This is a genomic window from Streptomyces erythrochromogenes (genome assembly GCF_036170895.1).
GTDB classification, from domain to species: domain Bacteria; phylum Actinomycetota; class Actinomycetes; order Streptomycetales; family Streptomycetaceae; genus Streptomyces; species Streptomyces erythrochromogenes.
In genome coordinates this window covers 792,928-907,126 of sequence record NZ_CP108036.1, presented here as the reverse complement: position 1 = coordinate 907,126, position 114,199 = coordinate 792,928, and the positions used below count along the sequence as shown (strand labels likewise).

General features: G+C 73.7%; 101 protein-coding genes and 2 pseudogenes (2 of these 103 running past the window's edge). 51 read left to right on the top strand and 52 right to left on the bottom strand.

The features are described 5' to 3' along the window. Positions 1 to 702, bottom strand: the 5' portion of a protein-coding gene (locus tag OHA91_RS04325) for a saccharopine dehydrogenase family protein (RefSeq protein ID WP_328738623.1). It extends 546 nt beyond the left edge of the window; 702 of the gene's 1,248 nt are visible here — the first part of the coding sequence; the start codon lies at positions 700 to 702; the stop codon falls past the left edge of the window. 114 nt (positions 703 to 816) lie between these two features. Between OHA91_RS04325 and OHA91_RS04320 the strand changes: the two genes are divergently transcribed. Together OHA91_RS04320 and OHA91_RS04315 are read left to right on the top strand one after the other, a co-directional pair. Next, positions 817 to 1,524 carry a TetR/AcrR family transcriptional regulator gene (locus OHA91_RS04320; RefSeq protein ID WP_266495107.1) on the top strand — a complete coding sequence of 236 codons (708 nt, stop codon included), beginning with the start codon at positions 817 to 819 and terminating at the stop codon, positions 1,522 to 1,524. 149 nt (positions 1,525 to 1,673) lie between these two features. Continuing rightward, positions 1,674 to 3,209, top strand: a complete 1,536-nt coding sequence (locus OHA91_RS04315; protein ID WP_328738621.1) for an APC family permease — start codon at positions 1,674 to 1,676, stop codon at positions 3,207 to 3,209. Positions 3,210 to 3,309: 100 nt separating this feature from the next. Here the strand turns inward: OHA91_RS04315 and OHA91_RS04310 are convergent, their stop codons facing one another. Further along, a complete protein-coding gene (locus OHA91_RS04310; RefSeq protein ID WP_266495111.1) occupies positions 3,310 to 3,843 on the bottom strand; it encodes a hemerythrin domain-containing protein in 534 nt (177 codons plus the stop codon). A gap of 155 nt (positions 3,844 to 3,998) precedes the next feature. On the opposite strand from OHA91_RS04310, the gene OHA91_RS04305 reads away from it, so the two are divergent. From OHA91_RS04305 to OHA91_RS04290, 4 genes are all read left to right on the top strand, one after another. Next, a complete protein-coding gene (locus tag OHA91_RS04305; protein ID WP_266495114.1) occupies positions 3,999 to 4,265 on the top strand; it encodes a DUF4235 domain-containing protein in 267 nt (88 codons plus the stop codon). 38 nt (positions 4,266 to 4,303) lie between these two features. Next, positions 4,304 to 4,858, top strand: a complete 555-nt coding sequence (locus OHA91_RS04300) for a GNAT family N-acetyltransferase (protein WP_328738620.1) — start codon at positions 4,304 to 4,306, stop codon at positions 4,856 to 4,858. 166 nt (positions 4,859 to 5,024) lie between these two features. Beyond that, a complete protein-coding gene (locus OHA91_RS04295) occupies positions 5,025 to 7,730 on the top strand; it encodes an AAA family ATPase (protein WP_328738619.1) in 2,706 nt (901 codons plus the stop codon). Positions 7,731 to 7,828: 98 nt separating this feature from the next. Continuing rightward, positions 7,829 to 8,812 carry a helix-turn-helix domain-containing protein gene (locus tag OHA91_RS04290; RefSeq protein WP_328738618.1) on the top strand — a complete coding sequence of 328 codons (984 nt, stop codon included), beginning with the start codon at positions 7,829 to 7,831 and terminating at the stop codon, positions 8,810 to 8,812. A 34-nt stretch (positions 8,813 to 8,846) separates the two neighbouring features. Here the strand turns inward: OHA91_RS04290 and OHA91_RS04285 are convergent, their stop codons facing one another. The 6 genes from OHA91_RS04285 to OHA91_RS04260 all read right to left on the bottom strand — a co-directional run bounded on the left by OHA91_RS04285 (position 8,847) and on the right by OHA91_RS04260 (position 14,616). Next, positions 8,847 to 9,572 (bottom strand): GPR1/FUN34/YaaH family transporter, encoded by a 726-nt coding sequence (locus tag OHA91_RS04285; protein WP_328738617.1) that lies wholly within the window; start codon positions 9,570 to 9,572, stop codon positions 8,847 to 8,849. Between the two features lie 20 nt (positions 9,573 to 9,592). Beyond that, entirely contained in the window at positions 9,593 to 11,473 is a 1,881-nt protein-coding gene (locus tag OHA91_RS04280) for an amidohydrolase (RefSeq protein WP_328741073.1), read from the bottom strand. A gap of 14 nt (positions 11,474 to 11,487) precedes the next feature. After that, the gene (locus OHA91_RS04275) at positions 11,488 to 12,441 is read right to left on the bottom strand and encodes an alpha/beta hydrolase (protein ID WP_266495128.1); all 954 of its coding nucleotides are present in this window, start codon (positions 12,439 to 12,441) and stop codon (positions 11,488 to 11,490) included. A 113-nt stretch (positions 12,442 to 12,554) separates the two neighbouring features. After that, complete coding sequence (locus OHA91_RS04270; protein ID WP_266495131.1) at positions 12,555 to 13,385, bottom strand: alpha/beta fold hydrolase; 831 nt, start codon at positions 13,383 to 13,385, stop codon at positions 12,555 to 12,557. Positions 13,386 to 13,435: 50 nt separating this feature from the next. Beyond that, positions 13,436 to 13,948 carry a DoxX family protein gene (locus OHA91_RS04265; RefSeq protein ID WP_328741071.1) on the bottom strand — a complete coding sequence of 171 codons (513 nt, stop codon included), beginning with the start codon at positions 13,946 to 13,948 and terminating at the stop codon, positions 13,436 to 13,438. A 5-nt stretch (positions 13,949 to 13,953) separates the two neighbouring features. Then, positions 13,954 to 14,616: a hydrolase gene (locus OHA91_RS04260; protein WP_266495133.1), complete on the bottom strand. Its 663-nt coding sequence runs from the start codon at positions 14,614 to 14,616 to the stop codon at positions 13,954 to 13,956. A gap of 580 nt (positions 14,617 to 15,196) precedes the next feature. Here OHA91_RS04260 and OHA91_RS04255 point away from each other — a divergent pair. The 10 genes from OHA91_RS04255 (at position 15,197) to OHA91_RS04210 (ending at position 31,512) form a co-directional block, all read left to right on the top strand. Continuing rightward, positions 15,197 to 16,918 (top strand): AfsR/SARP family transcriptional regulator, encoded by a 1,722-nt coding sequence (locus tag OHA91_RS04255; RefSeq protein ID WP_266495136.1) that lies wholly within the window; start codon positions 15,197 to 15,199, stop codon positions 16,916 to 16,918. A gap of 141 nt (positions 16,919 to 17,059) precedes the next feature. Further along, positions 17,060 to 19,324 carry a TOMM precursor leader peptide-binding protein gene (locus tag OHA91_RS04250; RefSeq protein ID WP_328738616.1) on the top strand — a complete coding sequence of 755 codons (2,265 nt, stop codon included), beginning with the start codon at positions 17,060 to 17,062 and terminating at the stop codon, positions 19,322 to 19,324. Continuing rightward, positions 19,314 to 21,248: a TOMM precursor leader peptide-binding protein gene (locus tag OHA91_RS04245; protein WP_328738615.1), complete on the top strand. Its 1,935-nt coding sequence runs from the start codon at positions 19,314 to 19,316 to the stop codon at positions 21,246 to 21,248. Before OHA91_RS04250 ends, OHA91_RS04245 begins: the two co-directional genes overlap by 11 nt. Positions 21,249 to 21,288: 40 nt before the next feature. Then, complete coding sequence (locus tag OHA91_RS04240; protein WP_328738614.1) at positions 21,289 to 22,845, top strand: SagB family peptide dehydrogenase; 1,557 nt, start codon at positions 21,289 to 21,291, stop codon at positions 22,843 to 22,845. A gap of 14 nt (positions 22,846 to 22,859) precedes the next feature. Continuing rightward, entirely contained in the window at positions 22,860 to 25,634 is a 2,775-nt protein-coding gene (locus OHA91_RS04235) for a lantibiotic dehydratase (protein WP_266495145.1), read from the top strand. After that, positions 25,631 to 26,707: a lantibiotic dehydratase C-terminal domain-containing protein gene (locus OHA91_RS04230; protein WP_381705673.1), complete on the top strand. Its 1,077-nt coding sequence runs from the start codon at positions 25,631 to 25,633 to the stop codon at positions 26,705 to 26,707. Before OHA91_RS04235 ends, OHA91_RS04230 begins: the two co-directional genes overlap by 4 nt. Beyond that, on the top strand, positions 26,704 to 27,804 hold the full coding sequence (locus OHA91_RS04225) for a peptidase M50 (protein ID WP_266495148.1): 1,101 nt from the start codon (positions 26,704 to 26,706) through the stop codon (positions 27,802 to 27,804). The genes OHA91_RS04230 and OHA91_RS04225 overlap by 4 nt, the downstream gene beginning before the upstream one ends. A gap of 53 nt (positions 27,805 to 27,857) precedes the next feature. Then, positions 27,858 to 28,826 carry an ABC transporter ATP-binding protein gene (locus OHA91_RS04220; RefSeq protein WP_328738613.1) on the top strand — a complete coding sequence of 323 codons (969 nt, stop codon included), beginning with the start codon at positions 27,858 to 27,860 and terminating at the stop codon, positions 28,824 to 28,826. Further along, positions 28,823 to 29,578 (top strand): ABC transporter permease, encoded by a 756-nt coding sequence (locus OHA91_RS04215; protein ID WP_328738612.1) that lies wholly within the window; start codon positions 28,823 to 28,825, stop codon positions 29,576 to 29,578. The genes OHA91_RS04220 and OHA91_RS04215 overlap by 4 nt, the downstream gene beginning before the upstream one ends. Next, positions 29,575 to 31,512 (top strand): TOMM precursor leader peptide-binding protein, encoded by a 1,938-nt coding sequence (locus tag OHA91_RS04210; RefSeq protein ID WP_328738611.1) that lies wholly within the window; start codon positions 29,575 to 29,577, stop codon positions 31,510 to 31,512. The genes OHA91_RS04215 and OHA91_RS04210 overlap by 4 nt, the downstream gene beginning before the upstream one ends. Before the next feature lie 76 nt (positions 31,513 to 31,588). Here the strand turns inward: OHA91_RS04210 and OHA91_RS04205 are convergent, their stop codons facing one another. Then, positions 31,589 to 31,762, bottom strand: coding sequence for a thiazolylpeptide-type bacteriocin (locus OHA91_RS04205; RefSeq protein ID WP_007268044.1), 174 nt, complete (start codon positions 31,760 to 31,762; stop codon positions 31,589 to 31,591). A 163-nt stretch (positions 31,763 to 31,925) separates the two neighbouring features. Between OHA91_RS04205 and OHA91_RS04200 the strand changes: the two genes are divergently transcribed. Both OHA91_RS04200 and OHA91_RS04195 read left to right on the top strand, forming a co-directional pair. Next, entirely contained in the window at positions 31,926 to 33,197 is a 1,272-nt protein-coding gene (locus OHA91_RS04200) for an amidohydrolase (RefSeq protein ID WP_328738610.1), read from the top strand. A gap of 90 nt (positions 33,198 to 33,287) precedes the next feature. Then, positions 33,288 to 33,812: a hypothetical protein gene (locus tag OHA91_RS04195; protein ID WP_266495187.1), complete on the top strand. Its 525-nt coding sequence runs from the start codon at positions 33,288 to 33,290 to the stop codon at positions 33,810 to 33,812. On the opposite strand, the gene OHA91_RS04190 is transcribed toward OHA91_RS04195, so the two are convergent. Beyond that, positions 33,784 to 34,266, bottom strand: a complete 483-nt coding sequence (locus OHA91_RS04190) for a S8 family peptidase (RefSeq protein ID WP_328738609.1) — start codon at positions 34,264 to 34,266, stop codon at positions 33,784 to 33,786. The genes OHA91_RS04195 and OHA91_RS04190 overlap by 29 nt on opposite strands. Here OHA91_RS04190 and OHA91_RS04185 point away from each other — a divergent pair. The 4 genes from OHA91_RS04185 (at position 34,253) to OHA91_RS04170 (ending at position 37,168) form a co-directional block, all read left to right on the top strand. Beyond that, on the top strand, positions 34,253 to 34,777 hold the full coding sequence (locus OHA91_RS04185; protein ID WP_328738608.1) for a hypothetical protein: 525 nt from the start codon (positions 34,253 to 34,255) through the stop codon (positions 34,775 to 34,777). The two genes, OHA91_RS04190 and OHA91_RS04185, sit on opposite strands and share 14 nt — an antisense overlap. Positions 34,778 to 34,798: 21 nt before the next feature. After that, positions 34,799 to 35,089 (top strand): hypothetical protein, encoded by a 291-nt coding sequence (locus OHA91_RS04180; RefSeq protein WP_328738607.1) that lies wholly within the window; start codon positions 34,799 to 34,801, stop codon positions 35,087 to 35,089. Positions 35,090 to 35,128: 39 nt separating this feature from the next. Next, a complete protein-coding gene (locus OHA91_RS04175) occupies positions 35,129 to 36,619 on the top strand; it encodes an MFS transporter (protein WP_266495191.1) in 1,491 nt (496 codons plus the stop codon). Between the two features lie 150 nt (positions 36,620 to 36,769). Then, positions 36,770 to 37,168 (top strand): ATP-binding protein, encoded by a 399-nt coding sequence (locus OHA91_RS04170; RefSeq protein WP_266495193.1) that lies wholly within the window; start codon positions 36,770 to 36,772, stop codon positions 37,166 to 37,168. 130 nt (positions 37,169 to 37,298) lie between these two features. Here OHA91_RS04170 and OHA91_RS04165 read toward each other — a convergent pair whose 3' ends face one another. The 5 genes from OHA91_RS04165 to OHA91_RS04145 all read right to left on the bottom strand — a co-directional run bounded on the left by OHA91_RS04165 (position 37,299) and on the right by OHA91_RS04145 (position 42,425). Further along, positions 37,299 to 37,541, bottom strand: coding sequence for a DUF6296 family protein (locus tag OHA91_RS04165; protein ID WP_266495195.1), 243 nt, complete (start codon positions 37,539 to 37,541; stop codon positions 37,299 to 37,301). Between the two features lie 123 nt (positions 37,542 to 37,664). Further along, the gene (locus tag OHA91_RS04160; RefSeq protein ID WP_328738606.1) at positions 37,665 to 38,270 is read right to left on the bottom strand and encodes a copper chaperone PCu(A)C; all 606 of its coding nucleotides are present in this window, start codon (positions 38,268 to 38,270) and stop codon (positions 37,665 to 37,667) included. Continuing rightward, positions 38,270 to 40,552 (bottom strand): heavy metal translocating P-type ATPase, encoded by a 2,283-nt coding sequence (locus OHA91_RS04155; RefSeq protein ID WP_328741069.1) that lies wholly within the window; start codon positions 40,550 to 40,552, stop codon positions 38,270 to 38,272. The genes OHA91_RS04160 and OHA91_RS04155 overlap by 1 nt, the downstream gene beginning before the upstream one ends. Positions 40,553 to 40,605: 53 nt before the next feature. After that, positions 40,606 to 40,857 (bottom strand): hypothetical protein, encoded by a 252-nt coding sequence (locus OHA91_RS04150; protein ID WP_328738605.1) that lies wholly within the window; start codon positions 40,855 to 40,857, stop codon positions 40,606 to 40,608. Positions 40,858 to 41,018: 161 nt separating this feature from the next. Beyond that, entirely contained in the window at positions 41,019 to 42,425 is a 1,407-nt protein-coding gene (locus OHA91_RS04145) for a short-chain fatty acyl-CoA regulator family protein (RefSeq protein WP_266495203.1), read from the bottom strand. Positions 42,426 to 42,811: 386 nt separating this feature from the next. Here OHA91_RS04145 and aceA point away from each other — a divergent pair, with 386 nt between their 5' ends. From aceA to OHA91_RS04130, 3 genes are all read left to right on the top strand, one after another. Continuing rightward, entirely contained in the window at positions 42,812 to 44,101 is a 1,290-nt protein-coding gene (aceA, locus tag OHA91_RS04140; protein ID WP_266495205.1) for an isocitrate lyase, read from the top strand. Between the two features lie 156 nt (positions 44,102 to 44,257). Continuing rightward, the gene (aceB, locus tag OHA91_RS04135; protein WP_328738604.1) at positions 44,258 to 45,850 is read left to right on the top strand and encodes a malate synthase A; all 1,593 of its coding nucleotides are present in this window, start codon (positions 44,258 to 44,260) and stop codon (positions 45,848 to 45,850) included. Beyond that, on the top strand, positions 45,847 to 46,719 hold the full coding sequence (locus tag OHA91_RS04130) for a 3-hydroxybutyryl-CoA dehydrogenase (protein ID WP_266495210.1): 873 nt from the start codon (positions 45,847 to 45,849) through the stop codon (positions 46,717 to 46,719). The genes aceB and OHA91_RS04130 overlap by 4 nt, the downstream gene beginning before the upstream one ends. On the opposite strand, the pseudogene OHA91_RS39815 reads toward OHA91_RS04130, so the two are convergent. The 3 genes and pseudogenes from OHA91_RS39815 to OHA91_RS04120 all read right to left on the bottom strand — a co-directional run. After that, positions 46,623 to 46,970: pseudogene (locus OHA91_RS39815) on the bottom strand (short-chain fatty acyl-CoA regulator family protein); the annotation flags it as partial. The gene OHA91_RS04130 and the pseudogene OHA91_RS39815 overlap by 97 nt on opposite strands. Next, a pseudogene (locus OHA91_RS04125) lies at positions 46,871 to 47,113 on the bottom strand (short-chain fatty acyl-CoA regulator family protein); the annotation flags it as partial. The pseudogenes OHA91_RS04125 and OHA91_RS39815, both read right to left, overlap by 100 nt. Before the next feature lie 237 nt (positions 47,114 to 47,350). Continuing rightward, a complete protein-coding gene (locus OHA91_RS04120) occupies positions 47,351 to 48,298 on the bottom strand; it encodes a methionyl-tRNA formyltransferase (protein WP_266495213.1) in 948 nt (315 codons plus the stop codon). Between the two features lie 273 nt (positions 48,299 to 48,571). Between OHA91_RS04120 and OHA91_RS04115 the strand changes: the two genes are divergently transcribed. From OHA91_RS04115 to OHA91_RS04075, 9 genes are all read left to right on the top strand, one after another. After that, positions 48,572 to 49,930 carry a lysine N(6)-hydroxylase/L-ornithine N(5)-oxygenase family protein gene (locus OHA91_RS04115; protein WP_328738603.1) on the top strand — a complete coding sequence of 453 codons (1,359 nt, stop codon included), beginning with the start codon at positions 48,572 to 48,574 and terminating at the stop codon, positions 49,928 to 49,930. A 61-nt stretch (positions 49,931 to 49,991) separates the two neighbouring features. After that, the gene (locus tag OHA91_RS04110) at positions 49,992 to 51,050 is read left to right on the top strand and encodes a FecCD family ABC transporter permease (RefSeq protein WP_328738602.1); all 1,059 of its coding nucleotides are present in this window, start codon (positions 49,992 to 49,994) and stop codon (positions 51,048 to 51,050) included. Beyond that, positions 51,047 to 52,153 carry a FecCD family ABC transporter permease gene (locus OHA91_RS04105; protein WP_408059150.1) on the top strand — a complete coding sequence of 369 codons (1,107 nt, stop codon included), beginning with the start codon at positions 51,047 to 51,049 and terminating at the stop codon, positions 52,151 to 52,153. Before OHA91_RS04110 ends, OHA91_RS04105 begins: the two co-directional genes overlap by 4 nt. 39 nt (positions 52,154 to 52,192) lie before the next feature. Then, positions 52,193 to 53,068 (top strand): ABC transporter ATP-binding protein, encoded by an 876-nt coding sequence (locus OHA91_RS04100; protein ID WP_266495223.1) that lies wholly within the window; start codon positions 52,193 to 52,195, stop codon positions 53,066 to 53,068. Between the two features lie 76 nt (positions 53,069 to 53,144). Next, positions 53,145 to 54,203 (top strand): iron-siderophore ABC transporter substrate-binding protein, encoded by a 1,059-nt coding sequence (locus OHA91_RS04095; RefSeq protein WP_266495226.1) that lies wholly within the window; start codon positions 53,145 to 53,147, stop codon positions 54,201 to 54,203. Between the two features lie 2 nt (positions 54,204 to 54,205). Continuing rightward, positions 54,206 to 55,993 carry an ABC transporter ATP-binding protein gene (locus tag OHA91_RS04090; protein WP_266495228.1) on the top strand — a complete coding sequence of 596 codons (1,788 nt, stop codon included), beginning with the start codon at positions 54,206 to 54,208 and terminating at the stop codon, positions 55,991 to 55,993. Between the two features lie 73 nt (positions 55,994 to 56,066). Beyond that, entirely contained in the window at positions 56,067 to 67,034 is a 10,968-nt protein-coding gene (locus OHA91_RS04085) for a non-ribosomal peptide synthetase (RefSeq protein ID WP_328738601.1), read from the top strand. Further along, positions 67,021 to 68,721, top strand: a complete 1,701-nt coding sequence (locus tag OHA91_RS04080; RefSeq protein WP_328738600.1) for an ABC transporter ATP-binding protein — start codon at positions 67,021 to 67,023, stop codon at positions 68,719 to 68,721. The genes OHA91_RS04085 and OHA91_RS04080 overlap by 14 nt, the downstream gene beginning before the upstream one ends. Positions 68,722 to 69,137: 416 nt before the next feature. Then, the gene (locus OHA91_RS04075) at positions 69,138 to 70,781 is read left to right on the top strand and encodes a hypothetical protein (protein ID WP_328738599.1); all 1,644 of its coding nucleotides are present in this window, start codon (positions 69,138 to 69,140) and stop codon (positions 70,779 to 70,781) included. On the opposite strand, the gene OHA91_RS04070 is transcribed toward OHA91_RS04075, so the two are convergent. After that, positions 70,778 to 71,872, bottom strand: coding sequence for an alpha/beta fold hydrolase (locus OHA91_RS04070; protein ID WP_266495239.1), 1,095 nt, complete (start codon positions 71,870 to 71,872; stop codon positions 70,778 to 70,780). The two genes, OHA91_RS04075 and OHA91_RS04070, sit on opposite strands and share 4 nt — an antisense overlap. A 93-nt stretch (positions 71,873 to 71,965) precedes the next feature. On the opposite strand from OHA91_RS04070, the gene OHA91_RS04065 reads away from it, so the two are divergent. Next, complete coding sequence (locus OHA91_RS04065) at positions 71,966 to 72,178, top strand: MbtH family protein (RefSeq protein WP_060177497.1); 213 nt, start codon at positions 71,966 to 71,968, stop codon at positions 72,176 to 72,178. Positions 72,179 to 72,241: 63 nt separating this feature from the next. Then, positions 72,242 to 73,819: an amidohydrolase gene (locus OHA91_RS04060; RefSeq protein ID WP_328738598.1), complete on the top strand. Its 1,578-nt coding sequence runs from the start codon at positions 72,242 to 72,244 to the stop codon at positions 73,817 to 73,819. Between the two features lie 19 nt (positions 73,820 to 73,838). Here OHA91_RS04060 and OHA91_RS04055 read toward each other — a convergent pair whose 3' ends face one another. Next, a complete protein-coding gene (locus OHA91_RS04055) occupies positions 73,839 to 74,192 on the bottom strand; it encodes an SH3 domain-containing protein (protein ID WP_266495246.1) in 354 nt (117 codons plus the stop codon). 272 nt (positions 74,193 to 74,464) lie between these two features. Here OHA91_RS04055 and OHA91_RS04050 point away from each other — a divergent pair, with 272 nt between their 5' ends. After that, entirely contained in the window at positions 74,465 to 74,896 is a 432-nt protein-coding gene (locus OHA91_RS04050) for an SsgA family sporulation/cell division regulator (RefSeq protein WP_266495249.1), read from the top strand. Positions 74,897 to 75,003: 107 nt separating this feature from the next. Here the strand turns inward: OHA91_RS04050 and OHA91_RS04045 are convergent, their stop codons facing one another. Next, positions 75,004 to 75,384: a helix-turn-helix transcriptional regulator gene (locus OHA91_RS04045; protein WP_266495251.1), complete on the bottom strand. Its 381-nt coding sequence runs from the start codon at positions 75,382 to 75,384 to the stop codon at positions 75,004 to 75,006. A gap of 185 nt (positions 75,385 to 75,569) precedes the next feature. Between OHA91_RS04045 and OHA91_RS04040 the strand changes: the two genes are divergently transcribed. Together OHA91_RS04040 and OHA91_RS04035 are read left to right on the top strand one after the other, a co-directional pair. Next, positions 75,570 to 76,499, top strand: coding sequence for a SigB/SigF/SigG family RNA polymerase sigma factor (locus OHA91_RS04040; RefSeq protein ID WP_266495253.1), 930 nt, complete (start codon positions 75,570 to 75,572; stop codon positions 76,497 to 76,499). Between the two features lie 86 nt (positions 76,500 to 76,585). After that, complete coding sequence (locus tag OHA91_RS04035; protein ID WP_266495255.1) at positions 76,586 to 77,668, top strand: mechanosensitive ion channel family protein; 1,083 nt, start codon at positions 76,586 to 76,588, stop codon at positions 77,666 to 77,668. On the opposite strand, the gene OHA91_RS04030 is transcribed toward OHA91_RS04035, so the two are convergent. From OHA91_RS04030 to OHA91_RS03980, 11 genes are all read right to left on the bottom strand, one after another. Beyond that, positions 77,649 to 78,491 carry a class II glutamine amidotransferase gene (locus OHA91_RS04030; protein ID WP_266495257.1) on the bottom strand — a complete coding sequence of 281 codons (843 nt, stop codon included), beginning with the start codon at positions 78,489 to 78,491 and terminating at the stop codon, positions 77,649 to 77,651. The genes OHA91_RS04035 and OHA91_RS04030 overlap by 20 nt on opposite strands. A 156-nt stretch (positions 78,492 to 78,647) precedes the next feature. Then, a complete protein-coding gene (locus OHA91_RS04025) occupies positions 78,648 to 78,899 on the bottom strand; it encodes an EF-hand domain-containing protein (protein WP_030652127.1) in 252 nt (83 codons plus the stop codon). Positions 78,900 to 79,025: 126 nt separating this feature from the next. After that, positions 79,026 to 79,580 (bottom strand): rhodanese-like domain-containing protein, encoded by a 555-nt coding sequence (locus OHA91_RS04020; RefSeq protein ID WP_328738597.1) that lies wholly within the window; start codon positions 79,578 to 79,580, stop codon positions 79,026 to 79,028. Positions 79,581 to 79,785: 205 nt separating this feature from the next. Then, on the bottom strand, positions 79,786 to 81,015 hold the full coding sequence (locus OHA91_RS04015; RefSeq protein ID WP_328738596.1) for a cytochrome P450: 1,230 nt from the start codon (positions 81,013 to 81,015) through the stop codon (positions 79,786 to 79,788). A 111-nt stretch (positions 81,016 to 81,126) separates the two neighbouring features. Next, on the bottom strand, positions 81,127 to 82,212 hold the full coding sequence (locus tag OHA91_RS04010) for a PI-PLC domain-containing protein (RefSeq protein ID WP_266495270.1): 1,086 nt from the start codon (positions 82,210 to 82,212) through the stop codon (positions 81,127 to 81,129). A gap of 85 nt (positions 82,213 to 82,297) precedes the next feature. Next, a complete protein-coding gene (locus OHA91_RS04005) occupies positions 82,298 to 82,981 on the bottom strand; it encodes an ABC transporter substrate-binding protein (RefSeq protein WP_328741065.1) in 684 nt (227 codons plus the stop codon). A 62-nt stretch (positions 82,982 to 83,043) separates the two neighbouring features. Further along, entirely contained in the window at positions 83,044 to 83,553 is a 510-nt protein-coding gene (locus OHA91_RS04000) for a hypothetical protein (RefSeq protein WP_266495271.1), read from the bottom strand. Between the two features lie 109 nt (positions 83,554 to 83,662). Continuing rightward, on the bottom strand, positions 83,663 to 84,592 hold the full coding sequence (locus OHA91_RS03995; protein ID WP_328738595.1) for a 2-dehydropantoate 2-reductase: 930 nt from the start codon (positions 84,590 to 84,592) through the stop codon (positions 83,663 to 83,665). Then, the gene (locus OHA91_RS03990; RefSeq protein ID WP_266495274.1) at positions 84,589 to 85,557 is read right to left on the bottom strand and encodes a DMT family transporter; all 969 of its coding nucleotides are present in this window, start codon (positions 85,555 to 85,557) and stop codon (positions 84,589 to 84,591) included. The genes OHA91_RS03995 and OHA91_RS03990 overlap by 4 nt, the downstream gene beginning before the upstream one ends. A 119-nt stretch (positions 85,558 to 85,676) precedes the next feature. Continuing rightward, on the bottom strand, positions 85,677 to 86,411 hold the full coding sequence (locus tag OHA91_RS03985; RefSeq protein ID WP_328738594.1) for an ArsR/SmtB family transcription factor: 735 nt from the start codon (positions 86,409 to 86,411) through the stop codon (positions 85,677 to 85,679). 63 nt (positions 86,412 to 86,474) lie between these two features. Beyond that, on the bottom strand, positions 86,475 to 86,999 hold the full coding sequence (locus OHA91_RS03980; protein WP_328738593.1) for a hypothetical protein: 525 nt from the start codon (positions 86,997 to 86,999) through the stop codon (positions 86,475 to 86,477). A gap of 137 nt (positions 87,000 to 87,136) precedes the next feature. On the opposite strand from OHA91_RS03980, the gene OHA91_RS03975 reads away from it, so the two are divergent. The 3 genes from OHA91_RS03975 to OHA91_RS03965 all read left to right on the top strand — a co-directional run bounded on the left by OHA91_RS03975 (position 87,137) and on the right by OHA91_RS03965 (position 89,443). Continuing rightward, positions 87,137 to 87,970 carry a class I SAM-dependent methyltransferase gene (locus OHA91_RS03975; protein WP_328738592.1) on the top strand — a complete coding sequence of 278 codons (834 nt, stop codon included), beginning with the start codon at positions 87,137 to 87,139 and terminating at the stop codon, positions 87,968 to 87,970. 232 nt (positions 87,971 to 88,202) lie between these two features. After that, positions 88,203 to 88,790, top strand: a complete 588-nt coding sequence (locus OHA91_RS03970) for an RNA polymerase sigma factor (RefSeq protein ID WP_328738591.1) — start codon at positions 88,203 to 88,205, stop codon at positions 88,788 to 88,790. Beyond that, positions 88,781 to 89,443 (top strand): Asp23/Gls24 family envelope stress response protein, encoded by a 663-nt coding sequence (locus tag OHA91_RS03965; RefSeq protein ID WP_266495285.1) that lies wholly within the window; start codon positions 88,781 to 88,783, stop codon positions 89,441 to 89,443. The genes OHA91_RS03970 and OHA91_RS03965 overlap by 10 nt, the downstream gene beginning before the upstream one ends. Before the next feature lie 314 nt (positions 89,444 to 89,757). Here the strand turns inward: OHA91_RS03965 and dacB are convergent, their stop codons facing one another. Then, positions 89,758 to 91,389: a D-alanyl-D-alanine carboxypeptidase/D-alanyl-D-alanine endopeptidase gene (gene dacB / locus OHA91_RS03960; protein WP_266495287.1), complete on the bottom strand. Its 1,632-nt coding sequence runs from the start codon at positions 91,387 to 91,389 to the stop codon at positions 89,758 to 89,760. Between the two features lie 152 nt (positions 91,390 to 91,541). On the opposite strand from dacB, the gene OHA91_RS03955 reads away from it, so the two are divergent. After that, on the top strand, positions 91,542 to 91,757 hold the full coding sequence (locus OHA91_RS03955; RefSeq protein WP_266495290.1) for a hypothetical protein: 216 nt from the start codon (positions 91,542 to 91,544) through the stop codon (positions 91,755 to 91,757). Between the two features lie 112 nt (positions 91,758 to 91,869). On the opposite strand, the gene OHA91_RS03950 is transcribed toward OHA91_RS03955, so the two are convergent. The 4 genes from OHA91_RS03950 to OHA91_RS03935 form a co-directional block, all read right to left on the bottom strand. Beyond that, positions 91,870 to 92,124, bottom strand: coding sequence for a hypothetical protein (locus OHA91_RS03950; protein ID WP_266495293.1), 255 nt, complete (start codon positions 92,122 to 92,124; stop codon positions 91,870 to 91,872). Further along, a complete protein-coding gene (locus tag OHA91_RS03945) occupies positions 92,121 to 92,993 on the bottom strand; it encodes an isocitrate lyase/PEP mutase family protein (protein ID WP_266495295.1) in 873 nt (290 codons plus the stop codon). The genes OHA91_RS03950 and OHA91_RS03945 overlap by 4 nt, the downstream gene beginning before the upstream one ends. A 179-nt stretch (positions 92,994 to 93,172) precedes the next feature. Then, on the bottom strand, positions 93,173 to 94,606 hold the full coding sequence (locus tag OHA91_RS03940; RefSeq protein ID WP_266495297.1) for a carotenoid oxygenase family protein: 1,434 nt from the start codon (positions 94,604 to 94,606) through the stop codon (positions 93,173 to 93,175). A gap of 154 nt (positions 94,607 to 94,760) precedes the next feature. Continuing rightward, positions 94,761 to 95,159, bottom strand: coding sequence for a hypothetical protein (locus tag OHA91_RS03935; RefSeq protein WP_328738590.1), 399 nt, complete (start codon positions 95,157 to 95,159; stop codon positions 94,761 to 94,763). Between the two features lie 76 nt (positions 95,160 to 95,235). On the opposite strand from OHA91_RS03935, the gene OHA91_RS03930 reads away from it, so the two are divergent. Next, complete coding sequence (locus OHA91_RS03930) at positions 95,236 to 95,544, top strand: hypothetical protein (protein WP_266495302.1); 309 nt, start codon at positions 95,236 to 95,238, stop codon at positions 95,542 to 95,544. On the opposite strand, the gene OHA91_RS03925 is transcribed toward OHA91_RS03930, so the two are convergent. Beyond that, a complete protein-coding gene (locus OHA91_RS03925; protein ID WP_266495305.1) occupies positions 95,523 to 96,425 on the bottom strand; it encodes an oxygenase MpaB family protein in 903 nt (300 codons plus the stop codon). The genes OHA91_RS03930 and OHA91_RS03925 overlap by 22 nt on opposite strands. A 101-nt stretch (positions 96,426 to 96,526) precedes the next feature. Between OHA91_RS03925 and OHA91_RS03920 the strand changes: the two genes are divergently transcribed. Both OHA91_RS03920 and OHA91_RS03915 read left to right on the top strand, forming a co-directional pair. After that, positions 96,527 to 96,877: an STAS domain-containing protein gene (locus OHA91_RS03920; protein WP_266495306.1), complete on the top strand. Its 351-nt coding sequence runs from the start codon at positions 96,527 to 96,529 to the stop codon at positions 96,875 to 96,877. Positions 96,878 to 96,941: 64 nt separating this feature from the next. Continuing rightward, entirely contained in the window at positions 96,942 to 97,400 is a 459-nt protein-coding gene (locus tag OHA91_RS03915) for a DUF5709 domain-containing protein (protein WP_266495308.1), read from the top strand. 32 nt (positions 97,401 to 97,432) lie between these two features. Here the strand turns inward: OHA91_RS03915 and OHA91_RS03910 are convergent, their stop codons facing one another. Beyond that, positions 97,433 to 97,660: a hypothetical protein gene (locus OHA91_RS03910; protein WP_266495310.1), complete on the bottom strand. Its 228-nt coding sequence runs from the start codon at positions 97,658 to 97,660 to the stop codon at positions 97,433 to 97,435. Positions 97,661 to 97,760: 100 nt separating this feature from the next. Then, the gene (locus OHA91_RS03905; RefSeq protein ID WP_328738589.1) at positions 97,761 to 98,297 is read right to left on the bottom strand and encodes a SixA phosphatase family protein; all 537 of its coding nucleotides are present in this window, start codon (positions 98,295 to 98,297) and stop codon (positions 97,761 to 97,763) included. A gap of 116 nt (positions 98,298 to 98,413) precedes the next feature. On the opposite strand from OHA91_RS03905, the gene OHA91_RS03900 reads away from it, so the two are divergent. Further along, positions 98,414 to 98,788, top strand: a complete 375-nt coding sequence (locus OHA91_RS03900; protein ID WP_328738588.1) for a hypothetical protein — start codon at positions 98,414 to 98,416, stop codon at positions 98,786 to 98,788. Positions 98,789 to 98,841: 53 nt separating this feature from the next. On the opposite strand, the gene OHA91_RS03895 is transcribed toward OHA91_RS03900, so the two are convergent. Then, positions 98,842 to 99,027 carry a hypothetical protein gene (locus OHA91_RS03895; RefSeq protein WP_328738587.1) on the bottom strand — a complete coding sequence of 62 codons (186 nt, stop codon included), beginning with the start codon at positions 99,025 to 99,027 and terminating at the stop codon, positions 98,842 to 98,844. A gap of 161 nt (positions 99,028 to 99,188) precedes the next feature. Between OHA91_RS03895 and OHA91_RS03890 the strand changes: the two genes are divergently transcribed. Beyond that, positions 99,189 to 100,409, top strand: coding sequence for an FUSC family protein (locus tag OHA91_RS03890; protein WP_328738586.1), 1,221 nt, complete (start codon positions 99,189 to 99,191; stop codon positions 100,407 to 100,409). Between the two features lie 52 nt (positions 100,410 to 100,461). Then, entirely contained in the window at positions 100,462 to 100,848 is a 387-nt protein-coding gene (locus OHA91_RS03885; protein ID WP_266495321.1) for a VOC family protein, read from the top strand. Between the two features lie 23 nt (positions 100,849 to 100,871). Here the strand turns inward: OHA91_RS03885 and OHA91_RS03880 are convergent, their stop codons facing one another. The 6 genes from OHA91_RS03880 to OHA91_RS03855 all read right to left on the bottom strand — a co-directional run bounded on the left by OHA91_RS03880 (position 100,872) and on the right by OHA91_RS03855 (position 106,432). Then, a complete protein-coding gene (locus OHA91_RS03880) occupies positions 100,872 to 101,027 on the bottom strand; it encodes a DUF6131 family protein (RefSeq protein WP_266495324.1) in 156 nt (51 codons plus the stop codon). Positions 101,028 to 101,116: 89 nt separating this feature from the next. Further along, on the bottom strand, positions 101,117 to 101,674 hold the full coding sequence (locus OHA91_RS03875; RefSeq protein ID WP_328738585.1) for an AAA family ATPase: 558 nt from the start codon (positions 101,672 to 101,674) through the stop codon (positions 101,117 to 101,119). A 1-nt stretch (position 101,675) separates the two neighbouring features. Next, positions 101,676 to 102,251 carry an NUDIX hydrolase gene (locus OHA91_RS03870; protein ID WP_328738584.1) on the bottom strand — a complete coding sequence of 192 codons (576 nt, stop codon included), beginning with the start codon at positions 102,249 to 102,251 and terminating at the stop codon, positions 101,676 to 101,678. Then, complete coding sequence (locus OHA91_RS03865; protein ID WP_328738583.1) at positions 102,248 to 103,711, bottom strand: NUDIX hydrolase; 1,464 nt, start codon at positions 103,709 to 103,711, stop codon at positions 102,248 to 102,250. Before OHA91_RS03865 ends, OHA91_RS03870 begins: the two co-directional genes overlap by 4 nt. Positions 103,712 to 104,149: 438 nt before the next feature. Then, a complete protein-coding gene (gene thpR, locus OHA91_RS03860) occupies positions 104,150 to 104,734 on the bottom strand; it encodes an RNA 2',3'-cyclic phosphodiesterase (protein ID WP_266495392.1) in 585 nt (194 codons plus the stop codon). A gap of 69 nt (positions 104,735 to 104,803) precedes the next feature. After that, positions 104,804 to 106,432: an FAD-binding oxidoreductase gene (locus OHA91_RS03855; RefSeq protein WP_266495395.1), complete on the bottom strand. Its 1,629-nt coding sequence runs from the start codon at positions 106,430 to 106,432 to the stop codon at positions 104,804 to 104,806. A gap of 69 nt (positions 106,433 to 106,501) precedes the next feature. On the opposite strand from OHA91_RS03855, the gene OHA91_RS03850 reads away from it, so the two are divergent. Together OHA91_RS03850 and OHA91_RS03845 are read left to right on the top strand one after the other, a co-directional pair. Then, entirely contained in the window at positions 106,502 to 107,149 is a 648-nt protein-coding gene (locus OHA91_RS03850) for a TetR/AcrR family transcriptional regulator (protein ID WP_328738582.1), read from the top strand. A gap of 134 nt (positions 107,150 to 107,283) precedes the next feature. Then, a complete protein-coding gene (locus tag OHA91_RS03845; protein WP_328738581.1) occupies positions 107,284 to 108,075 on the top strand; it encodes an N-acyl homoserine lactonase family protein in 792 nt (263 codons plus the stop codon). Between the two features lie 16 nt (positions 108,076 to 108,091). Here OHA91_RS03845 and OHA91_RS03840 read toward each other — a convergent pair whose 3' ends face one another. The 5 genes from OHA91_RS03840 to OHA91_RS03820 all read right to left on the bottom strand — a co-directional run. Beyond that, complete coding sequence (locus OHA91_RS03840) at positions 108,092 to 108,703, bottom strand: TetR/AcrR family transcriptional regulator (RefSeq protein ID WP_266495403.1); 612 nt, start codon at positions 108,701 to 108,703, stop codon at positions 108,092 to 108,094. Next, positions 108,700 to 109,665, bottom strand: coding sequence for a 3-hydroxybutyryl-CoA dehydrogenase (locus OHA91_RS03835; protein ID WP_328738580.1), 966 nt, complete (start codon positions 109,663 to 109,665; stop codon positions 108,700 to 108,702). The genes OHA91_RS03840 and OHA91_RS03835 overlap by 4 nt, the downstream gene beginning before the upstream one ends. Positions 109,666 to 109,779: 114 nt before the next feature. After that, entirely contained in the window at positions 109,780 to 110,952 is a 1,173-nt protein-coding gene (locus OHA91_RS03830) for an acyl-CoA dehydrogenase family protein (RefSeq protein ID WP_266495406.1), read from the bottom strand. A 64-nt stretch (positions 110,953 to 111,016) separates the two neighbouring features. Next, entirely contained in the window at positions 111,017 to 112,189 is a 1,173-nt protein-coding gene (locus OHA91_RS03825; protein ID WP_328738579.1) for an acyl-CoA dehydrogenase family protein, read from the bottom strand. A 36-nt stretch (positions 112,190 to 112,225) separates the two neighbouring features. Beyond that, positions 112,226 to 114,199: the 3' portion of an acetate--CoA ligase family protein gene (locus OHA91_RS03820; protein WP_328738578.1), read on the bottom strand. 111 nt of this gene lie beyond the right edge of the window; only the last 1,974 of its 2,085 coding nucleotides appear in the window; the start codon falls outside the window, past its right edge; the stop codon is at positions 112,226 to 112,228.

Sequence of the window (114,199 nt, the reverse complement as noted above, 5' to 3'; positions counted from 1 at the left end):
GCACTCGACCGGCCCGATGCCCTCGGGGAAGTCGAAGACCTCCGGCTCGCTGAACGGCTCGGTGGTGAACCAGCCGCGCCCGCTCTCGTACACGACGGGAGGGTTCAGGCACTCCTCGATCGTCGTCCAGATGTTGAAGGACGGGGCGAAGTCGTAGCCCTCGACGGCCAGGTTTGCCCCGTCGCGGATGCCGATCTCCTCGATGTCGTCGAAGAGTTCGTCGGCCGCGTAGCGGGCGAAGACGTCCGACAGCCCGGGCTCGACACCCATGCCGACGAGCGCCAGGCGGCCCGACTTCTCCCACTCCGCGGCCTGCTCGAACTGCTCGTCGCCGAGCTTGACCCCGCACTCGCTGTGCGGGTGGTCCGGATGCGGGCGGGAGAGGGACATGGCCATGTCGACGTAGTGGCTGCCCGCCGCCAGCGCCGCGTTGAACAGGGGCATCACGAAGCGCGGGTCGGTGGCGTTCATCAGCACGTCGCACCCGTGCTCCGCGAGCAGCCCGGTCACCGCCGCCTCGTCGGAGGCATCGACGCGGCAGGCGCTGAACCGCTGCTCGGCGGAGCCCAGGGCGGCGACCGCGGCCTGCGCGCGGCCCAGGTCGTAGTCGGCGACGACGAAGTGGTCGAAGAAGTCGCGGCGTGCGGCGATCTTGGTGATCGCGCTCCCGACACCGCCGGCACCCACAAGCAGAACACGCATGTCTTGGTCCTCTCTCGGTGAGGCATCCGCCTCAGGAGGCTGATGGAACCGGGCGCCCCGAGTTAAGGTCAATGGTGTTGGCATAAGGCCGGGACGTTACGGAGGCGGGCGGCGATGGCGAAGGACGTGGTCCCCGAGGAGGCCCGCAGGCGGCGGCGACCGACCCGTCAGGGGACGGTGCTCTCCGAGAAGCTGATCGTCGAGACGGCGCTGCGGATGGTGCGCGAGCACGGCAGCGCGGGCCTGTCCGCCCGGCGGCTCGGCGCCGCGCTGGGCGCGGACCCGAGCACCCTGTACCGGTACTTCGAGGGCATGGACGGGCTCACCCTCGCCATCGGCGAGGAGCTGATCGGCCGGGCGCTCGCCGGCTGGTCCCCGACCGGCCGGTGGCGCGACGACCTCCGCGCCCTCGGGCTGCGCATCCACGGCGCCTACCTCGCCCACCCGCAGGCCGCCCTGCTGACCGCGAGCCGGGTGACCGGCCGGCCCCGCGAGATCGCGGCCGACGAGGCGATCCTGGGCATCCTGCGCGGTGCGGGGTTCGGGGACGAGGACGCGGTGCGGATCTACCACGCCTACGTCGACCAGAGCCTGGCCTTCGCGGCCCTCGACGCGGGCCCCCTGGCCCTGTCGGCCAAGGCGCGCGAGTCGGACGAGGAGCGCTGGGAGTCGACGTACGCCCGCCTGCCGGCGGACGCGTACCCGAACATCGCGGCCACCGCCGGGCTGCTGGCCGCCCGGATGCCGCACAGCGCCTACCCGGTCGCGCTGGAGATGCTGCTGGACACGGCGGAGCGGCAGCTGGCGGATGCCGGGGCCTGAGCGGGGGCCGGGGCGTGGGCCTGAGCCGGGGGCGGGGCCGGGACGGGGCCTGGGCGGCAGGGCTTATGCCAACACCATTGACCCTCTGGGCGGCGCACGGGTTTCCTCATCGCATTCACGCCCCGTTCACACCGCACCAGTGAGGGACCATGGTCGAAGACACCCCGCGGACGCCGCAGGCCGCCACGCTCAGACCGAACGCGATCGGGTTCGTCGACGCGCTCGCCATCGGGCTCAACGCCACCTCGCCGGCGTACTCCCTGGCCGCGGTGATCGGGCCGATCGTCGCGCTGGTCGGCCTACACGCTCCCGGGGTGATGCTCGCGTCCTTCGTACCGATGGTCCTCATCGCATCCGCCTTCTACTACCTGAACCGCGCCGATCCCGACTGCGGCACGACCTTCTCCTGGGTGACGCGCGCGCTGGGTCCCACGGCCGGGTGGCTCGGAGGCTGGGCGATCACGATGACCGGCGTCCTGGTCGTCGGCTCGCTGGCCGACGTGGCCGTGAACTTCGGCCTGCTGGCCGTCGGCCTGGACGCCCTCGCGGGCGACACCCTGATCCGCCAGGCGCTGACCGTGCTCGTGATCGTGGTGATGGCGGCGCTGTGCGTACGGGACACGCAGGCGGCGGCCCGGTTGCAGAACGTCCTGGTCCTGCTGCAGACCGTCTGCCTCTTCGTGTTCGCGGGGGTGGCCCTGTACCGGGTCTACGCGGGCACCGCCTCACTCGACGCCGTACGGCCGGCCGCCGGCTGGCTCGACCCCTTCGCGGCGGGCGGAACGGCGCTGACCGGCGGGCTGCTCCTCGGCGTCTTCGTGTACTGGGGCTGGGAGTCGGCCGTGAACCTCACCGAGGAGACGAAGGACCCCTCCTCGGCGCCGGGGCGGGCCGGCATCTGGTCGACCGTCGTCCTCCTGGCCACCTACGTCTCCGTGGCCTTCGCGGTCGTCGCCTTCGCCGGTACCGGCTACCTCGCCGCGCACGCCGACGACGAGGAGGCCGTCTTCGCCTCCCTGGCCCGTGAGGCCCTCGGCGGCTGGGACTGGATCGTCCTGCTGGCCGTCGCCACCTCGGCACTCGCCTCGACCCAGACGACGATCATCCCGGCGTCGCGCACCGCGCTCTCCATGGCGCGCCGGCACGCCCTGCCGAGCCGTTTCGGCATGATCCACCCCCGCTACCGCACCCCCGCCGTCAGCACCTGGTGGGTCGCCGGCACGGCCACCGCCTGGTACCTGCTCATCCACCGGATCAGCGAGAACGCCCTCGCCGACTCCCTGACGGCGCTGTCCCTGCTGATCGCCTTCTACTACGCCCTCACCGGCATCGCCTGCGCGGTCTACCACCGGCGCCGGCTCACCGCGAGCCTGCGCGAGTTCCTGCTCATCGGGGCCGGCCCGCTCGTCGGCGCGGCCATGCTGGTCTGGTTGCTCGTGGAGGCGGTGGCCGACATGGCGGATCCGGCCAACTCATCCGGCGGAGCGGCCTGGTTCGGCATGGGCCCGCCCCTGGTCATCGCCTTCGGCCTGAGCCTGGTCGGAGTGCTCCTGATGCTCGCCCGCCGTGCGGCGTCCGGCACGTTCTGGACCGAACGCCCCACCACCGCCCCTGCCCCGGCCCCCACCCCGCACGAGCCCGGGGCCCCGGACCGTCTGCCGGTCGCCTCCACCACCGGCGAATGAACCACCCGCCGCCGGACGCGGCGGCCGCAGCCCCGTACGGCGGCACGGGCGCGGCCGGGCGACCGGCGGCGGGCGGGCCGCCGCTCGGTACCCGCGCGGGCTACCGGTGGCCGCGGTTCGTGACGAGGTCGCGGGCGTGGTCCACCAGGCCGATGCCCGGGGCCGCCGCCGGCGGGGTGCCGGGGGAGCGGGGCGCACGCAGCTTCGCGCACCGGACGCTGTCGCCCATCCGTTCCAGGGCCTCCTGCGCGCAGGTCTCCCGCAGCCGGGGGAAGAGGTTCTCCTCCTCGTCCCAGACGTGCGCGGTGACCTCGGCCCTGAGCGCCGCGACGAGCTGGTCGAACTCGGGTCCGTCGGCGTCGAGCCCCTCGAGGTCCTTGAGGATCTTCTCCATCCGGGCGTGGTCGGCGATCTCCCGGTCCGCGATGAGATCACCGTCCGGGAGCACCTCCCGGAGGGTCGGATAGAGGTGCTCCTCCTCGGCGACCGTGTGCCGGACGAGTTCGATCGTCAGCCGCTCCGCCGCCGTCTGCCGTTCTGCCGCGGGGACGGCCTGTACGAGGATGTCGAACGTCTCGTCCATCTCGCGGTGGTCCGCGGTCAGTTCGGTGATGACGTCGACTGCGTGTGCCATGGCGAAACTCCGTTCCGTCGAGGATCGGCCTGCTGACCGGCACGGACTGCCGGCCCGGTTCCGCGTCTACCCGGCCCCGCACGCGTTAGCCGCGCGCAGGACCGGGCAGGCGCAGGGGAGGAAGAACAGCACGCGAACCCGTGGAGGAGGTACTCATGAAGGCCTCGACCGTCGCGTACAAGCCCGTGGGGATGACCCTGGGCGCCCTCGGAGGCGTGCTGGCCGGCATCGCGTTCAAGCAGGTGTGGAAGCGGCTCGGCCACGAGGACGACGCACCGAATGCCACCGACCAGGACCGGTCGTGGCGGGAGATCCTCATCGCCGCGATCCTGCAGGGCGCCGTGTTCGCCGCGGTCAAGGCGGCGATCGACCGGGGCGGAGCCGTGGCCGTCAGGCGCCTCACCGGCACCTGGCCCGACTGACCCGACCGACGACCGGCTCGTGAGGTAGGTTGCCCGCCATGATCGGAATCGAACACGTCGACTGGCCGCCCGCCCCGTTACGGACCGAACGGCTCGTGCTCCGCGAGTCCGAGGCCCGGGACCGCCCGGCGTTCATCGAGCTGTTCGCCTCCGCGAAGGTGGGCACCTACCTCGGTGGCGCCCGGCCGCGTGACGAGCTGGAGCGGCGCGTGCCCGAGGTGCCCGGCCGGCGCCCCGGCTCCTTCGTGACCGAGCTCGACGGAGCGATGATCGGCATGATCACGCTCGATCAGCGCGCTCCGGGCCGTCCCGGGCACATCCGTCCGGAGGCCGGGGAGGCCGAGCTCGGCTACACGTTCCTGCCGCACGCCTGGGGGTGCGGCTACGCCGCAGAGGCGTGCGCTGCGGCCCTCGACTGGTTCGCCGACGCCCGTCCCGGCGAGCCCGTGGTGCTGTGCACCCAGAGCGCCAACGACCGCTCCGTGCGCCTCGCGGCGAAGCTCGGCTTCACCGAGGTGGAGCGGTTCGAGGAGTTCGGCGCCGAGCAGTGGTTCGGCGTGCGGACCATCCGTCGGGGGATGCGCGGACAGTGAATCCGGCGCGCGGGCATCGCGTGGTCCGAGGTGCCGTCGGGCGCAGGACCTCCGGTGAGGGGCGACTGCGGCACCAAGTCCTGGGAGTCCACCGAGGTGTGAGCGGCGGATATGCTCCGGAACGGGCGGACCCCGCCCCCGCGCGAGGAGTTTCAGGAGTTCAGTGGTGATCGGGCGTCAGGAAGAACGGGCGTTCATCGCCGAGGCTCTCTCCCCCCGCGCGGCGGCGGCGTCCGTGCTGCTGCTCGGGGAGGCCGGAGTCGGCAAGACCCTGCTGCTGGACACCGCGGTCGGCGAGGCCGAGCGCGCCGGGACCCGGGTGCTGCGGGTCCGGGGGAACGCCGCCGAGACCGAGCTCGCCTTCGCCGGCCTGCACCAACTCCTGCTGCCCGTACTGGACGGCGTGGACGGCCTGCCGGTCCGTCAGCGCGGCGCGCTGCTCGGCGCCTTCGGGCTGGGCGAGGACCCCACGCCGCCCGACCCCATGATGATGAGCCTGGCCGTCCTGACCCTCGCCTCACAGGTCGCCTCGACCGGGCCGCTGCTCCTCGCCGTCGACGACGCCCACTGGCTCGACCGGGGCAGCTGCCAGGTGCTGGGCTTCCTCGCCCGGCGGCTGGCCGGCGAGTCGATCGGCCTGCTCGTCACGGCCCGCGGCTCCCATCGGCCCGACTGGCTCGACCCGTCGGTACCGCAGCTGGTGGTGGCCGCCCTCGCGCCCGCCGAGGCGGAGGAACTGCTCAGCGCCCAGCCCGATCCGCCCGTCGGCCCGACCCGGCGCGCCGTGCTCGCCACCGCCGCCGGCAACCCCCTCGCACTGGTGGAACTCGCCCGGTCGGCGGCGCGGGACGGGCAGCTTCCGGCCGTGGGGCCACTACCCGTCACCGACCTGCTGGAGCGGACCTTCGCCGCCAGGGTCGACGAACTGCCCGGGGCCACCCGCGAGGCGCTGCTCGTGGCCGCGGCCGCCGAGGGCGCGGGCCTGGCCGACGTACTGGCCGCACTGCCGCCCGGCTCCCGCACCGACGTGTGGCTGCCCGCCGAGCGGGCGGGGCTCGTACGGCTGCACGCCGACCGCATCGACTTCCGCCACCCCCTGATCCGTTCGGCGATCTACGGCTCCGCCCCGTTCGCCGAGCGCCGCCGCGCCCACCTGGCCCTCGCGGACGCCCTCGGGAGCCACCCCGAGCGCCGCGCCTGGCAGCTGTCGGCCGCCACCGTGAGCCCCGAGGAGCCGGTCGCCACCGCCCTGGAGGCCGCTGCCATGCGGGCGCTCGGCCGGGGCGCGGTCGCCGAGGCACTGGCCGGGCTGGAGCGGGCCGCGCAGCTGCACCCGGCCCCGACCGAACGGGCGCGGCTGCAGGCCACCGCGGCCTACGCCGCCGTCGTCGTGGGCGACATCGCGAAGGCCGAGCACCTCGCCGCCGAGGCCTCGCGGCTCGACGGGGACCCGGACGCGCTGCGCTGGATATCCGCTTTCAGCGGGCTGGTCGAAATGCTGATGCTGCGCATGGAACGGGCGTTCTGCCTGGTCGTGCCCGACGAGCTGCCCGGGTCGGCGCAGATCGACGGGGGAGTCTCCACCATCGCGACGGGCATCGTCTACCACTCCGGCATCCCCGCCCAGCGTGAGCGGATCCGGCCGATGCTGGCCGCCCGCGCCGGCGACGAGGGCATGGCCACGCATCCCTTCCACCTCTGGGACATCGGCGCCACGGACCCCTACCTGCACGGCAACACGGTGCGCGGCCACCTCCCCGCGGTCACCGCGGCCCCCGGCCTGATCCCCACCCAGAAGCACACCCTCGGTGTGCTGTGCATGCTGCTCGACGAGACCGAGACGGCCGTGAGCCTGCTGGGCGACGTGGTCAACCCGCAGTGGGAGGACGCGGCGGACTTCCACGCCGGGACGGCCGCCGCCGACCTGGCCCTGGCCAACCTCGACGGCGGCCGGTGGGCGGACGCCCGCCTCGGCGTCGAACGGCTCGCGGACCGGTTCCTCGCCGGGCAGCACAACCTCGGAACCGTACGGGCGCTCGCCGTCCTGGCGACCCTGTGCGCCCTGACCGGGGACACCGCGGCCGCCCAGCGGCACGCGGCAGCCGTGCTGGCCGTCACCGAACCGGCCTGCGCGCTCGCCACCACGGTCCGGGCCCGCAGGGCCGCCGCCTTCGCCGCCACCGCCCTCGGCGACCACGCCGCCGCCCACCACCACCTGCGGGCGCTCTTCGACGGATCGGGCGCGCCCGCCCATTACCACTTGTCCTGCTACGCCGTCGCGGACCACGCGGCCGCCGCCGTGCTCACCGGACACGCGCAGGAGGCCCGTACCGCCCTGAAGCAGGTGACAGCCGAGGTCGGCGACGGAGCCTCCCCGCGGCTGCGGCAGATCCTGCTGCGGGCCGCCGCGCTGCTGGCCGGACCGGCCGGGGCGGGTGCGTACTTCCGCGAGGCGCTTCAGGACCCGGCCGGACAGCGCTGGCCCTTCGAACGCGGCCAGGTCTGGCTGGAGTACGGCGAGTGGCTGCGCCGGCAGCGGCAGATCGCCGAGGCCCGAGCGGCCCTCACCAAGGCGCGGGAGATCTTCGAGGGGCTGGGCGCCGAGCCCTGGGGCGCACGCGCCGAGGCCGAGCTGCGGGCGGCGGGCGTCGCCGTCGAGTCGGCCCGGCACAGCGCGCTGCGGTCCCTGACCCCGCAGCGGCAGCGGATCGTCCGGCTGGCGGCGCAGGGCCTGACCAACCGCGAGATAGGCGAGCGGCTCTTCCTGTCGCCGCGGACCGTGGGCACCCACCTCTACCAGGCCTTCCCGGTCCTGGGCGTGACCTCGCGCGGTCAGCTGCGCGACGTCGTCGAGCGGGAGCCGGGCGACTGAGGCGACCGGCCACGACGCAAGTCATGTGACGGATGGCAGCGGCGCCGCCGGGTCCGAGAGTGGGAACAGGAAAGACCGCACCCCACTCGGAGCCCCTCATGTCCGTCGTACTGTCCACCTCGCCGCTGTCGCCCGCCGACCGGGCGGACTACTGGCACACCCTGGTGTCCGGCACCTTCATCCCGCTCGACGTCGTGCTCCACGAACGCGAGCCCTCGCCGGGAACGATCGCCAGCCACAGGCTCGGACCGCTGCAGATCTCCGTGGTCGAGGCCGGCCCGCAGACGGTGTCGCGCAGCGAGCGCCGGATATCCGAGGGTGGTGCGGAGTACCTGACCGTCACCCTCCACCAGCGGGGTACCGCCCGGCTCACCCAGGACGGCCGCCAGGCCCTGGTGCGACCGGGCACCTTCACCTGCTCGGACGCGGGCCGGCCCTACCGCAGGGAGCAGCCGGACGCCTTCCGCTTCACCGCGTTCCGGGTGCCCAAGCAGGGGCTCGGCGTCTCGGACGACGACCTGCGGGCCGTCACCGGGACCCTGTTCAGCGGCAGTTCCGGGACCTCGGGGCTGGTCGCCGGCTACTTGGCCCGGCTCGCCGAGCAGGCCGACGGCTTCGACCCGTACACCGGCCACCAGCTCGCCCTGACCACGGCCGACCTGCTGGCGGTGCTGGTCCGCGAGCGGCGCGGGCTGCTGGACCCGCAGGCTCCGGAAGCGGCCCGGGGCATGCTGGCCCGCGTCAAGGAGTACGTCCTGCGCCACCTCGGCGACCCCGGTCTCTCGCCGGAGCGGATCGCGACCGCGCACCACGTCTCGGTGCGCTACCTGCACAAGCTGTTCCGGTCGGACGGAACCACGGTGGGCCGCTGGATCCACCGGGAGCGGCTGGAACGGTGCCGGCGCGAGCTCTCCCGGCCCGCGGGAGCCGCCGCGGTGTCCCTGTCGGCGGTGGCCCAGCGCTGGGGTTTCGTGAGCCCCTCCCACTTCAGCCGGGCCTTTCGCGCCGCCTACGGGATGTCGCCCAGACAGTGGCAGGCGGACGCCCGGACCCGGAGCGGCCCGGGCCCGGGCACGGCCTGACCGGGCGGGGCGGCAGGCGCACCGCACCGCCGGCTCAAAGGGTGCGGCGTACGCCCGCCTGCCGCTCCACGTTGCGCAACTGCACGGCCAGATCACCCTCGACCGCACGGTGCGCCGGTCCGCTGCGGCCGATCGGGAGCACCTCCTCGCCGCGCATGTCCTCCAGCATCAGCGCGTACGCCGCGTACGCGGCCACGAGCGCCACCACGAGGCCGAGTCCCCCGGCGGTGCGCGTGAGCCACTCGGCCCCGGTCAGCCCGGCCAGTCCGGTCGCCGCCCAGCGGGGCAAGGAGGCCACCAGGACGAGCCACAGGGCGCGTTTGGGCCGGGTCACCGCCGCCATGAGCGCCCCGAAGCACAGGAACGCCAGGTTGAACACGCCGAGCACCTTCGGCCCGCCGACCGCTCCGGTGGCCATGACCAGTGCGTACGCCAGCCAGCTGCCGGCGAAGGTGCCCATCAGGGTGGCCGCGATCACGTCCCGGGCCCCGAAGGCCAGGACGCTGACGAGGAACTGCAGGGCGAAGGCGGGCAGCACGCACAGGGCGACCGCCCGGCGGTCCTGCGCCTGCAGGACCCCGAGTTGCAGACAGCCCGTCATCACCGACGCGATCGCCACCGTGAAGAATCCGAGGGGCATCGGAGACGCGATCGGGTGCAGGTTGATCCGGGTCATCGAGCGGAGGTCCGGCTCGAAGCGGCGCCCGGACGGCCCTCCGCCGTGGCCGTCGTCGGCGGTGGCGCCGGGGACTGTACTCATCAGCGCGGTCTCCTCGTGGTTCAGTGCGCGAAGCAGGGGTCGACAAGGTCCGGCGCCGGCCCGGGGACCGCTGCGTCGCCCCGGGCGGCACGCCACCGGCGGTGCCGTTCGGACTCGGCGACGGCCTCCGCCATCGCCTCGGCCTGGCGGGCCCCGCCGCCCGCGTACCCGCCGAAGCGGGCCACGGGGCTCCACTCGGGGGCGACCGGCGGGAGGACCTCCTCCAGGCCCGCGTACTCCGCGTCCGCGTGGACGATGCGTCCGCCGACGACGGTGAGCACCGACTCGATGTCGGGGATGGCCGCGTCAGGCACCGTGAAGTAGTCCTCGGACAGCACGGCGAGGTCGGCGTAGTACCCCTCCCGCAGGACGCCCTTGACGTGCTCCTCCCCGGTGAGCCGCGCCCCGCCCCGGGTGTACAGGCCGAGGGCCTCCTCCCGGCCGAGGAGGTTCGCCGCCGGATAGAGGGCCGTACCGCCCACGGTGCGGCCCGTCACCAGCCAGTGCAGCGCCACCCACGGGTTGTACGAGGACACGCGCGTGGCGTCGGTCCCGGCCGCGACGGTCAGACCGCGCTCCAGCATGGCCCGTACCGGTGGGGTGCGGGAGGCGGCCTCGGTCCCGTACCGGTCGAGGAAGACGGTGCCCTGGAAGGACATCCGGTTCTGCACGGACACGGCGCCGCCGAGGGCGGCGATGCGGTCCAGGCTCCGGTCGGAGACGGTCTCGGCGTGGTCGAAGAGCCAGCGGCCGCCGCCCGGGAACAGCCCCTCGGCCGCGAGCTTCTCGAAGACCGCCAGATCGCGGCGGATGGTCTCGTCGTAGGTGGCGTGCAGCCGGAAGCCCCAGCCGTGCTCCAGCAGCAGCCGGACCGCCTGCTCGAACTCGGCCTCGTAGCCCTCGGCGAGCGCGGGCCGGGGCTCGGCGAAGTTCTCGAAGTCGGCGGCGGCCCAGGTGAGGTTCTCGCCCGCGCCGGCCAGGCGGAGCCACTCGTCGCCGTCCCCGGGCCGGACGGTCCCGGTCCAGCGCCCGAGGTCCGCGAGTTCCTGGCCGGCCGTCTGCGGGAACAGGTAGTAGGCGATCCGCAGGGAGAGTTCGCCCGAGCGGGCCAGGTCGACGACCGTCTCGTAGTTGCCGGGGAAGTTCTGGAAACCGCCCGCGGCGTCGAGGGCGGAAGTGAGCCCGAAACGGTTCAGCTCCCGCAGGAAGTGGCGGGTGGAGGTGCGCCGGGCGGCCTCGTCCAGGACCGGGGCCTTGGCGAGGGTGGAGTAGAGGAGGAGGGCGCCCGGCGCCGCCAGCAGCACCCCGGTCGGCTCGCCGTCCCGGCCGCGGACGATCTGCCCGCCGGCCGGGTCGGGCGTGTCGCGGGTGTACCCGGCGGCCCGGACGGCGGCCCGGTTCATCAGGGCCGACTGGTACAGGTGCAGGACGAAGACGGGCGTGTCGGGTGCGGCCGCGTTCAGTTCGGCCACGGTCGGCATCCGGCGCTCCGCGAACTGCTCGGCGGTCCAGCCCCCGACGACCCGGATCCACTGGCCGCGGGGGGTGCGCCCGGCCTGCTCGCGCAGCATGGCGAGGGCCCGGCGCAGGCTGCGTACGCCGTCCCAGCGCAGCTCCAGTACGTAGTTCAGGCCGCCGCGGATGACGTGGAGGTGCGAGTCGTTCAGCCCGGGGACCACGCGGCGGCCGAGCGCGTCGACGACCCGGGTGCCGGGGCCGACGAGCCCGGCGAGCTCGTGGTCGTCGTCGCCGAGGGCCAGGACCCGGCCGTCCTTGACGGCGACGGCGCGGGCCCCGGGCCGGGCGGGGTCTCCCGTGAAGACCTTGGCGTTGCGCAGGACGAGGTCGGCCGCGGAGCCGTCGTGGAGCTCCGGGGCCGGGCGTATGCCGGCCACGGGCATGCTGGGCGCGCCGCTCATGCCAGGGCCTCGCGCAGGGTGTCGACGGCGAGCCCGATGGCGAGGGTCGCGGCCGCGGTCTCGCGCAGGGCGTTCAGCATGACGAAGTCGTGGATGGTGCCCAGCGCGCGCAGTGCGGTGACGGGTACCCCGGCCGCCCGCAGCTTCGCGGCGTACGCCTCGCCCTCGTCGCGCAGCACGTCGGCCTCGGCGGTGATGACCAGTGCCGGCGGCAGGCCGGTGAGCTGCTCGGTCCGGGCCCGCAGCGGGGAGGCGGTGATCTCCGTGCGCTGGGCCGGGTCGGTCGTGTACTGGTCCCAGAACCAGCGCATGGCGTCGCGGCGCAGGAAGTACCCCTCGGCGAACTGCAGGTAGGACTCGCTGTCGAAGGAGGCGTCGGTCACCGGGTAGAAGAGGACCTGCTGGACGAGGCGGACGTCGCCGCGTTCCTTGGCCATCAGGGTGAGGGCGGCGCTCATGTTGCCGCCCACCGAGTCGCCGGCGACGGCGAGGCGGCCGCCGTCGAGGCCGTGCCGGCCGCCCTCGGCGGTGATCCACCGGGCGACGGCGTAGTTCTGCTCGATGGCCACGGGGTAGCGGGCCTCGGGGGAGAGGTCGTACTCGGGGAAGACCACGGCCGCGCCGGCGCCGACGGCGAGTTCGCGCACCAGCCGGTCGTGGGTGTGGGCGTTGCCGAAGACCCAGCCCGCGCCGTGGATGTAGAGGATGACGGGGAGCGGGCCGGTGGCGCCGCTCGGGCGGACGACGCGGGTGCGGACCTCGCCGGTGGGGCCGCCGGGAACGGTGAGCCATTCCTCGTCCACGGGCGGGAGGGCGACGCCGTCGCCGCTCTGGACGTCGTCCACGGCCTTGCGGCCGTCGGCGACGGGGATCTCGTAGAGGAACGGCGGCTTCGCGGTGGCGTCGGCGAATGCCTGGGCGGCGGGTTCCAGGACGGGGCGGCTCGACACGGTGGGACTCCTTCGGGGGAAGTGGTGGGCGGTTGCCGGTACGGCGCCCAGGATCACGCCGGCGGCCGTTCCCGGGCGGGAGACGGCCACCGGCGCGCCGGAGCGGGACCCGCTCAGCCGAGGAAGGCGAGCAGGGCCGCGTTGACCTCGTCGGCGTGGGTCCACAGCAGGCCGTGCGGACCGCCGGGGACGGTCACCAGCCGGGCGCCGGGGATGCTGCGCGCCAGCGGGATCGCGGTGGAGTCGATCGGCAGGGTGCGGTCGGCATCGCCGTGGATGATCAGCGTGGGGACGTCGATGCGGGGGAGGTCCTCGCGGAAGTCGGTCAGCCAGGCTTGCACGCAGTCGAGGGTGCCCTTGGCGGAGGCGCCGACGGCCACGTTCCAGCTCGCCCGGACTGCCTGTTCGCTGATCCGCTCGCCGCCCAGGACGTCGACGTTGTAGAAGTCGGCGAGGAAATCGGCCATGAAGGCGAACCGGTCGGCCCGGATGGCCTCCTCGATGCCCTTGAAGACCTCGCCCTCGACGCCCGCCGGGTTGTCCTCGGTCTTGAGCAGGAAGGGCGGGACGACACCGATCATGACGGCCTTGGCGATCCGGTCGGACCCGTGGGTGCCCAGGTACCGGGTGACCTCGCCGGTGCCCATCGAGAAGCCGACGAGCACGACGTCGCGCAGGTCGAGGGCGGTCAGGACCTCGCCCAGGTCGGCGGCGAAGGTGTCGTAGTCGTAGCCGTCGGCGGGCTGGTCGGAGCGCCCGAAGCCGCGCCGGTCGTAGGTGACGACCCGGTGGCCGGCGGCGAGCAGCGCGGCGGTCTGCTTCTCCCAGGAGGCGCCGCTCAGCGGCCATCCGTGGATCAGCACGACCGGGCGGCCGGCGCCGTGGTCCTCGTAGTGGAGCCGGACGGGGGCGGAGTTGCCCTCCGCGACCTCGATGTACGGCATGTGTGTGCTCCTGTGTGGGATGGGAGGTGTGTTTCGGGGTGGGGAGTCCGCTACGGGGCGGACGTGCGCGGTGTGCCGGCCGGGGCGCGGTGCAGGACGAGCCGGGTGAGCAGCCCGCTGCCGACGCCGGCGGCGAGCACGAGGGCGGTCCACCACAGGGGGTACGGCGTCAGGCCGAGCGCCCGGTCGAGGGACCAGGCCCCGGGGCCGGCGGCGGCCAGGGCGGCGGCGGTGCCGATCAGGACGAGGGGGTACTCGTAGCCGTCGTTCTGCACCCAGAGGCCGTTGTGCCACTTCACGGTGACGGCGACGGTCATGACCCCGATGGCCCCGGTCGCGGCGAGCGGGGTCAGCAGTCCGGCGGCGAGCAGCACCCCGGACCCGATCTGGCCGCCGCCCGCGGCGAGGGCGGTGAGGGTCCCGCCGCGGAACCCGTCGGCGCGGAACTCCCGCGCACCGCCGTCGAGTCCTCGGCCGCCGAGGCGCCGGCTGACCTTCTGCACGCCGTGGCCCGCGATGAGCAGGCCCGCCAGCAGCCGCAGCAGGAGCAGGCCGGTGTCCAGGGAGGTCATCCGGCCGCGTGCGCGCCGATGACCGTCTGCGCGTAGACGACGCCCAGGCCGTACGCCCCCGCGTGCTCCTTGACGATCTCCATGACGGCGCCGTAGGTCTCCGAGCGGGCCCAGTCGCGCTGGAGCTCCAGGAGGACCTGCACCCAGGTGACGGGGACCGCGCCGGCGGCGAGCATCCGCTGGAGGGCGTGCTCGTGGGCGGCCGGGCTCACACCGCCGGAGGCGTCGGTGACCACGTAGACCTCGTATCCCTGGGCGAGCGCGGAGAGCGCGGGCAGCACCAGGCAGACCTCGGTCCACAGGCCGGAGAGGATGATCTTCTTGCGGCCGGTGGCCCGGACCGCCTCGACCAGCGCCTCGTCCTCCCAGGCGTTCATGCTGGTGCGGTCGACGGCCTTCTGGCCGGGGAACACGGCGGCCAGCTGCGGCAGCAGCGGCCCGGAGAAGGACTCGGCGGCGACGGTCGTCAGGACGGCCGGCACGTCGAACGCGCGGGCCGCCTTCGCGAGGCCCACCGTGCTGTTGATGATCGCGGCCCGGTCGCCGCTCCCCGTACCGAAGAACATCTGCGGCTGGTGGTCGATGAAGAGCATGACCGAGTTGTCGGGCGTGAGCAGGTCCGCGCTCGGGGCGGCGTGGACCTGGGCGATGTCGAACACGAGGGTGTCCTCTCGGAAAAGGGCGGAATCAGAAGCGGAAGCGGCCGCCGCGGCGTTCCCGCGGCCGGCCGCCTCGTCACCGTAGGTCGGCTCTGATCAGCCCAGTTGTCCGTCCGTGCCCGGCGACTTGCCCACCGGTGCACCGCCGCTTGCGAAAAGCCCGGGGCGGAGCCTGCGACAAGGGTGAGGATCGGCCATATCAGTGGCGTGATATGCACCTTAATTGGATCACGACATCGTGCTTGGATGGCGCCCCGACGGTAATTCGTTTACGGATTAACGGTTTTGACGAACCGGCGGTAACTCCGCGAAGCGCCCAGGTTACGGAGAAGGGAGAAAAGGTCGGCGGGAAGGAAATGGGCCTTCCGTCGGCTCGACTTCCACAAGATCCGTTATGTAGTGTTCCAGTTATTCACCGCCCAACGGGGGGCGGACGGCGACTTCGGGATTGGTCCGGACTATTTCCGGCGTGTGACGACCCCGAAGAACCGGCAGACCACCGCCCCCGCCGCGCTCCCCATTGGGGGAATGCGTGTCCCGACACGGGGGATCAATCATCCGGTTCCAGCTTTTGGGGCCCTTGAGCATTGCGCACGGCCCGGAAACCGTCGTTCTCAAACCGTCCAAGCCGACCAGTCTCCTCGCCGCACTTCTGCTGCACCCGAACACGGTGGTGTCCACCACCTACTTGCTGCGCGCCGTATGGGACGAAGAACCGCCCGCCACGGCCCGTGCCGCACTGCAGACGTGCGTCCTCCGGCTGCGCCGGCTGTTCGCCAAGTACGGCATATCCGCGACCACCATCGAGGCCGTCCCGGGCGGTTACCGGATGCACTGCGACACCGAGACCCTCGATCTCGTCCAGTTCCGCGCGCTCGCGGCCCGGGCCGGCTCGGCGGGCGGCCCGGGGGAGGAGCTCTACCGGCTGCGCGAGGCGCTCACCCTCTGGCAGGGGCAGCCCCTCGCCAACGTGGCCTCGCGCATGCTCCAGGACGACGCGGTGCCCGCCCTCGAACAGGAGCGGCTGCGGGTGCTGGAACGTGTCTGCGACCTCGAACTCGCCGCCGGGAACTGCCATCAGGTCCTGGTCGACCTGTACGAGAGCGCCCGCCGGCACCCGGTGCGCGAACGCTTCACCGAGCAGCTCGTCGAGGCGCTCTACCGCACCGGACGGCAGGCCGAAGCGCTCGCCGAGTACCGCACGGTCCGCGACCGGCTGCGGGACGAACTCGGCATCGACCCGGGACCGGGACTGCGCCGCCTGGAGCTCGCCATCCTGCGCGCCGAGGAGCTGGCGCCCGCCCCGCCGGAATCCGCGCACGCCGCGGTCGCGGTCGCGGCCGGGCCCGCCGCGCTGCCCGCCGGCGCGTACGTACCGGCCCGGCCGCCCCGGGCGGTGCCGCCCGTCCCCGCCTTCGCCGGACGCGACGCCGACCGCAGGGCCATGGCGGCCCGGCTCACCGCCGGCGACGGACCGCGCCTGGTCGTCGTCTCGGGAGCGCCGGGCATCGGCAAGTCCGCACTCGCCCGCCAGACCGCCCACGAGGTGCAGGAGGCCTTCCCCGGCGGTGTGTTCACCCTCCAGCTGGCCCGGCCCGACGGAACCCCGGTCGCCGTCGAGGAAGCGGCGCGGCTCATGCCCGAGCCCGCCCCCGGCCGCCGGCTGATCGTCCTGGACGGCGCGGCCGGCGCCTGGCAGGTGCTGCCGCTGCTGCCCGTGGCGGAGGACGCCGCCGTCCTCGTGACCAGCAGGCGGCAACTGGCCGCGGTCGTCGCCACCCACGGCGGCGCCGTGCACCGCCTGGACGTGCTGCGCTCCGCCGAGGCGTACGCGCTGCTCGCCGGCCTCGTCGGCGCCGAACGCATCGCGGCCGAGCCCGCGGCGACCCGTGAACTGGCCCGCGTGTGCGGCCACTTCCCGCTCGCCCTGCGGATCGCCGCGGGACGGCTGCTGACCCGGCCCGGACTGTCCGTCGCGGACTGCGCGGCCTGGCTCGCGGAGGATCCCCCCGCGCGGCTGGCGCTCGCGGAGGACGCCGGGCTCTCCGTACCCGAGGTGCTGGGGCAGGCCCTCGACGCGCTCACTCCCGCGCTGCGGGAGGCGTTCCTCCGGCTGGGCGAACGCGCCGAGGCCGGCGACCCGGCGGCCGGGGAGAGCGAATCCGTACTCGAACAGCTCGTGGAGGCAGGGCTGTTGGAGGACGGGCCGCCCGGCCCGTACCGCCTGCACGATCTGCTCCGCATCTACGCGCGTTGGCGTGTGCGCACGCACGAGGCGGCGGCCACGGCCGCGCCACGCTGACCCCTCCCGGCCCGCGCCGCCCCCCGTCACACCTCCCCGCTCCAGCCTCCCTCCCCCGCTCCAAGCTCCCCCCGCTCCAAGCTCCCCCCGCTCAAGGCTTCATCCCCCGATCCCGCCCAGACCGCACCCAGGGGTGTTCCCATGGCCCACGCCAGCTACCAAGCCGTTGCCGCGACCCGTCCCCGGATCCGCCGGGACGTGCTGTTCACCGAGACGCCCGACGGCGTGCTGTTCCACAACGCGGACGGCGGCTTCCGCCTCACGGCCAAGTCCGCCTACCGCTTCGCGACGCTGATCGTCCCCCACCTCACCGGCGAGCACTCGGTCGCCGACCTGTGCCGGGGCCTCGGCGAAGCACAGCAGGCGATGGTCGGCGAACTCGTCCGGACGCTGTACGAACGGGAGTTCGCCCGGCCCGTCACCGCCCCCGCCGGACCCCCCGCCGGACAGCCGGCGCCCGACCCCGACGTGGCCCGCCGGTACGCCCCGCAGATCGCCTACGCCGACCACTACTCCGATGACGCAGAAGCCCGCTTCCTGCGCTTCCGGAACACCCGCGTGGCCGTCCTCGGCGACGACGACGTCGCCCGCTGGTGCGCTTCGAGCCTGATACGCAACGGCTGCGCGCTCGTCGGCGTGGCACCGGCCCTCCGCACCCCCGCGCCCGGCACCCCCGCGTCCGGCACGCCGGAGCTCGACGCCGAGGTGGCCGAGGCCGTCGCCGACGGCTGCCCGGCGGAGCTGCGCACCCTGCCGACGGACCCGGACCGGGAGCCGTCCTGGTCCGAACTGTCCGACTACGACCTCGTGGTCGTCACCGGCGGCCGCACCGCCCCCGCCCGCCTGATGCCGCTGCTGCGCGCCGGCATCCCGGCCGGCCGCACCCTCCTGCCGGCCTGGGCGTACGGCGCCGACGCCGTGATCGGCCCGCTCATGACGTCCGGCACCCCCGGCTGCTGGGCCTGCGCCGCGCTCCGGCTCGGCGCGGCCGCCGGCCGCGACGGCGCCGCCGCGGCCGAGCTGTGGAGCACCCTGGCACTGCCCGGCGGGCCCGCCGGGGCCGGCCCGGAGCCGGGACGGCCGCTGGCCGCGATGATCGGCAACCTCCTGGGCTACGAGGTCTTCCGCACCACTTCCGGAGCCCTGCCCGCCGAGACCGCCGGGCAGGTGATCGTGCAGGACATGGCCTCCCTGGACGTGACGGCCGAGCCGCTCCTCGCCCACCCGCGCTGCCCGTTCTGCGCCCCGGACGCGGAGGAGGCGGGACGGGCCGCGGCCCCCGTGGACCTGGCCGAGGCCGGCACCACCGCCGCCCCCGCCCTGCCGACCCTGGACACCGCCCGCGAAGCGGACGCCCTCGTGGAGGAGCTGAACCGGCGCTCCGCGCTCGTCCGCCCGTACACCGGCGTCTTCACGCGCTACGCCGACGAGCCGCTGACCCAGATCCCCCTCAAGCTGAGCGTCGTCGAGTTCGGCACCGGCCGTGCGGCACCCCGGGCGATCGCGGCCTTCGACGTCCACCACGTCGCCGGGGCCCGGATGCGGGCGCTCGACGCCGCGGCCGTGGTCTACGCCGAGCACGTCGTCCCCGCGTACGGCATCGCCACCCGGGGCGAGAGCGAGGGCGGGGGAGCGGTCGCGGAAGGGGCGCTGACCGTCGCCTCCGGGCTGCCCGGCACGGCCACCGCCTGGCAGCGGGCCGTCTCGCTCGTCACGAAGGAGCCCGCCCTCGTGCCGGCGGGCGCCGTCCGCCCCTTCGGCCCGCACAACGGCGACCGGCTCTTCGAGCGCACCCGCGCCGGAGCCGGAGCCGGACCCTCGCCCGCCGACGCGGCCGCCGCGGGCCTGCTGTCCGCCCTGGCCCACGACGCCCTGCTGGGGGCGGTCCGCGGAACCGTTGCCGCGCCGGTACCGCGGACGGACGACACCGCCGACGCCGAACTCGCCTTCCTCGTACGGTCCGCGGACCGGCTCGGCCTCGCCGTCGAGCTCCTCGACCTCGGCGAGGCCGCACGCTCCGGCGTCCAGGTGCTGCTCGCCCGAGCCGGGGAACGCTGGGCCGTGGGCGCCGGCCTCGACCGGCGGACGGCGACGCTGACCGCACTGCGGGACCTCCTCGGTGCCGTGCAGTTCGAGCAGGACGAGGCCGCCCCCGGCGGACCGGCCGACACCGGTGACCCCCTGCTGGCCGACCTCGACGCCCGCACGCTCACGACCTCGCCGGACGCCCGCTCCGCCGACGCCGATCGGCCCGCCGCCGGCTGGCCCGAGGTGCTGGACCGGCTGCGGGCTGCGGGCCGCGACGCCTACGTCGTCCCCACCGGCACCCCGGACCTGGCCTCGGTCGGCCTCCACACCGCCAGAGTGCTGCTGACCACCGCCCAGGAGCCGGGCGATGACCACTGACCAGTCGACAGCAGGCCCCGGCCTCGCCTGCGCGCTCGGCCCCGAAGCGGCGGCCCGCTTCACCGCGCAGCTGGACCGCGACCTCGCCGCGCTCGGCGGGCCCCGGATCACGCTCACCCCCCTCGGTCTCGGCGACGCGTTCACCCGGCCCGTCCCCGAGCCCGCCGACGGCGCGACCGTGCCCGTACACCTGTACGGCCACCAGGCGGTCGTCGGACGGCCCGGCGGCTGCGCCCGCTGCCTGGAACGCCGCTGGCAGGCGGTTCGGTCCGTGGCGCTCCGGGACGCCCTCGAACTCGGCGGCGGCACCCGGGCCGCGGGGGACTGGCCGTACGCGCACCCCTTCGCCGCCGGGGCACTGGCCGCGCTGGTCACGGCCGCCCAGGAGCCCCGCCCCGGCGGCGCGGCGCCCGGCGGCGTCTTCCCCGACGTCCTGCTGCTGGACCTGCGGACCGGCCGCGTACGCCGGTACCCGTTGGTCCCGGACCCGCAGTGCCCGGTCTGCGCCACCCCGGAGGAGGACACCGCCGCCGCGGCCGTGCCCGACCTGGCGCCCGCGCCGAAACACCGGCCCGGGGTGTTCCGCACCCGCCCCGTCGAGTCGTACGGGATCGACGTGGCGGCCTTCGCGAACCCGCTGTGCGGGGCGCTGGGGCCCTCCCTCGTCCAGGACGTCTCCTCCACCTCCACCTCCGCGACCATCGGCTGCTTCTCCATGCGCTCGGGCGAATACCTGCGCGAGACGTTCTGGGGCGGCCACACGGACTCCTTCGCGCGCAGCGCGCACGTGGGGGTCCTGGAGGGCCTGGAGCGCTACGCCGGGATGCGGGCCCGCGCCCGGACCACGAGCGTCACCGGCTCGCTGAACCGGTTCGGCGCCGACGCGGTCGACCCGCGGGACGTCGGCCTCTACAGCGATGCCTTCCACCGGGACAACCCGCGCGTGCGCCCCTTCGACCCGGACCGGGAGATCGCCTGGGTGTGGGGCTGGTCGCTGCGCGACCGGACGCCCCGCCTGGTCCCGGAGATCCTGACGTACTACCACGCCCCTGGCCTGGAGAACCGGTTCGTGCAGGAGAGCTCCAACGGCTGCGCCTCCGGCGGAAGTCTGGCCGAGGCGGCCTACTTCGGCCTGATGGAGGTCGTCGAGCGCGACGCCTTCCTGCTCGCCTGGTACGGGCGGCAGCCGCTGCCGGAGATCGACCCGGCGAGCAGTTCCCGGCCCTCGACCCGGGCGATGGTCGACCGGCTGGCGATGTACGGCTACCGGGCCCGCTTCTTCGACACGCGGATCACCTTCCCCGTCCCCGTCGTGACGGCGGTCGCCGAACGGTTCGACGGCGGCCCCGGCCGGATGTGCTTCGGCGCCGGCGCCGGCCTCGACCCGGAGTCCGCCCTGGACTCGGCGCTCTGCGAGATCGCCACGGACGCCGTCAACCTGCCCGGGCGCACCGAACGCGACGAGGCCCGGCTGCGCGCCATGGCGGCCGACTTCGACCTGGTCACGGCGCTGCACGACCATCCGCTCGTCTACGGGATCCCGGAGATGGGCGTGCACGCGGACTTCCTGCTGCGCGGCCCCGGCCGCGAGCGTCCGCGGACCGTCGCCGAGCTGGAGTGGCCCGACGGATGGGGTGCGCCCGCCTCCGACGACGTGCGCACCGATCTGGACCGGTGCGTGTCGGCGGTCGCGGCCGAGGGGTTCGACGTCGTGGTCGTCGACCAGACGATGCCCGAGCAGCGGGCCCTCGGACTGCACACCGTGAGCGTGCTCGTCCCCGGCCTGCTCCCCATCGACTTCGGGTGGTCCCGGCAGCGGGCGCTCGGCATGCCGCGGATGCGGACCGGCCTGTTCGCCGCCGGTCTGCGCGAGCGCCCGCTGGAGCCCGGCGACCTCAACCCGGCACCCCACCCCTTCCCCTGACCGGCCACCGCCGGCGTCCGATCCGAACGCAGGAGGACCCATGGGCCACGCCCATGTCTACGCCCACGAGATCATGCACCGCGGCCGGGTGCCGATGGAGCCCGCCGACTTCGTCCCCGACTGGGCCGACCGGCCCCGCAAGGCCAAGTTCCACCCGGACGCCGAGACGCTCCCCCTGCCGGTGACGCCCCCGCCCACGCCACCGCGGCAGCCCGTGCCCGGATTCACCCTGCCGCTGCTGTCCGGGATGCTGAGGGACTCGTACGGGCTGACCGGCCGGCGCCTCGCGGTCCAGGCCAACACCGACCTGGCGGCGCTGCCGCACTACACGCACGCGCACTGGTCGCGCGGCACCGCCTCGGGCGGCGGCCTGTACCCGGTGGCCGTCCACTGGGCGGCCGGCCCCGGCGGGCCGCTGACACCCGGCCTCTACTACTACGCGCCGCACCAGCACGGGTTGCGCCGGCTGCTGGCGGGCGACGTCACCGGCGACGTCCGGGAGGCCCTCGGCGCGGGCGCGGGCACCGCGGGGCAGGCTACGCAGTACCTCGTTCTCGGCGTCAAGTACTGGCAGAACGCCTTCAAGTACAACAGCTTCTCCTTCCACGCCGTCAGCATGGACGTGGGCGCGCTCGTACAGACCTGGAGGCTGTGGGCGGCGCAGTACGGGCTGCGGATCGACCCGGTGCTGTGGTTCGACGAGGAGCGCCTGGCCCGGCTGCTGGGTGCGGCCCCCGAGGAGGAGGGCGTCTTCGCCGTCGTCCCGCTGACCTGGGAGGGCGGGCGGACGCCCGGCGAGGGCGGGGCGACGGGCGCCGCCGCGCGCCACCGGGACGTCGAACGCTCCCGCCGCGTCCTGGAGTTCGAGACCCTGCGGCGCGTCCACCGGGCCACCCGGGGGCGGGCCGCCGACCGCCCGGAGCCGGGAGCACTGGACGCTGCGGCCGCCCACCCGCCCCGCGGCGCGCAGCCGCTGGCGCTGCCGCGTCCCCCCGCGCCGCCGACCGCCACGACCCGCGCCCTGCGCGAACGCCGCAGCAGCTTCGGCCGCTTCGACGCCTCCCGTCCGGTCGCCGCCGAGCAGCTCGCCGCCGCGCTGGCGGACTGCGCGGCCACCCGGTACGGGACCGAGGCCGAGCGCCCGGGCGGCCCCTCCCTCACCTCGCTGTACGCCTTCGTCAACCACGTCGAGGGCATCGCCCCCGGCGCGTACGCCTACGACCCGGCCGCGCACACCCTGCGCCCGGTCACGGCGGGACCGCCCGGACCCTTCCTCCAACGCAACTACTTCCTCTCCAACTACAACCTGGAGCAGGCCGGCGCGGTGCTCGTCCCGACCGTCCGCACCACCGCCGTGCTGGACCGCGTCGGCGACCGCGGCTACCGGCTCGTGGGCGGCACCGTCGGAGCCGTCGCGCAGACCTTCTACACCACGGCCGCGGCCTTCGGCCTGGGCGCCGGGGTGGCCCTCGGCTTCGACAACATCTCGTACATCGAGGAGCTGGGGCTGACCGGCACCGACGAGGCACCCCTGCTGATCATGCTGCTGGGCCACGAACGCCCGCGGCCGGCCGACTTCCGCCACGAGATCGCCTGAAGGGAGCGACAACGATGAACACCACCGAGTGGCGAGCGGGCGAACGCTTCATGCTGCGCGTCGCAGGGCTCCCGCTGTCCGCGGTCGACGCCCTGCGCGCCGACGGCACCCGCCGCTGGGCCGAGGCCGTCCTCAGCGCCGAGACCGGCCTGCGCCGGGGCGCCGAACGGCTGGGAGACGTACTCCATGCGGCCGTCGGCGCCACCGACCCGGCGCCGGACGGCCCGGGCGCGGCCCAGCGCCGCGCCCTGTTGCGGCTGCGCCGGCAGATCCACAACGACCGGCTGCCGGCCCGGCCCGACGCCTCGACCGAGACCGCCGTGGAAGCCGTCGCGGCCGTGGACGAGGCCGCCGCCGAGCAACTGGCCGGCTGGCTGCACCGGCGCCGCCTGCTGGACAAACTGCTGGCCGAGGGGCCGCCGCTGCTCACCGCCGACCTGGCCCGCAATCGGACCGCGCTGCGCGCCCTGGTCGCCGACGAGCGGCTGCGGAGCGGACTGCTGCTGGCCTCGCCCGTACTCGAAGGGCAGCTCGACGGATACGCCCGCGCCGACGGAGCGCCGAACGGACGGGCCCGCAAGGCCGAACGGTCAGTCCTGTCGTACGTGTACCGCACGGCCTGCAAGACGAGCCCGTTCAGCACCCTCACCGCCGTGGCCACCGGACGCTTCACCGGCACTGCCGGCGAGGACGCGACGATCGGGGTGCGGGTGGCCGACGCGTGGAGCAGCCACGTACGGCTCAACGTCGTCGTCCTCGCCCGGCTCGCCGAGCTGATCCTGGCCGATCCGGAGCGCCGCCGCGACCTGCCGCTGCGCCTGGCCTCCGGCTGGGGCCACGAGGACGACCGGATCCGCTACGTACGGCGCTCGGTCACGGCGGGCGACGACACGGCCGCCGTCACCTTCGACGCGGTCAAGGACCGGCTGTTCTTCCTGCGCCGCAGCGGCACCCTGGAGCGCCTTCTCGGCCTGTTCGCCGAACGCCCCGAGCTGCGCCACCGGGAACTGACCGACTGGCTCGCGGCCGAGCACGCCGCCGGCCCCGAGGAGTGCGAGGCGTACGTCTCCGCCCTCCTCCAGCTCGGCATGGTGCACGTGCCCCGCCTCGACACCGAGGTGCACAGCGGCGACCCGCTGCGCTCCTTCCGGCAGGCGCTGACCTCGCTGGATCGGCCCTGGGCCGACCGGCTCGCCGCCCTGCTCGAAGCGCCCGCCGCCGCCCTGGCCGGCTACCCGGCCGCGGTGCACGCGGAACGGGCCGACCTGCTGCGGGTGCTGCGCAGCGGCCTGCGCCGCGCCCAGGAGGAACTCGGCGCACCGGACGCGGCCCTGCCGCACACCCTGCTGTACGAGGACGTGAGCGCCGGCGACGAGCTGCCCTGCCCGCCGCGCGACTGGACCGCGCTGCGGTCGCTCGAGCGGATCCTGCCCGCCTTCGACCTCACGCTGGCCCAGCGGATCACCTTCGAGGGGTTCTTCACCGCCCGGTACGGGGCCGGCGGCCGCTGCGAGGACCTCCTGGGCCTGGTGCACGACTTCCACGAGGACTTCTTCGACCAGTACCTGTCGTTCACCGCCCGGCGAAAGCCCTTCGACGAGCGCGGCGAGTACGTTCCGGAGGAGAACTGGCTGGGCCTGCCGGGCATCCGTGCCCTGGACGCGGCGCGCCGCGCCTTCATCGGCCGCATGCGGCAGGCCTGGACGGCGTACGAGGACGCGAACGGCCGTGACACAGCGGCCGTCCTGCGCCTCGACGAAGGGGACCTCGCGGCCGTCGCGGACGAACTGGGCACGATCGCACCGCGGTTCGCACCGCGCTGCCACCACCTCCAGCTCGGCCGCGATCCTGCCGACGGCACCCCGCTGACCGTGCTGAACCGCTCGTACGGCGGAGTGTCCTTCCCCTTCAGCCGCTTCACCCACGCCTACGACGGGACGGGCGCGTACCTCTCCGACGCCCTGCGGGCCACGGCGCACCGGATCACCCCGCCCGGAGCGGTCCTCGCCGAGGTCACGGGCGGCCCGGTCACCACCAACCTCAACCTGCACGGCCGGCTGACCGACCACGAGATCGTCTGCCCCGGCGAGAGCGGCACCCTCCCGCCGGAGCACCGGCTGCACCTGGACGACCTGTACGCCGAACACGTGCCGGCCACCGGGCGCGTGGTGCTGCGTTCGCGCCGCCTGGGCCGCGAGGTGATCCCCGTCTACCTCGGCTACCTGGTGCCGCTCGCGCTCCCCGCGATCCCCCGCACGCTCCTGCTGCTGTCCCCGTCGTCGATGTCACCGCTCGAGGTGTGGGCGGGCGTACCGGAGGGCGCCGCGCGCGACGGCGTGACCACCCGGCCCAGGGTGGTCCACGGCGACGTCGTCCTGAGCCGCCGCAGCTGGACCACCACCGCCGGCGACCTGCCCGTCCGAGGGGCGCAGGAGGCCGCGCACTTCCTCGACTGGCAGCGCTGGCGCCGCGCCCACGGCCTGCCGGAGCAGGTGTTCGCGACCGTGTCGGCCGGCCCGTCGGCGGCCGGGGCCAAACCGAGTTACGTCGACTTCGCGAGCCTGATGTCGCTCGCGGCCTTCGAGACGCTGCTGCGCGATCCGGCCCACCGGGTCGTCTTCCGGGAGGTGCTCCCCGACCCCGGAGGCCTGCACGTGCACTCGGCGCGCGGCGCGCACGTCGCCGAACTGGCCGTCGAGACCTTCACCACCACCGTCCGAGACGAAGCAGACCCGGAAGACCAGGAAGACCCGGAAGACCAGGAAGGCGGCACGCGATGTCCGAGATGACCCCGTCCACCACCGGCGCCCGCGCCGACACCCGCGGTGCCTGGCAGGCCCTGCACATCTTCTACGCCGCCAACCCGCAGCCCCTGCTGGTGCAGTGCGTCCGGCCGCTGATCGCCGCACTCACGGCCGACGGACTGCTCGCCGGCCACTTCTTCATCAACTACTGGCTGGAGGGCCCGCACGTCCGGCTGCGGCTGCGTCCGGCCGCACCGGAGGCGGAACCCGAGGTGCGCCGCCGCGCCGAGGAGGCCGTGGCGGCCTTCCTCAAGGCCCGCCCAGCGCTCTACGAGGTCGACTCCGGATTCCTCAACGAGTTCTACAACACGCTGTTCGACATCGAGTTCCCGGAGGGCGACCGGGCCGCCTTCATGGGACCCGACGGCCGGATGAACCTGCGGCCGAACAATTCCTGCTCCCGCGAGCCGTACGAGCCCGAATACGGAAAGTACGGCGGCCCCGCCGGCATCGAACTCGCCGAATGGCATTTCGCCCGCTCCAGCGATCTCGTCATCGACGCGCTGCACCGCATGAACCTGCACCTGCGCACCGTCCTGCTGGGCACCTCCGCCCAGCTGATGATGGTCATGGCGGGCGTGTTCCTGCCCGACCGGGACGAACTCGCCGGATATCTCGACCGGTACTACGCGTTCTGGCACCAGGCCTTTCCCGGCACCGGGTTCATCGGATCCGAGGAGTACGACCGCACCTACGGCCGGACCGCGCCCGGCCTCGGCCGCCGCTTCGCCGCCGTGCGCGGCGCGCTCGCCTCCGGGGATACCGGCCGCCTCCCCGCCTTCCTGGCCGGGTGGGCGCAGCACTGCCAGGAGCTGCGCGAGCGCGCCGAGGCGCTCGCCGTCGCCGGCGACCTCGTCTTCCGCTCCTGGGACGGCACCCGCGACGAACGGGTGACGGATCCCGCCGAAGCCCTGCCGCTGCTGCTCTCCCCGTACATGCACATGACCAACAACCGGCTGCACGTCACCATCCGCGACGAGGCGTACCTGGCCCACCTGCTGGGGCGGGTGCTGCGCGAGAGCGAGGCCCCGGCCGACGGTACGGCGGTCGCCACATGACCGGGCTGCTGGACCACCGGCCCGCCCTGCGGCCGGACGTCCTGCTGTCCCCGCCGCTCCTCGACGGGCCGGCGACCGTCCACCTGGTCAAGGACCCGGTGTCCGGAGCCTCGTTCGAGATCGGGCCCAAGGAGCACTTCCTCGTCTCCCGGCTGGACGGCACCCGCAGCCTGGCGGAGATCGGCACCGAGTACGGGCGCGCCTTCGGCCGGCGGCTCGGCGAGGGCAACTGGCAGCAGCTGCTGGCCCTCCTCGGCAGCCGCCGGTTGCTCGCCGGCGGCCCGCCGCCGCCCGCACCCGCCCCGCCCGGCCCGCCGCTCCGGGGCGGCCTGCTCCGCGGCACGCTGCGCCTGGTCGCGGACGCCGACGCCACGACGGCCCGGCTGCACCGCGCGCTGCGCCCGCTCCTGCACCCGGCGGTGCTCGGCGTCCTGCTGCTGGGCTGCCTCGCCATGGAGACCGTGCTCGCCGCGTCCTTCGGCGAACTGGCTTCGGCCTTCGGGTGGTTGCTGCGCCATCCGGTGCCGCTGCTGGCCGTGGCCACCCTCATGTGGCTGAGCACGGCCCTGCACGAGTTCGCGCACGGGGTGGCCGCCCGCCACGTCGGCGGGACCGTGGGAGAGATCGGGCTGCGCTGGCGGCTGCCCGTCGCCATCATGTACTGCACCGTCGACAACTACCGCTTCCTGGAACGGCGCCGGCACCAGCTGGCGGTCGCCGCCGCGGGCGCCTTCGCCAACCTGCTGTTCCTGCTGCCGTTCTGGCTCTGGTGGGCGGCGCTGCCCGCAGGCGACGACCCCACCCGGCGCACGCTCTCCGCGCTGCTGCTCATCGGCAGCGCCCAGGCGCTCGTCAACCTGGTCCCGCTGCCCCCGCTGGACGGCTACACGATGCTCGGCCACGGCCTGCGCGTCACCCGGCTGGCACCCGCCAGTTCGGGGTATCTCCGGCTACGGATGCGCGACCGGACGGCCGCCGCCGCGTACCCGCCGCACGCCAGGAGGCTCTACGCCGGATACGGCATCGGCTCCGCCGTCCTGGTCCTGCTGCTGGCGGCCGGCCTCACCGGAGCCGTCTGGTACGCCGCCACCACCTGAACCCACCCAGCCAGAACACACCGCACGCCAGACACCCAAGGGACGCACGACCCATGACGACAGACAGCACCCAGCCGCCCGACTCCCCGGCCATCGCCGTCCAGGACGTCCACAAACACTACGGCGACCGCCGGGCGGTGGACGGGGTCTCCCTCGACGTGCGCCGCGGCGAGTTCTTCGGGCTCCTCGGCCCCAACGGAGCGGGCAAGACCACCCTCATCGAGATCATGGAGGGGCTGCGCCGGGCCGACGGCGGCACGGTCACCGTCCTCGGCCAGAGCCCCTGGCCCCGCAACACCGCACTCCTGCCCCGCATGGGCGTACAGACCCAGGCCTCGGCCTTCTTCGTACGGCAGAGCGCGCGCGAGCACCTCGCCACCGTCGCCGGCCTGTACCGCCGCGAACCGGCGGCCGCGGACCGCACCCTGGAGAGCGTGGGGCTGACCGAACAGCGCGACGTCCTGGTGGAGAACCTCTCCGGCGGCCAGCGCCAGCGCCTGGCCATCGCCTCCGCACTCGTCCACGAACCGGAGCTGATCTTCCTCGACGAGCCGACGGCCGCCCTGGACCCGCAGGCCCGCCGCGACCTGTGGGAGGTGCTGCGCGCCCTCAAGAGCCAGGGCCGCACCATCGTCTACACCACCCACCACCTCGACGAGGCCGAGGCGCTGTGCGACCGCGTCGCGATACTCGTCGGCGGCAAGATCGCCGCCCTCGACTCGCCGCACCGCCTGGTCACCGCGGCCGGCGCCCCCTCGCGCCTGCTGCTGCCCGTCGGCCGGCTCGGCGTCGAGGAGGCCGCGGCGCTGCCCGGCGTGGACCGGGCCGTCCTCCAGGGCGGTTCCCTCGTCCTGGAGACCGCGACGCCCGGCAAGGTGCTCCAGGCCGTCGACGCCCTCACCGGACTGGACGGCGTGATGACCCGCACGGCGACGCTGGAGGACGTCTACCTCGAACTCACGGGCGCCGCACACACCGGCCCGCAGGCCGGCCCCCACACGCAGACGGAGTACCAGGCATGAGCGCATACACGGCCCTGACCGCCGCCGGCTACCGGGCGCAGGTCCGGGACAAGGCCACCCTCTTCTTCACCTTCGCCTTCCCGCTGCTCTTCCTGGTCGTCTTCGGCCTCATCTTCAGCGGGCAGGACGTCGAGGAGACCGGCCGCCCCTACATCTCCTACATCGCGCCGGGAGTGATGTCCTGGGGCGTCGCCAACGCGGCCGTCTTCGGCATCGCCTTCACCCTGATGCAGTGGCGGCGCGACGACCTGCTGCGGCTGATCCGGCTGACGCCGACCCCGCTGACGACCGTGCTCGCCTCGCGGTACGTACTGGCGCTGGCCGTGGGCGTGGTGCAGGCGGCGGTGTTCGTCGCGGTGGCCATGCTCCCCGGATTCGGCCTTGTCCTGGACGGCCGCTGGCCGCTCGTACTGCCCGCCCTGGTGCTCGGCATCACCGCCTTCCTCGCCATCGGCGTGATCGTCGGCACCTACGCGAACACCCCGGAGGCAGTCGCCGCCATCGCCAACTGCCTGATGGTGCCGATGGCGTTCCTGTCCGGCTCGTTCCTGCCGCTCGACATGATGCCGACGTGGCTGCAGTCGGTCTCCCGCGTCCTGCCGCTGCGCTACCTCAACGACGCCGCGACGGGTGCGCTCACCGGCACCGGATCCCTCGCCGCCATCGGCACCGGCTGTGCGGCACTCCTCGGCTTCGCCGTCGTCTTCGGCGCGATCGGGCTCAAGACCTTCCGCTGGAGCAACCGGACATGACGACGACCCCGCCGCGTCCGCTCGCCCCCGACGGGACGCCCCTCGAAGCCGCCCGGCGGCACCTGGCCGAAGCGCTGGAGCCGCTCGGCGCCGTCGTGGTGACCCTCGGGGTGCACGACGCCCTGGGGCCGCGGGCCGCCGACCCGTTCGCCGCGGTCCGGCCGCGGGCCACGGTCCACCTCACCGCGCGGGAGGTGCTCGTCGGCCCGTGGGGCGGCGACGGCAGCGCACCGGCGTGCGGCCAGTGCCTGGCCATGCGCCGCCAGCGGCTGCGCAGCCGCAGCGAGCGCGACGCGCTGGAGACCGGCCGCCGGCCGGGCACGCCCACCGGCCCCGAATGGCCGCGGCTGTCCCGGTACGCGCACGACGCGGTGTACGCGCTGCACGGGGCCGTCCACGGCGGCGGGGTCACCGCGCCCGCGGGGGCGGCCGCCGACCGGGCCCTGCCCCAGGTGTCGCGGCTGGACCTGGAGACGCTGCGCATCCGGACGTACCCGCTGCTGGCCGACCCGCTGTGCCCGGACTGCGGCCCGCGGGGCACCGACGCGCCGCGGCCCTTCGCACCCGCCTCCAGGCCCAAACCCGACCCCGGCGCGCAGCGGCTGCGCGCCGCCTCCTCGTACCCGATGCCGTACGCGGCGCTGGCGAACCCGGTGACGGGGGTGCTCGGCGGCGGGACCTGGCTGAACGTCACCTCGCCCACCACCGCCCCGGTCGCGGGGAGCGTCTTCATGCGCGGGTACGCGGGACTGACGGACGTCACGTGGAGCGGGCAGGCCAACAGCTTCGCCGCCAGCCGCGACCTCGCCCACCTGGAAGGGCTGGAACGCTACGCCGGCACCCACCGCCGTACCGGGAACACCCTGCTCACCGCCAGTTACGCGGAACTGGGCGAGCGGGCGCTGGACCCGGCCGAGTGCGGGTTCTACGCGCCCGAGACCTATCGCGACGACCCCCTCGTGTCCCCCTTCGACCCCGAGCGGCCCATCCCGTGGGTGTACGGGCACTCCCTGCGCGACGACCGGCCCGTCCTGGTCCCGGCCCGGCTGGTGCACTACAGCGCCGGCGTCGCCGCCGACAACTTCGTCTTCGAGTGCTCCAACGGCTGCGCCATCGGCAGCTGCCCGGAGGAGGCGCTGCTCGGCGCACTGCTCGAACTCGTGGAGCGGGACGCGTTCCTGCTCGCCTGGTACGGCGGCCTGCCGCTGACCGAGATCGACCTGGCGAGCGTACCCGGCACGGCGGTGCGCACGATGGCCGACCGGGCGGCACTCCAGGGCTACGACGTGCACGCCTTCGACAACCGCGTCGACCTGGCGGTCCCGGTCGTCACCGGGCTCGCGGTGCGGCGCGACGGCGGCCCCGGACTGTTCTCCTTCGGCGCCGGCGCCGCGCTCGACCCGGCGGCGGCGGTGGAGGCCGCCCTGTCGGAAGTGCTCACCTACATCCCGCACCTGCCCCGCCAGGTCGAGGAACGGCGGGACGAACTGGAGGCGATGGCGGCCGACTTCGGCAAGGTGCTGCACCTGAAGGACCACGCCCAGCTGTACGGGCTGCCGGCGATGGCGGAGCACGTCCGGCCCTACCGGGAGCCGGTCGCCGTGCGCCCGGTGGAAGAGGTCTACCGGTCCTGGACGGACCGCGGACGGCCCCGCACCGGCGACCTCCGCGACGACCTGCTCTGCGTCGTGGACGAGTTGGTGCGCGCCGGACACGACGTCATCGTCGTCGACCAGACCACCCCGGAGCAGCGGCGCATCGGACTGCACACGGTCTGCGCGGTGGTGCCGGGGCTGCTGCCGATCGACTTCGGCTGGGCCCGCCAGCGCGCCCCGTACCTGCCGCGGCTGCGCACCGCGCCGCGGCGGGCGGGGCTGCGGACGGCCGACCTCGCCGACGCCGACGTCCGCAGGGTCCCGCACCCCTTCCCGTAGGAGGCCCCGGACGGGCGGATGCCCCGGTCCCCGCACGTGGGGGACCGGGGCATCCGGGTGTCCGCGGCCCGTCGGGTCAGGCGGAGCAGGAGGTGGTGCTGGTGGTCGAGGAACAGGTCGAGGTGGAGCTGCAGCTCGTGGAACCGGCCAGCACGACCTCGCTGGCGTCCGAGTAGTCGGAGATCTCGAAGGTCTCGGACTCCAGCTCCAGGATCTCGTCCGCGAGCGAGGCGAGGGGCGACTTCTCCATGGTGACTCCTTCTGGTGAGGGGACGGCGCCGGGGTGCGCCGTGCCTGCACCCATCAGAGCGGGTGCCGCCGTCACCGGACCCCCCGTACCGCTGACACCCCTCTGTCACGACGTGTCAGCGCCCTGCCGTGACCGCTCCCGGCCGCCGCCCGATCATGGCTCCATGACCGGTCACGCCCCCGAACCCCCCGCAGCGCCGCTCGCCCGACTCGGCGCGCACCTGCGCGACCTGACGACCTTCTACCTGGAACTGCACCGCGACCCGGAGCTGTCGGGGGCGGAGCGGCGTACGGCGGACCGCTTCGCCGCACGGCTGGAGTCGGCGGGGTACGCGACCACGCGCGGCATCGGCGGGCACGGCGTGGCCGGTGTGCTCCGCAACGGGGACGGGCCCACCGTCCTGCTGCGGGCCGAACTCGACGCCCTGCCGGTCCGGGAGACGACCGGACTGCCGTACGCCGCCGACGGGGAGGCAGCGCACGCCTGCGGTCACGATCTGCACCTGGCCGCGGCGGCGGGCACGGCCCTGCTGCTCGCGCGGGCGCCGCGGGCCTGGCGGGGCACCCTCGTCGTGGCCGGGCAGCCGGCCGAGGAGACGCTGGAGGGGGCCGGGGCGATGCTCGCCGACGGCCTCTACCGGCGGTGCGGGCGGCCCGACGACGTCCTGGCCCAGCACGCGGCGCCGCTGCCGGCCGGGATGGTCGCCCACGGGTACGGGCCCATGACGGCGGGCAGCGTCACCTTCCGGGTGGTGGTGCACGGCCGTGGTGGTCATGCGGGCGCCCCGCACCTCGCCGTGGACCCGGTGGTGGCGGCCGCGCACGTGGTGACCAGGCTCCAGACGGTGGTGGCGCGGGAGGCCGCACCGGCGGACCAGGTGGCGGTGACCGTGGGCTCGTTCAGGGCGGGGGAGCGGGCGAACGTGATCCCGGACCGCGCCGAACTGGCCCTCACCGTACGGGCGGTGAGCGAGGCCTCGCTGGCCCGGGCCGCCGCGTCCGTGGAGCGGATCGTGCGCGCGGAGTGCGCCGCCGCGGCCTGCCCCCGGGATCCGGAGATCGTCCGGCTCTCCGCCTCCCCCGTCACCCATCCGGATCCGGCGCTGACGGCGGCCCTACGAGAGGCGCACGCCGCCGAGTTCGGGGCGGGGCGGGTGGCGATGTGGCCGCCCTCGCTCGCGACGGAGGACTTCGCGCTCTTCGGCGACGCAGGCGTCGACGTGCACGGCGAGCGGGGCATCAGGCTCGGCTACTGGATGCTGGGCACGGCCGGCCCGGCCGCCTGGTCCCGAGCCCCGGGTTCGACGGCGGCGGAGAAGATGGCGGCCCTCCCCGCCAACCACGCCCCGGACTTCGCCCCGGACGCCCGCAGCGCCCTGCCGGCCGCCGTCCGCGCCCTGACCGCCGCCGCGCTGGCCCGGCTGGGCTCCGCCTGATCCGATTACCCCCCATCCGGTGGAACCGGAGGCTCCGCTCCGCTCGTCCCAGCGCCTGTACCACGAGCAGACTTGGAGACCCGTCCCATCATGGCAACACCGCACCACCCGACCGGCCACGGCCCCGTCACCGGAAACCAGTACGACGCTCCCGGCAGCCAGGTCCATCCGCCGGCCTGGGGCAGCTCCGCACCCGTGACCGGTGGTCACGGCCACCCGTATCCCGTCGTCTGCCGCGCGTGCGGCGGGCGGAGCGCTGTGGACTTCAAGGTCCGGGCCCACACGGGCATCCTCGTCATGATGAGGTTCGAGCACCTGGACGGACCGTTCTGCCGGGACTGCGGCTTGGCCGTCGTCCGGCAGATGACCTACAGGACCCTCATCATCGGCTGGTGGGGACCGCTCTCCCTGGTGATCCTCAACCCGCTCACGCTCGTGTGGAACCTGGTCGCCCACCTCAAGTACCGCGCGCTCGCGCCCTCGGCGCCCGCCCCGGGCCGCACCCACCTCGACACGGGCCCGCCCGTACTGCGCAGGCCGCTCGCCTACGTGACCCTCATACCCCTGGCGTGGGCCGTGTGGGTCGTCACCCAGATCGTGTCCCACTCCACGTGAACCGACGGCCGGGCGGGCGGTAGCGGTCAGCGGACGGTCCGGGCGCCGGCCACGTGCGGGCGGCCATCGAGGTGCCGTTCTTGCTCGCGTAGGTGTTGCCGGGCACGGAGGAGACGATCCAGGTGCCGGGGGCGAACAGGTCCAGCAGCGGACCGCGGTTGCTGAAGGTGGAGACCTGGTCGTCGTCGGTGGTGGAGCCGACCGTGACGGCGGAGGACACGCAGCCGGGGGCGCTGACGGCGTCGGTGTAGCCGTTGTTGCCCGCCGCGACGACCGTGGCGACGTTCTCGGTGAGCAGGCCGTCGATGATGGCCTTGCGGGGGTCGGAGGCGCAGGCGCTGGTCCAGCGTCCGCCGCCCAGGCTCATGTTGGCGGCGACGATGTTCGTGCCGCCCTTCTTCAGGGCGTGGACCTTCTCCAGTCCCTCGATCTGGGAGCTGGTGAAGCTGAGCACGCACGGGCTGGCTCCGGCGCCGCACTACTCGTCCGACTCGAACTTCGAGAACACCTGGACCGCGACGATGTCCGCACCGGGCGCCACACTCTTGAAGCCCGTACTGGCGCCCGCACTCGGCTGCCTGGTCCTTTACGGCTGCGGCACCCAGAAGGGAACCTCCGAGCAGGCTCCCGCGGGCAGTGCGGTGGGGGCGCAGCCGCAGGACCCCTCGTCGCCCGGCGGCGATCAGGAGATGCGGTTCCTCGCGCTGATGACCCGTACCGCGCAGGGCTGCACCCCGGACGCCCCGAATCCCACGGGCGGTGGCGGCGTGCCCAAGCCGGAGGACCTGCCGGGCGCGGAGGCCGTACCCACGCCGCGGTACGGTCCGGGCCAGACCCCGCCGGGCGTCCCGAACGCCGACGGGGACATTCCCGTACCGCTGGACGACCCCGCGCCCCCGGCGAAGCCGGCCGCCGGCTCCACCGGGTCCGGTCCGGTCGGGGAGGTACCGCTGACCGGCGTCTAGGAGTGCGTCGCGGGCGAGCACGTGAAGCGCGTCGGCGACGCCTTCAAGAACAAGGGGACGACCGGCCACGAGGCGATGCACAAGCAGCTGACGGACCTCGACTACCCCGCCGCGCGGATCCACCGGATGCCCGACCACGCGGGCGCGCCCCGGATGCGGATCGACCTGCGCACGATGGGCGGCCACTTGGCCCTGGAGGTCACCGCCAGCGGCAGCGGGGCCGTCGCCGAGGCGTTCGGCGCCCCGGAGACCGAGGACGTGGAAGTGGCCGACGTGACGCGCGGCCCGAGCCCGGACGCGCCCGCCTCCTGACCCCGTTTGCCCCTGATCGGCGGGGGCAGACGCCCGGACATGTCCAGGACAGGAGTGTCTGCGCGCACGGGAACGGCCACGGCGACCGTCACCACGAAGGTGCCCGCCCGATTGGACCGGCTGCCCTGGTCACGGTGGCACTGGATGATCGTGATCGGGCTCGGCACCGTCTGGATCCTGGACGGCCTGGAGGTCACCGTCGTCGGCAGCATCGCCAGCCGCCTTTCCGAGGACGGCAGCGGCCTGTCCATCACCGACGCGCAGGTCACAGGACTCGCGGCCGCGCTCTACGTGGCGGGCGCGTGCTCCGGCGCCCTGTTCTTCGGACGGCTCACCGATCTCTACGGCCGCAAGAAGCTCTTCCTGATCACGCTGGCCGTCTACCTCGGGGCGACGGCCCTGACCGCCCTCTCCTTCTCCGCCTGGTGGTTCTTCCTCTTCCGCTTCCTGACCGGCTTCGGCATCGGCGGCGAGTACGCGGCCATCAACTCGGCGATCGACGAGCTGATCCCGAGCAAGTACCGCGGACGCGTCGACCTGATCATCAACGGCAGCTTCTGGCTCGGCGCCGTCGCCGGGGCCCTGCTGTCGGTGGTCGCCCTCAACACCGAGCTCTTCGCACCGTCGGTGGGCTGGCGGCTGACGTTCGCCCTCGGGGTCGTCCTCGGCCTGGTCATCCTGCTCGTACGGCGCCACGTACCGGAGAGCCCGCGCTGGATGTCCATCCACGGCCGGACACAGGAGGCCGAGGACCTGGTCGCGGACGTCGAACGCCGCGTGGAGGCGGAGACGGGACGGCGGCTGCCCGAGGCCGACCGGGCCATCACCATCACCGTGCGGCGCAGCATCGGCTTCGGTGAGATCGCGCGGACGGTGTTCCGCACCTACCCGCGCCGAGCCGTGCTCGGGCTGTCCCTCTTCGTCGGGCAGGCCTTCCTCTACAACGCGATCACCTTCGGCTTCGGATCCGTCCTGGTCACGTTCTTCGACGTCTCCAGCTCCGTGACCGGCTACTACTTCGCCGTCGTGGCCTTCGGGAACTTCCTCGGGCCGCTGTTCCTGGGCCGGCTGTTCGACACGCTCGGCCGACGGCCGATGATCGCGGGCACCTACATCCTCTCCGGCGTGCTGCTCTTCGCGACCGCCTGGCTCTTCGGCGCCGGGCGGCTGTCCGCCGTGACCATGACCGCCTGCTGGTGCGTGGTGCTCTTCTTCGCGTCCGCCGGGGCGAGTTCGGCGTACCTGACCGTCAGCGAGATCTTCCCGATGGAGACCCGCGCGATGTCGATCGCCTTCTTCTACGCCGTCGGCACCGCGGCCGGCGGCATCTCCGGGCCGCTGATCTTCGCCGGGCTCACCTCCAGCGGCGTGGTCTCCGACGCGGTCCTCGCCTTCTCCATCGGCGCCGGGCTGATGGTGGCGGCCGGGCTGGTCGCCGTCTTCTACGCGGTCGCGGCCGAGGGCCGCTCCCTGGAGGACATCGCCACCCCGCTGTCCGCGCAGTCCGCCGAACCGGCACCGACGCGCTGACGCGCCGTATCCGGGGGTGTACGAGGATGTGCGGCGCTGCCTCGCGTGAGTCGTGAGTGAAGGCGCAACGGCCGGGCAGGCGCACATCGCAAGCGCAATGCCGGCGATATTCGCAATGCGACCATTCTCTGTGGTCAGGAGAGCGGGTTCATGCCTCTCCAGCTGATGCTGCACCTCGACCTGCACGGCCGGAGCGCCGCGGCGCAGGCCCGGCGCGCTGCCCGGTCCCACCTCGCCGGAACGGCGGCGGACGACGACGAGCTCCTCCCGCCCCTCGCGCTGGACACGGCGCTCCTGCTGATCAGCGAGCTCGTCACCAATGCCGTCCGCCATACGAGTGGCGGCTGCCTGCTGGAGGTGCGCCTCGCGTCTGACGGGATCGACATCGAGGTGACGGACACCAGCGATGCGGAGCCGCAGGCCCGGCGGCCCGACCGGTGCGGCGAGGGCGGCTGGGGGTGGCACCTGGTCAACCAGCTGGGGACCGACGTGGGGATCCGCCACCACGCGGCGGGAGGGAAGACGATCCACGTCCGCGTCCCGTGCTGACGGCCGGGACCTCGCCCCAGGGCGGTTCCGCGAGGCGGGCGAGGAAGCCCGCGATGCCGTGCCCGGCTTCGGCCGGATGGCGGAACGCCGTGCCGGCGGTGATCGTTCTCCCGGAGGTTCCCGACGTGCGTCAGGTCACCGCCCGGGCCCGCAGCACGCGGGCCGGCTGCTGGCCTCCGCCCGTCGCCAGCACCCGTACCTCGCCGCCGCTGCTGATCTCCGCCCGGACGATGCCGGTGGCGTCCTCGTAAACGGGGTGCCCACCCGGTCCCGCCGCGCTGGTGCGGGTCATCCGGACGACGTCCTCCCCGACCCCGTCCGCGGCCGCGAAGACCACCTCGTAGGCTTCCGCGTCGCCGTGCACCGTACCCATGGCCGACCCTCCTGCCGTGACGTCTGCCGTTCGCCGGCGGGTGGCCGACTTCCCACCTGCCACGCTAAGCCCGGCCCGCCGCCCTGTCCTGGCCGGAGCCGGGGCCGGCCGGCCCGCCCGGGGTCAGCTGCCGGGGCGCACCACGAACGCCACCGCCGCCACCGGGCCGCTGCGGCGGAAGTGCAGGACGAACGGGACGGCGTCGCCCACCTGGCGGCGGGTCTTCACCCTGACCATCAGGTCCAGGGTGCTCGGCGTCATGTGCACGACGGACCCCGCCGGGATGTTCGCCGAGGGGACCGCGCGCATCGCGTCGCCGCCCTCGCCGACGCGTTCGTGCCGGTTCAGCATGATCTCGTCCGCGGCCGGCGAGGTCACCGAGACCAGCTGGTCGTCGGATCCGCCGGTGTTGGCGATCCGGAAGAAGGCCGCGGTGCGCTCCCTGCCGGCGTACGGGAGGAAGACCTGCCCCACGCCGACGTCGATCCGCGCCGGAGTGCCCGCGGCCCCCGCCTTGGTCCACGCCGTCAGCGCCACCAGCATCGCCATGCAGGCCGTCACGGGAACCAGCGTGGCGAGCAGCCCGTCGCGCAGGCTCCGGCGGCCCGGACCGCGGAATTCCGCCGCCGCCTTCACCGTCCGCGCCGCGGCCCGGCCCACCGTCCGCCGCACCGTCCGCCGCACCTTCCTGCCCACCGACCGGTTCACCGTCCGCACGAGGTCGTTCATCAACGCGAAGCCTTTCCGACGGGGGAGCCCGGGCGCCTCGGCGCGGGCTGCCAGGTGCGCAGGCGCAGGCTGTTGGCCACCACGAGGACCGAGCTGGCGGACATCGCGGCCGCGGCGAGCATCGGGCCCAGCAGGCCCACGGCCGCCAGGGGGACGGTCACCGCGTTGTAGCCGAACGCCCAGACCAGGTTGAGCCGGATCGTCGCCAGGGTGCGGCGGGCGAGGCGGACCGCGTCGGCGACCGCCTCGATGTCACCCCGTACGAGGGTCACGTCGGCGGCCCCGATGGCCACGTCCGTGCCGCTGCCCATCGCGATCCCGAGGTCCGCCTCCGCCAGGGCCGCGGCGTCGTTGACGCCGTCGCCGATCACGGCCACCCGCCGGCCCCCGCCCCGCAACTCCCGTACCAGCGCGGCCTTGCCCTCCGGGGTGCAGTGGGCGTGGACCTCGGTGATGCCGAGCTCGCGGGCGACGGCCCGCGCGGTGGCCTCCCGGTCGCCGGTGGCCAGGACCGGCTCCACGCCCAGGCGCCGCAGCCGGTCGACCGCCCGGTAGCTGCCGGGCCGCAGGACGTCGCCCAGCGAGATGAGCGCCTCGTCGAAGCCGTCCACCCGGACCAGGACCGGGGTGAGCGCGGAGGCCTCCGCCTCGGCCAGTGCCTGCGCCAGCGACGCGGGCAGCCCCTCGCCCGGAGTGCGAACCTCCACCCGGCGGCCCTCCACGATCCCCGCGACACCGCTGCCGGGGACGGCCAGGAAGGCGGCGACCCCCGGCAGCGGGCCCTGGGCCGCGGCGCGCTGCGCGTACGAGGCGACAGCGCGGCCCAGCGGGTGCTCGGAACCCTGCTCCACCGCCCCGGCCAGCCGGACGGCCGCGTCCCGGCCGATCCCGCCGGCGGTCTCCGTGACCCGTACGACGGACATGTGGCCCGTGGTGAGGGTGCCGGTCTTGTCCAGGACGATCACGTCGACGTGCCGCAGGGCCTCCAGCGACGGCGGCCCCTTGACCAGGATGCCGAGGCGGGCGCCACGGCCGGTGGCGGCCATGAGGGCGGTGGGGGTGGCCAGGCCCAGGGCGCACGGGCAGGCCACGACGAGGATCGCGACGGCCGCGGTGACGGCCGCCTGGGGATCGGCCCCGGCGCCCAGCCAGAAGCCGAGCACGGTGACGGCCAGGGACAGCACGGCCGGGACGAAGACGCCCGCCACCTTGTCGGCCAGCCGCTGCGCCCGCGCCTTGCCCGCCTGGGCCTCGGTGACCAGGTGAGTGATCCGGGCCAGCCGGGTGTCGGCGCCGACCGCCGTGGCCTGTACGAGGAGCAGTCCGCCCATGTTGACGGCCCCGCCCACCACCGCCCGGCCGGGGCCCACCTCGACGGGATCGCTCTCCCCGGTGATCAGCGACAGGTCCAGGGCGGAGCTGCCCGAGACCACGACGCCGTCGGTGGCGACCCGTTCCCCGGGCCGGACGACGAACCCCTGGCCCGGCACGAGCTCCTCTATGGGCAGCAGGCGCTCCCTGCCGTCCTCCCGCACGGTGACGTCCTTGGCGGCCAGACCGGCCAGGGAGCGCAGTGCCGCACCCGTGCCGCGCCGGGCCCGCGCCTCCAGATGGCGGCCGGTCAGCACGAAGAGGGGGACGGCGACCGCCGCCTCGAGGTAGACGTGCGCGACGTCCGTCCCGGCCGAGGGGAGGAGGCTGAAAGGCATCCGCATGCCGGGATCGCCCGCGCCGCCGAGGAACAGTGCGTACAGGGACCAGGCGAAGGACGCGATGACGCCGAGCGAGACGAGGGTGTCCATGGTGGCCGACGCGTGCCGCAGCCCCCGGGCCGCCCTCAGGTGGAACGGCCAGGCGCTCCAGACGACCACGGGGGCGGCCAGGACGAGACACAGCCACTGCCAGTTGCGGAACTGCAGGGCGGGGACCATCGACAGGACGAGGACCGGCAGGCAGAGCAGCGCGGTGATCAGCAGGCGTTCGCGGTCCTTGCGCGCCTCCTCCCGCGTCGGACCCGCCGGATCATCCGGGTGGTCCGGACCGGCCGGATCGACCGGTCCGGCCGGGCCGGTCGTGGCCCGCGGTGCGGCTCGCGGCACGGGCGGCGGCACCAACTCCGTCTCGTAACCGGCCTTTTCGACCGCCGCCAGGAGCTCCTCGGCCGTGACGTCCACCGGGTGGTGGACGCGGGCCCGGCCGGTGGCCAGGTTCACCGAGGCCGTCACCCCGTCGATGCGGGACAGCCGCTTCTCCACCCGGTTCACGCACGCCGCGCAGGTCATGCCGCGCACGACGAGGTCGGTGGTCACCCCGGCGACCGTGCCGCCCTCAGCCGTCACCGCCCGCCGCCGCTCATGCCGCCCATGCCGCCGCTCATGCCGCCCATGTCCCCGCCCGGCTCGGCGGAGCCGGCGTCGCCGACGGTGCTGCGCATGCCGGGGGCCACCGGACCGGCCGCCGACCCGACCCCGAACGCGAGGGCGAACATCGCCAGGAGCAGCACCACGAAGCCGGTCAGTGCCGGGGGAGGGCCCCACCGCCCCGTGGACGCGGGCGCCTGGACTGCGGACTGCTGTTCTTCGGTCATCGACATTCCCTGATCCGAGGATTCGCTCACGGAGCCACCGCCCCGCCAGTTCCGCGCAGGTGGTCGGATGCGATCCCCGCCCGGTTCCCGCCGATCTCCGGCCGGTCTGCGGGCGGTCTGTGGCGGGTCTGCGGGCGGTCTCCGAGGGGGTCTTCGGCCGGTCAGCCCTTCCCGGGGACCACGGGGTAGGGGACGAAGGTGCTGCTGTTCTCGTCGACCGCCAGGGCGCGGCCGAGCGGCGGGACCGCCCGCTGGGGGCAGTCGAGCCGTTCGCACAGGCGGCAGCCCATGCCGATGGGCGTGGCGGCGGAGACGTTGTCGAGGTCGAGGCCGTCGGAGTAGACCAGCCGGGAGGCGTGCCGGATCTCGCAGCCGAGGCCGATCGCGAAGGTCTTGCCGGGCTCGCCCCAGCCGCCGCGGTGGCGGGTCACGGCGCGCGCGGTCCACAGGTACCGCTGCCCGTCGGGCATGGCGGCGACCTGGACGTGGATGCGGCCGGGCGCGGCGAAGGCCTCGTAGACGTTCCACAGCGGGCAGGTGCCGCCCGCGCGGGAGAAGTGGAATCCGGTGGCGGACTGCCGCTTGGACATGTTCCCCGCCCGGTCGACCCGTACGAAGGAGAAGGGCACCCCGCGCAGCCTGGGGCGTTGCAGGGTGCTGAGGCGGTGGCAGACCGTCTCGTAGCCGAGACCGAAGTGGTCGGTGAGCCGCTCGATGTCGTACCGGAATTCCTCGGCCGCCGTGTGGAAGGCGCCGTACGGAAGGATCAGCGCGGCCGCGAAGTAGTTCGCGATGCCGATCCGGGCCAGGCCGTGGGCGGGAGAGTCCTGCGGGAAGTCCTCGGCCGCCAGCCGGTCCAGTTCCGCCCCGTACTCCAGCAGGGCGAGCTGGGTGGCCATCCGGAACGCCTGCTGGCCCGGCCGCAGCCGCCCGGACAGGTGCAGGACCCGCGCCCCCGCGTCGAAGTGGTGCAGGCGCTCGGAGCCGGCTGCCAGCCGGATCCCGTGCCGGGCGGCGAGGCGGTCCGACAGCACACGGAGCACGTCGCCCCGCTGGACGGCGATCTCCCGGGCGAGGCCCTCGGCGGCCAGGTCGGTGTCGTGCAGGTAGTTCTGCCTCCGGTAGAAGAACTCGCGGATCTCCTCGTGGGGCGAGCGCGGCGCGGCGCCGCCGGCGCCGTCCCTGCCGTCCGCCGTCTCCGCGAGCCGCTCCGCGAGCAGTTGGCTGCGCCGGCCCAGGTCCAGCAGCACGGACGCGACGGCCGGCATCCGCTGGGCCAGCTCGGCCAGGTCGGAGGGGGAGACCCGGGCCTCGGCGACCTCTCCGGCGAGGGCCTCGCGCAGGTCGGCCACGAGCCGGCCGGTGTCGCGCTCGGAGAAGAAGCCGGGGTCGACGCCGAAGGCCTCGGTCAGCCGGAGCAGCACCGGGACGGTGAGCGGGCGCGAGTCGTGCTCCATCTGGTTGAGGTAGCTGGGCGAGATGCCGAGGACCCTGGCCAGTTCCGCCTGGCTCATCCGGCGTTCCTCGCGCAGCCGCCGCAGGCGCGCCCCCGCGTACGTCTTGCCCACCCGCACTCCTCCCCTTGTGCGGCCCCCTCGGCCGGGCTCCAGACTACGGGCGATCGCGCCGCCGTCGACCTTTGCAGACTTGGCAAAAGGGCGTCGGAAGATTCGCAGAACTTGGCAAACGGCACTCCTTGATGGCACTGGGTGCCAGTGTCAGAGTCGTGCTGCGGCCCGCCGGACCCCGGCGGCCGAGACGGACGGTCGGGGCACGATTCACGCCCTGATGTCGGAGATCCCGGCAGTCCGGACTCGCAGCCCGGCGCATTGCTCAGCTCCACCCACGGTGGGTCCGGCGGCCGCGACCCAGGATTCAGGCACACAGTGCCAATGCCTGCCGCGCCCGGCAACAGCATTGGCAGATCAAGCGACTCACGGAGACGGTGACGGTCATGGCAGAGGCGAAGGCGACCACGGCAGCGGCACAGCAGCTCGAGCAGCGCTGGGCCGGCGACCCGCGATGGGCGGGCATCGAGCGCACCTACACGGCCGAGGACGTGGTGCGGCTCTCCGGCAGCGTCCGGGAGGAGCACACCCTGGCCCGGCGCGGCGCCGAGCGCCTGTGGCGCCAGCTCCACGAGCTGGACTACGTCCACGCCCTCGGCGCGCTGACCGGCGGACAGGCCGTGCAGCAGGTCCGCGCCGGCCTCCAGGCGATCTACCTCTCCGGCTGGCAGGTGGCCGCCGACGCCAACCAGGCCGGCCACACCTACCCCGACCAGAGCCTGTACCCGGTCAACTCCGTCCCGCAGGTGGTGCGCCGCATCAACAACGCCCTGCTGCGCGCCGACCAGATCGCCACCGCAGAGGGCGGCACCGACACGACGGACTGGCTGGCGCCGATCGTCGCGGACGCCGAGGCCGGCTTCGGCGGCCCGCTCAACGCCTTCGAGCTGACCAAGGCGATGATCGCGGCGGGCGCGGCCGGCATCCACTACGAGGACCAGCTCGCCTCCGAGAAGAAGTGCGGCCACCTCGGCGGCAAGGTCCTCGTCCCCACCTCGCAGCACGTCCGCACCCTCAACGCGGCCCGCCTCGCCGCCGACATCGCGGACACCCCGACCCTGATCATCGCCCGTACGGACGCGCTGGCCGCCAACCTGCTGACGAGCGACGTCGACGAGCGGGACGCGCGCTTCGCCACCGGGGAGCGCACGGCGGAGGGCTTCTACCGGGTCCGGAACGGCATGGCCCCCGTCATCGCCCGCGGCCTCGCCTACGCCCCGTACGCCGACCTCATCTGGGTGGAGACCGGCACCCCGGACCTCGGCCAGGCCCGCGAGTTCGCCGAGGCCCTCCACGCGGAGTTCCCCGGGAAGATGCTCGCCTACAACTGCTCGCCCTCCTTCAACTGGAAGGCTGCCCTCGACGACGACCAGATCGCCAAGTTCCAGCGTGAACTCGGCGCCATGGGCTACAAGTTCCAGTTCATCACCCTGGCCGGCTTCCACTCCCTCAACCACGGCATGTTCGACCTGGCCCGCGGCTACGCCGACCACGGCATGACGGCCTACGTCGACCTCCAGGAGCGCGAGTTCGCCGCCCAGCAGCACGGGTTCACCGCGGTCAAGCACCAGCGGGAGGTCGGCACCGGTTACTTCGACCTGGTCTCCACCGCCGTCAACCCGGCCTCCTCCACCACCGCCCTCGCCGGTTCCACCGAGGAGGAGCAGTTCCACTAGCCGGTCCCGGGAGCCGGAAGACCTCCGGCTCCCGCCCCGGCTCCTCCCTGCTCCGGCCCCTGCCCGCCCCGGCTCCTCCCCGCCCCGGCTCCTCCCCGCCCCGCTCCTCCCTGCCCTGGCTCCTCCGCTCCCGTCCCGCCTCCGTCAGGAGACCGCATGTCCACCACCGCAACCACGCACCGGGTCCGGGTCCTCGCGGCACCGGGCGAACGCCACGACGAGATCCTCACCCCCGAGGCCCTGGAGTTCATCGGCAGGCTCGACGCGGTCTTCGAGCCCCGCCGGCTGGAGATCCTCAAGGAACGGCGCCGCCGCAGGGACCGCCTCGTCTCGGGCACTCCGCTGGACTTCTCCATCGCCACGTCCGCCGTCCGCGCCGACCCCGACTGGCGGGTGGCACCCCCGGCCCCCGGCCTGACCGACCGCCGCGTCGAGATCACCGGCCCGCCCGACCGGCGGATGACGGTCAACGCACTCAACTCCGGTGCCCGCGTCTGGATGGCCGACTTCGAGGACGCCACCGCACCCACCTGGGACAACCTCGTCGGCGGCCAGCTCAACCTGCTCGACGCCATCGAGCGGCGCATCGACTTCACCACCGGGGACGGCAAGGCGTACCGCCTCGGCACGGACCTGGCGACCATCATGCTCCGCCCCCGCGGCTGGCACCTCCTGGAGGAACACCTGCGGGTCGGGGACCGCCCGGTCTCCGCCTCGCTGGTCGACTTCGGCCTCTACTTCTTCCACTGCGCGCAGCGGCAGATCGACGCCGGCCACGGCCCGTACTTCTACCTCCCCAAGCTGGAGAACGCGCTGGAGGCCAGGCTCTGGAACGACGTCTTCGTCCTCGCCCAGGAGCTCCTCGGCATTGCGCGCGGCACCGTGCGCGCCACGGTCCTCATAGAGACGATCACCGCCGCGTTCGAGATGGAGGAGATCCTCCACGCTCTGCGCGAGCACAGCGCCGGACTCAACGCCGGCCGCTGGGACTACCTCTTCAGCCTCATCAAGACCTTCGGCCACCGCACCGACTTCCAGCTCCCGGACCGCGCGAAGGTCACCATGACCGCGCCCTTCATGCGGGCCTACACCGAACTGCTCGTCAGGACCTGCCACAAGCGCGGAGCCCACGCCATCGGCGGCATGGCCGCCCACGTCCCCAGCAAGGACCCCGAGGCCAACGAGGCCGCCCTGGCGAAGGTGCGGCTGGACAAGGAACGGGAGGCCGAGGACGGCTTCGACGGCTCCTGGGTCGCCCACCCCGGCCTGGTCCCCGTCTGCCGGGAGGTCTTCGACCTCGTGCTCGAAGGCCGCCCGCACCAGCTCGACCGTACGCGGGACGACGTCGACGTCGCCGCAGCCGACCTGCTCGCGGTCCGCCGGATCGGCGGCCCGCCCACCCCGGAGGGGGTCCGCGCCAACGTCACCGTCGCCCTGCGGTACTTCGAGGCATGGCTGCGCGGTCACGGGGCCGTTGCCCTGAACGGGCTCATGGAGGACGCCGCGACTGCCGAGATAGCCCGGGTCCAGCTGTGGCAGTGGCTGCGCCACCGTACCGTCGCCCGCGAGGACCTGCTCGCCGTCCTCGACCAGGAGTGCGCCGCGTTCGCCGCGGAGCAGCCGGGCGCCCTGGTGCCGCAGGCCCGGGCCGTCCTGGAACGGGCCGCCCTCGAACGGGACCTGCCGGCCTTCTTCACCCCCGACGCCTACAGTCGCCACCTGGTCCGCCCGGCGGGAGCGGCGTCGTGACCGCCCCGATCCGCCGGGTCGGCATCGTCGGGGGCGGGCAGATGGGCGCCGGCATCGCCGAGGTCTGCGCCCGCGCCGGACTCGACACCGTCGTCTGCGAGGCCGACGCCACCACCGCCCTGGCGGCCCGCGAACGGGTCGCCATGTCCCTCGAACGAGCCGTCCAGCGCGGCAAACTGGACCGGATCTCCGCCGAGGACGCCCTGGCGAGGCTCGTCTTCTCCGGCAGTCCCGACGAACTCGGCGACCGGCAGCTGGTCATCGAGGCCGTCACGGAGAACGCCGGGGTCAAGACGGAGACCTTCGCAGCCCTCGACAAGATCGTCGAGGATCCGGCGGCGATCCTCGCCACCAACACCTCCTCCCTGCCGGTCATGCGCCTGGGCATGGCCACGGGCCGCGCCGACCGGGTCGTGGGACTGCACTTCTTCAACCCCGTCCCCGTGCTCCCCCTTGTGGAAGTCGTCTCCTCGCTCCACACCTCCCGGGAGACCGTCGAGGCGGTGGAGGCCTTCGCCCGCGACGCACTGGGCAAGACGGTCGTCCGCTCCACCGACCGGGCCGGCTTCGTCGTCAACGCCCTCCTGGTCCCGTACCTGCTCTCGGCGATCCGCATGACCGAGTCCGGCTTCGCCACCGCGACCGACGTGGACGCGGGCATGGAACTGGGCTGCGCCCACCCGATGGGACCGCTCAAGCTCGCCGACCTGATCGGCCTGGACACCGTCGCCGCCATCGCGGAATCCCTCTACGACGAGTTCAAGGAACCCCTCTACGCCCCGCCCCCGCTGCTGTCGCGGATGGTGCAGGCGGGACTGCTGGGCCGCAAGAGCGGCCGCGGGTTCCACACGTACGACCAGGGCCGATGAGGGACCCTGGTCCGCCGCCGGGCTGAGGGGCCCGGCAGCGCGCGGTGAGCGGGGTGCGGCGGAGTGGTGTCCGCCGCACCCCCACAGCCCTTGTCGCCCGGCGCGGGCGTTCTCGGGGGCAGTCGCGGCGTTCGCAGATCCGGCAGCCCAGGCAGGCCGATCGGCGTCGCGGCCCGGTCGTCGTCGAGGGCGACGCCCTCGGCGTGGGCCAGCTGGTGCGCGTGGCGCAGTTCGCAGCCCAGGGCCACCGCGAACTCCGCCCGCGGCGCCCGGTGCCCGTAGCCCCCTTGACGACGCTGCGCGCGATCCAGAAGTACCGCTTGCCGTCCGGCATCTCGGGGACCTGGGTCAGGATGCGGCTCGGGGCGGAGAACGCCTGGTAGACCGTCCACAGCGGGCACGTGCCGCCGAGCCGGAAGAAGCGGAAGCCCGTGGGCCGACGGCGCCGCCGTCCGCGAACCGGACTTCCACGACACCTACCTCGCCGCCTTCTCCCACCCTGAGCGGCGCCGGCCGTACGCGGGCGGCGGCCACCCGGCGCCCGGGCAGTGGCGCCGGGCGGCCGCCCTCCGCATCGTCGCCGCGCCCGGCCGGGGCGTCGGCGCGTCGGGGGCGCCGCGGCAGCAGGCGCTCAGGGGCGCGCGGTCAGGTACCCGCCCATGGAGGTGAAGTACTCGGCCGCGGGCAGCTCGCGGCCGTCCTCGGTCCGCACCCGGGTGATGGCCAGCCCGTGGCTGCGGCCGTAGCGGGCGTCGGCGCCCGCGACGATCACCACGCCGTCGCCCTCGCGGTAGAAGACGCGGCCGGGCGTGCCGCCGTACCGGCCCTCCGAGACGAAGGCGGCCAGGACCTCGATCCGCCTGCCCCGGTGGAAGGTGAACGCGCTGGGGTACGGCTCGGACTGGGCCCGGACCAGGCGGTCCAGCTCCTCCGCGGACCAGGTCCAGTCGATGCGGCTGTCCTCGACGGAGCGCTTGTGGAAGAAGCTGGCCTGTGAGCGGTCCTGGCGGACGAACTCCCGCTGCCCCGAGGCGATGAGGTCGAGCGCCCCGACCGTGACCGGCGCGATGAGGTCGACGGTGCGGTGGAAGAGGTCGGTGGCGGTGTCCTTCGGCCCCACCGGCACGGCCTCCTGCCGCACGATGTCGCCGGCGTCGAGCTCGTCGTTCATCATGTGCGCGGTGACGCCCACTTCGCTCTCGCCGTTGATCAGCGCCCAGATCAGGGGCGAGAAGCCGGCGTACTTCGGCAGCAGCGAGTCGTGCACGTTCAGGGTGCCGTGGCGCGGGAGGTCGAACACGCGCGGCGGGAGCCAGGTCCGCCAGTTGTTGGCCACGATGATGTCCGGGTCCGCCTCCTTGAGGCGCGCCAACAGCTCGTCGTCGTCGGGACGGTTGCGGAGCAGCACGGGGACCCCGTGCTCCTCGGCGAGGTCGGCGACGGAGTCGCTCCAGATCTTCTCGTAGACGTGCTCGCTCTTGGGGTGCGTCACGACCAGGACCACGTCGTGCTCGGAGTCCAGGAGGGCTTGCAGGGTGCGGTGCCCCCAGGTCTGGTAACCGAACATGACGACCCGCATGGGGTTCCTCCTCAGCGCAGGGGGTTGGCCATGTTGAGTAAAGCAAGGCTTGCCTAAGCGTGCAATGGCCCTTATTTGCACGGGAGTTGAAGATCACTCGGAAGGGTGACCGTCCGTTTTGTCTATCGACAGTCTCCTCGTAATGAGCTTAGCCTTGCCTAAGTCTCATGGTCGTGGGTTCGTCGGCATGCCCGAATTCCGGGCTCGGCGCTGCCCGACCGACGGCTGCCTGTCCCCACGGCACGGTGGCCGCCCTCGCACGATGGGAGTGACATGGCACAGGTTCGTCCTGGCGAAGCCCCGGTGGTCCACGATCTCATTGGAATCGGCTTCGGGCCGTCCAACGTGGCCATGGCGATCGCGGTCAGCGAGCACAACTTACGCGTCGGCGGACAGGAAGCGATCAACGCCCACTTCTTCGAACAGCAGCCACGCTTCGGCTGGCACCGCGGGATGCTCATCGACGACGCGACGATGCAGGTGAGCTTCCTCAAGGACCTGGTGACGCTGCGGAACCCGGCGAGCGAGTTCAGCTTCCTGTGCTACCTCAAGAGCAAGGGGCGCTTGATCGACTTCATCAACCACAAGAACCTCTTCCCGCTGCGCGTCGAGTTCCACGACTACTTCGAATGGGCCGCGGACAAGGTCGACGACATGGTCTCCTACGGCCACGAGGTCGTCGGGGTCACGCCCGTCACCCGGGACGGAGTGGTGGAGCACCTGGACGTCACCGTCCGGTCCGGGGAGGGACTCGCCCTCCACCGGGCCCGCAACGTCGTCATAGGAACGGGCCTGCGCCCCTTCATGCCGGACGGGGTGGAGCGCACCGACCGCGTCTGGCACAACTCCGACCTGCTGACGAAGGTCGACGGCCTGGACGCCGCCGTCCCCTCCCGGTTCGTCGTCGTCGGCGCCGGGCAGAGCGCCGCCGAGAACGTCGCCTACCTGCACCGCCGCTTCCCCGGGGCCGAGGTGTGCGCCGTCTTCTCCCGCTACGGGTACAGCCCCGCCGACGACAGCGGCTTCGCCAACCGGATCTTCGACCCCGACGCCGTGGGGGAGTTCTTCGCCGCGCCGGAGGACGTCAAGCGCCGGCTCATGGACTACCACGGCAACACCAACTACTCCGTGGTGGACGTCGACCTGATCGACGACCTGTACCGGCAGATGTACCAGGAGAAGGTCCTGGGCACCGAGCGCCTCCGCTTCCTCAACGTCTCGCGGCTGACCGGCGTCAGGGAGACCGTGGCGGGCGTCCACGCGACCGTGCAGTCCCTCGTCACCGGTGAGGAGACCCAACTGGACGCGGACGTCGTGGTCTTCGCGACCGGGTACCGCCCCGCCGACCCCCTCGGCCTGCTCGGCGAGGCCGCCGAGCGGTGCCTGCGCGACGACGAGGGCCGCCTCCGGGTCGAGCGCGACTACCGCATCGCGACCGATTCCGCGCTGCGCTGCGGCATCTACGTTCAGGGCGGGACGGAGCACACGCACGGCATCACCTCGTCCCTGCTGTCCAACACCGCCGTCAGGGTCGGCGAGATCCTGGACTCGCTCCTCGGGCGCGGCCTCAAGTCCGGTTCCGACGAGGCCCGTACGGTCGCCGGGGGCACCGGCAGCACCGCCGCCCGCTGACCGGCGCCCAATTCCACTGACTCCAGTCCACCGGTGGATCGAAGGGATGACGTACGGCGACATGAGCACGATTGCAGTGGAACACCCCGTGCCGAGGGGTGCAACGCGGGCGCGCAAGCGGCGAGTTGTCGGTTCGGTCACGCTCCTGTTGATCCTCCTGACCGCGGTGGTGGTGTCGTTGGGCGTCGGAGCGCGCGGGCTCAGCCCGTCCGAGGTCTGGTACGGGCTGTCGGCCGGGCCCGGCGGCGACCACCGGCTCACCGAGATCCGGCTCATCGTGCAGACCGTACGGGTCCCCCGCACGGTGCTCGCCACGGTGGCCGGAGTGGCACTGGGGGTCGGCGGGGCGCTGATCCAGGGCTTCACGCGCAACCCGATCGCCGACACCGGCCTGCTGGGTGTGAACGCGGGCGCCTCGTTCGCCGTGGTCTCGGTGATCGCCGTCTTCGGCTTCGCGAACCCGTTCCAGTACGTCTGGTTCGCCTTCGCCGGGGCGGCGGTCGCGGGCGTCCTCGTGTTCGGGCTGGCCAGCATCGGCCGGGGAGCCGGCAACCCGTTGACGCTGGCGCTGGCCGGACAGGGGGTCACCGTGTTCCTCGCGGCCATGACCACGGCGGTCGCACTGTCCGACAAGGCGTCCCTGAACGCGCTGCGCTTCTGGAACGCGGGCTCGGTGGCCGGCGTCGGATTCGGCGTCATCTGGCCGGTGACCGCCTTCGTCGCGGCCGGGCTGCTGCTGGCGCTGACCACGCTGCCCGCCATCAACCTGCTCAACCTGGGCGACGACGTCGCCCGGGGCCTGGGCGTCAACATCGCCCTGCACCGGACCGTCGGCGTCATCGCCATCACCCTGCTCGCGGGGGCCGCGACGGCGGCGTGCGGCTCCATCGCGTTCCTCGGACTCATGGTGGCGCACGTGGCCCGCTACCTGACCGGGCCGGACTACCGCTGGCTGGTGCCGTACGCGGGTCTCCTCGGCGCCGTCGTCCTGCTGGTCTGCGACATCGCCGGGCGCCTGCTGGTGAGGCCGGGCGAACTGGACGCGGGTGTCGTCGTGGCGCTCCTCGGCGCCCCCTTCTTCGCGGTCCTGGTGTGGCGCGGGAAGTTCAAGAGCGCATGAACGGGACCGACATGGACGTGACGGGCATGGACGTGACCGACGTGGACGTGACCCGGGCGAAGCCGTCGGTGGCCCCCGGCGTGCGGCTCGGCCGGGTGTCGTTCGTCTGGCGGCCGTGGCAGGTTTGCGTCACGCTCCTGCTGGCGGCGGCGACGTTCCTCGTCTTCTGCCTGTCCATCGGCGTGGGGGACTTCGCCATCGGCCTGCCCCAGGTGATCGCCACGATCCTGGGCCGGGGCGAGCAGGTGGACGAGTTTGTGATCATGGACCTGCGGATGCCCCGGGCCCTGGCCGGCTGCGTCGTGGGCGTCGCGCTGGGCATGTCCGGGGCGATCACCCAGTCCATCGCGCGCAACCCGCTGGCCAGCCCGGACATCCTCGGGATCACCTGGGGCGCCGGCGCGGTCGCGGTGTTCCTGGTGACGGTGTCGGGCGGGACCGCCACGGCCGTCGTCAACTCCGTGGGGCTGTCCGGGGCAGCCCTTGCGGGTGGTCTCGGCACGGGACTCCTCGTCTACGTCCTGGCTTGGCGCCGCGGGATCGACGGCTTCCGGCTCATCCTCATCGGCCTCTCCGTGAGCGCGGTGATGGAGGCCATCACGACCTGGCTGCTGGTGACCGCCGACATCAGGGACGTGGCCCGGGCGCAGGCCTGGCTGATCGGCTCGCTGGACAACCGCTCCTGGGACGACGTAGGGGTGGCGCTCTGGTGCACGCTCGCCCTGACGGTCGTCGTCGCGGGCGCCGCGTTCCAGTTCAAGCCGCTGCACCTCGGCGACGACGTGGCGGCGGGCCTGGGCGTGCGCTACACGCTGGTGCGCGCCGTGCTGCTGCTGTGCGCGGTGCTGCTGGCCGGGGTCGCGGTGAGCGCGGCCGGGCCGGTCTCCTTCGTCGCGCTGGTGGCGCCGCAGGTGGCGATGCGCCTGACGAGGTGCCCGACGCCGCCGATGGCGGCCTCGGGCATGACCGGGGCCCTGCTGCTGATCGGCGCGGACCTGGTCGCGCGTACGGCGCTGCCGATCACCCTGCCCGTCGGCGTGGTCACCGCCGCGATCGGCGGTCCCTTCCTCGTCTACCTCCTGGTGCGGGCCAATCTTCGTTGATCGACACATGTTCGGGCAGGCATGAACCAAGGGGGAACCGTGGCCACTCAGCACGTCACCGGGAGCGCGGCCGGGGGCGGGGACACCGCACGGCTGGCCGCCAGAGGCGTCACGGTCGGGTACGGGGGCCGGGTCGTCATCGACGACCTCGACGTGGCCGTCCCGCCCCGGGTGATCACCACGATCATCGGCTCCAACGGCTGCGGGAAGTCGACCCTGCTGCGGACGCTCTCGCGGCTGCTCAAGCCGACCAAGGGGTCCGTCGTCCTCGACGGCGACGACATCGCCAGGCTCAGGACCAGGGACGTGGCCAAGAAGCTCGGCCTGCTGCCGCAGGCCCCCGTGGCCCCGGAGGGGCTCACGGTGGCCGACCTGGTCGCCAGGGGCCGGCATCCGCACCAGAGCTGGCTGCGGCAGTGGTCGTCGGACGACGCCGCCGTCGTGGAGCGCGCGCTGGCCATGACCGGGGTGTCCGACCTGGCCGACCGACCGGTCGACGCGCTGTCCGGCGGCCAGCGCCAGCGCGTGTGGATCTCCATGACCCTGGCCCAGGGCACCGATCTGCTGCTGCTCGACGAGCCGACCACGTACCTGGACCTGGCGCACGCCATCGACGTGCTCGATCTGGTGGACGACCTCCACGAGTCCGGATGCACGGTGGTCCTCGTGCTGCACGACCTGAATCTGGCCACCCGTTACAGCGACAACCTCATCGTGATGAAGGCGGGATCGATCCTGGCGCAGGGGCACCCGCGCGACGTGATCACCGCCGATCTGCTGCACGAAGCCTTCGGGTTGCGTGCCAAGGTGATCGACGACCCGGTGGGGGACAGGCCCCTCATCGTGCCGATCGGCCGTGCCCACGTGCGACCGGAACAGATGGACAAAGATACGGTTCAAGTAAGGCTAGGCTAGCCTCACTTGAGCGCGATACTGTGTGCCTGCCCTCGGCCGGGGGTGCAATGGACAGCACGAAAGCAAGGGATTGCGGATGCTTCTCCATCGAAGGACAGTCACGAATCCCTGGGCGCGGGTCGCGGCGGCGGTGTCCGCCGCCGCGCTCGGGGTGGGCCTCCTGGCCGGATGCGGATCCGACACGGAGGACCCGGCCGACAAGAAGAGCGGTGACGCCCCGGCCGCCGCGGCCGGCACCTTCCCGGTCACCGTGGAGCACGCCTTCGGATCCACGAAGGTCGACAAGGCCCCCAAGCGCGTCGTCTCCGTCGGCTACACCGACGACCAGGCCATCCTCGCCTTCGGCATCAAGCCGGTGGGCATGGTCGACCAGTACCCCAACCCGCCCGGCACGAGTCCCGACATCAACACCCAGTGGCCCTGGACGAAGGACAAGTGGGGCGACGCCCGCCCCGAGGTCGTCATGAACAACGGCGATGCCGGCCCGAACTACGAGAAGATCGCCGCCCTGCGGCCGGACCTGATCATCGCGGTCTACTCCGAGATCGACCAGGCCGCCTACGACAAGCTCACCAAGATCGCACCGACGGTGGGCCGGACCAAGGCCGAGAAGGAGCCGTTCAGCGCCCCCTGGCAGGACAACGCCGTGCACATCGCCAAGGCCCTGGGCCAGGAGGCCAAGGGCACCGAACTGGTCAAGGGCATCCAGGACAAGCTCGACGCGGCCAAGAAGGCGCACCCCGACTTCGCGAACCAGACCGCCGTCGCGCTGTCCTGGTACAAGGACTCGGTGGCCCCCTTCACCACCACCGACGTGCGCGGCCGGCTGGTGACGGGCATCGGCTACAAGGGCCAGACCGAGATCGACAAGATCGCCGACGGCAAGTTCTACACCACGCTCTCCCCGGAGCGCATGGACCTCGTCGACGTCGACCGCATCTTCGTCATCGCCGACAAGGCGGACCAGGAAGCGCTGAAGAAGTTCGAGCTCTTCACCAACCTGAACGCGGTCAAGAACGGGAAGGTCTCCTACCTCCTGGACAGCGAGGGCCCGGCCGTCGGCGCGGCCATGTCCCAGGGCACCCTGCTCTCCCTGCCCTACGCGATCGACGAACTCGTCAAGTCGGCCGGCTGAGTGTGAGCGCCACGGACACGCTCGTCGCCCCGGCCACCCTGCGCACCACCACCGGACGCGAGGCCACCCGCTGGGTGGTCGCGCACTGCCGGGAGGTGCCCTGGCTGACGGCCGCCACCGCCTTGACGACGGTGGCCGGGGCGGCGCTGCAGGTACTCCCGCTGCTCCTGCTCGGCCGGGTCGTCGACGGGGTCGTCGCGGGCGGACCGCGCTCGATCCTCGTCACCACGGGCGTGTTGATGGTGGCCGCCGCGCTCCTCGGCGCGGCGGCCACCGCCCTGTCCACCTACCTGGTCGGGCGGCTCGGCGCGGACCTCCTCGCCAGGCTGCGCGAGGGCGCCGTCCGGGCGGTGCTGGGGATGCCGAGCGCCCGGATCGAGCAGGTCGGCCGGGGAGACGTGCTGTCCCGCGTCGGCGACGACGTCGCCGTGCTGTCCAGGGGCATCCGCACGGCCGTGCCCACCGTGTTCTCGGCCGGCGTGCTGGTCGTCATCGCCACGCTCGGCATGTTCGGCCTCGACTGGCGGCTCGGCCTGGCGGGAGCCGGCGCCCTGCCCGCGTACGCGCTCGCCCTGCGCTGGTACCTGCCCCGCTCCGCCCCGCTCTACAAGCAGCAGCGGGCCGTCCAGGCCGACCGCGCACAGGCGCTGATCAGCGGACTGAACGGGATCGACACGGTCCGCGCCTACCGCCTGGAAGGCGCCGTCCGCGAGAAGGTCACCACCGAGTCGTGGCGCGTCCGCGAACTGGGCATCGAGGTGTTCCGGCTCTTCGGCCGGTTCGTCGGCCGGGAGAACCGTGCCGAGTTCATCGGACTGGTCCTCATCATCGTGGTGGGGTACGCCCTGCTGGAGGCCGACGCGGCCACCCTGGGCGAGGTCTCGGCGGCCCCGCTGCTCTTCCACCGGCTGTTCACCCCGCTGGGCTCCATCATGTTCACCTTCGACGAGGCGCAGAAGTCGGGCGCGAGCCTGACCCGGCTGGTCGGGGTGCTCGGGGAGGACGCCGAGGACCGCCTGGTCGGCGTCCCGGCCGACGCGCCGGCGGCGGACGTGCCGTACCCGGTGAGCGTCAAGGGCCTGACCTTCAGCTATCCCGGCACCGAGCAGCCGGTCCTCCAGGACGTCGACCTGACCATCCCCGCCGGCGGTTCGCTCGCCCTCGTCGGGGCGACGGGCGCCGGCAAATCGACGCTGGCCGCACTGATCGCGGGCATCGGGGCCCCGCAGGCCGGATCGGTGCTCATCGGCGGAACCGACCTCGCCGGCCTGGACGAGGCCGGCGCGCGCGCCCTGGTGAGCATCCTGACGCAGGAGACGCACGTGTTCTCCGGCCCGCTCGCCGACGACCTGCGGCTGGCCGCACCGGAGGCGACCGACGCCGAACTGGCGGACGCCCTGCGCACGGTCGGCGCCGACGGCTGGGTGGACGCCCTGCCCGACGGTCTGCAGACCCTGGTCGGGGAGGGCGGCGAGCGCCTGGACGTCACCAAGGTGGCCCAGATCGCGCTCGCCCGGCTGGTACTGGCCCGCTCGCCCGTGGTGGTGCTCGACGAATCCACGGCCGAGGCGGGCAGCGAGGGCGCGGCCGAACTGGAGCGGGCCGTGCTCGCCGCGTGCGCCGGCCGCACCACGCTGTTCGTCGCGCACCGGCTGACACAGGCCATGGCTGCGGACCGGATCGCCGTGCTCGACGCGGGCCGCGTCGTGGAGCACGGCACGCACGAGGAACTGGTGGCCCTGGGCGGCCGCTACGCGCAACTGTGGCGCGCCTGGCGCGAGGGAAGTTAGGACACGGCCTGGGCCCGCCCCACCCGGAACCGGGTGGGGCGACCCGCGGACAGTGAAGGGCGTTGAGTCTTCGATGACGGAACCGACCGCTCGTCTCGTGCGGCTTTCTCCCACGCGCCTGGCCGGAGTGCGCCGGCGAACGGGCGACTACTGCGACCGGACCATCGCCTCGGCGTGCTCGATCGGGCTGTCGTACTGGGCCACGGGCCGCAGCCCCGACGGCATGGAACTCACCCCCGCCACCCTCTTCGCCGACGTCCTCGGCTGGGTCGACAACGGCGGCGCCGGCGCGGCGGGCTGGGAGATCGGCGCGGACGCCCGCAGCATCGCCCTCCCGGAAGGCGTCCCACCGGCCGAGGCGCAGCTCGCGCTGGACGACCTGGCCGACTTCCCCGACCGGCCCCTCGGCACCATCGCCCCCTCCAGCGTGGCGGCGCGCATCGAGACGCTGGCCGAGTGGAACGACAACGGCGCGGACCGGGTCCGCCCGACCATCGTGGAGATGTTCCGCGAGCAGGCCCGCACCCGCCCCGACGCGGTCGCCGTCGTCGACGAGCGCCGCTCCCTGACGTACGGCCAGGTCGCGGAGGCCTCCGGCCAGCTGGCCCACCACCTCGTCGAACGCGGCATCACCGCCGAACAGGTCGTCGGCATCTCGCTCGGCCGCTCCGCCGACATGGTCGTCGGCCTCCTCGGCGTGCTCCAGGCGGGCGCCGCCTTCGTCCCGCTCGACCCGCAGTGGCCCGCCGCGCGCAGGGCCGTCGTCATCGAGGACGCGGGCGTCGTGCTCCAGCTCAACGACTCGGGCGAACACGATCCGGGCGAACCCCCCGCCGTGGCCGTCGACCTCGGCGACTGGCGCCACGGATCCCACCCCGGCGGAGGCACCGGCATCGCCACCCCCGGCGACGCCCTCGCCTACGTGATCTTCACCTCCGGTTCCACCGGCCGGCCCAAGGGCGCGATGATCCGCCACGAGGCGATCAGCGAGCGCCTGCTGTGGCAGGTCGAGGAGATCCTGGGCTTCGGCCACGACGACGCCTCCCTCTTCAAAGCGCCGCTGTCCTTCGACATCTCCATCAACGAGATCTTCCTGCCGCTGGTGTCCGGCGGCAGGCTGGTCGTCCTGCGGCCCGGCGGCGAACGCGACCCGCACCACCTGCTGAGTGTGATCGCCGAGCAGCGCGTCACCTTCACGTACCTGGTGTCGTCCATGCTGGACGTGCTGCTGGAGATCGCGGGCGACTCCGGCCGGCTGGACAGCCTGCGGCACGTGTGGTGCGGCGGCGAGGTGCTGACCCCTGAACTGTACGAGCGGTTCCGCACCCGGCTCGACATACCCATGTACCACGGCTACGGCCCGGCCGAGACGACGATCGGCGTCTCCCACGTCATCTACCGGGGCGCCGCGGAACGCCTGTCCACGTCCATCGGCCGGGCCAACCCCAACACCCAGCTCTACGTCCTCGACGACGAACTGCGCCCGGTCCCGGTCGGCGTCGGCGGCGAACTGTACGTGGGCGGCTTCCTCCTGGGCCGCGGATACGCCGGCGCCCCCGGCCTCACGGCCTCCCGGTTCGTCGCCAACCCCTTCGCCGGGGACGGCTCGCGGCTGTACCGGACCGGTGACCTGGCCCGGTACGCACCGGACGGATCGCTGGACTTCCTCGGCCGGGCCGACAACCAGATCAAGATCCGCGGCATGCGGCTGGAGATCGAGGACGTCGAGGCCGGCCTCGCGGAACACCCGCAGGTCCGGCACAGCTGCGTCGTCGCGAAGAAGAACACGGCCGGCGGCACCTACCTGGTGGGCTACGTGATCCCGGCCGCCGGAGCCGCGGACCTGCGGGCGGAAGAGGTCCGGGACTGGGCGGCCGGGCACATGGTGGAGTACATGGTGCCCGCCCGCATCGTCGTCATGGACGAGTTCCCGCTCACCGCCAACGGCAAGCTCGACCGCGGCGCGCTGCCCGAGCCCGAGTCGGTCACCGGCCCGCTCGCCCTGCCCGCCACCGAGAACGAGCGCCTGGTGTGCGAGGCGGTCGCGACCCTTCTGCGGCTCGACCGGGTCGGCGTCGACCAGGACTTCTTCCGGCTCGGCGGCGACAGCCTGCTCGCCATCTCCCTGCTCGGCGCCCTGCGCAAGGCGGGCCTGCACGTCACCCCGCGGCAGATCTTCACCCACAGCGTGATCGGCTCGCTGGCCGCGCTGGCGAGCCCCGTCGACACCGCCGCCGAGGACCACGACGACATCGCGACCGGGCCGGTCACGGGCTCCCCCATCGTGCGCTGGCTCGGCGAGACCACCGACGCGGTCGACGGCTTCGTGCAGTCCGTGGTGCTGAACACCCCGGCGGACCTGACCGCCGTCGCCCTCGACACGATCCTCACCGCCGTCGTCGAACGCCACGACATGCTGCGCGCCCGGCTCGTCCGCGACGACCGCTGGGGCTTCGAGGTCCCGGCGCGCGGGGACCGCACCGCTGCCGGGTGGCAGGAGAGCGACCGGCCGCTCGACGAGTGCGTCACGCTCGCCACGCAGGCGCTGGACCCGGCGGGCGGCGTCATGCTGCGCGCCGTCTGGCGCCGCGACGCCCGCCAGCTCGTCCTCGTCGCCCACCACGTGGTGGTCGACGGCGTGTCCTGGCGGATCCTGATGGAGGACCTCGCCACCGCCTGGCGGCAGTATTCCGCCGGCACACCGGTCCAACTTCCCCCGGTGGGAACCTCGTTCCGCCGCTGGACCCAGCTGCTCGAACACGCCGCGTTCGACGACGACCGCGCCCACTTCGGGCGCGCCCTGCCCGGGCCGGACGCCCCACTGGGCCGGCGCGCGCTCGACGCGGCCGACACCGTCGCACGGGAGCGGACGACGACCGTCTCGGTCGGCCCCGACACCACGGCCGCACTGCTCGGCCACGTCCCCGCCGCGTTCCACGCGGGCGTCAACGACGTGCTGCTGACCGCCCTCGCCGTCACGCTCGCCCGCCGGCGCCGCGACCTCGGCCAGGACCAGACCTTCGCCCACGTCGAACTGGAGGGCCACGGCCGCGAAGCCCGCTTCGTGGCGGACGGCGCCGGCTTCGAACCGGAACTCTCCCGGACCGTCGGCTGGTTCACCACCCTGTTCCCGGTCACCGTCGACCCCGGCACGGCAGCCGACCTCGGCGACCCCGCCTACCTGGCCACCGCCCTCAAGGCCGTGAAGGAAGACCTCGCCCGCGTCCCGCGGGGCGGCCTCTCCTACGGCGTCCTGCGCCACCTGGCCGACGCCCGGTTCGACGCGCCCGCACCCCAGGTGCTCTTCAACTACCTCGGCCGCTTCGATGCGGGATCCGCCGGCGACTGGGAACTCGGCGGCACCACCGGCCAGTTGGGGGAGAAGCGCGACCCGGGCATGCGCCTGCCGCGCGCCCTGGAGTTCAACGCCATCGCCGAACCCGACGCGACCGGCGCCTTTGAGCTGGTCACCACCATCTCCTGGCCCGACGGACTGTTCACCGACGAGGACGTCACGACCATCGGCGCGTACTTCCGGGAGACCCTGACGGCGATCGCCGCACTCGGCACCGGCGGCCACTCTCCCAGCGACTTCGACCTGCTCGCCCTCACCCAGGCCGACGTCGACGAACTCGACGGCCCCGCCCTGCGCGACGTCCTGCCGATGACCCCGCTCCAGGAGGGGCTGTACTTCCACTCCGTCTTCGACGACGACTCCGCGGGCAACTACGTCGAGCAGCAACTGCTGACCCTGGAGGGCGAGGTGGACGCCGACCGGCTCGCGTCCGCGGCCACCCGCCTGCTCGCCCTCTTCCCCAACCTCGCCGCCCGCTTCGTACCCCTCGCCGACGGCCGCGTGGTCTCCGTACTGGAAAGCGGCGTACGGGCCCCCTTCACCGTCCTGGACCGGCCCGGCATCACCGACGAGGAGATCCGCGACCACGCCGAACAGGACCGCCGCGCCGGATTCGACCTGGCCACCGGCCCCCTCATGCGGTACACGCTCATCCGTGCGGGAGCCGGCCGGACCGTCCTGGTCCAGACCGTGCACCACATCATCGCCGACGGCTGGTCGGTGCCGCCGATGCTCCGTGCGCTGCTCGCCGAATACCACGCGCCGGGCACCGTGTACCCGGTCGGCGGCTTCACCGACTACGTGCGCCGGCTCGCCGGGCACGACCAGGACGAGAGCGACCGGGTGTGGCGCGAACAGCTCGCCGGCCTGCCCGGCCCCTCGCTGGTCGCCGAAGGACACACCCCGTCCGACCGGTTCGCCGACACGGCCGTGGAACCCGACGACGACCTCGACGAGACGGTCCGCTCGGCCGGGGTGCCCCTGAGCGTCGCCGTGCACAGCGCCTGGGCGGTGGCCCTCGGCGGCCTCCTGCACGACCGGGACGTCGTCTTCGGCTCCACGGTGTCCGGGCGCGACGCGGACGTGCCCGGCATCGAGGACATGGTCGGCCTCTTCATCAACACCATCCCCGTCCGCGCCCGGTGGACCGCCGCCACCACCGCCCGCGACCTGCTCGCCTCGGTGCGCGAGCACCAGAGCGCCGTCCTGCCCCACCAGCACGTCTCGCTGGCGCGCATCAGCCGCCACGCCGGCGCCGGCCCCCTGTTCGACACCCTCGTGGTCTTCGACGTCGCGACCGACACCGCCGCCCTGCGGGAACCCGGCCACTCGCTGTTCATCACGGGCATCGTGAACGAGGGCGCCCCGCACTACCCGCTGACCCTCGTGGTGGAGCGCACGTCCGACGGCCGGCCCCGCTTCAACCTGATCTACGACGGCGCGCTCCTGCGGGAGGCGACCGCCCGCACGATCCTGTCCGCCTTCACCCGTACCCTCACCGGCCTCCTCACCCGGCCCGACGCCCTGGTCGACGACCTGGCACCCGACGACCCCCGACGCCCGGCACGGACCGCGCCGGCCGCCCTCGCCACCCCGGCCGCCCCCGCCACCCTCGGCGCCCTCTTCGACGTCGCCGCCCGCCGGGACCCGGAGGCCACGGCCGTCACCCAGTGCGCCCTCGACGGCGCCACCCGCTCGCTGACCTACGGCGAACTGTCCGCGGCACGCGACGAACTGGCCGCCACCCTGCGCGCCGCCGGCGTCGGACCGGGAGAGCGCGTCGCCGTCGCCGTACCGCGCTCCCTGGAGCAGGTCGTCGCCCTGGTGGCCGTCGTCACCGCGGGCGGAGCCTACGTACCGCTGGACCTGGCCTACCCGGACGGCCGGCTGGAGTACGTCCTCGCCGACGCCGCTCCGCAGGTCGTCCTCGTCGGCCCCGAGCAGCGGGACCGCTTCACGCGGCTGCTGGCCCGGGCGGGCGTGCCCGCCCGCGTGCTCGTGCAGGGGGAGCGGCTCCCGGGGACCGCCGGGGAGACCGGCCCCGCGCCGGCTCCCGGCCCGCACGACCCCGCGTACGTCATCTACACCTCCGGCTCCACCGGCCGGCCCAAGGGCGTCGTCGTCCCGCACTCCAGCGTGGTGACCCTGCTCGCCAACACCCGCCCCGACATGGACTTCGGGCCGCGCGACGTGTGGGTGCAGTTCCACTCGTACTCCTTCGACTTCGCGGTCTGGGAGCTGTGGGGCGCCCTGGTGCACGGCGGCGAGCTGCTGGTGCCCGAGTACGCGCTGACCCGCTCCCCGGTCGACTTCCACCGGCTCGTGCGCGAACGCGCGGTCACCGTGCTCAACCAGACCCCCTCCGCCTTCTACCAGTTCATCGAGGCCGACCGGCACGCGGACGAGCCGCTGCCCGCACTGCGCCGGGTCGTCTTCGGGGGCGAGGCGCTGGACCTCGGGCGGCTGCGCGGCTGGGTCGAGCGGCACGGCACCGCCTCGCCCCAGCTCGTGAACATGTACGGCATCACCGAGACCACCGTCCACGTCACCCACCGGGTCCTGACCGACGAGGACTTCCGTCCCGGCGCCGACGTCAGCCCGATCGGCGGCCCGATCCGCGGCCTGGCCACCTATCTGCTCGACGACCGGCTCAGGCCGGTGCCGCCGGGCCGGGTGGGCGCCATCTACGTCGCGGGCGAGCAGGTAGCGCTCGGCTACCTGGGCCGGCCGGGGCTCACCGCGGGCCGGTTCGTGGCCGACCCGTTCGCGGGCGACGGCTCCCGCATGTACCACACGGGCGACCTCGCCCGCCGTACGCTCGACGGCGAGCTGGAGTTCACCGGCCGGGCCGACGACCAGGTCCAGCTCAAGGGCTTCCGCATCGAGCCGGCCGAGGTGGAGGCCGCGATCAGGGAACTCGACGGCGTCGTCGACGTGGCCGTCACCGTCGCCGGCAGCGGCGACCACCTCGTCGCGCACGTCGTGGGCCGGCCGCCGGCCGACCTGGCCGGCCCGCTGGCGTCGAAACTGCCCGCGCACATGGTGCCCGCCCGGGTGCTGCCGGTCGACGCCCTGCCGCTGACGGTCAACGGCAAACTGGACCGCAAGGCCCTCACCGAGGCCGAACGGGCCGGTGCGGCGGGCGCGGAGCGCGACGCACCCGCGGTGGCGCCCGACACCGCACTCACGGCGCTGGTCGGCATCTTCACCGACACACTGCCCGGCACCGCCGTGGACGCCGACTGCGACTTCTTCCGGGCCGGCGGCGACAGCATCCTCGCCATCACCGTCGTCAACCGGGCCCGTGCCCTCGGCCTCACGATCGCGCCGCGGGACGTGTTCCTGCTCCGGACGCCCCGCGCCCTCGCCGCACACCTGGCGACGAGCGCACCGCGGACCGCGACGCCCGCACCCGCGACCACACCGGCCGCCCACGAGGACGGCCCGCTGACCCCGACCCCGATCATCCTGCGCCAACGCAGCCTGGACGGCTCGCTCGCCCGGTTCGCCCAGGCCCGGGCGGTGGCCGCGGCCGAGGGCACCGCGTTCGCCGACGCCGAGCGCGCCGCGAACGCCGTCGTGGCCGCACACCCGGCGCTGCGGCTGCGCCTGCGCGTCGAGCACGGCGTGTGGGCCCTGCGCACCGAACCCGCCCGCGAGGTGACCGTCGTACGCGCGGACACCACCGACCCGGCGGCCGCGGCCGACGAGGCCGCCGGACGGCTCGACCCCGAGACCGGGGAGGTCATCGCGTTCACCTGGCTGGAGGCGACCCGGACCCTCGTGGTCACCGTGCACCACCTCGCCGTCGACACGGTGTCCTGGCTGGTCCTGCTGGACGACATCGCCACCGCCCTGCGCGGGAACCCGCTCGCGCCGCCGACCACCCCCTACGCCGAGTACGCGCGGGCCCTGGCGGACCCCTCGGCCCACGAGACCGACGGCCTCGGGCACTGGATCACCACGCTCCAGGCGCCCCCGCTGCTGCCCGCCGTCCGGGCGCCGCGCGACACCACCGTCGTGCTCCCGCCCCACGTCGGCGACCTCGTGACCCGCACCGCGCCCGCCGCACTCGGCGTCGGCCTCACCGAGCTGCTGTGCGGCGCGCTGCGCACCGCGCTGACCCGCGTCCAGCCCACGCCCACCGACCTCGCGGTCGACCTGGAGCGGCACGGCCGCGACCCGGTCCTGCCCCACCACGACTACACCCGTACCGTCGGCTGGTTCACCTCCATCGCGCCCGTGCGGCTCACCGCGCACACCGACCCCGTGGCGGCGGCCCGCGAGGTCGCCGCACGGCGGCCGGACGAGCGCGCCCACCTCGCCTACGGGCGCCTCCGCTACCTCGACCCGCAGACGGCCCCGCTGCTCGACTCCCACCCGCAGGTGCTGTTCAACTACCTCGGCCGGGGCGACGAGTCGCAGGCCCTGCACATCAGCGGCGGCGACCGGGTCGGCAGCCCCTACGCCGTCGAGGTCAACGCCTGGACGGACGCGGCCACCGGCAGCCTGCACGCCGTCTTCACCCTCGCCGAGGGCATCCCCGACGCGATCACCGGGCACTGGCGCGACGCACTCGAGCGCATCGCGGAGGCCTCCGCGACCGCCGAGCGCACCGCACCGGTCACCCCGCTCCAGCGCGGCCTGTTCTTCCAGGCCCAGCTGGCCGGCCCGGCCGGACACTACGTCGCGCAGAGCTGGTTCACCTTCGACCGGCGCCTGGACACCGACGCCCTGGCCGAGGCGATGGCCTGGGTGATCGCGCGCCACCCGGCGGTGGGCGCCGGCTTCGCCACCGACGACGACGGCAACGCCGTTCAGGTCCTCGCGGCCGGCCGCCGCGTCGGCGTCCGCACGCTCCACCTCACGACGGACGCGGAGGTCGACGACCTGTTGGCCCGCGACCGCGACACCGGGTTCGACACGGGCCGGCCGCCGCTGATCCGGCTGACCGTCGTGCGCCGGCCCGACGGCCGCGACGGCCTGCTGCTCAGCTACCACCTGCTGCTGTGGGACGGCTGGTCCCGGGAGATCGTGCTCCGCGACCTCTTCGATGCCTACGAGGCCGCCGTCGCGGGCGGGTTGACGGCGCCCGCCCCGGCCTCCCCGAGCTTCGAGGACCACGCACGGGCGCTCGCCGCCAGGGACCCGGCCACGGCGGAACGGTTCTGGGCGCGGCACCTGACCGGCCTGCCCGGCCCGACCCTGCTGGCCGGCCCGGCCCCGGCCCTCGCCGACGGCCTGCCCCGCACCCTCGTGCACACGCTCACCGCCGATCAGTCGCAGCTGCTGCGGGACGCCGCCCGCACCCACGGCGTCACCCTGAACTCCGTGCTGAGCGGCGCCTTCGGCCTCCTGCTGGGCGCCCGGACGGGCCGCGGCGACGCCGTGTTCGGCGTCACCGTCTCCGGCCGCGAGGGCGAAGGCCTGTCGGGCATCGTCGGCGTCCTGCTCAACACCGTGCCCATGTGGACGCGGGCACGGCCGGGCGACACCGTCCGCGCGTACCTGTCGGCCGTGCAGGCCGCCCGGGTCGAGGCGATGGAGCACGAGCACATCGGGCTCGGCGAGATCCAGCGGGCCGGCGGACACGACACGCTCTTCGACAACCTGTTCGTGCTCCAGAACTTCCTGGACATGGACGCCTTCGCCGAGATGAACGCCCGCCACGGCATCACCGCCGTACGCGCCGACGACTCCACGCACTACCCGTACACCTGGGTGGTCACCCCCGGCGACCGGCTCACGGTCAAACTGGAGTACCGCGACCACGACACCCCGGCGGCCCGGCGCCTCCTGGACGACTACCTGCGCCTGCTCGACGGGCTCGCCCGGGCCACGGGACCGCTGGGCGCCCTGCGGGGCCTCGCGCCGCTGCCCCGCCCCGCCGAGCGCACCGACGTCGGCACGGACACCGTCGTCGACCGGTTCGACCGGGCGGCGGACCGCGACCCCGGGCGGACCGCACTCGTCGCCCACGGGCACACCATGACCTTCGCCGACCTGCGCGACCGCAGCCGCGCCGTGGCCGGTGTCCTCGCCGGGCGCGGCATCGGTCCCGAGACCACCGTGGGCCTCGCCGTCCCGCGCTCCCTCGACTCGATCGTGGCACTGTTCGCCGTACTGCGCACGGGCGCGGCGTACGTGCCGCTGGAGCTCGACCACCCCGACGAGCGGATCGCCGCGATCGTCGCGGACGCCCGCCCGCAGGTGATCCTCACCGTCGCCGCCGTGTCACCCCGGCTGGCCCGGCTGCCCGGCGAGCTGATCGAGCTGGACCGGCCCCTCCCCGAGGCCGCGCCCTTCACGACCTTCGCCCCCGGCGACCCGCACCGCCTGCGGCACCCCGCGTACACGATCTACACTTCCGGCTCGACCGGCAGGCCCAAGGGCGTGGTGACCGAGTACGCGGGCCTGACCAACATGCTGATCAACCACCAGCGCCGGATCTTCGAGCCGGTGCTGGCGGAGCACGGCCACCGGGTCTTCCGGATCGCGCACACCGTGTCCTTCGCCTTCGACATGTCGTGGGAGGAACTGCTGTGGCTCGCCGACGGCCATGAGGTGCACATCTGCGACGAGGAACTGCGCCGCGACGCCCCCCGGCTGGTCGAGTACTGCGTCGGGCACGGGATCGACGTCATCAACGTGACCCCGACCTACGCCCAGCAACTGGTGGCCGAGGGCCTGCTCGACGATCCGGAACGGCGGCCCGCCCTCGTCCTCCTGGGCGGCGAGGCCGTCACACCCACGCTCTGGCAGCGGCTCGCCGAGACGGAGGGCACGGCCGGCTACAACCTGTACGGACCCACCGAGTACACCATCAACACCCTCGGCGTCGGCACCTTCGAATGCGAGGACCCGGTGGTGGGCGTGGCCATCGACAACACCGACGTGTACGTGCTGGACCCGTGGCTGCGCCCCCTGCCGGACGGGGTCCCCGGCGAGCTGTACGTGGCGGGCATCGGCATCGCGCGCGGCTACCTCGGCCAGGCCGCCCAGACCGCGCACCGGTTCGTCGCCTGCCCGTTCGGCGAGCCCGGCGAGCGCATGTACCGCACCGGCGACCTGGTGGCCCGGCGGCCCGACGGCAATCTGGCGTACCTGGGCCGCACCGACCAGCAGGTCAAGATCCGGGGGCACCGGGTCGAACCGGGCGAGGTGGAGGCCGCGTTCGCTGCCCACCCGCAGGTCCGGTTCGTCGCCGCGGTCGCCCAGCCCGATCCCCAGGTCGACGGCGCGTACCGGCTGGCGGCCTACCTCGTACTGGACGGCGGCGGCGACCTGGCGACGGTGGCCGCAGAGGTGGGCGCCGCGCTCCCGGACTTCCTGCGCCCGACGCACTACGCCCGGGTCGACGGCATCCCCCTCACGGTGAACGGGAAGGCCGACACCAAGGCGCTGCCCGAGGCCCGGCCCCTGGGCGCGCTGACCACGGCGGGGGAACGGGGCCCGCAGACCGCGACCGAGACCGCGGTCTGCGAGTTCTTCGCCGAGGCACTGGACCTGGACGACGACGAGGTGAGCGCGGTGAGCGATTTCGTGTCCCTCGGCGGACACTCCATGCTGGCGGTGCGGCTGATCGGGCTGCTCCGCCGGGAGTACGGTCCGGTCATCACGATCCGCGATCTGTTCACCCTGCGAACCCCGGAAGCGATTGCCCGCCACCTCGATGACAACTCCTGACACGCAGCGGCCCCGCTCGGGGTCCGACATCCTGCGCACCGCCCTGCGCCGCAACGTCGGCGCGATGGCCTGGGGCACCGTCCTCATGGGCCTGTACCAGGCCGGCGAGACCGCCTTCCCCATCGCGCTCGGCCTGATCGTCGAGCACACGATGCGGGACCGCAGCCCCGGCGCCCTGGTCCTGTCGATCGCCGCGCTGGCCGTGATCATCACGACGGTGTCGCTGTCGTGGCGCTTCGGCATGCGCATCCTGCAGAAGGCCAACACCACCGAGGCGCACCGCTGGCGGGTGCGGGTCGCCGACTGCGGCCTCCAGCCCGTGGCCCGCGACGTCGACCTCAAGTCCGGCGAGGTGCTGACCATCGCCACCGAGGACGCCGACCAGACGGCCGACATCATCGAAGTGGTGCCCCTGCTGATCAGCTCGCTGGTCGCGGTGCTCGTCGCCGCCGCCGCGCTCGGGCTGGCGGACCTCAGACTCGGCCTGTTGGTGATCGTCGGCACCGTCGCGATCCTGTCGATCCTGTCGGTGATGTCCCGGCGGATCGGCTCCAGCACGCGCGAACAGCAGGCCCGGGTGGCCCGGGCGGGTGCGAAGGTGGCCGACCTGATCACCGGCCTGCGCCCGCTGCACGGCTTCGGCGGCAACCACGCGGCCTTCGGGTCCTACCGGAAGGTCAGCACGGAGGCGAAGCGCCAGGCGGTCACCGTGGCCGGGGTGAACGGCGCGTACGCCGGCACGGCCATGGCGCTCAACTCGGCCCTGGCCGTCGCCGTCACCCTGACGGCGGGCTGGCTGGCGTTCGACGGCCGCATCACCATCGGCGAGCTCGTCATGGCCGTGGGACTGGCGCAGTTCATCATGGAACCGCTCAAGCTGTTCTCGGACATGCCCAAGTACGTGATGATGGCGCGGGCGTCGGCCGAGCGGATGGCGCTGGTGCTGAACGCGCCACCGGTCTCGGTCCCCGGACCGCGGCGCCCGGCCGCAGGCGGTGACCTGGAGATCGACGGCATCCGCCACGGGGCCCTGCGCGGCCTGAAGTTCCGGGTTCCGGCGGGCGGGTTCACGGCGATCGCCGCCTACCAGCCGCGCGCCGCCGCCGACCTCGCCGCGGTCCTGGCCGTGCGGGTCCCGCCCCACGCGTACGAGGGAGCGGTGCGGGTCAGCGGGCAGGAGGTCGCCGAGCTGTCGGTGGAGGCGGTCCGCGAGCACATGCTGGTGAACCCGTACGACGCGGAGATCTTCGCGGGCACGCTCCGTACGAACATCGACCCGTCGGGCCGCAGCCGGACGGTCCCCGAGGCCGTCGAGGCGTCCATGCTGACCGACGTCGTCGCCCTCCACCGCGAGGGACTCGACTACGCCGTACGCGACCGCGGCGCGAACCTCTCCGGCGGGCAGCGCCAACGGCTGTCCCTGGCCCGGGCCCTGGCCGCCGACAGCGACGTCCTCGTCCTGCACGACCCGACGACGGCCGTCGACGCCGTCACCGAACAGCTCATCGCGCGCAACATCGCGGGGCTGCGCCGGGGCCGGACCACCCTCGTGATCACGAGCAGCCCGGCCCTCCTGGACGCCGCCGACCGGGTCCTCGTCCTGGACGACGGCGTCATCACGGCCGAGGACACCCACCGCAACCTGCTCGCCACCGACCGGAACTACTGCCTGGCGGTGGCCAGATGAGGGGCCGGCTCAGCCCGCGACGGGGCGGTCGAAGATGCTGCCGCGGGCGAGCTGCTCGGACTCCAACGTCCGGCGCCGGCACGGGGGCCGGACGCAGGTCGACGGCCATCAGGAAACCGGCACCGAGCAGGACGTGCCGGACCGCCTGGTCCGGCAGCCCGACCCGGACGCTCAGCCCCCACGGCTCGTCCACCGGCCTCGCCACCCGCCGCGAGACGGCCCACCCCTCGACCCACGACCGCGCGAGCTCCCACATCCGGACACCCCTCCGAGTAACGACCGAGGTTCGAATGCGGAGGTTACACAAGCGTGCTGACATCCATCGTTCGCCGGGCGTCGAGCCGTTCTCCAGCCGTACACTTCGCCGGTGAACGCCGACGACGTCCGGCCGTTGCGTTCCCTGGGGAGGAGATCGCATGCAGGACGCTTCGGACTCGACGGAGACGCGCGAGGCGGAGGTGAACGGCCAGTGCAACGCGTCGACGGTCCTGGCCGAGGTGCTCCCGGGGGTCGCCGTGGTCTTCGGCGAGGTCCCGACGGAACTGGGTCTCGACCTGGTCGACTTCGGGCTCGTGCCGACCGCCGACCGCGACCGGTTCTCCACGCTCCTCGCCTCGATCGGGAACACGGCCACCGTGGCCGGCAACCTCGGAAACGCGTTCTCCGGTGTGCAAGGGCTCTACAGGATCAGCAACGCGACCCAGGCCCTGCTGAGGGCCGGCGGAACCCTGGCGGTGAAGGACGGCGCGAACCTGGGCACGGTGCTCCTCTCCGGCGGCCTCGCCCAGGCCCGCTTCATCCCCGTGACCGCGGTGAGCGCGGCGCAGACCGCGGCGGCGCTCGGGCCGGCGCTGGCGATGGTCGCCCTCCAGATGCAACTGAGCGAGATCACAGGCCTGGTCAGAACCAACATCGCGCTGACGAGCCAGGTACTCGCGACCGTCCGCCACGGGCAGTGGGCCGAGCTGACCGCGCTCGTCGCCACCGTCGATCACGTGGTCGAACAGGCACGGGTGGTCGGATCGGTTCCGACGTCCCTGTGGGACACCGTCGCGGGGAGCAGGGCGTCACTGCGCAAGCAGGTCGACCTGTACCGGTTGAATGTCGCCACCCACGTCCGGCAGATCCACCAGAGCGACACACACGGCCGCCGTGAGTACCTCGAGACGAACGCCGAGGCCATCGTCTTCGACTCGAACGCCCTCCTGTCCTCCCTCAAGGCATGGATCGGATACCGGGCGCTCCACGCCGCGCGGGCGAGAACCGTCGGCTCCGAAGACGCCGCCGAGGCCCGGCTCGTCGACGACATCGCACGCCGCACCCGCGAAGAGCTCGACTCCGCTCTCGCCGAGACGACGAGCCTCGTCGACTCGCTGATACGGGAGCTGCGCATCCTCGCTGAACTCCCCGGACGCGACACGCTGTCATTGCCGGGAAAACGGAGGGATTCGGCGGCGGCCCGCCAGACCTCCGCCCGCCTGCTGGAAGCGATCGAGCCCCTTGCCGATGCCCTCCGTCCGCCGGTCCCCGCGCTCGAGGCACCGGACATCGTCTGCGCGCCCGAATCGCTGGGTCCCGAGCCGTACCTGCGCATCCTGCGATGGTTCCTGGAGGACGGTGAGGCCCTCCGTGTACTCGGCTTCGCCGATCAGGTCGACGGTCTCGGCCCGATCTCCGCGATCTTCAGCGGAGCGAAGGAGAAGCTGGCGGCGGCGAGGGACAAGGCGGCGGCGAACACGCTGGTCGCCGTCACGGACCGCCGCATCGTCACGGCCAAGGCGAACGCGTTCCTCGAGCAGGGCGAGATCCGGCAGGTCATCCCGGTCGACCGGGTCCGTTACGTCCGGGCGGCTACCGCACACGACCGGAGCGGACGCCCGGCGATCGACCTCATCACGCGCGACGAGAACGTCCGGTGGCTGTTCCCCGCCGACACCGGCAGCACCCGAGTGGGCGCGCTCGCCGCCGTGCTCGCCGAGTACATGACGATCCCGGACGTCGAACGCCAAGAGCTGCAACGGCGCCGCCACCTCCCCATCGAAGCGGGAGACACCCCCTAGACCAGGGCCCATGCGACGTCCCTGAGGAGGGCGTGGCGCCAGGACGCGCGGTCGTGGGCCGACGGGGAGCGCGATACGCGCACGGTGGCGCCCGCCTGGGCGGCCAGGGTCTCGACCAGTGCGCAGTGGGGGAGCATCGGTGTCTCGTGTTCCCCCACGTCGAAGGCGACCCGCAGCCCCGACAGGTCCACGCGCTCGCGCAGGCGCGCCGCGACGGCGCCGCCGAGCGGGCCGGCCAAGGGGTCCGCGAGGTCGGCGGCGCCGGGCGCCCACCAGAACGACGGGGACTGGCAGGCGACCCGGGACACCAGGTCCGGGAACTCCAGCGCCGCGTACATCGCGCTCAGCCCGCCAAGGCTCTGTCCGGCGACGACCAGGCGGTCCGGCCCCGCGGGCAGGCCCGTCTCCGCCACCAGCGGCAGCAGTTCGTCCCGTACCGCCTCCCACAGTGCGGGCCGGCATCCGAACTCGGCCTCCCGGTCCCTGGTCGGCAGGAAGACGAGGGTGACGGGCGGCATCTCCCCGGCCGCAACGGCCGCGTCGAAGGCCGTCATGGCCGGGTGCAGGTACAGCCAGTCGTCCCCGTCGAGCAGCAGGACCACCGGTCCGCCGCCGCCCGCCGGGTGGACCCGTACGGTGCGCCGCCCGCCGAGGCGTTCGCTCGTCCAGCGGACCCGGGTGCGCGGCAGGGGCAGCACCTGGTCGGCGCCGGCACCGAGGACGGGCCAGTACGGCTGGGCCGACGCGTCCGGGGTCGCCGCGATGGACCGGTCCCCGCCCGCGCCGAGCGGGTTGAACGGGTCGGCGAACGCGGCGCCGTCCGCGAGGAACTGGTAGGTGACCCGCAGCCGCGCGGGCATGCGGACCTCCGCGTACCAGCAGTCCGTCTCGCCCCACCGGCCCAGCGCCACCGGCTCCGACCAGCTCTCGAAGCCGATGCTCGCCGGGGAGCCGCGCCACAGGAACAGGGTCGCCCAGCCGCCGTCCTCCGCGGGGACCGACGCGGGGGTTCCCGCCGCCGCCCAGAACGCTTCGGAACCCGGTTCGCCGGGCAGTCCGTACGCGGCGAAGGCGTCCTCGGTCAGGCGCATGCAGGTCTCCTTGTGAGCGGCAAGGGGAGAGACTAAGCTCGTTGCAATTAGGCGAGCCTAACCTAATCGTGACGTTCCGGGGAGGCAACGACCGTGAGTACCAACCCCTTCGACGACGCCGAGGGCCGCTTCCTCGTCCTGGTGAACGACGAGGGCCAGCATTCGCTCTGGCCGTCCTTCGTCGACGTGCCCGGCGGGTGGACGATCGCCCTCGGTGAGAACACCCGGGAGGCGTGCCTGGACTTCGTCGAGGCGAACTGGACCGATCTGCGCCCCCGCTCCCTCGCCCGTTCGATGGACGCCTGACCCTCACCGCCCGTCCGCCGTGCCGCCGGCGGCGCCGGCCACCACCTCTGGGGACACCGCACGATGCTCTGCACCAGGCTGACCAACGCCCGCTTCCTCACCATGGACCCGGACCATCCGGTCGCCCACGAGCTCGGCATCTGGCGGGGCCGGATCGTCGGCCTGGACGAGGCCGTGGCCTCCCTGCCCGCACGCGAGGTGATCGACCTCCAAGGCGCCACGGTGCTCCCCGGGTTCATCGACTCCCACGTCCACCTGCCCTGGACCGGATTCAAGCAGAACACCGCCAGCATGGCGGGCTGCACACGGATCGAGGACGCCCTCGCGGTCGTGGCCCAGGCGGTCGCGGCCAGGAACTCGCCCGGGTCCTGGGTGAGCGTCGTCGGCTACGACCAGCGCGCGCTGGGCCGCCACTTGACCGCCGCCGATCTCGACCGGGTCGGCCAGGGGCACAAGCTGTACGTGCTGCACGACTCCGGGCACGGCTGTGTCGTCAACACCGCCGTCCTGGACCTGCTCGCCGCGGACGTCCCGCACGAGGACGGCTTCCTCGCCGAGGGTGCGATGGGCGCAGCCCGTGCGCTGCGACTGCCCTACTCCCAGGAGGAGTTGGCCGAGTCCATCGGGCGCGCCGCCCGCACCTGCGTGGCCGAGGGCATCACCGCCTGCGCCGAGGCCGGCATCGGCGGCGCCCTCTTCGGGCACACTCCGGTCGAACTGGGCGCCTACCAACTCGCCCGGGAGAAGGGACTGCTGCCGCTACGGGTTCAGCTGATGGTCTCCGCCGACCGGCTGCGGCCGGTCGGCGCGCACGAGGCCGACGGCATCCCCAAGGCCCTCGACCTGGGCCTGCGCACCGGCTTCGGCGACGACTGGCTGTCCGTGGGCGCCCTCAAGATCTTCACCGACGGCGGGATGATGGCCCGTACCGCCGCTCTGAGCTCCCCGTACGAAGGCATGGACCACGCAGGCCAGTTGCAGGACGACCCCGAGGTCCTCGCACGGTCCGTCGTCGACGGCCACCTCGCCGGATGGCAGCTCGCCGTGCACGCCATCGGCGACCGCGCGGCCGACGTGGCACTGGACGCCCTGGAGGAGGCCCAGCGGCGCAGGCCCAGGCCCGATGCCCGGCACCGCATCGAACACGCCGGCCTGGTCCGCCCGGACCAGCTCCCGCGTTTCGCGCGGCTGGGGATCAGCGCGGTGGTCCAGCCCAACTTCCTGCGCTACTTCGGCGACGACTACGCGGCGATCATGGGCGAGGAGCGGGCGCCGTGGCTGTACCGCGGCCGGGGGTTCCTCGACCACGGCATCACCCTGGTCGGCAGCTCCGACCGCCCGGTGACGGACGGCTCCCCGCTGCGGGCCGTCCAGTTCATGGTCGAGCGCGCCTCCGAGTCGGGCCGGCTGATCGGCCCGGACGAGGGCATCACCGTCGACGAGGCCCTGTACGCCTATACGGTCGCGGGCGCCCACGCCTGCCACTGGGAGGACAGCGCGGGCAGCCTCACCCCGGGCAAGCGCGCCGACCTGGTCGTCCTGGGCGACGACCCGCGGCGCGTCGACGTCTCGGCGATCGGCGACATCGAGGTCGTGGCGACCTACGTCGACGGCCGGGAGGCCGGCAAGCCGGCCGTGTGAGCCGGCGGCAGCGGGACCGTCAGCAGGGGCGGACCGGCTGGTGGTCGTGGACGAAGCGGGCCGAGACCCAGCCCTTGGAGCCCTGGAGGCGGTACCACAGGGGGTTGCCGTCCACCCACCCGCCCCGCGTCTGGCAGGTGAGGAGCACACGCTGGCCCGGGCGGAGCGTCTTGACGACCCCGGAATACACCGTCGGCTTCTGGCGCACGTGGAGCGGCGCGTCCGAGACCACCTCGCCGACCGGGTACGCGGCCCGGGGCGCGGCGGGGGCCGGGGCGGCGGCCCCCGGCTGCGGCGCGGCCCATCCCGCGCCGGCCATCGGGCCGAACGCCAGGCCCGTCACCAGCGCGCACATCACTGCGGACTTCTTCATTTCCGGCCCCGTTCTCCGACGACTTCGGTTCGGGCGTGCCACGACGGACCGCGGCCGGCCCCGAGCGCCCGGTACGACTATCCGTGCGGACCCGGGAGCTTCCGGGCCGACACGTCCGCCGTTCCCTCCAATGGCCCGCACGGCTGTTTCGGATGCGGACGAGCGAGCAGACGAGCCATGGCACCCGGTGTCGCCCGTGCCGTTCCGGCCGGACGGTGCGATCCCGGCCCGGGCCCCGGCCGCCCGCCGCCCACCTGCAGAGACGAGTCATCATGGACCACCTGCCCCGCTGCCCCGAGCAGGACCTGACCTGGACGACCGAGATCCACCAGGTGCGGACACGGCTGCGGTTCCCGCTCCGGGTCACGTTCCACTGGTCCGCCCGTGCCCCGCTGGGCGTCGAGCTCACCTTCCACCAGCCGGGAGAGGACGACGTGACCTGGCTGATCGGCCGTGACCTGCTGGCCAGGGGGCTGCGCACGCTGGCGGGAACGGGAGAGGTGCGGATCCGGCCGACCGCCGGGCCCGGCCGCACGGCGCAGGTCCTCCTGCGGCTGGGGACGGCGCCGCCGTACGCCCTCTTCGTGTTCGACCGCGCGGGGCTCGCGTCGTGGCTGGAGAGCACCTGGGCGGCGGTTCCGGCCGGCGCCGAGGCGGAGCGCCTGGACTGGGAGTTCTTCGAAGGCCTGCTCGCGGACCGTTAGGCGCCGCGCGCGTAGGCGCCGCGCGCGCAAGGTGCACCGCGTGCGCGGCGGGTGACGACCGCACCGCGGTGAGCGCCTGTGAGATGGCTCTCCGCGGCGACCCGCGATCACAGCAGGGGCAGGGCCCCGTGGCCGTGGGGGACGTCGTCCGCCGTGGCGGGAGCGGGCGGCGCCGGCGGCGGGTTCGGCCGCCCCGTGAGGTAGGCCAGGAGGCCGGCGATCTCGAGGCCGGCCTCGGCCGGGTGGCGGAAGCGCGCGCCGGGGGCGATGGCGTAGCGGTTGCGCCGGCCGTCCCGGGTCCGCGTGAGGTACCCGTCCGTCTCCAGGTCCGTGACGATCGCCTGCACGGTGCGCTCGGTGAGATCGCAGCTGGCCGCGATGTCGCGCAGCCGGACCCCCGGGTCGCGCGCGATGGCGATGAGGACCCGGGCGTGGTTCGTCAGGAAGGTCCAGTGGTTCCGGCGGGAACCCGTGTGCTCGTTCTCCACGACGACATTCTTGAGTGGCGACTCGCGAAAAGCAAATCCAGAAAACCTTTTCGGGTATAACTTGACGTGTGTCCGGGCTCCCGGCAGGGTGCAGGGGAGCGGAAGGGGACTTCCGCACCGACCGATGCAACGAGCGAGCAATCGCGCAACGCGCCGCAAGCACCTGTGCCCAAGGAGCGAAGACGATGACCATCACGGCCACGACCGAGGCCACGACCTCGACGACGCCCCCCACTACGGCCGCCGCCCCCGACGGCGGCGCCGTGGCCGGACCCGCGCTCAGCGGACTGCCCGAGGTGCCCTGCCCGCGGGAACTGTCGACCTGCGACGCCCGGCAGCTGACCCGGGTGTTCTTCGAGCGGCTGCGGAGCCTGGAAGAGGGCACCCGCGAGTACCAGTACGTGCGCGGCACGCTCATCGAGATGAACATCTCACTGGTGAACTTCGCCGCACGGCCGTTCCGCGACCGCCCCGGCGGCCCCGAGAACGAGGACATCGTCCAGGTCGGCATCATCGGCCTGATCAAGGCCATCGACCGGTACGACCCCGACCGCAACACCCAGTTCACCACGCTCGCCGTGCCTTACATCACAGGTGAGATCAAGCGCCACTTCCGCGACACCACATGGGCCGTGCGGGTCCCGCGCCGGCTCCAGGAGCAGCGCCTGCTGCTGGCGAAGGCCACGGAGGAGCTGACCTCCGAGACGGACCGCGCGCCCACCCCTGCGGAACTCGCCGCCCACCTGGGCCTCACCGAGGACGAGGTCCGCGAGGGCCTGGTCGCCGCCAACGGCTACTCCACCCAGTCCCTCGACGCGCCCCAGCCGTCCGAATCCGGCGGTGCGGGGACCCCCGCGGGCGGACAGCCCGCCCGCTCCCTGGCCGACACCGTCGGCGGCGTCGATCCCGCCCTGGAGGCCGTCGAGGACCGGCACGCCCTCGCACCCCTGCTCGCCGGCCTGGACGAACGCAGCACCCGCATCCTGCAGCTGCGCTTCGGCCAGGAGATGACCCAGGCGGAGATCGGCGAAGAGATCGGCCTCTCCCAGATGCACGTCTCCCGCCTGCTCGCCCGCACGCTGGAGACCCTGCGCGAGGAGATGCTGCACGACTGACCCGCGGTCCGAGGACCTCAGGGGGCCGGGCGCCCAACTGCGCCCGGCCGCCCCGACCCGTTCCCGAGACCAGACACCGGGGAGTCATGAACAGTTTCGTCCGACTGCTGGCCGTCCTGGGCGGCTCCGTCCTTCTCACCCTCGTCGTGGGCCGCCTCGCCGACCTCCTGCTGCGGCGGGCGGACGCCCGCCACCCCGAGACACCACTGTGGAACATGCTGCGCCGCTGCGGGCCGTCCGTGCGGGTGCTGCTGTTCACCGCCGTGCTGCGCGGGGCGTACCGCCAGATCGAATGGCAGCCACTGCGCGACCACGAGGCCGCCGTGGGCCGGACCCTGACGCTCGTCCTGATCGGGGCGGGCGCGTGGTGCGTCGTCGGCGTCGCCTCCGCCGTGGTCGAATCCTCCTACGCCCGCTACGCGCTGGGCACCCGCGACCCCTCACGCGTGCGCCGGGTCCGCACCCAGGTGACGCTCATCAGGAGGATCGTCACCGCCGTCGTCGCCGTGGTCGCGGCCGCCGCGATGCTGCTGACCTTCCCCGCCTTCCGGGCCGTCGGCACGTCCGTCCTGGCCTCGGCCGGCATCATCGGCATCGTCGCGGGCGTGGCCGCCCAGTCCACCCTCGGCAACGTCTTCGCCGGGTTCCAGATCGCGTTCGGCGACATGGTGCGCATCGGCGACACCGTCGTCGTCGACGGGGAGTGGGGCGTGGTCGAGGAGGTGACGCTCACGCTGATCGCCGTGCGCACCTGGGACGAGCGCCGGATCACCATGCCCGTCTCGTACTTCACCTCCCGGCCCTTCGAGAACTGGTCCCGCGGCGGCATCCAGATGACCGGCACGGTCTTCCTCCACTGCGACCACACCGCACCCGTCGCCCTCCTGCGCGAGAAGCTGAAGGAGATCCTCGACGGCTGCGAGGCGTGGGACGGCCGCGCCTGGGACCTGTCCGTCACCGACACCACCCCCACCACCATCGTGGTGCGGGCGATCGTCACCGCCAAGGACCCGGACCGGCTGTGGACCGCCCGCTGTGAGGTGCGCGAACAACTGGTCGCCTGGCTCGCCGAGAAGCACCCTTACGCCCTGCCCCGCGTCGCCACCTCCACCGCCGTGCCGTCGCCCCGCACGGAAGTCCGGACGGAGGTCAGGCCGCCAGCGGGGTGAAGGGGTAGAGCCCGTCCTCACCCGGCTGCACGACGCCGTAACTGCTCTCCGGCACCTCGTTCCACGCCCCGGGCAGATCGCCGAGGGGCTCGGACACCACGAGGCGGGTCTCGTCGGACACGCCCTGGAGGAAGCGGATGTCGGGGTGCAGCCTGCGCAGCGTGTCCACCCGGCTGCTGTAGAAGAGCGACCGCGAGGCGCCCTGGCTGGAGTAGCGGAAGGCCCACACGGCGGTCCCGTTGGTGACGGCCACCGTCATCTGCATGGGGTACTCCACGCCGTGCTCGCGGCCGACCCGCTCCACCACCCCCACCATCCTGGCGACGGCGCCCGGAGGATCCTCCTCCAGGCCGAAGGTGAGCGCCAGGTAGAACATCACCTCGGAGTCCGTCGTCCCCTCGATCTCCCCGAACAGCGCGGGGTCGACGAGCAGGGCGAGGTCGCGCCGCATGGCGTGGAAGCCGGCGACGGCCCCGTTGTGCATCCACATCCACCGGCCGTGCCGGAACGGGTGACAGTTCGTCTGCTGAACCGCCGTACCCGTCGACGCCCGGATGTGGGCGAAGAACACGGGGGAGGTGACGTGGTCCGAGAGCTCCCGCAGGTTGCGGTTGTTCCATGCGGGACCGACGTCCCTCATGAGGGCGGGCGTGCCGTCGCCGCTGCCGCCGTCCGGATACCAGCCGATGCCGAAGCCGTCGCCGTTGGTCGTCTCCACGCCCAGCTTCGAGTGGAGGCTCTGGTCGATCAGCGAGTGGGCGGGTTTGTACAGGATGGTGTCGAGGAGCACGGGGGTTCCCGAATACGCCAGCCACCGGCACATGTGCGATCACCTGACTCGTCCGCCCCGTCCGGTCGGCCGTGCCGCGGGCCGGCCGGGGCCGTAACCGCCCGCGTCGGCGCCCCGCCGCCCCTGCCATTCTCCCGCCGCCCGGCGGGCGCCGCACGCGGGACGGCCGCCCGCCGGACGCTGCGGCGGCTACCAGCCGAAGCGGCGGTCGACCACGGCCGCGAACTCCTCGAAGCTCAGCACGCGGTCCCCGTTCTGGTCGGCCGCGTCGAAGAGCGCCGAGGATTCCTCGGTGTCCCCCACGCCCCAGAAGGGGATCGCCCCCTGCGCGGCGAGGGTCGGTCCCTTGGAGCGCAGGGCGCCGATGACCTCGGCCCGTGTCAGGGTGCCGTCCTGGTCGAGGTCGAGGGCGTCGAACAACCGACGGGCCTTCTCACTCATCACATGTTCCTCTCCGCGGTGCACGCGCCGTCTCGGCCGGCGGGTCCTGTACGCAAGGACGCTGCGGGCCCCCGGGAGGTTGCCGCACCCGGGGCCGGACCTCAGTCCGGACCTCGGAGTCGGATTTCAGGGCCGTACTCCGGCACCGCGCCGGTTGAACGCAAGCCTGCCGAGTACGACCGCCATCCCGCAGGTCCCGGTGAGCGCGGAGAAGACCAGCCCGCCCCCGATCGCCGCGGACAGCAGCGAGAAGGCCGGGTGGAGGAGCAGCCCGAGGAGCAGACCGAGCAGCACGAGGGAGCCCGCAGCCAAGCGGACCTGGCGTTCCATCGCCCACACGGCCCGCGGCCGGGCGCCGCCGCCGGGGTACTCCAGGGCGTGGCCGCCGGCCGCCCAGGCCTCCGTGCCGCCTGCGAGGCTCGACGCGGGGATGCCGTGGGACGACAGGGTTCGGACCGCGCTGTCCGAGCGGGCTCCCGAGGCGCACACGATCAGCAGCGGGCTGCGGTCGGCGGCCGGCCGCAGCTCCGGCAGGCTCCGCACGAGCCGGTCCAGGGGCACGTTGAGGGCGTTCGGGAGGTGGCCGGAGGCGAACTCGCCCGGCGTGCGGACGTCGACGACGGTCAGCTCGCGCAGCCGCGGACGCGCCTGCTCGACGTCGAGTGAGGTGGGGACGCTCATGGCGGACCTGGTCCTTGGCGTGGGGGAGCGGAGGGGAGGCCCGGCGGCGCGCCGCACGGGGTGCGGTACGGCACGCGACGCCGGAGCCATGCCGGGGATGGTAGGCACCCGCGGGGCACTCCGGCCGGATCCCGGCGGACCTGCCACGCGACTGCCATGTTCCGGAAACAACCGGAGCCCCGGACACGGCCTCGCCCGCTCCTGTTCACCAGGTCACGTGCAGCGCCTCCGGCGACCGGTGGATCAGGGTGGGCCGCATCCGCGGCCGCGGACGGCCGGGGGCCGGCCGCAGCCCCGGCATGCGGCTCGTCAGCAGTTCGAGCGTGAGGCGGAGTTGTTCGCGCGCCAGCCGGGATCCGGGGCAGCCGTGCGGGCCGTGCCCGAAGGCGAGGTGCTGCCGGTTCACGGGGCGCGTGATGTCGAACTCGCCGGCCCGCTCGTACCGCTCCTCGTCGCGGTTGGCCGCACCGTACGCCACCAGGACGGCGGCCCCGGCGGGCAGTTCCGTACCGCCCAGGGTCACCGGGCGGGTGGTGGTCCGCCGGAAGGCCTGGATGGCGGTGTCGTGACGGGCGGCCTCCTCCACCGCCGCCGGGATCAGCGAGGGATCGGCGCAGAGCATCCGCCACTGCCGCCGGTCGTCTTCGAGCAGGTGCAGCAGTGCGGTGCCGATGAGGGCGCCGGTGGTGAGGAATCCGGCGATCAGCAGGTTCTGCAGGCTCGTCACCAGCTCGTGGCGCTGCTCCAGGGTGAGCTCGCCCGTACCGGGGGCGAGGGCGGCCACCATGACCGAGCACAGGTCGTCCCGGGGGTGGGCGCGCCGGTCGCGCACGTACCCGTCCAGCAGGTGCTGGAGCGCGACCACGTCCTCTGCGGCGGCCGCCTGGCCCTCCGGAGACAGCGGCCGGAACAGCAGTTCCTCGGCGCGGTAGCCGCCGTGCACGGCCGCGGGCACATCGGCGGGGTCCAGCCCGATCAGCCTCCCGACCACCATCCCCGGCAGCCGCTGCGCGTACGCCCCGACCAGTTCCGCGGACCCGTCCGCCGCGAAGCCGTCCACCAGCTCCACGGCGTACGAGCGGACGTGAGGAACCAGCGCCGCCACCCGCGCGGCGGACAGACCCCGGTTCAGCGGGGCCCGGTGCCGGCGGTGGGCGGCGCCGTCCGAGGACACGACCGTGGGCCGGGGCCCGAACCCGCGCGGCAGGACACCCAGCGCCGCCTCCGAGAGCGGGACGTCCGGCAGCAGGGAGTTCGCGGAGGAGAAGTCCTCCGCGCGCAGGAGCACCTCCCGCACCTCGCGGTTGCGCGCGACCAGCCACGCGTCGAACTCGGGCACGTACGTCAGCCCCTCGGCCCGGCGGGCGCGGTCGTACAGCGGGTACGGGTCGCGGTAGAGCTCGTCACGCCGGGCCTGGTCGTCGTGCCACGTCAAAGGGGACCTCCGGATCACGGTCGGCCGGGCGGGCGCCGCCGTGAGCGCCCTGCGGTGCGCCGGGTCATCCTGCCCGAACCCGGCCGTGCCCGGTAGGGCGCACGACCCCGTCTACGGCCTGGCGTTGAGCTCGCCGACGATGGAGGCGGGGGTGTGGCCGCTGCCGTCCGACAGGCGGTGGAAGTCGACCGAGACGAAGTTCGGGTCGCGGCCCCCGGCCGCGGGCCGGCACTGCTCGGCGATGCGGTTCCGCAGCTTCGCGCCGTTGTCCAGGGCCGCCGTCAGCACGGTGGGCACGTTGCGGTGGTGGCTCATCGTGAACAGGCGCCGGAAGCCCGGCTCCTGCCGGTCCAGGGGCAGGTCGGACCAGCGGCTGACGCACGTCAGGTCGTTGCCCAGGTCCCCGAGGCTCCAGAAGTTGCTCACGGTCCACGACCTGTCGTACATGACGCCCAGGTCCTCGCGGTCGGACCGGTCGGAGAAGATCAGCAGCCGCTTGCCGGAGGTGACGAGGTCGGCGACCTTCGGCCATCCGTTCTGCCGTACGCCCCACTCGTCGGGCCGGAACACCATGTCGGACAGCCCCCGGACCCGGCCGAGGGACTGCCGCAGCTGGTCGGCGCTCACGTAGTCCTCCAGGAAGACGGTCACGACCTCCTGGGGGTGGGCGGCGAGGAAGTCCACCACGGTCTGCATCGTGCCGTGGAAGGACTGGCGCGGCAGGGCGTACGTGGCACCGGCGAAGGTCTTGCATTCGCCGTGGCACAGGTACACGTCGCTGGGATAGCAGTCGCTCCCGAAGCTGATGACGCACAGCCAGGTGCTGCGCTCGTACCAGTGGGTGTCCAGGCTGAGGCCGCGCACGCCGCCTTCGAGCTGGCCGCGTACCGATTCGGACTGGTTGACCGAACTCCAGCGGGAGTCCTCGTAGTTGGTGAAGGCGTTGTGGGTGGTCAGGAAGGAGACCTCGTCGAGGCGCCGGTCGCCCCAGCGAGCGGCCGCGGGCTCGGTCGGTGCGCCGGACGCGGCCGCCGGCGCGGTGGGGGCGGTCGGGGCGGTCGAGGCCGTCGCCGTGGTCGCCGTACCCAGCAGTGCCAGCAGGAGGAGACCCACCAGGGTGCGCCGGGCGTGGCCCCTGCGGAGCCCACCGGCCGGGCGGCGCCGGAAGCCCGTGCAGTGCATGTCCATGTCAATCATGGCGGGGAGGTTAGCGCGCGGCCCGCTGCTCCGCCCCCCTCTGGACGCGTACGGCCGGTAAACGACGGCCGCAGGACCCCGCGGGTCAGCCGCCGGTCAGCCGCCGCGCCTCCCCGGGGGTCACCGGAGCCCCCGCCCGCTCGCCGTGCAGGACGTGCGCCAGCACCTCGGCGCCCCGCACCACGCGCGGTCCCGGACGGTTGAAGTGGGCCGGGCCGTCCAGGACCCAGACCTCGTCGCGCCGTACCGCCGCCAGGTCCTTCCAGCCGGGGAGCCCGGTCAGCACCTCGCGCTCCCGCAGGGTGCGTTCCGGACCGAATCCGCACGGCAGGACCAGCAGCACCTCGGGGTCGGCCGCGACCACGGCGTCCCACTCCATGGGGCCGGTGTGCTCGCCAGGCGACGCGAGCAGCGGCTGCCCGCCCGCGCACGCGATCTGCTCGGGTACCCAGTGCCCCGCGGGCCAGAGCGGATCCAGCCATTCGAGGGCCACCACCCGGGGCCGCGGCAGGCCGGTCGTGCGGGCGCGGACCGCCGCCAGCCGGGCCGCCAGTCCGGCGCGGCCCTCGCGTGCGGTCTCCTCCACGCCGAGCAGCCGTCCCACCCGCACCAGGCAGTCCAGTACGTCGTCCAGGGTCCTCGGCTCCAGGCTGAGCACACGGGCCTCGCCCTCCAGGACGCGCACCGCGCCCGACACCGCCGAGTACGACACGGCGCACACGTCGCACAGGTCCTGGGTGAGGATCACGTCGGGCGCGAGCGCGGCCAGCGCCCCGGTGTCGAGGGCGTAGAGCGAGGACCCTCCGGTGGTCTGCGTGACCTGTCGGGGCCTCAGTAGCGCAGGGCCGTGCCGGTCTGCGCCGTCACGGTGCCGGACAGCTTGTGCGTACTGCGGGCCGCGCCCTGTCCGGTGCCCTTGCCGGCGACGTCGGAGACCGTCACGACCACGGTGTCGACGAGGTTGCCGCTCTCGTCCTTGAACTCGACCTGCACCGCGAAGGACTTCGTGGCGTCGTCGGTGTTCCGCACGGTCACGGGGACCGTCGTGTACCCGTCCGTGTCGGTGGCCACGGTGCCCAGGGACACCTGGTCCTTGGCGTTGACCCCGTTCTTGACCTCGGCGAGCTTGTCCTTGGCGACGGCGGCCGCGGACTCGGCGGCCTTCGCCGCCTCGGAGGCGGCCGAGGATACGGCCTCGCCCGCCGACCTCACCGCGGACGCGGCACTGGACACGGCACCGGACGGGTTGCCGTCCCCGCCCGAACAGCCCGCGGCGCCGAGCGCCAGCGCCGCCAGCACCACACCTGCCGCACCACGCGTCCACGCGACCGTCGCCACCACGCCTCCAAGGGTGTTCCGGGCCTTCCAGTCAACGGCCCGGCGGCCCGGATGCCCACTGGACGGGGCATCCGGGTGAGCGGCGGCGGCGGGAGGCTGCGCGCGGTGGGCCTCAGGGGCGTCCCGCGGCCAGGCGGTGCTCGTGGACGCGCAGGTGGAGGGCGGCGAGGTCCAGCAGGGGAGTGGCCACCCCCAGCGCACGGGCCCGGACGGTGAGGTCGGTCAGGACGTGGTCGGCCTCCGTCGGCGATCCGGCGACCAGGTCCCGGTAGAGGGACGGGGTGAGGGGGGAGCCGGGGGCGGTGACCGTCGCCGTGGTGAAGGCCAGCTCGGCCTCGGGCACCGGATGTCCGGCAGCCGCGGACACTGCTGCCGCCTCGGCGAGCAGGGACGCCCCGAGGGCCGCCCCGCCCGGAACGGCGTTCACCTCCCCGACCGTGCCGCGCATCAGGCAGGTGACGGCGACCAGGGTGGAGATGAAGACCCACTTGTGCCACATGGCGGCGACGATGTCCCCGGTGTCCGGCGAGTCGATGCCCGCCTGGGTCAGGACCGTACGGATCGCGGCCACGCGGGCCGAGGGGCGGGCATCGGTCTCGCCGGTCAGGATGACAGCGGGCGGCGCCATGCGGAGGATGTCGCCCTCTTCGTCCAGGGTGGTGACCACCTTCGCGACCCCGCCGAGGACGGCCCCGGCGCCGAGGCGCGCGACGAGCGCGTCGAGGTGGGACACCCCGTTGAGCAGCGGCACCACGGCCGTCTCCGGGCCGACGGCCGGTCCGATGTCGGCCAGCGCCGGGTGCAGGCCGGTCGCCTTCACGGAGAGCAGGACCAGGTCGTAGGGACCGCCCGGGGCGTCGGCCGTCACGAGCTTCGGGGCGAGGTGGAGCTTTTCCCCCTGGCCCTCGATCCGCAGGCCGCGGGCCAGCAGGGCCCTCGCGCGGGCGGGGCGGACCAGGAAGGAGACGTCCTGGCCGGCTTCCGCGAGCCGGGCGCCGAAGAAGCCGCCGACGGCGCCGGCGCCGACCGTGAGGATCCTCATGTGCGGTTGCCTTTCGTGGGAGCGAGTGGAGTGCCGTCGACGGGAGTCGGAGGGGTGGGCGGAGTGCGCGGGGTGCGCGGTGCGTACCGGGAGACCGCCACACCGGCCAGGCACAGCAGCCCGCCGAGGAGCGTCAGCCAGGCCGGTACCTCGGCCAGCAGGGCCCAGCTCAGCAGGACGACGATGGCCGGGACCGCGTACGTCGTCGCGCCCAGCCGGCCGGCGGGCATGCGCGCCAGGGCGTAGGTCCACGTGGTGAAGGCGAGGGCGGTGGGGACCACGCCCAGGTAGACCATGTTCAGGGTCGCGGAGGCGGGTGCCCGGGGGAGTTCGTCGAGCAGCTGCCCCGTGAAGGGCAGGCAGACCACGGCGCCCGTCATGCAGCTGTACGCGGTGATCTGCAGGGGCGTGCCGTAGGAGAGGGCGGGCTTCTGGGCGATGACCCCGGTCGCGTAGGCCACCGCCGCGAGCAGGCAGAGGACGACGCCGAGGAGCGAGGTGGAGCCGCCGTTCCCGGAGGACATGGACAGGCCCACGACCACCGCTCCGACGAAGGAGACGGCCATGCCCGCCAGCAGGCGCGGCGGCAGCGCCTCGCCGAGGAGGCGGGCCGCGAGCAGCGCCATGAGGATGGGCCCGGTGTTCACGAGCAGGGAGGCCGTCCCGGCGTCGACCAGCCGCTCACCCCAGTTCAGTGCGATCGTGTAGCCGCAGAACCACACCACGCCGGAGACCACGATCCCGCGCCAGGCCTCGCGGGGCGGCAGGCCCTGGCGGCGGACCAGGAGCAGGACGCCGAGCACCAGCGAGGCGGCCAGCAGCCGGCCGAGGGCCAGGGCGCCAGGGGAGTACGCGGCGCCCGCGCTGCGGATGGAGACGAAGGCGGAGGCCCAGGCGAACACCGTGAAGGTGACGGCGCCGGCCGTGAGGACGCCGGGCGGGATCGGACTCGAGCGGAACGTCATGGCGCCACTCTACGACCGCAACATTTCGGCGTCGACCGAAATATGAATCGGGATCGTGACGTGCAGGGACAGGGGACAGGGGAAGGAGGGGTGGGGGCAGGGGGGGGTGGGGGCAGGGCCTACGCCCACGCCTGCCGGGTGATCCCCAACAGGTCGCCGAAGGCCCGCTCCCCCGCCGCGGTCACCTCCAGCGCCCGCCCGCCGCCCGGCGGACGCACGACCCATCCCTCCTCCAGCGACAGCGCGCACAGCCGCGCCCCCACCAGGCCGCCCAGGTGGCGGCGCCGCTCCGTCCAGTCCAGGCAGGAGCTCGCCTGCCGCCTGCGCCCCTCGCCGACCAGGGCGATGCCCGCCTGCGCGCACCAGAGGCGGCCTGCCTCCGTCAGCTCGAACACGCCCTCCGTGCGGAGCAGGCCGCGCTCCTCCATCGCGTCGGTCACCGCCATGCCCAGCCGCCCGGCGAAGTGGTCGTAGCAGGTCCGGGCCCGGGCCAGCGGATCCGGTGCGCCGACCACCGGTACGGCGTGCGCGGCGTCCCGGTCCGGGACGGCGTAGGAGGCGAGTTCGTCGAGCAGGCGGGCCGTCGCGGCATCGGCGACGCGCACGTAGCTGTGGCGGCCCTGCCGCTCGGTCACGCAGATCCCGGCATCGAGCAGCCGGGCCAGGTGGCCGGAGACGGTGGAGGGGGCCACCCCCGTGATCCGGGCCAGCTCACCGGCGGTCCAGGCGCGCCCCTCCAGCAGCGTCATGCAGATCGCGGCCCGCGTCTCGTCGGCCAGGGCGGAGGCGAAGGCCGCCAGGCGGGCCGCCGGGGCCGGGGCGTCCGCGGGCGGCCCAGGATGCGACTGGTTCATGCGTCCAGGATGCCCCATGATTTCGGTATGGGGCGAACGATCAGCCTCCGCTTCCGCCTCGGGTCAATGGCCCGCCGCGGCCTTCACCACGGCGACGGCCAGGCCGATCGCCGCGTCGAGTGCGCCGGCCAGCAGGGCGACGGCCGCGCCGCTGCCCATGCGGACGCCGCCGTACCAGCCCCAGCCGAAGAGGCTGGCGACGCTCACGCCCGCCGAGGCGTACAGGGCGGTCTGCAGGTCCATCACCCCGAGGGCGGAGGCGGCGATCAGGATCAAAGGGCCGACGGCGGACAGCAGCAGGGGGCTGCTGACCCACAGCATGTGCCGCAACTCCGCTCCGGTGGCGAGCCGGCCGTGGACCACGCGGTGGGCCTGCTGGTCGGCGACGAGGGCCGCCAGCCACAGCCCGACGGCGGCGGTCAGCACCGTGGCCGCGGTCCCGGCGGCGTCGGCGTGCCCCGACACAGCCAGACCGATCACCACGGAGATCATGGTGATGGTCGCGTACAGCCGCTCCTTCAGCCGGGCGGCGGCAGCGGCCGCCTCCTCGGCGGGTGCGCCGGCGGCTGCGGCCTCGGCATGATCCATGGCGCCACCCTAAGCCGCGGGCCCCGGCGGGGCGTGCGCACCGGGGCTCGGGCGTGCCCTCTGTCGTGACGGGGTTCCACGGGCCACACTGGTGGCTCCGGGGCGCAACGCCCCCGTCACGAGGAGGCGGTGACGTGGTGTCGGAAGACCCTGTGGAGCAGCCCGCTCCGGTCGTACGGCCCGAGGTGTGGGAGACGTACGGGCCGGCCGATCTCAGCGCCGTGCCGGTGTTTGCCGGAGGGTTCATCAACTTCGGCTACTGGCACTCCGTCGACCTCGAACGGCCGCTGTCGCAGGACGACCGGATCCGCAGCGAGCAGGACCTCTACCGGCACGTGCTCGACGCGGTCGCCCCCGACGGCGGCCGCGCCGTGGAGATCGGCTGCGGCCTCGGCCTCGGATGCGCCCTCGCCCTCGACGAGTACGGGCCCGCCGCGGTCACCGGCGTGGACATCCACCCCCAGCAGCTCCGGCGGGCCCGCGAGGCGAACTCCCCGCTCCTCGCCGCGCGGCCGCAGCGGCTGCGCTTCGTCCTCGGAGCGGCCGAGAGCCTGCCGCTCGGCGACGCGGAGTTCGACTGCCTGTACAGCGTCGAGGCGGTCCAGCACTTCCCGGACCTGACGGCGTTCGCCCGCGAGGCGGCCCGGGTCCTGCGCCCCGGCGGGCGGGTGGCGGTCGCCGGCTTCTTCAGCGTCGACGGCGCGCCCGCCCCCGAGGAGCGGCTCGCAGGCCTGCTCGAGACGTTCGCCAGCGGACTCGACATCGCCCGGCCCGTCTCCCGGCTCGCGCAGGCCCTCGCCGAAGCCGGCTTCGGCGACGTACGCGCCGACTCGATCGGCCCGCAGGTCTGGCCCGGCTGGGACCGCTGGCTCGCCCGCCTCTGGGCACCGGGCACCTGGCCGCGGAACTTCATGGCCGCCTGGGAACAGCAGATCCTGGACTACTACCTGATCACCGCCGCCCGCCCGTAGCCGGCCTTCCTCACCGAGGTGCCCGGCACGCAGGTGTCCCGCGAGCAGATCACGGCAACGCCGGCTCCTGCCGGGCACTGGCGGTGAGCTGCGGCGCAGGTCCAGGGAACGGCCGACCCGCAGTGTCCGTTGACCGCGACGGCCACGACGGGAACGCCAGTGCGGATCTTTCGGCCGTAACGAAATCCGCGACTGAGGTGTCAAAGCAGCGGAGGCTGGAAGGAGCCCGCGTGTGAGTGCTCAAGGGGACCCCTGCGGTGAGGACGCGGACGGTGCGTCCGGCGCCGGGGACCGGCTGCTGGCCGTGAGGGCGGCGGAAGGGGACGAGGAGGCGTTCGAGGTGCTCGTCCACCGCCATGGAGCGGCCGTGCTCCAGCTCGCCGAGCGCCTCATGGGAACCCGGACGCAAGCCGAGGACGCCGTACGGGACGCCTTCGTCAGCGCCTGGCGCAGACTGCCCGAGTTCCGGGGCGAGGCGGGATTCGGCGTATGGCTCCACCGCATCGTCACGAACCGCTGCCTGAACCTGCTGCGCGCCCGCAGACCGGTCGCCGACCCCGACGCGGTCCCGGAGCCGGCCCCTCCGGAGCACCGGTCGCCGCCCGTCCGGGCCGCCGAATCGAATGCGGCCGCCCACGATCTCGACCTCGCGATGCGCTGCCTGTCCGCGGAGCAGCGGGTCTGCTGGGTTCTGCGGGAGATCGAGGGCATGCCCTACGAATCGATCGCCCAGACGGTCCGCATCAGCCCGGAAGCGGTCCGCGCTCGCGTCTTCCGGGCCCGGTGCGTGCTGACGGAGGCGATGGCCGCATGGCGATGAACCACCCCGAACGCTTCGTGCCGCCCGAGGAACGACCCGGCGAGGAACACGCCGAACTCCTCGCCTGCGGCCGCGACCTGGCCGCCGTATGGGAGCAGACCGAGCGCACCGGGGGCACAGAGCGCACCGGGCAGGCCCCGGCGGACCCGCACACCCTCCGGTGCCCCCACTGCCGGGAAGCGGTGGCCGACCTGGAACGGCTCCGCACCGCCGCGGTCGCCCCGACGACGGCCGCCGCCGGCGGACCTGCGGACCCGTCGGCTCTCGTCCGCAGGGTCATGGACGCGGTGCGCCTGGAACCGCGCCCCGGCCGGGCCCTGCCGCTCGGCGGGGCGGACGAGGACGCCCGGGTCCACGAGTCCGTCGCCGCCCGCACCCTGCGCACGGCTGCCGAGGAGGTCCCCGGCGTCCGCGCCGGCAGCTGCCGCATCGCCCCGCCCGGCGGCCGCGGCGAGCAGGCACGCGGACCGGTCACGGTGCGCCTGGAGGTGACGGTCGAGTACGGACACGACCTGCGGGCCACGTCCGAAGCCGTACGCCGCACCGCCGTCCGGGCCGCGCACGAACGGCTCGGCCTGACCGTCTCCGCCCTCGACGTCACCGTCACCGACCTCCACGACCCGCCGCACCGGCCACAGGGGGCCGCACCATGACGACGCCACGGGCGGACGCCGTCTGCGCGGTGGCGACCGACGCCGGCGGCGGCGAAGGCATCCGAACGGCCGCGCCCGATACCGTTGGAACGCTTCCCGGGCATCCGGGACGAACGCCTGATGGCGGACCGGCTCGGCCGGTTCACCCTCGCTCACCCAGCCGTGCCGGGCGACCGCCGGGGGATCGGGCCGGACCGGTCCCGCCCGGTTCCCTCGCGGCGGCGTCCTCGTAGGACTCGGCGACGTACACGGCGCCGCCGAGCATCCGGTTGAGACGACCCCCGACCGTGCCTCCGGCGGCCGGGGAGGGCCGGTCAGGGGGACGGCGGCGCCTCCTGGAGGTAGGCGGCGATCATGGCGAGGTCATTGGCGATGGCCACCACGTCCTGGGTGTCCGGGCCGGGGGTGGAGGCGCCGTTGACCCCGGCGTAGAAGGGGTCGAAGCGGCCGCCGCCGCGGTCCAGGTACCCGGCGATGGTGATGGCCCCGACGGCCAGACGGTCGTTGAGCGCGTCCCCGCCGACCGCCGCACCGGTCTTGCCGAACACCTTCCCGCGCGCCGGGCAGTCACGGCAGTTCTCGGCCAGCAGCCCGTCGACGCCGAGGATGGGCAGGGCCTCGCGGAAGAGCCGCGCGTCGGGGGTGCGCTGCCAGTACGCCAGCATCTGCACCAGCGCCTCGGGCGTGGCCCGGTCGGCCGGGTTCCCGCCCCGGCCGTCCATGAGCTGGAGCTGCCCGCGGTCGACGCCCGCCTCCTCCAGGAAGTCGGCGAGCACCGGGAAGCCGTCCTCGCACTGGCGGCTGCCGGTCGTGACGGCCATCAGGCAGATGCCCAGGTTGGCGCCCAGGTTGTGGCTGACCTTGAGGATCAGCTTGGCGTACTGGGCGTAGGGCGGGGAGGTGTACGCGGCCACCCGCGGCCGGCCTTCGTAGTCGCGGGGCAGCCGGGCGACCGGGTTGGGGCCGGCCGGGTCCGCGGTGACCCGTACGCCGGCCCGTTCCAGTGCCTGGATCAGCGCGGCACGCCCGAAAGCGGCGGGGTCGGTGATGGGGGAGGTGCGCAGCAGCGGCTCGGCGTCCGCCGCGATCGTGCCCGACAGCCGGATGCGGGTGCCGCCGTCGGTGGCCGTCACCGTGATGTCGGTCGGTCCGCCGGCCGCGACGGTCTTCACCGTGGAACTGACCTGGTACGGGGCGACCTTCGGCCGCCACTCCAGCCGGGCGTCCGCGCCCGCCCGGTCCCCGGGGGCGGTCAGGAGGTCGATCAGGTTGTCGTTGACGATCATGGGGGTGGGGGTCGGGTCGAGGACGGGGTCCGGGGCGAACAGCCTGCTGTCGACGATCACGTCCCCGTCGACGCGGGTGATGCCCGAGGCGCGTACCTGGCGGGCGAGCTCGTCGATGCCGGCCAGGGGGTTCTCCGGGGTCAGGGTCGCCCCCGTGAAGTCGTTGGCGTAGGTGTGGTCGAGGTCCGTGTACGCGACCGTGCCGTCGGGGCGAGTCCGGCCGCCCATGGTGAGGTCGCCCTGGGCGACGAGGTCGAGGTCGCCGGTCAGGGTGGCGCCCCTGCGGTCGCCGACCGCGTAGAGCGGTGTCACGAAGCGGTGTTCGGAGCCGAGGGTGTGCCACGGGCCGGAGACGCTGACCAGCTTGGCGGTGGACCCGGGGATGAAGAACTGGTCGGGGTACATGCTGTGGACCGCGCGGCCGTCGTCCGGCCCGGTCTGCAGCAGACCCCACTGGGCATTGCGGTACTCCGGCTTCCGCATGATCTCCGTGATGCGCGGGTCGAGCCCGCCGGAGGGGGACGGAGAAGGGGAGGGGGTCGGGGTCGGGGACGGGTCCGCCCCGGTCGCCGTACCGGTGGCCAGCGCCACGAACAGGAGCGCGGCGCAGGCGGCGGCGAGGCCGCGGCGCAGCGGTGCTGAGGGGTACGGACCGTTCACAGCGCGCTCCGTTCGTCGCGGCTGTCTCCCCGAGGCCTGTGAACAGCGTGGCACGGGCGGTTCCGGCATGCATGTCCCCGAAGGGCGCCGTGCGGCCGCGCCCGCCTCGGTCACACGGTGTGACCTCCGGCGGGCAAGATCGTTCTCAGGACATGCGCCTGAACGTACGAACCGCCGCCCTTGCCCTGGCCCTCGCGGGCTGCGCCCTCTCGGCCGCCACCACCGCCCACGCCGCGGGGCCCGCCTCCGCGCCGGCCGCCACCTCGGTGTCCGCACCGGCCGACGGCCCGGCCGACGAGCTCACCGACGACCTGACCGACGACGTCACCGACGTGGTCGAGGACCTGGACCTGCTGGGGGAGGACTGACGCTGACGTCCACCGACACCGACACCGACACCGGCGACAAGGCCGCCGCAACGGCCGAACGGCCGGCCCGCCGAAGCGGGCCGGCCGTTCTCGTCGTGCGGTCAGGTGGGTCTCAGCCCTTCTCGTCGGCGGGGCGCACCGCTTCGACGAGGGTGGCGAGGACGTCGACGGCGCTGCCGTCGTGGTCGCTGCCGGCCGTCCCGCTGCCGCTCTGGAGGTTGCCCGCGCGGTCGACCTCCACCACGGAGTCGGAGTGCGAGTTGTCGATGACGGTGATCAGGCTGCCGCTCGCGGCGGCCGGTGTCGCGCCGCCGCCGATGAGGGCCACCGTGAGCGCGGCGGCGGCCCGGATGCGCGCGCCGGTCACACCTTCACGCTCTCACGTGCCACCGGTACGGGGTGGTGGCGCGAGATGTTCTTGGTCAGCAGCCTCGTGGACTCGCCGACCCCGACCTCCTCGCCCCCGTCGGCCGCGGGCAGCCGCCCGTCGGCCAGCCGCAGTTCCGCGAGGGCGGTGTCCATCGCCTTGTGCGCGGCGAACAGGCACGGGGTGCTGTAGATGGCCATGTCGACGCCGAGGTCGGTCAGCTCGGTCAGCGAGAGCCGCGGCGACTTTCCGCCGGCGATCTGGTTGAACAGCAGCGGCTTGCCGCCGACGGCCTCGCGGATCCGCTCGATCCACTCGACGCTGCGGACCCCGTCGACGAGGACGACGTCCGCGTCGGTCGCCGCCAGGGCCTGGGCGCGGTGGATGATGTCGGCCTCCTCCGTGGCGTCGGTGCGCGCGACGACGACCAGGTCCTTGCGGGTCGCCAGCACCATCTCCAGCTTCTCCAGGTACTCGGTGAGCGGGAGCACCTGCTTGCCGTCGGCGTGACCGCAACGCCGGGGGCGCTTCTGGTCCTCCAGGATGACGCCGGAGGCACCCATCCGCTCCAGGCCCTCCACGACGTGGCAGGCCACTTCGGGGTCGACGTACCCGTCGTCGATGTCGACGAGCAGGTGGTGACGGGGGAAGGCGCCGCGCAGTCGCTGGACGAAGGCCACCATGTCGGGCCAGGCGATGAAGCCGATGTCGGGCAGCCCGTAGTAGGAGGCCGCGAACCCGAACCCGGACACGAACATCCCGTCGTAGTGCCCGGCTGCCACCGAGGCCGAGTACATGTCGTACACCCCGATGAGCGGCGTGGTGCCCGGCTTCGCGATCTGTTCCCGCAGCTTGTTCCCGTAAGTCATCGTTCGGTTCCTCCGAGGTGCGCATCGACACAGGGGAGGGCAAAGAGCCGCGTCACCAGGGCTCTTTACCTAAAGCAGATCCTTCCTTGGCGAACAGCAGAACTTTCGCGGATGAAGCCTTTACTCACCCCTATGGCGTAGCCGGTTCACCACAGAAACGTCACTGGAGGCGGCCGGGTTCAGGCCTCGGTGGGCAGCCAGCAGCCGTGCAGGCCGAGCGGGACCCGGACGGGGATCCGGGCGCGGGCCACCGGCCCCGCCGCGGGGTCCTCGGCGGGGATGACCAGGAACCAGCTCGCCCCGTCGGTGCGGTCGGTGGCGAAGGTCAGCCAGTGGCCGTGGCCGTCGGAGTCCCGCCCTGGCTCGGGGGCGAAGACCGGCTCGCCGACCGAGAGGTTCCCCGCCTGCCAGACACGGGAGTCTCCGGTCTCGGTGTCGTACCAGCGCACGGCGTCGTACTCGCCCGGGAGCAGGTCCGCACGTCCGGTCCCGGTGGCCAGCGCGGCGTACCGGTGGCGCCGTCCGATGAGCCGGTCGTCGACGCGGGGGAACTCCACCCGGGAGTCGTCCAGCCGGGTGCGGGCCATCCGGCCGGCGGCCGGGTCGATGCGCGCCCGCGTCAGACCGCTGCTGACGGGCTCGGTCTCCGTCCCGGAGGCCGGGCCGACGGTGAGCCTGCTCCACTCCACGTAGTCGAGGACCACCGGGGCGTCCGCGCCGGGGCCGTCGTCGTAGGCGTTCACCGTGTGCCACATCCAGAACGCCTCGTCGGTCGCCCAGCGCAGCGGTCCGCCGTCCCGGGGGATCAGCGCCACGCGGGTGCCGCGCTCGGGCTGCCAGGCCAGGAACGAGCCGCCCGCCATGGCCGCCGCCAGGTCGAAGAAGACCGGGGCGAGGACGAGGACGGCGTAGCGGCCGGTCAGGGCCATGTCGTGGATCATCATCGGCTCGTCCACCCCCTCGACGGGCGTGGGCCCGCGCGTGACGGCGCCGTCGCGGCCGATGACCGACCAGGTGAGGTACGGCGGCTCCAGGGCGTAGCAGAAGACGACCATCTCGCCCGTGACCGGATCGACCTTGGGATGGGCGGTGATGCCCGCGGGCAGCGCCCCGTCCCAGTCCTCGCGGCCCAGGGTGGCCAGGCCCGCGTCGATCCGGAACGGGCACGCCGACTCGGCGAGGGCCAGCATCCGGCCGCCGTGCCGGACGACGTTGATGTCGGGGAGGTCCCGGAAGGTACCCGCGAGCTCCGGACCGACCTGGTCGGCATCCGGCATGATCATCGATTCGAGGCCGCCCCACAGGGCGTGCCCGGCCCTCTCCTCGGCCTCCAGCGCGGGCGTGCGCACGAAGCGGTTCCGGTACCGGGCGCGGCCACCGGAGAGCCAGACCCCGTGCAGCATGCCGTCGCCGTCGATGGGGTACAGGTACGAGCCGATCGGGGTGAACCGCGGATTGGGGCCGTTGCGCAGGTACAGGCCGTCCAGCGAGGCCGGCAGCTCGCCCGTCACCTCCAGGTCGGCCACGTCGACCTCCTCCGTGACCGGGGCGAACGAGCCCAGGAGATGGGGGACGCGGGTGGGGTCGAAACGGGGCGGCGTGTGCGTGTTCACGAGGACCTCCCGGCGTGTGCCCGGCGGGGTCCCGGCGGCCGGAAGGAGCTCCTCCGCGGGCGCACCGTCGCGGCTCCCTCCAGTCAAACGCGGGACCCGTACGGCTGCCAGACCGGGCTGCGCGCCCTGACCGGCCGGGGCCCGTACCGGCAGGTCAGGCGGGGGTGAAGAGGTCCGCGTGCGAGTCGTCGAGGACGAAGCCGTTGTCGAGGCGGACGCGGACCGTCACCCGCGGCCCGTGCTCCCGGTGGGCGGCCCACTCGGCTTCGAGGGAGGCCACCTGCTCCTCCAGCTGCCGCCTGCTCGCCGGGGGCATCTGGTGGCCGAAGTCGTCCATGAGCGCCTTGAGCCGTACGTACTCGCGCACCTCGTGGCTCTGCTCCCGCTCCCGGGGGGCGTCCACCCGCTCGACGATGCCACCGGTGCCCGACGCGAGGGAGAGCGAGCCGGCGACGGCGTCCTCGCCCGCCGGGGAGCTTTTGGCTGTGACGACCGTCCCGGCCAGCCTGAGGTCTTCCGCCAACGTGACCCGCTGGCCTTCCTGGAGGGTCATCGATCGTCCACTTCTCCGGTCGGGGCTGGTGCTGGTGGGTGGCCTCCGTGTCGGTGGCGCCGTCTAGTCTCCCACCATGTCAGTCAACATCGATCTTGCATTCACCGTCACCGGGGTCGCCGACGCGCCGCAGGCCCGGGAGATCGTCGGCGCCCTCGAGGAACTGATGCGCGACGAGTCCATAGACGGCTACGTCGCCATCACGGTGGGCGTGGGCGAGGACGGCGCGTGCCTCGTCTCCGGGAAGAGCCGCTTCCCGCTCTCCATCTCGGGCTTCCACCGGTGGCAGCCGCACTTCGAAGGGCTCTTCGCCATGACGGTCGCCGAAGTTGCCGCCGCGGCCAGGCCGGAGATCAGCTGGGGTTACCCGGACGAGGAGTACTGAGCCGCACGCGCAGGAGCCGGGGGAAGTGCCCAGCGGATCGCCCGGGTCACGGCCCGGCCGCCCGCACGGGCGGCCGGGCCCGGCACCCGGCCGGCCGCGGAACCCGAACCGGCCGTGACGGCCGTCCTCGCCCACGACGGCAGCAGGTCCACGGCTGCCGCCGCGAGCACCGCGTACGGCAGCCGGGCGGCCCCCGGCAGCGGCGGATCGGTCAGCAGGAAACGGGCCGTGTCCCGGGACGCGTCCGTCGGCCGCAGGCCGGGCCGGTACCGCGCCATCCGCAGCGCCAGTTCCCGCACGTCCTCCGGCGGCCGGTCCGCGCCCAGTGCCCGGGCCACCCGCGCCGTGTCGGCGAGGTACGCGTCGCAGCCCGCCGGATCCAACGGGCGCCTGCCGTAGAGCTGGTGGGCCCGCAGGAAGCAGTCCGCCTCGGCGGCGTGCACCCAGCCCAGCAGCTCCGGGTCGTCGGCCCGGTACGGTACGCCGTCGGCCGTGCGGCCCCGGACGCGGGCGTGCACCGCCCGGACGCGGGCCACCGCCGCCTCCGCGTCGGCGCTCGTGCCGAAGGTGGTGACCGCCAGGAAGGTGCTGGTGCGGTGCAGGCGCCCCCACGGGTCGCCGCGGTACCCGGAGTGCGCCGCGACCGCGGCCATCGCAACGGGGTGCAGGGACTGCAGCAGCAGGGCGGCCAGGCCGCCGACGAACATCGACGCGTCCCCGTGGACCTGCCGGACCGGCCGGTCCGGCCCGAACCAGCGGGGCCCGGGCGTCAGGTGGATGCGCTCCCGGTTGCGGGCTCCGTCGGGACCGGCGACGCGCAGGAACACCGCCTCGCCGGCTTGCCGCCTGATCCGCCGGACGGCCGTCGTCGGGCTCGCCATGCGCCCAGTATGCGCCCGGCGCCGCTCCGCGGTCCCATGGACGCAGGGACGGTTGAGAGACGTCGCTACGGGCAGGTGCCCCCTGTGCGAGGAGGTACGTCATGGCTGCCGAGGACGCGTCCGTACCGGAAGCCGCCGCCGGCACCGAGCACCGCGAGCCCTACGTGGTGCGGGTGAGCGGCGACATGGATCTGGACCACGTGGGCGAGCTGCGGGAGACACTCGCCGCGGCCCTGGCCCAGGCGCCCGAAGGCGCCGAGATCACCGTCGACCTGCGGAATTCCTCCTTCTGCGACTCCGCGGGACTCAACGCGCTGGTGGACGCACGGCGGCAGGCCGTCCAGACCGGACACGTCCTGCGCCTGGCGACGCCCAGCCACCAGCTGCTGCGGCTGCTCGAACTCACCGGTTCGAGCGGCTCCTTCCCCCTGGACGCCACCGTGCCCGGCTGAGCGCACCGGGGACCGGTGCGCCCCCTGCCGGCGGCACGCCGACCCCGACCGATCGGAGAACCCGATGAGCAGCGCCGACGAAGCCTACGGCGACGACGTCTACCAGCCGCAGGAGAGCGACGAGTCCGCCGAGGCGCAACCCGACCTGGAGAACACCCTCGACGAGCCGGGCCTCGACGACACCCTCGACACCGCGTACGTACCGCTCGACCGACCCCTGGCCGTCGACGACAGGGGCACGACCGCCGCCGAGGCGCGCACGGGGGAGACCCTGGAGCAGCGCCTGGCGCGCGAGCAGCCGGAGGTGTCCGACCAGGACGAGGCCGCGGACGAGTCCGGCGACCCCATGCTGGTCGGACCGGACCGGGCAGGGCGTCTGGCCGCGGTGGACGACTCGGCTCCGCAGCGCCACATCTCCGTACTGGCCCGTGACGTCGGGATCGACGGCGGCGCGGCATCGGCCGAGGAGGCCGCGGTCCACGTCGTCGAGGAGCTGCCGCCCGCCGAGGACATGGACGTCTGAGCGCGCGGCCGCGGTACCGGAGACGACCGGGGTCAGATGATGTGGATGCGCTCCAGGGCGCCCTCGGTGTCGCGGATCATCAGGTCGTTCCCCTTGGCGCGTTCGCGCTCGATGAACCCGAGCAGGAGCACGGCCCGGTTGATCACGTCGGACTTGCTGACGCCGGTCGCGGCCGTCAACTCCGAGACGACCGTGACCGCAGGGGGGCACAGGGTCACGGAGTAGCGCTCGGTGTCGGGGTGAGGGGGGAGCTGATCCATGGTGAGTCCTTCCTGTAGGGCAGAAGGACACCATGGTTGCATCAACACCGCGCTGATGCGCACCAATTATGCGCAGTTTCGGTGCGCCGGTGAGGCTGCGTCAGTGAGCCGGCGCCCACAGGGCGGTCAGCCGCCCCCTGCCGGGGGCCAAGTCCTCCCAGCCGCCCGGCAGGTCCACCACCACGACGCCGGACGTCGGGAACCCGTCCCGCAGCTGCTCCAGGAGCTCCTGCGGGCCGCTCCCGCACAGGGCCGTGGCCAGCTCGTGGATGCCGGTGTTGTGGCCGACCAGCACCAGACAGCCCAATCCCGCTCCGCGCTCCGCCAGTACGGTGACCAGCGTGTTCGGCGCCGCGTCGTAGAGCCTCTCGTCGTAGACGGCGTCCGGGGGGTCCGCCAGGGCCGGGACCAGCAGCTGCCAGGTCTGGCGCGTCCTGCGCGAGGGCGAGCACAGCGCCAGGTCCGGTTTGTAGCCGTTCTCCGCCAGCCAGCGGCCCGTTTGGGGCGCGTCGGCCCTGCCGCGCTCGCCCAGGGCGCGCTCGAAGTCCTCGGCGGGGTCGCCCTTCGGCACCGCCTTGGCGTGCCGTACCAGCAGCAGCCGACTCCCGGTCGTCTGCGGCGCGGGGTCCGAGGACATGGCGCTCTCCCTTCCGGCTGGTCCGCGTCAACGCGTGCGGATCCGCGTACGGCTACACGGTCATGGTGCGGTCGGTCCGGTACGCGCGCACCCTCACCCGCACTAGGCTCCGCAGGATGGAACGCGCAGACGTACTCAGGCGAGTGATCGGCATCCTCACCGAGGCCCAGGACATCCGCCGGGCCGCCGAGGCCGGGGAGGACGCCGAAGGCCCGGCCGAGACGGCCGGGGTGGCCACACAGCTCCTGAACGAGATGCTGCCGTCGATCAGCGTGCCCGCCGACGCGTCGCCGCAGCAGGTGGCGACCCTGGTGGCCGAGGCGCTCGGCCCGGCCCTGCACACGATGGTCTCCGGATTCAGCCTGGCGTTCACCAGCCTCGCGATCGCGCACGACGGCGGGCGGACGGACGTCTCCTCGATCGAGGTCCTCCAGGAACTCGCCCTGGAGGTCGAGGCCGGCACCTACGACGAAGGCCCTTGGGAGGCGTGACCCGCCCGGCGGGCCTTCGCCCGTCCGAGGACGCCGTCCGTCAGGGGGCGCCGTCAGTCGGCGTCCTCGTCGCGCGGGCGGGACATCTTGCTCTCCTGCCGCCTCCGCAGCTCCTCCGGGGTCTTGCCGGCGACCGGCTTGCTGGCCTCGGGGTGCACCGGGTCCGGACCTGGGTGTTCCTGCGCGTGTTCCCCACGGCCCCCGGCCGGCTGCTGACGCCTGTCCTCCGTACCCTTCATGGCTGACGCTCCCTCGCGGATCCGATCGACGCGGACTTCGGACGTCCTCCACCTACCCCGCAGGGCACCGGCGACACGGGACGACACGACCCGATACGACACGACCGGACTCGTACGTTCCGGCGCGCGTCATCCGGCGCGGCCTGGGAAGATGCGCAGTCATGCCGGAAACGATCAGCAGCATCGCCACCCGTGTCGCACGGCGCCGCCGCGAGCCGGTCGCCGTCCAGGCCCTGCGCTCCACCGCCGCGGCCGTGATCAGCTACGTCGTCGCGCTCCGCCTGAGCAGCGAGCCGAACCCGCTGACCGCCCCGCTGACGGCCCTGCTCGTCGTCCAGGTCACGCTCTACTCCACGTTGACCACCAGCATCCGCCGGGTGAACTCGGTGGTCGTCGGCGTCCTGATCGCCATCGGTTTCAGCGCGCTGGTCGGCCTCACCTGGTGGAGCCTCGGCCTGCTGATCCTGGCCTCCCTGGTGGTGGGCCACCTGGTGCGCGTGGACGAGTTCGTGCCCGAGGTCGCGATCAGCGCGATGCTCGTCCTCGGCGTCACCCAGGTGGCCGACACCGCCTGGGACCGGGTGCTGGAAACCGTCATCGGAGCGGTGGTCGGGCTGCTGGTCAACCTCCTCCTGGCGCCACCCCTGTGGATCGGCCCGGCGGGCGAAGCCATCACCGATCTCGCCCTGCGCATGAGCCGCCTGCTCGACCACCTCGGCGAGGAACTCCCGGGCCCGGGCCGGGTGGAACGGGCCGCCGCCCGGCTGCACGAGGCACGTCGCCTCGACAACGACATCGCGCAGGTGGACACCGCGCTGAGGCAGGCCGAGGACAGCCTCCGGCTCAATCCGCGGGTCAAGGAGGGCCTGCTCTTCAGGCTGGTGCTGCGCACGGGCCTGGATACGCTGGAGATCTGCGCGGTGGTGCTCCGTGTGGCCAGCCGGACCCTCACCGACCTGGCCAAGGCCCGCCCGGACGGCCCGCTCTTCGAACCCGAGACCGCCGCCGCGCTGCGCGAGGTGCTGCGGCACACCGCGGTCGCCGTGGAGAGCTTCGCCCAGCTGATCACCGCCCAGGTGAGCGCCAACGCCGAAGAGGCCGAGGCCCGCCTGACCGGGGAGCTGGCCGTGGCCCGCGTCCACCGCGACCGGCTCGCGGACCTGCTGCTGGCCTCCGCCCGCGAGGACCCCGAGCACTGGCAGTTGCGGGGCGCGCTGCTCACCGAGATCGACCGGGTCCTCGACGAGCTGGGGGTGGAGAAGCGTTCGCAGCGCCTGCTGGAGGAACTCGACCAGAGCACCCGCACCCGGCACACCGCCGGCCTGCGCCGCCGGCTGCGGACGTGGTCCCGCAGGCGCGGCGGTGCGAAGCAGCCGGGGTGACGAAGGTGGCGTGGTGCGCGAAGGTGGGGGCGTGGTGCGCGAAGGTGGGGGCATGGTGCACGTACTGGGCAGCAGGATCCTGCTGCGACCCACGGACCCCGAGCGCTCGCGCGCGTTCTACGGCGGGACCCTCGGCCTCGCCGTGTACCGCGAGTTCGGTACGGGACCGGACCGCGGCACGGTGTACTTCCTCGGCGGCGGCTTCCTCGAAGTGTCGGGGCGGGCCGACGCGCCGCCCGGGCCGGGCCTGCGACTGTGGCTCCAAGTCGCCGACGTGCAGTCGGCGTACGAGGAGCTGCACAGCCGCGGCGCCGAAGTGCTGCGGCCTCCGGTGCGCGAACCGTGGGGACTGATCGAGATGTGGATCGCCGACCCCGACGGTGTGCGGATCGCCGTCGTGGAGGTCCCGGAGGACCACCCACTGCGCTACCGCCCCTGAGCGCCGTGCCAGGAGGGTAGGCGTCAGTAGTAGTGCTTGCGGCCTCCCACGGAGTGCCCGACAGCGCCCAGCACCCACAGCACCAGGCCGATGATGACGAGGATCAGGCCGATCGTCCACAGGATGGATATCCCCGTGATGAAGCCGACGATCAGCAGGATGACGCCCAGAACGATCATGACTACCTCCTGGTTCCTGTCGAACCGGTATGCAGGGCGTCTACCACGGTTATGCGTACTTATGCCTGTTTCACCCCAGGTGTTGTGCGTCAGTCGACCCGGGGCGGCAGACCTGCGAGGCCCGTGTCGCGCATGACGCGGTCGACGGTCTCGGCGAGGGCGCTGTCCGCTCCGACGACGGTCTCGACCCCACCGGGCAGGAGGTCGCGTTCGCGGTACCAGTCGCGCAGTTCCAGCTCGGTGACCTGGGCCAGGTAGTCGGGATCCGCCTTCGAGGCGTGGCGGGCCAGGGTCTCCTCGATCGGGATGTCGAGGTAGTAGCAGCGCGAGACACCGCGGTGGTCGCGGAGCAGGCCCGCGAGCATGTCGCCGTACCGGTCGGCGTACAGGATGCCCTCGACCACCACGTGGTAGCCCGCGTCCAACGCGTAACGTGCGACCCTGTCGATCAGCCCGATGTTGGCGCCGCCGGGCACGTCGCGCTCCCTCAGTACGGTCCGCCGCAGGTTGTCCTGGGCGACCAGGGCCAGGCCGCGGCCGAACCGGGCGCGGATCCCCGCCGCCACCGAGGACTTGCCCGACGCCGAGTTCCCCCGGACGACCACGAGCCGGGTCTCTTCGCTCCCCAGGGGCGGGGGCAGGGGCACGCTACCGGCTCCCCTCGTGCGGGGGCGGCCGGTTCGCGTCGGCGGCCGCCGGGCCGGCGAGGAACTCGGTTCGGCCGGGGCCCGGTTCGCCGTCCCGGTGGTCCACGGGGTCGCCCGCCCGCTGGAAGTGGACGGCCGCGGGGAGGCCGGCCCCGTAGGCGTCCAGGCCCGCCCGGCAGTACGCGACCATCGGCGCCGGCAGCGCGTCCAGCGCGTACCAGCCCATGCCGTCGCACCGGTCCGGCTCCATGATCCGGGGCAGGCCGGACCACCTGCGGACCTCGAAGAAGACGCCGAGGCGGGACGACGAGCCCAGCGGGGGACGGTGGTGCACGGTGACCGCCGCCCGCACGTCCGGTGTGTCGATGAGGATCCCGGTCTCCTCGCGGGCCTCCCGGATCACCGCCTCGACGAAGTCCTCCTCCGCCTCCAGATGGCCGGACGGCAGGTGCCACATCCCGGTCGCGTAGACCGGTCCGGCCCGCCGCGACAGCAGGACCTCGGGGCCGCGCTCACCGTCGCGGCGCAGCAGGAGGTGCACGTCGAGCGGCAGCGTGTGCCTGCGCGCGGCGGTCATCCGGCACTCCCGGGGCCGTCCCAGCCGAGTTCGGTGTACGGGCGTCCGGCGCGGATGCCCTCGACCGCGGCCCGGGTGTAGGGGACGATCGGGTCCGGCAGCGCGTCGAGCGGCCACCATGTCCACGCCACGCACCGGTCGGGTTCGAGCAGTTGCGGCTCGCCGAGCCAGCGCCGGGCCCGGAAGACCAGCTGCATGCGCGGCCGGGCGCCCGGCCGGTCCACGACGTGCACCAGGTGGACGAGGTCGACGTCGGCCGGGTCGACGACGAGCCCGGCCTCCTCCCGCGCCTCCCTCACCAGGCAGCTCACGGCGGACTCCTGCTCGCAGTGCCCGGCGAGGAAATGGTGGGTGGAGGCCGCGTAGGCGGAGTCGGGGTGCCGCAGCCCGAGCAGGACCTCGCCGTCGCGTTCCAGGTAGAGGTGGACGCCGACGATGTGGGGGACCGCCGCGTTCGCGGCCCCGGCGCGGGGGGCCGGCTCCGGGCTGTGGTCCTCGGCGTGCCGGCGGACCAGGTCGAGGGTCGAGGGGTTCATGCGCAGACGGGACATGGTCTGCGGTTCGTGCCAGGCGAGCATGATCCCCTCAGCCAGGGTGAGGGCGCCGGGGTCGCCGTTCCAACGGGCGGTGAAGATCTGCACGGGGACGGTGGTGCCGTCGGTCCCGATGACGTGTTCCACGGCGTACGGTTGCACGGTGACGGGTTCGAGTCCGGCCTCCTCCCGCAACTCCCGGCGGACGGTGTCCTCCAGCGAGGCGTCCTGCGGCTCACGGCCGCCGCCGAGCAGGGCCCAGGCCCCCGGCTCCCAGATGTTTGGCACGTCGTCCCTCAGGTGGAGCAGGTAGCGGCCGGCGCCGTCGTGGATCAACGCCGAGGCGTTCACCGGCCGGGCCCGGCCGTCGAGTCCCGACTCCAGCAGCCTGGCCCGCAGGGCGGGTGAGCCGACCTCCTCGAAGGGGAGCCACCCGGCCCCCAGGGCCGCCCCTTCGGCGTGCGGCGCCGGGTCGGCGTCCCCGTCGGCCAGGTGGAAGGCCATGCGGAAGTCGTAGTGCAGGCGGGCCGGTTCGCCCCGGGCCGGCCCCGCCCCGACGGCGCGGACGCCGATGTGGACGGGCACGCCCCGGTACTCGGCGGTGTGGCAGAGGGCCGCGGGCGGGATCCCCGCCCCCTCCCGGACTCCGCGCAGGGCCGCGGCCAGGAGGGTACGGTCGTCCGGCTCGACGGGCTCGCCCGGTAGGCGGAGCGTGCCGTCGGCCCCGTGGTGGACGTGCAGCACGCGCCGGCGGCGGTCGACCACGACGGCACTGCACGTGATGCGCCCGGGCACGGCCGACCGGCCGGCGGGATCGGCCCCGGCGTCGAGGGCCGTCAACAGGTCGCGGAGCGCGCCGCGTTCGCCGGGATGGCGTTCGAGGTAGGTGGCGACGGCGTCGCGGACGTGGGAGCGGATGGGCGGCACGTGAACCTCGCAGTTCCGGGAGAGGGCCGGCTCCAAGAATGGCTCGGGAGCGGGCCCGTCACGGCCGTTCCGGGAGCGGTCACCCGCGCGGGGGTTGTGCCGCGGCCCCGCAACTCCCGCCCACCCGCTCAAGCGAGGTCAGCCTTGCCTAAAATGTTCTGGAATGCGGGGGCAGGAAGAAGAGCATCCGTGTGCTGGCGGCAGTGGCCGCCGGCTTGGCCCTCGCCCGGCCCGGCACCCCCGCGACGCCCGCCGCGGCCCAGGCCGCACCCGCCGGGGACACCGCCAGGCTCGAACTCCCGCGCCCCACCGGTGCCTTCGCGGCGCATCGGCATCGGCCGCCGGGCGGCCGCCGGGCTGTTCCGCCTGCTCAGCCTCGGCGCCCCCGCGTGCTCCGTGGCCCGGCTGCGGTCCGCACCATAGGGCTCCGGCGCGGCGTCAGTCGCCGTGGCGGAAGCTCCAGGCCTCGATGTCGCGGTAGTGGATCGGGCCCGGGCCGCGGCCGATGTTGCTGCCGACCAGGTGCAGGCGGGCGGTCCGCCACCGGCGGCCGGAGAACGCGCCGAGCCCGGCGGCGGCCTCCACCACGCACGCGGGATCGTTTCGGCGGGTCCGGGCGAGGGTGAGATGGGGGCGCAGCGGCCGGTCCTCGAAGGGGACACCGCACTCCTTGACCGTGGCGCGCACCTCGGAGGCCAGCAGGTGCAGGCCTTCGAGGTCCCCGTCGACACCGCTCCACAGCACCCGCTCGTCGAAGTGGCCGCCGCCGCTCAGCCCCAGTTCGAGGGGGCGGCGGGCCGCCGCCAGGTCGGCGAGCGGCGGCCGCAGGAGGGGAACGGTCCCGACCGGCAGCTCCCCGAGGAACGCCAGGGTGATGTGCCAGTCCTCGATGCGGTTCCACCGCATGCCCGGGTACGCCGCGTAGGCGGGCCGCAGCGCCCGCGCGAGCTCCTCCTTGGCGTCGTCGGGCGGGGCGAGCGCTATGAACACACGAACGGTCGAGGGCTGGATCTGTTCCTTCACAGAAGTCTTCGTACCGCACGACGCGTGCTCCGGTCATCTTTGCGGCCCGCACCCCGGGCAGGGCGCCGCTCAGTCGACGAGCACGCCCGGGTTGAGGATGCCCCGCGGGTCGAGCGCGCCCTTCGCGGCGCGCAGCGCGAGGGCGAAGGGGTCGGGGCGCTGGAGGTCGTAGCCGGGGCGGTGGTCCCGGCCGACGGCGTGGTGGTGGGTGATCGTGGCCCGGTGGCGGTGCAGGACGTCGCCCGCCACGGCCTTGAGGTCGTCCCAGAAGGCCACCTCGTCGCCGGGGCGGCCCGCCGCGAGGACGGTGAAGTACGGGGCCGCGCCGTCGGGATACACGTGCGTCAGACGGCAGTTGACGGTCGCCGGGTGGCCGGAGCCCTTGAGCGCCGCCTCCCCGACCTCCTTGCGGACCGCTTCGATCAGGCCGGGGATCCGGTCCCAGGTGGCCGCCGTCTCGAAGGTCTCCGCGACGGCCCCCATCCTGGCCAGGCCGTCGCGGAGGTAGGGCATCCGCAGGAAGGCCGAGCGCCAGGCGCGCACTGCTGCGTCGGCGTCCCCGCCCTCCGTGCCTCCCGCGGCCGCCGTGGCGGCGGACGCGGCGGCGGGCCGGCCGCCGTGGGACCGGGCCAGCTCGACGGCCTGCCCGAGCCGGGCGGTGACCGCTCCGTCCGCGGACTCGAACCCCAGGACGAGGACGGCGGAGCCGTCGTGGGAGGCACCCGCCAGCGCCGCCTCCCCGGCGTCGAGCAGCCGGCAGTTGGCGGGGAACAGGTCCGACTGCGCGATGGCGCGCACCGCTTCCAGCGCGGCGTGGAAGTCGCCGAAGGCGAGGGAGGCGGACGCCTTGTGGGCGGGACGTTCCTGCAGCCGCACCCACGCCTCGGTGATGACCCCGAGCGCCCCCTCGGAGCCGAGGAACAACCGGTCGGGGGAGGGGCCCGCGCCGGACGCGGGAAGCCGCCACGAGGCGCTGGTGCCGGCCGGCGTGACCACGCGCAGGGACTGGACGAAGTCGTCGATGTGCGTGCGCCCGGTGGCGTAGTGGCCGCCGGCCCGGGTGGCGAGCCAGCCGCCCAGCGTGGAGAACTCGAAGCTCTGCGGGAAATGCCGCAGGGTCAGCCCGTGGGGCCGCAGCTGGTCCTCCAGGGCCGGGCCGAGGGCGCCGGCCTGGATGCGCGCCGCCCGGCCGGCGGCGTCGACCTCCAGGACGCGGTCCATGGCGGTCAGGTCGAGGGACAGCACGGCGCGATGGGCGTCGCCGCGGTACTCCACTCCGCCCGAGACCGAGGAGCCGCCGCCGTACGGGACGACCGCGACCTGCTCCTCGCCGGCCCAGTCCAGCAGGTCGGCCACCTCGCGCTCGTCCGTCGGGCGCGCGACCAGGTCGGGGATGCGGCCGGGGCGTCCGCGCAGGGCGCGCACGACATCGCGGTAGGCCTTGCCCATGGCGTGGGCGGCGCGGTCCTCGGGCTCGGCCGTGACCAGGTGTGCCAGGCTCGCCGGGGGCTCTGCGGCGGGCCGCCCGACGGCCAGGTCCCGGACGTGCGGGACGGGCAGCGGGTGGGCGAGGGTGCCCGGTATCAGGGCGCCCATCGCGGCGCATTCCGCGTCGTCGGGGTGCGCGTCGGCCCACCCCCACCCCCACCAGGACCGGGTGCGCGCGGCGGAGGTCGGCTGTGGCGTCGTACCGGGCATGGGGGCGCTCCAGAGGTCGCGGTGCAGGAACTTACCTTGCGGTAAATTACTTACTGATAATATCCGGCCATGGCAACCCCACGCTCGAAAGCCGGTACCAAGGGAGTCCCGCGGCAGCACCGCCAGCAGCAGATCCTGGCCGCCGCCACCGAGGAGTTCGGCACCCGCGGCTACGCGGCCGCCTCCCTCGCCGCCATCGCCGAGCGGGTCGGCGTCACCAAGACCCTGCTGCACCAGTACTTCGGCACCAAGGAGGACCTGTACCTCGCCTGCCTGGAGCCCGTCGGGGACCGCCTGCTGGACACGATCCGCACCGCCATGGGCCGGGACGGGACCACCGCGCACACGCCCCTGCGGGTGCTGCAGAGCATCTTCACCGCCCTGGAGGGACAGCGGGAGGCGTGGTTCGTGCTGTACGACACCTCCCTGCCGGCCGACGGCCCGGCCGCCCGCCGGGCCGCGGAGTACTGGTCCGCCGTCGACGGTCTCGCCGCCGGCGGCACCGCCGATCTGCTGCGGGCGACCGGCTCCGGCGACCCCCTGGACGCGGACGCGCTCAAGTACGTCTGGCGGGACCTGGTCGCCACCCTCGTCCGCTGGTGGGTCAAGCACCCCGACGAATCCCCGGAGGCCATGACCCGGCGCTGCGCCCGCCTCTTCGCGGCCGCCGCCGCCCTCACGCCCGACCCGGCCGGCCCGGCGGATCCGCTCCGCTGACACGCGTCCGACCCGCCCGCGCTCTCGTCGGCCCTGCGTGCGGCCGGCCGCCGACGCGTGCCGCCGCCCCGACAGGGTCAGCCTGGACGGGCGCACGCGACGCCGGCCGGGCCGGTCCGCGAGAGGGAGGTCCCGTGGTCGCCGGACTGCGCGTGACGACGGTGGACGCCGGGCCGTTCACCATGCCGAAGAGCGGCCTGCAGTACGGGGCGAGCGGCACGATCACCGTCCCGTCGACGGTGGCCGTCATCGAGCACGCCACCCACGGGCTGGTCCTCTTCGACACGGGCATCAACCACCGCGTGGCCGACCCCGAGGCCGCCGAAGCCCACTGGGGACCGGGCCGGCGCACCGCGTACGGCGCCGAGGGGTTCACCAGGGCCCACGCCGTCGACGCACAGCTGGAACGCCTCGGCTACCGGCTCGAAGACGTCCGCTACGTCGTCTACTCCCACCTGCACCTCGACCACGCCGGCGGGATGACCCACTTCCCGCACGCCGTACACGTCGCCCAGCACGAGGAACTGCGCCACGCCTGGTGGCCCGACCGCTGGACCGCCCGCGGCTACGCGTTCCACGACCACGCGGCCGGCCGGGACTACGACTTCCCCGAACTGCGGGGCGACAGCGACCTGTTCGAGGACGGCACGCTCACCATCGTGCGCACCGCCGGCCACACCCCCGGCCACCAGAGCATCGTCCTGGACCTCGACCACCACGGACGGATCGCCCTCATGGGCGACGCCGCGCACCTCCAGAAGAGCCTGGAGCAGGACCTCCCCATGCCCAGCGACTGGAACGTCCAGGAGAAACTGCTCACCCACGGCCGCCTGCGCGCGCTCTCCCGGGCCGGCATCCGGGTCTTCCTCTCCCACGACCCGGACCACTTCGCCGCCCTCCCGCACGACGGCGACTTCTGGGACTGAGTCCCGCATCCGCACGTCACACGTCCGGGAACACCGGCTCGACGGCCAGGGTGGGGGCGATGGTCCGCCAGATCGTCGAGCGGGCCGCCGCCAGGTCCACCCGGGGGTCGTCGAGCATCAGGCGGATGCCCAGGCCGTCGCACAGGGCCAGTACGAGGGTGCTCAGCGCCGCGACGTCGCACTCGGCGAACTCGCCCGACCTGATGCCGCGTTCCACGGCCCCGCCGACCCACGCGTGCAGCTGGTCGTACAGGTCGACGGCCAGGTGCCGGGCCGCCGCGTCCCGCTGGGCGCGCACCCACAGCTCCTGCCACAGCTTCCAGTCCTGGCGCAGCTCCGCGTCGCTGGGCAGCATGCTGCGCAGGATGCGGGCCAGGACGACGGACGCGGGCACCGAGTCGGCGACGCCCTCGGTGTCCGTACCCGTCTGGGCGAAGGAGTGCGTCATGGCCTCCGCGAAGAGCTTCTCGCGGGTGTCGAAGTGGTAGTGCAGCAGGGCCTTCGACACCCCGGCGTGCTCGGCGACCTTGCGCATGCTGACGTTCTCGAAGCCGATGTCGGCGATGACCTCGCACGCGGCCGTGAGGATTCGCTCACGCGTCTCGAGTGCGCGCTCGGCCTTGGTCACGTTGGCTGCTCCCCGTCTCGACGCCCGCTCACCGGGCGAGCGGGGGGCCCGGCTGCCGTGGCCGCCCCACCCCCATCCTCGCTCATCGCACCGCCCCCGTGGGCGCCGTAGGTGTGGAACCCGCGGCCCGTCTTGCGGCCCAGCCGCCCCGCGTCGACCATCCGGGCCAGCAGCGGCGGCGGTGCGTACGACGGCTCCCGGTACTCCGCGTACATCGACCGGGCGATGGCCTGCACGGTGTCCAGCCCGATCAGGTCGGCCAGGGCGAGCGGGCCCAGCGGGTGCGCACACCCGAGCGTCATGCCCCGGTCGATGTCCTCGGCCGACGCCGTCCCGCGCTCGGCCATGCGCACGGCGGCCAGCAGGTACGGCACGAGCAGCGCGTTCACGACGAACCCGGCCCGGTCCTGGGCGCGGACGACCTCCTTGCCCAGGACCTCGGAGGCGAACGCGTGCGCCCGCCGGACGGTCTCCGCGCCGGTGAGCAGGGACGGCACCAGCTCCACCAGGGGGAGCACCGGCACGGGGTTGAAGAAGTGCAGGCCGACGACCTGCTCCGGCCGCGAGATCGCGGCGGCCAGCCGGATGACGGGAAGGGAGGAGGTGTTGGTCGCCAGGACGGCGTCCCGCCGCTCCACCACCCGGTCGATCAGGTCGAAGACCTCCAGCTTCGCCCGTTCGTCCTCGGCGACCGCCTCGACCACGAGGTCCCGGTCCGCGAGCCGCGCCGGGTCCGTCGTCACCGCGATCCGGCCGACGGCGGCGTCCCGTTCGGCGGCGGTCAGCCGTCCGGACGCCGCCGCGCGGCCCAGAGAGCGGGTGATCCGCTCCCGGCCGGCGGCCGCGGCCGTACGGGTCGTCTCCACCACCACGACGTCGCGTCCGGCCCGGGCGCAGACCTCGGCGATGCCGGATCCCATCAGCCCGCAGCCCACGACCCCGACCCGCTCGACATCGGTCATCGACCCGTCCTCCCTCCTGCGTGTGCGTGTGCGTGCGTGCTTGCGCCGGTGCCCCTGTGCGAGCCGTGGTCCGGGGCGGCAACCGCGGGCGCCGCCCCGGACCACGGGCACGGCTCATCCCGCGGACGGCATCCGCAGGACGCCCGTACCGCGCTTGACGAGTTCGCCCGCGACGATCAGGCGCTGGATCTCGGAGGTGCCCTCCCAGATCCGGTCCACGCGCAGCTCGCGGTAGAGACGCTCGACCGGGTACGAGCGGTCGTAGCCGCGGCCGCCGAAGATCTGCAGGCACCGGTCGACCACCCGGCCGGAGGCCTCGCTCGCCGCCAGCTTGGCGATGGCGGCCTTGGCGTGCAGCGTCTTGCGGTCGGCCACGCCCTCGTCGACCTCCCAGGCGACCTGGTGGGTGTAGGCGCGGTTGACGGCGATGTCGACCGCACAGTCGGCGAGCATGCCCTGGACGAGTTGGAAGTCGGCGATGGGGGAGCCGAACTGGCGCCGTTCGACAGCCCAGTCCCGGGCCAGCTCCAGGGCCCGCTCCGCAGCGCCGATGGTGCGTGCGGCGATCATCAGCCGCTCCTCGGTGAACCAGGAACGCGTGATGTCGTAGCCCTGGCCCACCTCGCCGAGCACCGCGTCCTCCGGGACGAACACCTCGGTGAAGGTGAACTCGGGGTGCTCGTAGACGAAGGTGTGCATCCAGCGCGGCACCCGGGTCATCTCGATGCCCGGCGTGTCCTTGTCGACGAGGAAGAGCGTCGGCGCGCGCTCCTCCCCGGCGGCGGCCAGCACGATCATGAAGTCGGCGTGGTCCCCGACCGTGACGAACCACTTCTCGCCGTTCAGCACCCAGCCGCCGTCGGCCCGCGTCGCCGTCGTCCGGATGCTCTGCGGGTCGGAGCCCGCCTCGGGCTCGCTCACCGCGTAGCAGTCCCGGCGCCGGCCCCGGATCACGGGCACGAGGTAGCGCTCGCGCTGTTCGGGCGTGCAGAAGGACAGTGCGTTGGCCGGCCGCCACACCATGTCCCACAGCGCGCCGGTGAGCCGTCCGAGTTCGGCCTGGACGGTGACCTGCTCCAGGATGGTGAGCCCGGCCCCGCCCCACTCCGCCGGCATGTTGACGGCCTGCAGCCCGCTGTCGAGGACGGCGTCGCGGATCTCGGTGTGCGCCTGCGGGGGCAGGCCGTTGTTCTCCTCGCAGTCGAGCTCGTACTTCATGATGAACTCGGTGAGTGCGCGCGCCGCGCTCCGCAGCTCTTCCTGACGGGCGGTGAGACGGAAGTCCATGTGCTGTCTGTCCTCTGGGTCGTGGTGGGGGAGCGGTCGTTCGGAAGGGACGCAGGGCAGGCCGTCAGGAGCCGGGCAGCGCGAGGGCCCGCGTACCGCGCTTGATCAGCTCGTTGGCGATGATCAGGCGCTGGATCTCGGAGGTGCCCTCCCAGATCCGGTCCACGCGCAGCTCGCGGTACATGCGCTCGACCGGGTACGAGCGGTCGTAGCCGCGGCCGCCGAAGATCTGTACGCACCGGTCGACGACCCGCCCGGCCGCCTCGCTCGCCGCGAGCTTCGCCGTCGACGCCTTGGCGTGCAGCGTCTTGCGGTCGGTCTCCGGCCGGTCGGCCTCCCAGGCGACCTGGTGGGTGTAGGCGCGGTTGACGGCGATGTCGACGGCGCAGTCGGCGAGCATGCCCTGGACGAGTTGGAAGTCGGCGACGGGGGAGCCGAACTGGCGTCGTCCGACGGCCCAGTCCCGGGCGAGTTCCAGGGCCCGCTCGGCCGCGCCGACGGTCCGGGCGGCGATCATCAACCGTTCGTCGGTGAACCACTCCTTGGTCAGCTCGTAGCCGTTGCCGACGCCGCCGAGCACGTCCTCGTCGGCGACGAACACATCGGTGAAGGTGAACTCGGGGTGCCCGTTCACCGCGGAGTGCATGAAGCGCGGGACGCGCGTCATCTCGACCCCCGGAGCCTGCTTGTCCACGAAGAACAGCGTCGCCGCCCGTTCGGGCCCCGCGTCCGCCTGCACCAGCAGGAAGTCGGCGATGTCACCACAGGTGACGAACCACTTCTCGCCGCTCAGCAGCCAGCCGCCGTCCGTCCGGGTCGCGGTGCTCGTGCCCGATCCGGGGTCGGAGCCCGCCCCGGGCTCGGTCACCGCGAACGCGTCGAACCGCTCGCCCCGGATCACCGGCAGCAGGTACTTCTCCCGCTGCGCCCGGGTGCCGTACGCGAGGACGTTCGCGGGCCGCCAGGGGATGTCCCACAGGCAGTTGGTGGCCTTGCCGAACTCCTCCTCGACGATGACCTGGTCGAGCAGGGACAGGCCGGCCCCGCCCCACTCCGCGGGCATGTTGATGGCGTAGACCCCGGCGTCGATCGCGGCGCGGGTCAACTCCCGGACGGTGTCGGCGGGCAGCGGGCCGCCTGCCTCCTCCGACCGGTCCTCGTAGCGCATCAGGAGCCGCGCGTAGCCGGCGGCCCGGGCCTTGAGAGCGGCCTGTTCGGGGGTGTAGCGGAAGTCCATGTGTCCTCCGGGGCACGGGGGTGGGGTGGCGAGCGGTCAGTGCAGGACGGCCCGTGCGTCCAGGGCGAGGGCCCCGTCCGGCCGGACCAGCAGGGGGTTGACCTCCAGCTCGGCGATCTCCGGGTGCGCGGCGGCGGCCGCGGTGATGCGTTCGACGACCCCGGCCGCCGCGGCCACGGCGACGGCCGGCCGGCCGCGTACGCCGTCCAGCAGGGCCGCGCTGCGCAAGCCCCGCAGCAGCTCCTCTGCCCGACCGGCCGGTACGGGCGCCAGGGCGAAGGCGACGTCACGGAGGGTCTCGGTGAGCACCCCGCCGAGCCCGACCATCGCGACCGGCCCGAACCGCGGGTCGCGGTTGACCCCCACGATCAGCTCGACGCCGTCCGTCAGATCGGCCATCGCCTCGACCGAGTAGGCCGGTGCGCCGAGCCGGGCCCGCATCTCCCGGTACGCGGCCAGCAGCGCGGCCCGGTCCGCCAGGCGCAGCGCCACACCGCCCGCGTCGGACTTGTGCAGCAGGTGCAGGGCCTTGAGCACGTACGGACCCTCGAACTCCGCGGCCGCCGCGAGGAGCCCGGCCTCGTCCGTGACCTCGCGCGCCGCCGGGAACGGCACTCCGGCGTCGGCCAGCACCGCCCGTACCGCGTGGTACCCGGGATCCCGCAGCGGCGCGGCTGCGGGCGGCAGCGGCGGCAGGGGGCCGCCGCCCCGGCCGGACGCCGGCCGCCCGGTCATCGCCGCCAGCGCGCGGGCCGCGTCCTCGGTCGCGGAGAACACCGGTACCCCCGCCTCGGCCAGCACCCGGCAGCTCGCCGACCGTGGGTACATCGACTGCACGACCAGCGGCTTCGGTACCGTGGCCAGGTGCGCGACGATCTCCTTGGCGGCCCGGGTCTCGCCCTCGGCGAGCACGGAGCCGCCGGCCGCGCCGCCGCCCAGACCGCCGTCGGAGGCCGCGTAGCCGCCGAAGTACCCGGTCATCAGGACGGCGTCGACCTCGTCGCCCGCGAGGAGTTCGCCGACCGTGTCGGCGTACGAGAGCGGACGCTGCTCACCCATGCCCGCCAGGTCGACGGGGTTGCCGACGGAGGACTGCTCCCACAGCACGCTCCGCAGCCGCTCCTGGGTCCGGGCGCCCAGCTCCGGTACGTCCAGCCCGGCGTCCTCGGCCGCGTCGGCGGCGACCGCGCCGTGGCCCCCGCCGTCGGTGAAGACGGCGGTGCGCCGCCCGGCCGTGCGCGGACCCGCGGCCAGCGCGGCCAGCGCGGCCAGTACGACGGTCATCTCCCGCGGAGTGCGGACGAGTTCGACCCCCGCGTCGCGGCAGGCGGCGGACACCACGTCGGCCGAGGTGGTGAGGGCGCCGGTGTGCGACTGGGCGCTGCGCGCGGAGGCGGAGCCCCGGCCGGCCGTCAGCAGCACCACCGGCTTGCCCGCGGCCGCGGCGGCCGCCGCGAAGGCCCGGCCGTCGCCGAAGTCCTCGGCGTACACGGCGATGGCCGAGGTGGCCCGGTGGCGGGCGCAGTCCTCGACGAGGTCGACGAGGGTGACGTCGGCCTGGTTGCCGAGGGAGACGAAGCGGGAGAAGCCCAGTCCGTACGGTTCGCCGCGGAGCTGGAGTTCGAGCGCGAGGTTGCCGCTCTGGCTGAGCAGGGCGATGCCGCCGGGCGCGAACCGGTCCGAGGCGAGGTACAGCTCGGTGGTGTTGTCGGCGATGCCGAGGCAGTTCGGCCCGACCAGGACCGCTCCGGCGGCGCGTACGCGGTCGGCGACCGTCCGCTGCCGGGCCAGTCCCGCCGGGCCGGCCTCGGCGAAGCCCGCGGTGATGGCGACGATCGCCTTCGCCCCGCAGGCCAGGGCTTCGTCGACGGCGGCCTCGAAGCCGGCGGCCGGCACGGAGATCACCACCAGTTCGACGGGTTCGCCGATCGCGGAGAGGGAGGTGGCGGCCGTCCGGCCGAGGACGGTGCCGCCCCGCCGGTTGACCAGGTGCACGGGCCGTCGGCCGGG

Coding starts and splice junctions, on each gene's coding strand:
- OHA91_RS04320 (WP_266495107.1), top strand. CDS start 817: ATGGCGAAGGACGTGGTCCCCGAGGAGGCCCGCAGGCGGCGGCGACCG.
- OHA91_RS04315 (WP_328738621.1), top strand. CDS start 1,674: ATGGTCGAAGACACCCCGCGGACGCCGCAGGCCGCCACGCTCAGACCG.
- OHA91_RS04310 (WP_266495111.1), bottom strand. CDS start 3,843: ATGGCACACGCAGTCGACGTCATCACCGAACTGACCGCGGACCACCGC.
- OHA91_RS04305 (WP_266495114.1), top strand. CDS start 3,999: ATGAAGGCCTCGACCGTCGCGTACAAGCCCGTGGGGATGACCCTGGGC.
- OHA91_RS04300 (WP_328738620.1), top strand. CDS start 4,304: ATGATCGGAATCGAACACGTCGACTGGCCGCCCGCCCCGTTACGGACC.
- OHA91_RS04290 (WP_328738618.1), top strand. CDS start 7,829: ATGTCCGTCGTACTGTCCACCTCGCCGCTGTCGCCCGCCGACCGGGCG.
- OHA91_RS04285 (WP_328738617.1), bottom strand. CDS start 9,572: ATGAGTACAGTCCCCGGCGCCACCGCCGACGACGGCCACGGCGGAGGG.
- OHA91_RS04280 (WP_328741073.1), bottom strand. CDS start 11,473: ATGCCCGTGGCCGGCATACGCCCGGCCCCGGAGCTCCACGACGGCTCC.
- OHA91_RS04270 (WP_266495131.1), bottom strand. CDS start 13,385: ATGCCGTACATCGAGGTCGCGGAGGGCAACTCCGCCCCCGTCCGGCTC.
- OHA91_RS04250 (WP_328738616.1), top strand. CDS start 17,060: ATGGCCCACGCCAGCTACCAAGCCGTTGCCGCGACCCGTCCCCGGATC.
- OHA91_RS04245 (WP_328738615.1), top strand. CDS start 19,314: ATGACCACTGACCAGTCGACAGCAGGCCCCGGCCTCGCCTGCGCGCTC.
- OHA91_RS04240 (WP_328738614.1), top strand. CDS start 21,289: ATGGGCCACGCCCATGTCTACGCCCACGAGATCATGCACCGCGGCCGG.
- OHA91_RS04235 (WP_266495145.1), top strand. CDS start 22,860: ATGAACACCACCGAGTGGCGAGCGGGCGAACGCTTCATGCTGCGCGTC.
- OHA91_RS04230 (WP_381705673.1), top strand. CDS start 25,631: ATGACCCCGTCCACCACCGGCGCCCGCGCCGACACCCGCGGTGCCTGG.
- OHA91_RS04225 (WP_266495148.1), top strand. CDS start 26,704: ATGACCGGGCTGCTGGACCACCGGCCCGCCCTGCGGCCGGACGTCCTG.
- OHA91_RS04220 (WP_328738613.1), top strand. CDS start 27,858: ATGACGACAGACAGCACCCAGCCGCCCGACTCCCCGGCCATCGCCGTC.
- OHA91_RS04215 (WP_328738612.1), top strand. CDS start 28,823: ATGAGCGCATACACGGCCCTGACCGCCGCCGGCTACCGGGCGCAGGTC.
- OHA91_RS04210 (WP_328738611.1), top strand. CDS start 29,575: ATGACGACGACCCCGCCGCGTCCGCTCGCCCCCGACGGGACGCCCCTC.
- OHA91_RS04205 (WP_007268044.1), bottom strand. CDS start 31,762: ATGGAGAAGTCGCCCCTCGCCTCGCTCGCGGACGAGATCCTGGAGCTG.
- OHA91_RS04200 (WP_328738610.1), top strand. CDS start 31,926: ATGACCGGTCACGCCCCCGAACCCCCCGCAGCGCCGCTCGCCCGACTC.
- OHA91_RS04195 (WP_266495187.1), top strand. CDS start 33,288: ATGGCAACACCGCACCACCCGACCGGCCACGGCCCCGTCACCGGAAAC.
- OHA91_RS04175 (WP_266495191.1), top strand. CDS start 35,129: ATGTCCAGGACAGGAGTGTCTGCGCGCACGGGAACGGCCACGGCGACC.
- OHA91_RS04170 (WP_266495193.1), top strand. CDS start 36,770: ATGCCTCTCCAGCTGATGCTGCACCTCGACCTGCACGGCCGGAGCGCC.
- OHA91_RS04165 (WP_266495195.1), bottom strand. CDS start 37,541: ATGGGTACGGTGCACGGCGACGCGGAAGCCTACGAGGTGGTCTTCGCG.
- OHA91_RS04160 (WP_328738606.1), bottom strand. CDS start 38,270: ATGAACGACCTCGTGCGGACGGTGAACCGGTCGGTGGGCAGGAAGGTG.
- OHA91_RS04155 (WP_328741069.1), bottom strand. CDS start 40,552: ATGACCTGCGCGGCGTGCGTGAACCGGGTGGAGAAGCGGCTGTCCCGC.
- OHA91_RS04150 (WP_328738605.1), bottom strand. CDS start 40,857: ATGACCGAAGAACAGCAGTCCGCAGTCCAGGCGCCCGCGTCCACGGGG.
- aceA (WP_266495205.1), top strand. CDS start 42,812: ATGGCAGAGGCGAAGGCGACCACGGCAGCGGCACAGCAGCTCGAGCAG.
- aceB (WP_328738604.1), top strand. CDS start 44,258: ATGTCCACCACCGCAACCACGCACCGGGTCCGGGTCCTCGCGGCACCG.
- OHA91_RS04120 (WP_266495213.1), bottom strand. CDS start 48,298: ATGCGGGTCGTCATGTTCGGTTACCAGACCTGGGGGCACCGCACCCTG.
- OHA91_RS04115 (WP_328738603.1), top strand. CDS start 48,572: ATGGCACAGGTTCGTCCTGGCGAAGCCCCGGTGGTCCACGATCTCATT.
- OHA91_RS04110 (WP_328738602.1), top strand. CDS start 49,992: ATGAGCACGATTGCAGTGGAACACCCCGTGCCGAGGGGTGCAACGCGG.
- OHA91_RS04105 (WP_408059150.1), top strand. CDS start 51,047: ATGAACGGGACCGACATGGACGTGACGGGCATGGACGTGACCGACGTG.
- OHA91_RS04095 (WP_266495226.1), top strand. CDS start 53,145: ATGCTTCTCCATCGAAGGACAGTCACGAATCCCTGGGCGCGGGTCGCG.
- OHA91_RS04085 (WP_328738601.1), top strand. CDS start 56,067: ATGACGGAACCGACCGCTCGTCTCGTGCGGCTTTCTCCCACGCGCCTG.
- OHA91_RS04080 (WP_328738600.1), top strand. CDS start 67,021: ATGACAACTCCTGACACGCAGCGGCCCCGCTCGGGGTCCGACATCCTG.
- OHA91_RS04075 (WP_328738599.1), top strand. CDS start 69,138: ATGCAGGACGCTTCGGACTCGACGGAGACGCGCGAGGCGGAGGTGAAC.
- OHA91_RS04070 (WP_266495239.1), bottom strand. CDS start 71,872: ATGCGCCTGACCGAGGACGCCTTCGCCGCGTACGGACTGCCCGGCGAA.
- OHA91_RS04060 (WP_328738598.1), top strand. CDS start 72,242: ATGCTCTGCACCAGGCTGACCAACGCCCGCTTCCTCACCATGGACCCG.
- OHA91_RS04055 (WP_266495246.1), bottom strand. CDS start 74,192: ATGAAGAAGTCCGCAGTGATGTGCGCGCTGGTGACGGGCCTGGCGTTC.
- OHA91_RS04050 (WP_266495249.1), top strand. CDS start 74,465: ATGGACCACCTGCCCCGCTGCCCCGAGCAGGACCTGACCTGGACGACC.
- OHA91_RS04040 (WP_266495253.1), top strand. CDS start 75,570: ATGACCATCACGGCCACGACCGAGGCCACGACCTCGACGACGCCCCCC.
- OHA91_RS04035 (WP_266495255.1), top strand. CDS start 76,586: ATGAACAGTTTCGTCCGACTGCTGGCCGTCCTGGGCGGCTCCGTCCTT.
- OHA91_RS04030 (WP_266495257.1), bottom strand. CDS start 78,491: ATGTGCCGGTGGCTGGCGTATTCGGGAACCCCCGTGCTCCTCGACACC.
- OHA91_RS04025 (WP_030652127.1), bottom strand. CDS start 78,899: ATGAGTGAGAAGGCCCGTCGGTTGTTCGACGCCCTCGACCTCGACCAG.
- OHA91_RS04020 (WP_328738597.1), bottom strand. CDS start 79,580: ATGAGCGTCCCCACCTCACTCGACGTCGAGCAGGCGCGTCCGCGGCTG.
- OHA91_RS04010 (WP_266495270.1), bottom strand. CDS start 82,212: ATGATTGACATGGACATGCACTGCACGGGCTTCCGGCGCCGCCCGGCC.
- OHA91_RS03995 (WP_328738595.1), bottom strand. CDS start 84,592: ATGAGGATCCTCACGGTCGGCGCCGGCGCCGTCGGCGGCTTCTTCGGC.
- OHA91_RS03990 (WP_266495274.1), bottom strand. CDS start 85,557: ATGACGTTCCGCTCGAGTCCGATCCCGCCCGGCGTCCTCACGGCCGGC.
- OHA91_RS03985 (WP_328738594.1), bottom strand. CDS start 86,411: ATGAACCAGTCGCATCCTGGGCCGCCCGCGGACGCCCCGGCCCCGGCG.
- OHA91_RS03980 (WP_328738593.1), bottom strand. CDS start 86,999: ATGGATCATGCCGAGGCCGCAGCCGCCGGCGCACCCGCCGAGGAGGCG.
- OHA91_RS03965 (WP_266495285.1), top strand. CDS start 88,781: ATGGCGATGAACCACCCCGAACGCTTCGTGCCGCCCGAGGAACGACCC.
- OHA91_RS03955 (WP_266495290.1), top strand. CDS start 91,542: ATGCGCCTGAACGTACGAACCGCCGCCCTTGCCCTGGCCCTCGCGGGC.
- OHA91_RS03945 (WP_266495295.1), bottom strand. CDS start 92,993: ATGACTTACGGGAACAAGCTGCGGGAACAGATCGCGAAGCCGGGCACC.
- OHA91_RS03935 (WP_328738590.1), bottom strand. CDS start 95,159: ATGACCCTCCAGGAAGGCCAGCGGGTCACGTTGGCGGAAGACCTCAGG.
- OHA91_RS03930 (WP_266495302.1), top strand. CDS start 95,236: ATGTCAGTCAACATCGATCTTGCATTCACCGTCACCGGGGTCGCCGAC.
- OHA91_RS03925 (WP_266495305.1), bottom strand. CDS start 96,425: ATGGCGAGCCCGACGACGGCCGTCCGGCGGATCAGGCGGCAAGCCGGC.
- OHA91_RS03920 (WP_266495306.1), top strand. CDS start 96,527: ATGGCTGCCGAGGACGCGTCCGTACCGGAAGCCGCCGCCGGCACCGAG.
- OHA91_RS03915 (WP_266495308.1), top strand. CDS start 96,942: ATGAGCAGCGCCGACGAAGCCTACGGCGACGACGTCTACCAGCCGCAG.
- OHA91_RS03910 (WP_266495310.1), bottom strand. CDS start 97,660: ATGGATCAGCTCCCCCCTCACCCCGACACCGAGCGCTACTCCGTGACC.
- OHA91_RS03905 (WP_328738589.1), bottom strand. CDS start 98,297: ATGTCCTCGGACCCCGCGCCGCAGACGACCGGGAGTCGGCTGCTGCTG.
- OHA91_RS03900 (WP_328738588.1), top strand. CDS start 98,414: ATGGAACGCGCAGACGTACTCAGGCGAGTGATCGGCATCCTCACCGAG.
- OHA91_RS03895 (WP_328738587.1), bottom strand. CDS start 99,027: ATGAAGGGTACGGAGGACAGGCGTCAGCAGCCGGCCGGGGGCCGTGGG.
- OHA91_RS03890 (WP_328738586.1), top strand. CDS start 99,189: ATGCCGGAAACGATCAGCAGCATCGCCACCCGTGTCGCACGGCGCCGC.
- OHA91_RS03885 (WP_266495321.1), top strand. CDS start 100,462: ATGGTGCACGTACTGGGCAGCAGGATCCTGCTGCGACCCACGGACCCC.
- OHA91_RS03880 (WP_266495324.1), bottom strand. CDS start 101,027: ATGATCGTTCTGGGCGTCATCCTGCTGATCGTCGGCTTCATCACGGGG.
- OHA91_RS03870 (WP_328738584.1), bottom strand. CDS start 102,251: ATGACCGCCGCGCGCAGGCACACGCTGCCGCTCGACGTGCACCTCCTG.
- OHA91_RS03855 (WP_266495395.1), bottom strand. CDS start 106,432: ATGCCCGGTACGACGCCACAGCCGACCTCCGCCGCGCGCACCCGGTCC.
- OHA91_RS03850 (WP_328738582.1), top strand. CDS start 106,502: ATGGCAACCCCACGCTCGAAAGCCGGTACCAAGGGAGTCCCGCGGCAG.
- OHA91_RS03835 (WP_328738580.1), bottom strand. CDS start 109,665: ATGACCGATGTCGAGCGGGTCGGGGTCGTGGGCTGCGGGCTGATGGGA.
- OHA91_RS03830 (WP_266495406.1), bottom strand. CDS start 110,952: ATGGACTTCCGTCTCACCGCCCGTCAGGAAGAGCTGCGGAGCGCGGCG.
- OHA91_RS03825 (WP_328738579.1), bottom strand. CDS start 112,189: ATGGACTTCCGCTACACCCCCGAACAGGCCGCTCTCAAGGCCCGGGCC.